The organism is Bradyrhizobium sp. F1.13.3 (assembly GCF_040548265.1).
Taxonomy (GTDB): Bacteria; Pseudomonadota; Alphaproteobacteria; order Rhizobiales; family Xanthobacteraceae; genus Bradyrhizobium.
Genome location: NZ_JBEPRI010000004.1, coordinates 1 through 115343, shown reverse-complemented (window position 1 = coordinate 115343; position 115343 = coordinate 1). Strand labels below are relative to the sequence as shown.

The window sequence follows — 115343 nt, the reverse complement described above, 5'->3', positions numbered from 1 at the left end:
GCATCATGTAGGCGAATACGTCGACGCCGGGGACCAGCCCGCCGGAGAACCCGAAGCGGCGCGCCACATTGTCGTCATGCATCTTGTTTTCGGATTGCTTGGCCGTCTTGTAGGCCTCGACGCGATAGGTTTCGAGTCGGTTCGGCATGGCTTGGCTTTCCCCAATTTCTTGTTGTTTCGGGCCGATCGTAGGCCCTGCGGAACCGGGGTCAATCCCCTCGCCTTTGCGGCCCGAATGGGGTACCACGCGGCTGCTGCGGAACCGCTTCGTAAGCCCCATCTACGGACCATGACGAACCCTCAAAACACCATCCGCATTTATGTCGACGCCGACGCCTGTCCGGTGAAGGACGAGATCTATCGCGTCGCCGGCAGGCACGGCCTGCCCGTGAGCGTGGTCGCGGGCAACTTCATCCGCGTGCCCCAGGATCCGCTGATCGAGCGGGTCGCCGCGGGTGCCGGCATGGACGCAGCCGATGACTGGATCGCGGAACGCGCCGGGCCCGGCGATATCGTCATTACCTCGGATATTCCGCTCGCGAGCCGCTGCGTGAAGGCCGGCGCCGATGTGATCGCGTCCAACGGCAAGGCGTTCACCGAGGAATCGATCGGGATGACGCTTGCGGTCCGCAACCTGATGACCGATTTGCGCTCGGCCGGCGAAGTCACCGGCGGTCCGAAATCGTATTCACCGCGCGACCGCTCGACGTTTCTGTCGACGCTCGACCAGACCATCCGCCGCATCCAGCGCCGCCGCGCCGATCAGGCCGCAACAAGACAGGACTGAGACACCGCATGGCGCCACCGCTGATTCAACTGCGCGATATCAAGCTGACCTTTGGCGGCACGCCGCTCCTGGCGAACGTCGAACTGTCGGTTTCGACCGGCGAGCGCGTCTGCCTGATCGGCCGCAACGGTTCCGGCAAATCGACGCTGCTCAAGATCGCCGCCGGACTGGTCGAACCGGATGGCGGCAGCCGTTTCGTGCAGCCCGGCGCCACCATCCGTTACCTGCCGCAGGAGCCGGATTTTTCCGGTTTCTCCACTACGCTTGCCTATGTCGAGGCCGGCCTCAATGCCGGCGACGACCATTATCAGGCGCGCTATCTGGTCGAGCAGCTCGGTCTCAGCGGCGAAGAAGATCCGGCGCATGTCTCCGGCGGCGAAGCGCGCCGCGCCGCGCTGGCGCGCGTGCTGGCGCCCTCGCCCGATATCCTGCTGCTGGACGAGCCGACCAACCATCTGGATCTTCCGACCATCGAATGGCTGGAGGGCGAACTGGAGAGCCGCCGCTGCGCGCTGGTGATCATCAGCCACGATCGGCGCTTCCTGGGCAATCTCTCGCGCAGCACCGCCTGGCTCGACCGCGGGCAGATCCGGCAGATCGACCGCGGCTTCAGTGCCTTCGAGGCCTGGCGCGACGAGGTGCTCGCGGAGGAAGAGCGCGACCAGCACAAGCTCGACCGCAAGATCGTCAACGAAGAGCACTGGTTGCGCTACGGCGTCTCGGGCCGCCGCAAGCGCAACGTCAAGCGGCTCGGCAATCTCCACGCGCTGCGCGACCAGCGCCGCACCCATCGCGGCGCGACGGGCAACGCCAATCTCGCGGCTGCCGAAGCCGACAAATCCGGCAAGCTCGTCATCGAGGCCAAGAATATCAGCCGGTCCTATGGCGAGCGAAAGATCGTCGACGGCTTCTCGATCCGCGTCCAGCGCGGCGATCGCATCGGCATCGTCGGCCCGAACGGCGCCGGCAAGACCACGCTGATCGAGATGCTGACCGGCGGCAGCGCACCGGACAGCGGCAGCATACGGCTCGGCGCCAACATCGAGATGGCGACGCTCGATCAGCATCGTGAAAGTCTCGATCCCAAGTCGACGCTGGCCGAGGCGCTCACCGGCGGCCGCGGCGATCATGTCATGGTCGGCGGCAAGCCGAAGCATGTCGTCAGCTACATGAAGGACTTCCTGTTCGCCCAGGAACAGATGCGCACGCCGCTGGAGGTGCTGTCGGGCGGTGAGCGCGGCCGGCTGATGCTGGCACGCGCGCTGGCAAAACCCTCCAACCTCCTGGTGCTGGACGAACCGACCAACGACCTCGACCTGGAGACCCTCGACGTCCTCGAGGAAATGCTCAGCGACTACGAGGGCACCGTGATTCTGATCAGCCACGATCGCGATTTTCTCGACCGCGTGGTGACATCGGTGATCGTGCCCGAGGGCAACGGACGCTGGCTCGAATATGCCGGCGGCTATACCGACATGCTGGCCCAGCGCGGCGCCGACGTGAAGCGCGCGTCAGCGAAGGCCGTCGAAGAGACGAGAGAGCAGCGGTCCGTCGCGCCGTCCGGCGTCGCGAGACGACGGCTGACCTTCAACGAGCAACACGCGCTGGAGACGCTGCCCAAGACCATTGCCAAGCTGCAGGCCGAGATCGCCAAGCAGCAGCGCTTCCTTGACGACCCCGATCTCTTCCGCAAGGATCGCAAGCGCTTCGATCAGGCCTCCGACGCCCTGACGAAGGCGCAAAAGGAATTGGCCGAGGCCGAGGACAAATGGCTGGAGCTCGAAGTGCGGCGCGAAGAGATTGAACAGGCCTAGCGCGCATTCGCAAAAGTGGGCACCGCTTTTGCAAACGGAATGCGCGCCAACTCAGAGACTTCCATGACAACGACCCTTGCCGCCAAGATCGCCCGCGAATACGGCACGCCCTGCGCCGTCATCGACATGGACAAGGTCGAGCGCAACATCGCGCGGATCCAGAAGGCTTGCGACGACGCCGGGATCGCCAACCGTCCTCATATCAAGACGCACAAGAACCCGACGATCGCCAAGATGCAGATCGCGGCCGGCGCCAAGGGCATCACCTGCCAGAAGCTCGGTGAAGCCGAGATCATGGCCAATGCCGGTGTCGACGACATTCTGATCAGCTACAATCTGCTCGGCGATGAGAAGATGGCGCGCTTAGGGGCGCTGCAGGCAAAGGCCAACATGACGGTCGCCGCAGACAATTCGACCGTCGTTGCCGGCCTGCCCAAGGCTGCCGCCGCCTCAGGCCGACCGCTGTCGGTCGTGGTCGAATGCGATACCGGCCGCAAGCGCGCCGGCGTCGAGACCCCCGCCGAGGCAATCGCGTTGGCGCAGGAGATTGCTGCATCCAAGGGGCTCGAGTTCGCCGGCTTCATGATGTATCCGACCGAGACTGGGTGGGCGGACGCGCAAAAATTCTATGACGAAGCTCTGGCCGGCGTGCGCGCGCACGGGCTCGATGCAAAAATCGTCTCGACCGGCGGCACGCCGAACCTGAAGAATATCGGCAAGCTCAAGGGCGGCACCGAGCATCGCTTCGGCACCTACATCTATAACGACCGCATGCAGGTCGCCGCCGGCTCCGCCACCTGGGACGATTGCGCGCTGCACATCTATTCGACCGTGGTCAGCCGCGCCGCGCCCGAGCGCGGCATCCTCGACGCCGGCTCGAAGACGCTGACGACGGACACCGGCGGCCTCGACGGCCACGGCCTGATCCTGGAGCACCCCGAAGCCAAGATCGCACGCTTTGCCGAGGAGCACGGCTTCCTCGACCTCTCCCGCAGCAACACCCGGCCTAACGTCGGCGACGTTGTCCGCATCGTGCCCAATCATGTCTGCGTCGTCGTCAACATGATGGACGAAGTCGTGATGGTGCGCGGCGAGGAGATCATCGGCACGCTGCCGGTGGCGGCACGGGGAAAGCTGCGGTAGGGCTCCGTGGGATGAGTAGAGCGCAGCGAAACCCATCGACCCTACCCGAATGATGGGTTTCGCTGCGCTCTACCCATACTCCAGGGCGAGCCGTCGCAACACACCCCTGCCAGCCGCAGCCCCCGTCGCAAACGAAGCCTGGAGCAAATAGCCGCCGGTCGGCGCCTCCCAGTCCAGCATCTCACCGGCTGCGAACACGCCCGGCAGCTTGCGGATCATGAAGGCGGTGTCGAGCTCGTCGAACGAAATCCCGCCGGCGCTGGAGATCGCGCGCGCGATCGGCGCCACGCCCATGAGCTTGACCGGCACGGCGTTGATGAGCTCCGCCAATTGTTCAGCCGAGATTGCCGACAACGAGTGGCCAGCACCGATGGCGGCTTCCTGCAACAGCCCGCCCGCGACCGGAGACAGCTGCGCAGCCTTGCGCAGGAAGTTGGAGAATGATTGCTTGCCGCGCGGGACGGATAGGCGCTTGACGAGTTCGCCATGATCGACATCCGGGCGCAAGGCGATTTGCAGGACCGCTTCGCCGTTCGCCACGATGGCGTCGCGCAGTTCGGCCGACAACGCATAGATCGCCCCGCCCTCGATCCCGGTGCTTGTGATCATGGCCTCACCGCGCGCGCGGTGCGGACCGAAGGACAGCGTGATGCCCTTGAGCGGCTGGCCTTCGAAGCGCGTGCGGAAGATTTCGGACCATGTGACAGTGAAGCCGCAGTTCGCCGGCCGCAGCGGCGAGATCGCAACGCCTTTGTCCGCCAGGATCGTCGTCCAGCCGCCGTCGGAGCCCAGCCGCGGCCAGCTTGCGCCACCGAGTGCCAGCACCGTGGCGTTCGCGGCGATGGCGGCGCCGCTGCCGGGTGCGCCAAAGACCAGTCGTCCGTCCCCGTCCCAGCCGATCCAGCGCTGGCGAAAGGCAAAGCGCACGCCGGCGGCATCGAGGCGTCGCAGCCAGGCGCGCAGCAAGGGCGATGCCTTGAACGCTTTCGGAAACACACGCCCGCTGGAGCCGACAAAGGTCGGCTCGCCCAGCGCCTCGCTCCAGGCGCGCAGCGCGTCAGGCGGAAAGGCGTCGATCGCCGCTGTTAGCTTCGGCGCCTCCTCACGATAGCGCGCCAAAAACTGCGGCAGCGGTTCGCTGTGGGTGAGATTGAGCCCGCCGCGGCCGGCCATCAGGAATTTGCGGCCGGCGGACGGCATCGCGTCGTAGACGGTGACGCGAGCACCGCCCTGCACGAGCACTTCGGCCGCCATCAGACCGGCAGGGCCGGCGCCGATGACGGCGACGGCTGTCAGAGTTTAACTCCGGCACGCGCCGCCGCCTGCGCCACATACTTCTGCGTCTGCTCGAAAGCCCCCTGCAGCGCCTTCGCCTTCGACATGTCGCTGATCTCGGCGAAATGCGCCGCGACCGCGTCCGGGGTCCACTCGGACTCCGGCAGGTTGATGCCTTCGCTTTCGACGATCTTGATCACCGCGAACGAGCCGGCGCCAGCGCCCATGATGGTGCGGGTCGGCGCGTCCTCGCTCAGCATGTACTCGACCGCGGGCGTGATCGCGTTCGGCTTCATCAACTGCAGCGCCTGCGGCGGCAGCAGCTCTTCCGTCATGCGGGTCGCCGCCGTCGGCGAGATGATGTTGACGCGGATGTCGGACTTGCGACCCTCTTCCGCCAGCACGTTCATCAGGCCGACCATGCCGGATTTGGCCGCTCCATAATTGGCCTGGCCGAAATTGCCGTAGAGGCCGGAGGACGACGTCGTCAGCACGATGCGGCCGTAGTTGCGATCGCGCATGCCGGCCCAGGCGGCCTTGCAGCAATAGAAGGTGCCGACGAGATGCACGTCGAGCACCTTCTGGAAATCGGCCGCTTCCATCTTGCCGAACGACTTGTCGCGCAAAATGCCGGCATTGGCACACAAGAGGTCCACGCTGCCCCACTCCTTGGTGGCGCGCTCGACCATCGCGGTGACTTGCTCGAAATTGGAGACGTCGGCGCCGTCGGCCATCGCGGTGCCGCCGGCCTTGCGGATCTCCTCGACGACGGTCTCCGCAGGCGACAGCGAGCCGCCAGTGCCGTCGCGCGCGCCGCCGAAATCGTTGACCACGACTTTGGCGCCGCGGCTGGCCAATCCCAGCGCATGCGCCTTGCCGAGACCATTGCCCGCGCCGGTGACGATGGCGACGCGCCCGTCGAACCTGATTGCCATTGTGCTTCCCTGTGCTGTCTTCCCTTCTCCCCTTGCGGGAGAAGGTGGCATAGGCGGCCAACGGCCGCCGTTCCTAGTTAAAACGCCAACGCGTAGCGTTGGCTACGGCGCCGGATGAGGGGTCTGTCTCGGCAGATGAGCGTGTGGAGAGATACCCCTCACCCGGCTTCATCTCGCTCCGCTCGATTTCGCCACCCTCTCCCGCAAGGGGAGAGGGTGCACCGAGCGCGATTTGGACAACTTTTGAGCAGCGATGGGCTGCCGGGTCAAGCCCGGCAGCGACGGCCCCAATCAGGCGAAATAGATCAACCCCAGCCAGTCCGCGACCAGCGCGGGCTTGTCCTCGCCTTCGATCTCCACGGTGACGTTGGTGCGCGACTGCAATTCATTCGGCTTGCGCAGCTTGGCTTCCGCCAGCACGAAACGGCCGCGGACGCGTTTTCCGGATCGTACCGGCGAGATGAAACGCAGCTTGTCGAAACCGTAATTGACGCCCATCGTGGTGCCCGCGATGACGGGCATCACCTCGTAGGACATGATCGACAGCAGCGACATCGTCAGGAAACCGTGCGCGATGGTGGAACCGAACGCCGTCTCCTTCTTCGCACGCTCCGGGTCGACGTGAATGAACTGGTGATCCTCGATCACGTCGGCATAGGTGTCGATGCGGGGCTGATCGACCAGGTGCCACGACGACACCCCGATCTCCTTGCCGACCATGGCTTGATAGGCCTGAAGCGTAATCGGCGGCTTCTTCCAGACTTCGTTCACTTAGGTCTCACTCCGTGTTTTCGGCAGCTCCGGAAAATCCTCTTCGCGGAATTCCCGGCCGCGCAGAGGATCGTTGCGGTCGTCGTCGCGCTCGAGACGTCTGAGCTGGACGCGGCGGATCTTTCCCGAGATCGTCTTCGGCAGCTCCGTGACGATCTCGAGGCGACGGATGCGCTTGAACGGCGCAAGGCGCGTGTGCAGATGCCTGAAGATGGAGAGCGCAGTTTCCGGCGAGCGCTCCGCGCCGGATGTCAGCAGCACAAAAGCCTTGGGAATCGCGAGCCGGATCGGATCCGGGCTCGGCACCACGGCGGCTTCTGCGACGAGCTCGTGCTCGAGCAACACGCTCTCGAGCTCGAACGGGCTGATGCGGTAGTCGGAGGATTTGAACACGTCGTCGGAGCGGCCGACGAAGGTGAGATAGCCATCGTCGTCCTCGAACACGACGTCGCCGCTGCGATAAAGCTCGCCTTCGGCGCCGGACAGCCCTCCGCTGTCGCCCTGATAGCCCTGCATCAGGCCCGCGGGGCGGTTTTCGCCGAGCACCAGAGCCACCTCGCCCTCCTTGGCCGGATGACCATCGGCGTCACTGACCTGCACGCGATAGCCCGGCAGCGGCCGGCCCATCGAGCCGACCTTGATCTTTTGACCAGGCGAGTTGCCGGCGAGCGCCGTCGTTTCGGTCTGGCCGTACCCGTCGCGGATGGTGAGGCCCCAGGCGGCCTGCACCTGGTCGATCACCTCAGGATTGAGCGGCTCGCCGGCGCCGCAGACCTCGCGCAAGGCCACCTTGAACGACGCCAAGTTCTCCTGGATGAACAGCCGCCACACCGTCGGCGGCGCGCACAGCGTAGTGACGCCGCAGCGGCCGATGGTGGCAAGCAGCCCCTTGGCGTCGAAGCGCGGCTGATTGGCCACAAAGACGGTTGCGCCCGCGTTCCACGGCGCGAAGAAGCAGCTCCATGCATGCTTTGCCCAGCCGGGCGAAGAGATATTGAGATGCACGTCGCCGGGCTTCAACCCGATCCAGTACATGGTCGAGAGATGGCCGACGGGGTAACTGCGCTGGCTGTGCCGCACCAGCTTTGGCTTTGCGGTCGTGCCCGAGGTGAAATAGAGCAGCATGGGGTCATCGGCGTTGGTCGGGCCGTCGGCTGCAAAGCTCTCCGCCGCCTCTGCCGCGTCATCATAGGAAAGCCAGCCATCGGAGGCCTCGCCCGCGACGATGCGGACGATATTGTCGGCGCCAAGACTTGCGAACTTCGCAACCTGGTCCTGCGCTGCGACCACCGCCTTTGCCTTGCCGCGATCGAGCCGATCACGCAGCTCGTCGGCGGTGAGCAGCGTCGTCGCGGGAATCACGACCACGCCAAGCTTGATCGCGGCCAGCATTGTCTCCCATAGCGGAACGACGTTGCCGAGCAGCAGCAGGAGATGATCGCCGCGCCTCAAGCCCTGCGCGCGGAGGAAATTCGCGACCTGGTTGGAGCGGCGCGACAGGGCCCCGAACGAGAGCTTGGTCTGCCGGTCCTGCGCCGCATCGACGATCCAGAGCGCAGGACGATCCTTGCTGTCCGCATTCGCCGCCAGCTCGGCGTCGAACCAGTCGAGTGCCCAGTTGAAGGGAACCGGATCCGGCCAGCGGAAGCCGTTGACGGCTGTCTCGTAGTCCGTGCGGTTGTGAAGCAGAAACGCGCGCGCTTCCTGAAATGTCGTCATCAGGCTTTCCCGGCTAGACTCCTAACGTGCTTGATAATTCCGGAAAAATCCACCCCGCCCTGGCCGGCTGCGTCGAATGACTGATAGATCTCCTGCGCATGCTTGCCGAGCGGCGTTGCCGCGCCGGCGGCCTTGGCGGCGTCCTGCGCCAGCGTCAGATCCTTCACCATCAGCGCCGAAGCAAAGCCCGGCTTGTAGTCGTTGTTGGCGGGCGAGGTCGGCACCGGCCCGGGCACCGGGCAATAGGTCGTCAGCGACCAGCACTGGCCCGACGAGGTCGAGGCGACGTCGAACAGCGCCTGATGCGAGAGCCCGAGCTTCTCAGCCAACGCGAACGCCTCGCTCACCGCGATCATGGAAATGCCGAGGATCATGTTGTTGCAGATTTTTGCCGCCTGGCCCGCGCCGGCACCGCCGCAATGCACGATCTTCTTGCCCATGTTCTCCAGCACAGGCTTTGCCGCTGCAAACGCGTTGTCCTCGCCGCCGCACATGAAAGTGAGCGTCGCACCCTTGGCGCCGCCGGTGCCGCCGGAGACCGGCGCGTCGACCGAACGAACCCCGTGCTCGGCCGCCAGCGCATGCGCCTGCCGCGCGCTCTCGACGTCGATGGTGGAGGAGTCGATGATCAACGCGCCCTTGGTCATGACAGGGACGACCTCGCCCCACACACCGAGCACATGCTTGCCGGCCGGCAGCATGGTGACGACCGCGTCGGCGCCTTTCACGGCGGCCGCAGCGCTCTCGGCGATGCCGGCACCGTCGGCCTTGGCCTGGTTGCGGGAGGCCTCGGCGAGGTCGAAAGCGACGACCTTGTGGCCGGCCTTGACCAGATTGGCGGCCATGGGCCCGCCCATGTTGCCGAGACCGATGAATGCGATCGTGGCCATCTTAATTTCCTCCGCTGAACGTTTCGTTGATTAGTTGAACTTCAATTCGTCGGCGCCGATCTCGGCGAGATAGTGCGCAAGCATGTCCGGCGTGACGTCCTCGACCCGCGACGGCGACCAGGTCGGATTGCGATCCTTGTCGATCACGGCGGCGCGCACGCCTTCGCGAAAGTCGTCGCTGCGGAAGACTTCCAGCGCAGCGCGATATTCGCGCACCAGGCATTCTTCCAGGCTCGACGCGGTGCGCGCGAGCCGCAGCAGCTTGAGCGTCACCACCATGCCGCGCGGCGATTTTTCGTTGAGCGTCTTCAATGTCGCCAGCGCGAACTCGGAACCGTCGCGCCTGAGCGCGGCGACGATGTCTTCCATGCGGTCGAAGCCGAACAATGCGTCGATCGCCGGCTCCTTTGCGGCGACCGGCCCGGCGGTCTCCCCGGTCGCAAAACCGTTGATGAGCTTGCTGACATCGGCCGCGGTGACGCCCTGGCGAACCTTGGTCAGCGCGTCGCGCAACTCGGGGCATTTGGCTGCCGTGACCACCGCGTCTGCAAACCTGGCGTGGATCGCATCGGGGCCGTTCATGGTCTGGCCGGTCAGGCCGAAATAAGTGCCGATCTCGCCCGGCGCGCGTGACAACAGCCAGGTGCCGCCGACGTCAGGGAAGAAACCGAGCCCGACCTCAGGCATCGCGAGCCTGGTGCGATCGGTCACGATTCGATGGCTCGCATGCGCCGAGAGTCCGACGCCGCCGCCCATCACGATGCCGTCCATGAAGGCGACATAGGGTTTTGGGAATTTCTTGATCCGGGCGTTGAGGATGTACTCTTCCCGCCAGAGTATCTTGCCGAGGTCGCCGTCGACCTTCGAGTTCTCCCAGAGCGCGCGGATGTCGCCGCCGGCGCACAGGCCGCGCTCGCCTGCACCTTCCAGCACGATCACGGCAACGGCTGGATCGGCCTCAAAAAGGTCGAGCGCCTTGTCGATGTCGCGAAACATCTCGAGCGTCACGGCGTTGATGTCCTTCGGACGGTTGAGCCTGACAATGCCGGCCGAGCCCTCGACCCGTGCGACGAGATCGCCCTCCTCCGTTCCACTCATCGGGCGCCCTCGATCAATTTGCGCGCCACGATCAGCCGCATGATTTCATTGGTGCCTTCGAGAATCTGGTGCACGCGCAAATCGCGCACGATCTTCTCGATGCCGTATTCGCTGAGATAGCCGTAGCCGCCATGAAGCTGGAGCGCCTGGTTGGCAACCTCGAAGCCGGCATCGGTGCCAAAACGCTTGGCCATCGCACAGAGCATGGTGGCGTCGGGATCCTTGCGGTCCAGCGCGGCTGCTGCGCGCCACAGGAAGGTGCGCGCGGCCTCGAGCTCGATCGCCATGTCGGCGAGGCGGAACTGCAGCGCCTGGAATTCGTCCAGACGCTTGCCGAAGGCTTTGCGCTCTTTCATGTAGGCGCGCGCCTTGTCGAGCGCGGTCTGCGCGCCGCCGAGCGAGCATGCCGTAATGTTCAGGCGGCCGCCGTCGAGACCGGCCATCGCGATCTTGAAGCCGACGCCCTCCTCGTTCAAGCGATTGGCGACCGGAACGCGGACGTTTTCGAAGATCACGGCGCGGGTCGGCTGCGCGTTCCAGCCCATCTTGCGCTCGTTCGCGCCGAATGAGACGCCCGGGGTCTTGCCATGGATCACGAGGGTGGAGATGCCGCCGGGACCGTCGCCGCCAGTGCGCACCATCGCGACCAGCAGATCGGTCCGGCCGGCGCCGGAGATGAACTGCTTCTGGCCGTTGAGGACGTAATGATCGCCGTCGCGCACGGCACGGGTGCGGAGCGCCGCCGCATCCGAGCCGGCGCCGGGCTCGGTCAGGCAGTAGCTCGCGATCAGCTCCATGGTGCAGAGCTTGGGCAGCCATTTGTGGCGTTGGGTATCGCTGCCGTAGGCATCGATCATCCAGGACGCCATGTTGTGGATGGAGATGAAGGCCGAGGTGGTCGGACAACCCGTCGCCAGCGCCTCGAAGATCAGCGCGGCATCGAACCGCGTCATGGCGGAGCCGCCGACATCCTCGCGGATGTAGATGCCGCCCATGCCGAGCGTGGCGGCCTCGCGCATGACCTCGACGGGAAAATGTTTCTCCTCGTCCCAGCGCAGCGCGTGCGGCGCGATCTTCTCCGCCGCAAACGCCAACGCCATGTCGCGAACCGCGATCTGATCCTCGTTCAGAGCGAACTGCATGATGGGCTGCTCACTGTTCTCGTCATTGCGAGGAGCGAAGCGACGAAGCAAATCCAGTGTGTCCGAGGAGAAAGTCTGGATTGCTTCGCTACGCTCGCAATGACGGGCTGGGCTACAGCCTTACTTCATCAGCGGGATCGAGAACTCCGCGCCTTCCTTGACGCCGGACGGCCAGCGCGAGGTCACCGTTTTGGTTTTGGTGTAGAAGCGCACCGAATCCGGGCCGTGCTGGTTGAGATCGCCGAAACCGGATTTCTTCCAGCCGCCGAAGGTGTAATAGGCGATCGGCACCGGGATCGGCACGTTGATGCCGACCATGCCGACATTGACCTTGGCCGCGAAGTCGCGCGCAGCATCGCCGTCGCGGGTGAAGATCGCAACGCCGTTGCCGTAATCATGCTCCGACGGCAGCGCCAGCGCTTCCTTGTAATCGTGCGCGCGCACGACCGAGAGCACGGGGCCAAAAATCTCTTCCTTGTAGATCCGCATGTCCTTGGTGACGTTGTCGAACAGCGAACCGCCGAGATAGAAGCCGTTTTCGTAGCCCTGCATCTTGAAGCCGCGGCCGTCGACGGCGAGCGTCGCGCCTTCCTTGATGCCGATGTCGATATAGCCTTTGACCTTCTCGACCGCCTCGCGCGTCACCAGCGGACCGTAATCGGCGGACGGATCGATCGAGGTGCCGATCTTGAGCGACTCGACGCGCGGGACCAGCTTTTCCATTAGGCGGTCGGCAGTGGACTTGCCGACGGGAACGGCGACCGAAACCGCCATGCAGCGTTCGCCGGCCGAACCGTAGCCGGCGCCGATCAGTGCGTCGACCGCCTGGTCCATGTCGGCGTCTGGCATGATGATGGCGTGGTTCTTGGCGCCGCCAAAACACTGGCAGCGCTTGCCGGTCTGGGCTGCGCGCTCGTAGATATATTGCGCGATCGGCGTGGAGCCGACGAAGCCGACGGCCTTGATATCGGGATCGTCGAGGATGGCGTCGACCGCTTCCTTGTCACCGTTGACGACATTGAGGATGCCGGCGGGCAGGCCCGCCTCGATCATCAGCTCGGCAAGCATCATCGGCACGCCGGGATCGCGCTCCGACGGCTTCAGGATGAAGGCGTTGCCGCAGGCAATTGCGGGAGCGAATTTCCACATCGGGATCATCGCCGGGAAATTGAACGGCGTGATGCCGGCGACGACGCCGAGCGCCTGACGCATGGAATAGATGTCGATGCCGGGGCCGGCGCCTTCGGTGTATTCGCCCTTCATCAGATGCGGAATGCCGCAGGCGAATTCCGCGACTTCGAGGCCGCGCTGGATGTCGCCCTTGGCGTCCGGGACGGTCTTGCCGTGCTCGCGGGCGAGCAGTTCGGCGACCTTGTCGTAGTCGCGCTGCACCAGTTCGACGAACTTCATCATGACGCGGGCGCGGCGCTGCGGGTTGGTCGCAGCCCATTCCGGCTGCGCGGCGCGGGCGTTCTCCACGGCGGCGCGGACCTCGGCCTTGGACGCCAGCGCCACCTTGGCCTGGACGTCACCGGTCATCGGCTCGAATACGTCGGCGGTGCGGCCCGAGGTGCCCTTGACCTCCTTGCCACCAATGAAATGTCCGACTGAACGCATGGAATGGTCTCCTTGAGGCGAGCTTGAACGCTTTGACAAATCCTATCGACCTGCATTTTATAGGATTCAAGTCTGAGATAATGCACCATAGATGTGCGAAAATGCTGGATCAAGGCGCTATCGACTGGGACGACTTCCGCTTCGTGCTGGCCATCGTGCGGGGCGGCTCGGTTTCGGCTGCGGCAAAACAGCTCGGCGTCGACCATGCCACCGTGATCCGCCGTGTCGACCGGCTGGAGAAGCACCTGTCGGCCAAGCTGTTCGACCGTCGCAAGACCGGCTACCTGCTGACAGAGGCTGGCCAGCGCGTCGCAGACAGCGCGGAAGCCATGGAATCGACCATCGTCGCCAACCAGGAGCAGGTCGGCGGGTCGGTGGCGCGGTTGACCGGCACGGTGCGGATCGGCGCCCCCGACGGCTTCGGGACCGCGTTCCTAGCGCCGCGGCTCGGAGCCTTCGCCGACCGGTATCCCGATCTCGATTTGCAACTCGTGGCCACCGCGCGGCTGTTCAGCCTCTCCAAGCGCGAGGCCGATATCGCGATCAGCCTGACCATGCCGAAGGAAGGCCGCATCGTCGGCCGCAAGCTGCTCGACTACCGCCTCGGGCTCTATGCCGCGCCCGCCTATCTCGACCGCTTCCCGAAAATCACCTCGCGCGAGGTCCTGCCGCAGCATCGCTTCGTCGGCTATATCGAGGAGCTCTTGTTCACGCCCGAGCTCGACTATCTGCCGCAGGTGTCGCCCAAGATCTCCGCACGCTTGCGCAGCGCCAATCTGATCGCCCAACTCAACGCCACGCTCGCCGGCTTCGGTATCGCCGTGCTGCCGCATTTCATGGCGGCCGACTATCCGCAGCTGATTGCGGTACTGGCGGAAGAGGTGTCGATCACCCGCACCTTCTGGATGCTGATGCACGCCGACAGCAAGGACCTCGCGCGAATTCGCGCGGTGGCGGATTATATTTCCGAGATTGTAGAACGCGAGCGGGCGCTGTTTGCGGGGCGGACTTCGTAGGGTGGGTTAGCCCTGCAGATGCGCAAAGCGCATCTGCTCGGCTAACCCACCAACTTCGTCCAGCGCTCAGTGAAGCATGGTGGGTTACGCCTTCGGCTAACCCACCCTACGCATTCAACGGCACCTCCGCCTAACTCTGCTTCGCCTTCTTCGCAACCGCAGCCTTCGGCTCGCGGCGGGCGCCATCCAGCGCGCTGTCCTTGCCCGTCTTCAGCACCTCGTCCGACAGCTCGCTGGAGCCGGCGATGCGCGCCAGCAGCATGGTGCCGGCCATGGTGGCCAGCGTCGCGATCGCCTGCTTGCGCGCGGCCTTGCGCGGCAGATTCGGGATGAAGTCTGTCATCATCTCGATCATCTCGTCGAGCTTGCCGGCAAACGCCTTTCGCGTCTTCGGGCTCTCGCGGGCGATCTCGGCGCCTAGCGCGGGGATCGAGCAACCGTGACCGGGGTTGTCGCGATGCACCGTCGAGAGATAGGTCTCGACGATCTGACTGAGCTGCTTTTCCGGCGCGACCTGATCGGACTGCTTGCGCCAGTGCTCCATCGAGCGATTCATGGCGTAGTCGAACGCCTCGATCACCAGCGCCTCGCGGGAATCGAAATGGGCGTAGAAGCCGCCGTGGGTCAGGCCCGCTTCCTTCATGAGGTCGGCGACACCGATGCCGTGGGCGCCCTTTTCGCGCAGCCGCACGGATGCCTTCTTCACGATGCGGTCGTGGGTTTCCTGCTTGTGTTCCCGGGAATAGCGCATGCGGATCTCATTGGATGTCGAAGGTCATCTAATAACACGGATATCGGCCGGACGGCGCATTAATTCCCGGTAAAATTGTTGCCGATCATGGAAAAGGTCGCCGTTGCGTGCACCGCAAGTGCCCCCTTACCGTCGCGGACGAATCCCTCGGTGTAGCTGCTCTGGCGTCCCAGCTTGATCACCTTGCCTTCGGCGGAGATCAACCCGGACCGGACCGAGAGCGGACGCAGGAAGGTCATTTTCAGATCGAGCGTGACGGAGCCCTGCCCGGACTCCAGTCTGGTCGAGATCGCACACCCCATGGCGGTGTCGATCAGCGCGGCGGCTGTAGCTCCGTGCAGGAGGCCGATGGTGTTCTCGAGATCCTCGCGCGGCTCGAGTTCCACGACGATCCGGCCCGGCTCGACCACAGCCATGACGAAGCCGATCAGCTTGGCAAAAGGTGGCGGCGGCAGCCTTCCGTCGCGGATGCCCAGCATCGCATCCATGCCTGACAGGCCCATCGCCACTTTCGCAACCGGCGCCGGCACCTGCCACTCCACCACCCGCTCGCGCCGCTGCGCGGGCGAAAACAGGTCGAGTTGATCGATGCTGGTCATCGCGGTCTCTTGGTATGATTTTCATCATACTATGCTGCGGACTTCGCGCTGGCAACTCCCTCCCCGCCCGCTTGACAAGCAATGCGTTTCGGCCCGGAAGTGATCCCGACCGGCGTATTCGCACGTCCACGAAGCTCAGAGATCCCATCATGGAAATGCTCAACAACCACTGCGGCGTGACCCGCGATGCGCGCGGCGTCGTTCATGTCGCCATCTGCAACGCCGGCTCGCTGAACATTTTGGGCTCGCCCGTCACCGATGCGGTGCGCGAAGGCTTGCAGCAGCTCTCGTCCGACCGCAGCATCCGGGTTGTGGTGCTGCGCGGCCAGAGCGAGAAGAGCATGATCGGCGGCGCCGACATCAAGGAGATGGCCAGGCTCGACCAGAAGTCCGCCGAGGCCTTCATCAGCCGCCTGCGCGACCTCTGCGAGGCCGTGCGCCAATTCCCGGCCCCGATGATCGCGCGCATGCCCGGCTGGTGCCTTGGCGGCGGGCTCGAAGTCGCGGCAGCCTGCGATTTCCGGATCGCCGCCCATGATGCGCATTTCGGCATGCCGGAGGTGCGTGTCGGCATTCCCTCGGTGATCCATGCGGCGCTGCTGCCGCGCCTGATCGGGTGGGCCCGCGCGCGCTGGCTGGTGATGACCGCTGAGAACATCGACACGCCGACGGCGCTGGCGTGGGGGCTGGTCGACAAGGTCGCGCCGGAGGGCGGGCTCGATGCCGAGGTCGAGCACCTCGTGACGGCGCTGCTCGAATGCGGCCCCGAGGCGCTGCGGTCGCAGAAGGCACTGCTGCGGCAATGGGAGGAGCTGCCGCTGACGGAGTCGGTGAATTTGAGCGTCAAAGTCTTCGGCGAGTCGTTCCTGACGGACGAGCCGACGCGGCTGATGGGCGCGTTTGTGAATCGGAAGCGGTAGGCGCTCTCCGCCTCGTCCGTCCGAACGAGCAAATCTCATCTGACCCACGACAATTTCTCATGCCGGACGCGGTTGCATTTTTTGCGCCGCATCATATGATGATCGTAATCTTACACGTTCGACATCTGAGGGAGTCTCCCCATGGCCGAAGCCGCCGATCCCGTCGTCATCGTCTCCGCCGTCCGAAGCCCGCTCGGCCGCTTCATGGGCGAGTTGTCGCCGCTCTCCGCACACAAGCTCGGTTCACACGTGATCGGCGCGGCACTGGAGCGTGCCAAGCTTGCGCCGGAGAAGGTCGACGAAGTCTTCATGGGCTGCGTCCTTCCCGCCGGCCAGGGCCAGGCCCCGGCGCGCCAGGCTGCGCGTGCCGCCGGCCTGCCCGACGCCACCGGCGCCACCACCGTCAACAAAGTCTGCGGCTCCGGCATGAAGGCGACCATGCTGGCGCACGACATCATCCGCGCCGGCTCGGCCGAGATCGTCGTCTCCGGCGGCATGGAGAGCATGAGCAACGCGCCATATCTCCTCGCCAGGGCCCGTGGCGGCTATCGCGCCGGCCACGACCGCATCATCGACCACATGATGATGGATGGCCTCGAAGACGCCTACGAGACCGGCCGCTCCATGGGCGATTTCGGCGAGGCCACGGCAGAGGCCTATCAATTCACCCGCAAGGACCAGGACGCCTATGCGATGGAAACGCTCAGCCGGGCGCGCAAGGCGGTCGAGGGCGGCGCGTTCAAGGCCGAGATTGCGCCGATCACGCTGAGCGAGAAGGCCGGTCCCCGCATCGTCGCCAATGACGAGCATCCGCTGAGGGTCGATCCCGCAAAAATCCCCGGGCTGAAGCCGGCGTTCCGCGCCAACGGCACCATCACGCCGGCGGCCTCCTCCGCCAATGCCGACGGCGCCGCTGCGCTGGTGTTGACGAAGCGGTCGCTCGCCGATCGCGGCGGCCTGCCGGCTCTGGCCGAGATCAAGGGCCACGCCACCCACAGCCAGGAACCGCAATGGTTCACCACGGCGCCGATCCCGGCGATCCGCAAGCTCTTGGACAAAGTCGGCTGGAGTGCCGCCGACGTCGACCTGTTCGAGATCAACGAAGCCTTCGCCGTAGTGGCGATGGCGGCGCAGCGCGACCTCGGCATTCCCCGCGAGAAGCTCAACATCAACGGTGGCGCCTGCGCGCTCGGCCATCCCATCGGCGCCACCGGCGCACGGCTGATCGTGACGCTGCTTCATGCGCTCGAGGCGCGAAACCTCAAGCGCGGCGTGGCGGCGCTCTGCATCGGCGGCGGCGAAGCCACCGCGATCGCGGTGGAGCGCTTGACGCACTGACGTGAAAGTCCGGAAGTGAGGGAACTCTGTCATTTTTGACAGACGAGTCCCGTGCCATTCTGCAAGCTTGCGCAGGTCTCTCGCCTGCCCATTAAGATTGAGGCCCAATGATCTCGAACTGGCTCGCGGCAACGCTCGGCCGCCGCAATATCCACTACGGCTGGGTGATGGTCGGCGTGACCTTCCTCACCGCGCTGATCAGCGCCGGCACGGTCGGCGCGCCCGGCGTGTTCATCGTTCCGCTTCAGCAGGAGTTCGGCTGGAGCACGGCGGAGATCTCGTCCGCACTGTCGATCCGCTTCATCCTGTTCGGGCTGATGGCGCCGTTCGCGGCAGCGCTGCTCAACCGCTACGGCCTGCGCAACGTCACGCTGACCGCACAGCTCATCGTGGTCTCGGCGCTGGTGCTCTCGCTCGGCATGACAGAGGTCTGGCAGCTCGTCGCGCTGTGGGGCGTGGTGATCGGGATCGGCACCGGCATGACCGCGCTGGTGCTGGGCGCCACCATCGCGACGCGATGGTTCGCGGCGCGGCGCGGCCTGGTCGTCGGCATCATGACCGCGAGCGTCGCCACCGGTCAGCTCGTGTTTTTGCCGCTGCTGGCAAGCCTCACCGAACGTTTCGGCTGGCGGCTGGCGCTCGGCTTCGTCTGCATCGCGCTTGGTGTTTCGGCCCTCGCGGTCCTGCTCGCGATGCGCGACCGTCCGAGCGATCTGGGCCTGCGCCCGTTCGGCGACGAAGGCACCACACCCCTGCCCGCCCCGCCCGTCAGCCATGGCTCGATCACCGGCGTTGCGCTCGGCACGCTGCGCGACGCCTCGAAGAGCAGCGCGTTCTGGGTCCTGTTCGCGACGTTCTTCGTTTGCGGCGCATCCACCAATGGCCTCGTGCAGGTGCACCTGATTCCGATGTGCCTCGATTTCGGCATCCCGCAGGTGCAGGCCGCGGGCTTGCTGGCCGCGATGGGCATCTTCGACTTCTTCGGCACCATCATGTCGGGCTGGCTGTCGGACCGCTATGACAACCGCTACCTGCTGTTCTGGTACTACGGCCTGCGCGGGCTCTCGCTGATCTTCCTCCCGTTCAGCGATTTCTCGTTCTATGGGCTCTCGATCTTCGCGATGTTCTACGGGCTCGACTGGATCGCAACCGTGCCGCCCACGGTGCGCCTGACCGCGCAGAAATTCGGGCCCGAGCGCGCCAATCTGGTGTTCGGCTGGATCTTTGCCGGCCACCAGCTCGGCGCGGGCACCGCTGCCTTCGGCGCCGGCTTCTCGCGGACGGTCTATCAGAGCTACCTGCCCGCCTTCTTCATCGCCGGCGCGCTCTGCGTGTTCGCCGCGCTGATCGTGCTGACGCTGTCGCGACAACCGAAGCCGAAGCCGCAAGCCGCGATGGCTTAGGACCTGATCGTGGTGGTGACGCCGAAGACCGCGGCGTCACCGATCCGCGCGATACCGGCTTCTTCGGGTTCGGGATGCCGCGCGCTGGGCGGAAGACGTACTGGAAGGCGCGACCAGCGCTCAAACAAAAAGTGCGAAAACAACCCCATGCACAGTAGCCGGAGCGTGGCGGATCAATGACTTACGCTTTACCGAAAACGATTTGACTCGTCGGGCAAAACAGGAGCAGGATGTCATCGTTGGGCATCTGCGTCGTCATCCCCTTCAACCTGCAAAATGGTCTCCGACAGCAGAGCGGCAGCCTTTTGCAGTGGGCCTATGAACCGATCCAACTCGACGAAGCTGACGCGTGCCACCGGCACGGAGACGCCCAGGCAAGCGATGAGCTCTCGATCCGGGGACAGGATGGGCACGGCACACCCCACCACGCCTTTCACGTACTCTTCGTTCGTTTTGGCCCAGCCGCGCTGCCGCGTCTCTTCGAGCACCTTCATCAGCGCTGGGACATCGACAATCGTCGTTTTAGTGAATTTGGTCAGAGCGAGTGCGCGGCACAGCTTCACCCGGGTCCGCTCGGGCAATCCGCTCATGTAGATCTTTCCGGTGGACGTGCAGTGTAGCGGCGCCGCTTCTCCCGGATTGAACTGAAGGCCTTGCGGCTCCGAAACGCGAACGCTGTCCACATACGCGACGGAATTATCGCGCACGACGCCGATTTCGCATTGTTCGCCGATTTCTGCCGCGACAGCTCGAAGTACCGCGTGCCGCCGCGCTGTGCGGAAGGCCGCTCCGATCACCGTCGCGGACAGCGTGACGAGTTGATTACCGACAACGTAACGCTTGGTCCCCAACGCCTTCTGAAGCAGTCCGCGGCCTTCAAGATTTCCGACCAACCTGTGCGCCGTTGGAAGAGGCAGCGTGAGAGCCTTCGCGATCTCTGCCGCTGAGACGGCTTTGCGTTGGTCAGCAACATGCCGAACGATCGCGAGAGCGCGGTCCAAGGGTCCATCTCTCTCAACTTGCTTCGTCATTTCCCTACCGGTTGGGATTGGCAGCAAAATACACAATAATCCAACAATTATCATTTTTCGGGATAAAATCTATTGATATTCGACAATTCCATTTGTCCCGATCCGGAAAGCTCATATTCTTGGCGCTGCGGGCGATTGACCAAAAGTTGTGCAACGCAGTCTCGCCGTTTCGAAAAGTCGCTCCGTCGCTCGGCCGACTGCCAAGTCCGACGGCGCGCTCAACAGGAGATGTGCATGTCTCGTCACTACGACGTGGACGCCGTGAGGAAGGAATTCCCTGCCGTTGAACGGATGGTTTATCTGGACTCGGGATTTCAAACGCCGCTCGCGCGCCCGGTGAAAGCCGCGATCGAGCTCTTCCTCCGCGAGGGCTTCGAGACGGCTGGCCCGAAAAGCGCCTGGCTCGACCGGGTGGAGCAGACCCGCGCCAAGGTCGCTCGCTTTCTCGGCGTGACAGCAGACGAGATCGCCTTCACGAAAAACACGTCGGAAAGCATGAACATCGCGGCAAACGCACTGCCGCTCCAGGCCGGTGACAATGTTCTGATGATCCATGGCGATCATCCGAACAACGCCTACGCGTTCCTCAATCTGCAGCGGAAGGGCGTAGAAATCCGCTTCGTTCCGATGACGGATATCGTCGACGGCGACAGCTTTGCTACCTTCATTGACGACAGGACGCGTGCGATCTCGATGTCGCATGTGACCTTCCATGCCGGTCACTGCTTTGACATCGAGAGCGTCGGCACGATGTGCGCCAGGAAGAAGCTCTACTTCGTCGTCGATGTGATGCAGGCGATCGGCGTCGTACCTGTTGACGCGAAGGCGATCGGCGCCAGCTTCATCGGCTCCGGCAGCCACAAGGGATTGCTCGTTCCGCAAGGGCTCGGGCTTCTCTATTGGGACAAATCCCTTGGAGAGCTGGAACCGGCCTATATGGCGGCCGCGAGCCTCGCCGATATCCCCAGCGACCTCATCGCGCGTCCGGACAAAATGGCGCCCTCTCCGACCGCCAGGCGCTTCGAACTTGGCAACTTCAATCTGCCCGCGATCCATGCTCTGGGTGCTTCCCTCGACATGATCGAGCAGATCGGGGTGCAGAACATCCAGAACCACTGCTTCGACCTCGGCGATCACCTGATCGCTCGCCTGGACGAACTGGACGTGCGCCTGGTTGGCCCACGCGAGCGACAACACCGCGCTCCGCACATCTACGTCATCGCCCTGCCCGCAGCGGACTGGCTCGGGCATTTCGAGGAGAACGGCGTGCGCGTTTCGCCCGAACGTGACGGCATCCGCGTATCGCTCGGCATGTTCAACACCGCGACGGATATCGATCGCCTGATCGACGTCGTTCGCCGGCGAGGGCTCGGACGCCCTTCGGTTGCAGCTTGAATTTGACAAACGATGGGATGGCAAAAACCATGAAACAGCTCGTTCAGGTATTGGGACTTCTCCCGGCGCTCTTAGCTATCAACGCAAGCCCCTCCGCGGCGGCGGATAGCCCGACGCTGGACAAGATCAAATCCAGCGGTGCGATTACGATCGGCCACCGTGAGGCCTCGATACCGTTCTCGTACCTCGGGCCCGACCAGAAGCCCGTCGGTTTCTCGCTCGATCTCTGCGCGGCGATCGTCGACCGCGTCAAGGAGGAGCTGAGATTGCCCAATCTCAAGGTCAGCTTCACCCCGGTGAACTCGTCGAACCGGATACCGCTGATCCAGAGCGGGACCGTCGACATCGAATGCGGCGGCACCGCGAATGACAAGAAACGGCAGGAACAGGTCTCGTTTTCGGTCGCCACGTTCGTCAGCCAGCCGCGATGGCTGGTCAAAGCCGCCAGTGGCGTCAAGACCGCCGGCGACCTGAAAGGCAAGACGATCGTCGTCACCCAAGGCTCCAACGCGGTCGGCTTCGCGCAGGGCGTCAACGCCAAGGAACAGCTCGGCCTTAACATCGTCCAAGCCAAGGACCATGCGGAATCCTTCCTCATGTTGAACACCGGCCGTGCGGCCGCCTTCATGGAGGACGATATTCTCCTCGCCGGGCTCAAGGCTGCGGCGCCGAATCCGGACGCACTCCTGTTCCTTCCCGAGGGTTACGCGAAGATCTACTACGGGCTGATGTTCACGAAGGGCGATGCCGGCTTCAAGGCACTCGTCGACGACGTTCTCTCCAAGCAAATGGCATCAGGCCAATTCGAGAAGACCTACGCAAAATGGTTCACCAAGCCGATCCCGCCGAAGGGTGAGAATCTCGTATTTCCGCTCACCGACGAGTTGATGGGCCGGATCGCGCATCCCAGCGATGCTGTCGACTGACTGTCGGAGCCGATCGTCTCGCCAGGTCATCCTCGTCCGCACCTGCAACTTTGAGGACTCGCGATGTTCGGAGTGCTTTTTGAACAGACGGCGGACGGCCAGCGCTATATCGACTGGCTGCTGTCGGGCCTCGGCTGGACACTCGCTCTCGCCTTCTTCGGCTGGTGGATCGCCTTCGGCATCGGGGTGATCGTCGGCGTGGGCCGCACGGTGCAAAATCGCGTCTTCGCGATACCGGCCCGGCTCTATGTCGAGATATTCCGGAACATCCCTGTCCTTGTGCAGATGTTCCTCTGGTATTTTGTTTTCCCAGAGGTGGTGCCAAGCGCAATCGGAGATGCAATCAAGCAGATCCCGCCACCATGGGCATCGTTCTTCCCGGCACTTCTTTGCCTCGGGCTCTACACGGCTTCCCGCATAGCTGAGCAGGTCCGGGCCGGCATCGAGGCGCTCCCAAAGGGACAGCTCGAAGCCGCCAACGCCCTCGGCCTCAGCGGTTACCTCGCCTATCGACACGTCATCGTGCCGCAGGCCTTGCGCCTCATCGTGCCGAGCCTCACGAGCGAGGTGATGGGCATCTACAAGAACACCTCCGTCGCACTCACGATCGGCTTGATGGAGCTGACCGCCCAGGCACGCCAGATCAGTGAAGCGACGTTCCAGACATTCACTGCCTTTGGCGCGGCGACCATCGTCTATCTCTGTCTGGCACTGATTGCCTATCAAGCCATGGCGCTGATCGACAGAGCCGTCCGGATTCCGGGTAGCGCGCCCGCCACGCTACCGGCTGACCAGGATCTCGCCGGCGGCGAAGTGCGGCAAGGCGCCTTGCCCCACGTCATGGAGGCCGCGAAATGAACGCCCTCGATTTCTCGATCGTCGCGCAGTCATGGCCCTATCTCTGGTCGGGCCTGCTGTTCTCACTGTCGCTCACGGCCGCCGCGTTCGCCATCGGCATGATTCTCGGAACCTGCCTTGCGCTGGCGCAGCACTTCGAGATTCCCGTGGTTGCCCAGATCATCCGCGGCTACGTTGCGATCATCCGGTCGATCCCGCTGATCCTCGTTCTGTTCTGGTTTTTCTTCCTGGTGCCGATCGTGCTCGGGCACCTTAGCGGCAACGGCCGCCCCATCCCGATCGGCGCCACCTATACCGCCTTCATCACTTTCGGCTTGTTCGAGGCGGCCTACTATTCCGAGATCATCCGCGTTGGACTGCGTGCCGTGAACAAGGGCCAGTTTGAGGCCTGCCAAGCCCTCGCGCTGTCCACCTACGACACCTACCGCCACATTGTCCTCCCGCAGGTCCTGCGGGTGGCAAGCCCGATCATCCTGAGCCAGACGATCATCCTGTTTCAGGACACGTCTCTCGTCTATGTCCTGTCGTTGACGGATCTTCTCGGTGCCGCCTCCAAGCTCGCGCAGCTCAACGGCCGCCTCGTCGAAATGTACCTCGTCATAGCAGTAGCCTATCTCGTCATCAGCTCTGCGACGTCCCAGTGCGTCGCCATCCTTCGCAAGCGATATGCTGTTGCCGCTGCCCGCTGACCATCGGGGTACCGAACGGGCTCGCAATGGGGAGACGAACATCCTCGATCGACTGTCAGCAATGCCACACGATCCGCCGAGATCGTCGTCGTCGAGAACGTAGTGAAGCGGTTCGGCCCGTTCAACGCGCTGAACGACGTTACCCTCAAGGTCGACAAGGGCGAGAAGATCGTGCTCTGCGGACCATCAGGCTCCGGCAAGTCCACCCTCATCCGGTGCATCAACCATATCGAGAAGCACGATGCAGGCAGGATCATCGTCGATGGTGTCGAGCTGACCAATCGCATCGCCGACATCAACAGCGTACGTTGTGAAGTCGGGATGGTATTTCAGAGCTTCAATCTTTTTCCGCACCTCACCGTCGCGGAAAACTGCATGCTGGCTCCGATCAGGGTTCGCGGGATTTCGCAGTCCGAGGCGCGCGATCGCGCACTCGGCCTACTGCGGAAGGTCCGCATTCAGGATCAGGCCGACAAGTATCCCGCGCAATTGTCGGGCGGTCAGCAGCAACGTGTCGCCATCGCGCGAGCGCTGTGCATGCAGCCCAAGATCATGCTGTTCGACGAACCGACATCGGCTCTCGACCCCGAGATGGTCAAGGAGGTACTGGAAACCATGGTCGAGCTGGCGAAAGAGGGAATGACGATGGTGTGCGTGACGCACGAGATGGGGTTCGCCCGGGAGGTCGCCGATCGGGTGGTCTTCATGGATCGTGGCAGCATCATCGAAGAGGCCGAGCCGGAAACGTTCTTCAAAGCCCCTCGCACGGAACGGGCGAAGGCTTTTCTAAACCAGATCATTCACTAGCTGAATCGGCAGCGCCCGATCGAACGCAGCTTATCGAGGCGGTGCCACAGCCCCGTTCACGACGCCCCGGAGCGCTTGGTTTCCGCGCCGATCCGAAAGTCCGATTTTGCAGCGCTGAGCGCTGCGGCGAGCTCGTCGATGTGGTAGGGTTTCGACAGTATCCGGATCCCGGCCATTTCGGCCTCGTGAACCGCGGCTTCGGCGTATCCGCTCGTCAGCAGGACCGGGATGTCGCTTCGCCTTCTCCTGATCTCGGACGCGAGTTCGACACCGTTCATGCCGCCCGGCATCATGATGTCGGAAAACACCAGATCGACGGAGCGGCCGTCGGCTAGGGCCCCGAGAGCCGCCGCAGCGCTGGCCGCGCGCGTGACCTGGTAACCGAGCTGCGCAAGCATCTCGCTGACCAGCGCGGCGACCTCGTCGTCGTCTTCGACGAGGAGAACCCGGCCATGATTGGCCTTCTTGGGACGCGCCCTGTTCAGGTCGATGAGATGCCGTTCACCCGAAGGAATATTCCTGGATCGCGGCAAATAGAGCTCGATGCTGGTGCCCTCGTCGACGATCGATTTTATTCGAACCATCCCGCGTGATTGCGTCGCAAATCCGTGGACCTGCGCAAGCCCCAGGCCCGAGCCTTTCCCGACATCCTTGGTCGTGAAAAACGGTTCGAAGACCCGCGCCAGGATCTCGGGGCTCATTCCAACACCTCTATCGATCACGGACAGACGAACGTAATCGCCCGCGATCTCGTCCTCGGCCAGGCCGGCCAGGTTCTCGCCACGGACAACGATCGTGCCGCCGTTCGGCATCGCATCGCGGGCATTGACCGCCAGGTTGAGAATGACCAGTTCCAGCTCTCCCGGATCGACCTCCACCGGCCAAAGCCCCTCCGGAAAATCGAACTCGACGTGAACGTCGCCTCTCAGGCTCCGATCGAGCAATTCGCGCATGCCGCCGATTTGCGCTGGGATGTCGACGGCCTCGGGCCGGAGCTTCTGCCGCCGTGAAAAAGCCAGAAGCTGCCTGGTCAGGCCGGCACCACGCTGCGCCGCCTGAACCATTCCTTCCAACAGACGACGCCGCCGATCAGGATCCGTCTGCCGATCGAGCATGTCCAATCCACCCGAGATGACCATCAGCAGATTATTGAAGTCGTGAGCTACTCCGCCGGTCAATTGCCCGATGGCTTCGATCTTCTGGGCCTGACGAAGTGTCTCCTCGACGCGAGCACGCTCTTCCATTTCGGCCCGCAGATGCTTGTTGGCCTCCTCGAGCGCGCGCGTGCGCTCGACCACGAGCTTCTCGAGCTCCTGGGCCGTCCGCTCGCGCGCCTGCAGCAAGGTCCGAATTTCATATTGCCGCCGGCGGGCCCGCATTGCGGATTGAATTGCGCTCGTCAGCGTGATCGGCTGAACCGGTCGCTCGAGCAGCGAAACGTTGCGGAGTGTCTCGACGATGCTGCGGCGCCAGGCAACCACCGCCGGCTGCTCGCGGTGGCTGGTGAGAATGACAAAGGGCAGGTCGGACCAGGGCGGCTGCCGCTCGATCCAATGTGCCAGCGGCTGGGTATCCTTTCCGAACAAGCCCTCCTCGGCGAGAAGGACCGCGCCCACGCCCGCCGACATCTCGCTGACCAGTTCAGGCAGACCACGACAATTGATTGCCAGAAGATTCGAATTACGGAAAAGCTCGACCGATGCCGGTCCATCGCGGCCGATCGGAGCAAACACCAGGACGCAATGATCGCGGTCGGCGCTCATTCCGACAGCCCTTCCGGCATCTCCGTGCCCGAGTAACGCGGATTCCCGGAAAAGATGCCGCTGAATCCGGTCAGCGGAGGACCGACCGTGATGCCGGCACTGCCAAGACGAAACTCGCGGATGGAATTTTCATGATTGCCGCTGCGCTTCTTCACGACCGAGAGGGCACGCCGCACCGTTCCGCCGACTTCGAAATAGCGCAGCATCAGCACGGCATCGCTCAAATAGCTGATATCGAGAGCCGTTTCCATCGGACCGACCAGCCCGTGCTGAGCGAGGATCAGGACGGTCAGCACGCCTTTCTGTCCGAGATAGCTCAGGAGCTCATGCATCTGAAGGATGAGAAATCGCTCGTCCGGCATTGCGTTGAGGTAGCCGTTCAGACTGTCGATGATAACAATTCGCGCGTTATCCTTTTCCACGCTCTGGCGCACATTGGCGGCGAATTCGCCGGGGGACATCTCGGCGGGATCGATCTGTTTAAATCGGATGAGTCCCGATTGCAGATGGCTTTCGAGGGGCAGGCCCAGCGTTCGAGCCCGGGCCTCCACCGTACCGCGACCTTCATCGAAGGCAAAGAACACCGTATGCTCACCGCGATCTGCCGCCGCGATCGCGTAGGTCAGCGCGAGAGAAGACTTGCCGACACCGGCGGCGCCCAAAAGCAGCGCACTGGTGCCGCGCTCGAGCCCTCCTCCCAGGAGCTGGTCGAGTTGCGTATTGCCGCTGGGCGTCAACTCACCGATGAACGAGGTGTGATGTTCCGCCGCCACCAGACGGGGGAATATCCGCACCCCTCCCGCTTCGATCGTGAAATCGTGGAAGCCGCCGCGAAATCGAATGCCGCGCATCTTGATCACGCGAAGCCGCCGGCGCTCCGCTCCATAATCAATGGCGAGCTGTTCGAGCATCACGACACCATGCGCGATCGAATGGAGTTGCAGATCGTCCTGGGACGACGAGAGATCGTCGAGGAGGATGACCGTGCAATTGCGGTTGGTGAAAAAGTGCTTCAGGGCCAGAACCTGGCGCCGGTATCGCAGCGGGTTCTGCGCAAGGAGGCGCAGCTCGGACAGGCTGTCCAGCACCACGCGCGCGGGATTGATCCGTTCGACCTCCTTGAATATCAGGCCGGTGGTTTCACTCAGCTCCATTTCGGCGGGGTGGAAGACGGTGAGCTCGCGCTCCGGATCGAGCGTCGTCTCCGGCGGCACCAGTTCGAAGATGTCGACGCCTTGCAGCGACCAGCCATGCCGCTGTGCCACCAGCGTCAGCTCACGCTTGGTTTCCGACAGGGAGATATAGAGCACGCGTTCACCGCAGCGGGCGCCCTCGAGAAGGAATTGAAGCGCCATCGTGGTCTTGCCCGAGCCGGGCCGACCCTCGTAGAGGTACATGCGATTGGGATCGAGCCCGCCGTACAGGATATCGTCGAGGCCGTCACTGCCGGTCGAAATCCTGGGCAACTCTCCGGGGTCGCTGGTTTGCGCCCGGCTTGATGAATTGGTCATTGAACCCCCGTGAAGCTCCATCGCCGACAGTGCGCTCCGGCCGGCCCGAGATGGGACGCGCGGTCAGCGGCCCGGTCCCAGCCGTAAGGCGAAATCTGGCAAAGAACGCCTAAGCCGGGTTCCAAGTTCCGCCCCCGGACGCATGTCCGCCAGACCGCCTGCCGCGGAACCGTTCCGGGCGCCCGCTTTAGCTTTTGCGGTCTGACTGGCGGTCCTAGACGGTCATCGACAAGGCAGTTCGCCAGCCCAAAAGCCGCACGGGCTCACTGCATCATCGCGGCCGCGATCTTCTCCGCCGACATCAGGACCGGAAAATTGGTGTTGGCGCAGGGCACCACCGGGAAGATCGAGGCATCGACGACGCGCAGGCCCTGCACGCCCTTGACGCGCCCCTCTGGATCGACCACCGCCATCGGATCGTCGGCCCGGCCCATGCGGCACGAGCACGAGGCGTGCCACACGCCGATGGTGGCCTTGCGCACGAAGGCTTCCAGCGCCTCGTCATCGTTGATGACGTCGTCGAAGGTGAAGCCCTCGACCACGAAATTGTCGATCATGTAGTGGCGCAGCACTGCCGGCCCGTCCATCAGGGCCGCGGCGATCCTGGTCAGAATCCGATTCTTGGTGTTGACCACGCCGATCTTGCGCACGCGGTCGGTATAGGAGGCCGGGAACGGCTTGTCCGTCACGGCCCTGACGACGTCACTCATCTGCACGGCCGCCATCTTGCGGAAACCGCTCATCAGGCGATCGAGGTCGCGCCGGTCGGACAACAGGTTGAACTCGACGATCGGCTCGGCTGCCGGATCACGCGAGGCAAGCTTGACCTGTCCGGTCTCGGAATAGGTCTTGTTGACGAATGTCAGCAGCGATCCGATCTGCTCGCCGACGGCGTGCCAGGCCGATTTGCTGAGCAGGACGACGAACATATCGCCTTTCGGTACGCCCTCGAGCCCGGACGAGTAACGCAGGCCAAGCTGCATGTGGCGCCTGGTGTGCTCGTTCATCCGCGCGCCGCGGCGGACAAAGGACGACAGCGAGATCGAGGGATGATCCATCAGGCGCTGGCCGACGCCCTGCAGTCCCATCAGCACGGGAATGCCCATATCCTTGAGGTGACCGACCGGCCCGATGCCGGCGCGCAACAGATGCGCCGGCGAATGGATCGCGCCGCTGGAGAGGATGATCTCGCGGGCGCGGAATTCCTGCTCCCGCCCCTCGACCACAGCCTTCACGCCGACGCACCGGGTGCCTTCGAACAGCAATTCCCTGACTTGCGTGTTGGTGGAGATCGTCAGGTTGGCGCGCTTGCGCGTGTCGCGATCAAGATAGCCCATGGCAGCCGAGACGCGTTGCTCGGCCTGGTTCGAGTGGGTCACCGGAAAGAACCCGTCGACGAACTCGCCATTCTGGTCGGCTACGAACTGATGTCCGGCCTGCTGGAAGGCTTGCGCGAACGCCTGCGAATGCCGGGTCCAGTGCTCCCTGGGGATTCGGCGGACCGGGATGCGGCCGTCTTTGCCGTGGTAGGGCCCGTCGAAATCGAGGTCGCGCTCGACCTTCCTGAAGAAGGGCAGCACATCGTTCCAGCTCCACCCCGCAGCGCCGCGTGCGTCCCATTCGTCGTAGTCGGTCGGCGCGCCGCGGTTGGCCATCTGGCCATTGATCGAGGAGCCGCCGCCAAGCACGCGTGCCTGCTCGTATTTGCGTAACGGCGGACGTCCTTCGTTCGGATTGTTGTGGCTGACGATCTGGGTCGTGACCTTGAGCTCGGTCCAGTGGAAGCGCGGATCGAAATAGGCCGTCCCCGGATAGCTGTCCCTGATCTCGGCCGGCTCGTCTCCGGGTGGTGTGTCCTGTCCGGCCTCGCAGAGCAGGACCTTGTTGGCGCTCCTGGCGGAGAGCCGGTGGGCCAGCACGGACCCCGCCGAGCCGCCGCCCACGATAATGAAGTCATACACGATTAGCGCTTCCTCTTGTTCTTGCCCGGGAAGCGTAGCGCGTTATTGTTTTGAGGTCACGTCATCGCTGCCGCGACAAAGCGCGAGCACAGCCCTCGATTGCTTTGCCTATGGCCTGGTCGCGATGCTCGCGGGCTTTACCGCTTGCTCGTTAAACTCGCCCGCAATCGCTCGGCGAACCAAACGGCAAAAATCGCAGCGAACGACAGACCGAAATAGATGGCTGTCCAAAGCAGCGCGTTTCCCGCGTTTGTCATGGCGTTCCTCCCCTTGTTATCGGCGAGAGGCTTGCAGACAATGGGGCGCGAGGCTTTGCGCTAGATCAAATTTTGCCCGATTGTATCGGGCTGAGGGCAGGCTGACCCTAGGGCCTAATCGAGAAATTCCCGGGCGGCCCTGACTTTCGCAGCGGCTCCGCCAGCCGCGCGAACTCGCACAGCAGCGACCGCGTCTTCCGGGGATCGATGATCTCCTCCACCCAGAACTTTTCAGCGGAGCGGAACGGCGAGCGCAGCTTGTTGAGGCGGTCCTCGATCTCTTTCAGTTTCTCCGCCTTGTCCTCGGCCGCGTCGATGTCCGCGCGATAGGCGGCTTCGATGCCGCCTTCGAGCGGGAGCGAGCCCCAATAGGCCGACGGCCAGGCGTAGCGGATCGAGAAGCGGTCGGCCGGCTGATGCACCACGCCGGCGACGCCGAAGGCATTGCGCAGAATCACCGTGCACCAGGGCACCGTGGTCTGGTTGACGGCGGCCATGGCGCGAACGCCCTGGCGGATGGTACCCGCCTTCTCCGCATCAAGGCCGATCATGAAGCCGGGGCAGTCCATCAGATAGACGATCGGCAAATGGAAGGTCTCAGCGAAGTCGACCCAGCGCACCACCTTCTGGCAGGCATCCGCGGTCCAGGAGCCGCCATAGTGAAAGCTGTCGCTGGCAAGCACCATCACCGCCCTGCCCTCGAGCCGCGCGAGGCCGACAATGATCGGCTTGCCGAAATTCTTGGCGACCTCGAAGAACGAACCCTTGTCCACGACCTGTTCGACGATCGGCCGTATCTTGTAGACCTGCTTGCGGTTGCGTGGCACCGCGCTCATCAGCGCCTCTTCGGTGCGCTCCGGATTGTCGGTGCACGGCAAGGTCGGCGGCAGCCCGTCAACCGACGACGGCAGATAGGACAGGAATCGCCGCGCGCAGGCAAAGGCCTCCTCCTCGGTTTCGACGGCATGATCGACCGCGCCGGCGCGGGTCTGGATATCGGCGCCTCCGAGCTCTTCCTTCGAGAGGTCCTGCCCCAGCGCCTTCACCACCGGCGGGCCTGCGACGAACATCGCGGATTTCCGGGTCATGATGGAATAGTGGCTCGCGGCAAGACGCGCGGCACCGAGCCCTGCGACCGAGCCGAGGCCGAGCGCGACCACGGGTACGCGCGACAAATTCTCCGTGGTGAAGCGATACCAGCGTGTGCCGCCGATGCCGCCCGGAAGGTTCGCCGCGCCCTTGGTCTCGATGGTCTTGACCGAGCCGCCGCCGCCGGAGCCTTCGATGATGCGGACGATGGGCAGGCGGAGATCATGCGCCATCTCCTCCGCCATCAGCGGTTTTGCGGAGATGGACGCGTCCGCCGAGCCGCCGCGCACGGTGAAATCGTCGCCGACCACGACGACGGTGCGGCCCTCGACGCGCGCGCGGCCGAACACGCAGTTCGCCGGCGTCAATTTCTGCAACTCGCCGCTGGAATCGTATTCGCCGACGCCGGAGACGGCGCCGATTTCGTGAAAGCTGCCCTTGTCGGTCAGTCTGTCGATACGTTCCCGAACAGTCAGTCGGCCCTGGTCATGCTGACGCTTGACCTTGTCAACGCCGCCCATCTCCCGCGCGAAGGCTTCGCGCCGGACGAGCTCGTCGAGTTCCGGCTTCCAGTTCATTCACTCCCTCCGAATTGATCGGCTTGTTATTGTTGTGCACGGCCATGGCGACCGGTTTGCGCGAGATGCGATTGTTGAAGACGTCGCCTTCCGCGCCGTCCATCAGGCTGCCGAGCGAGCGGCCGAGCGCGACCATCAACGGGGCGACTTCGGTATGCAGACGCTGCTCGTCATACATCGACGACAGAAGACCGATCGTGATGACGACGAAGGTCTGGTATTGCGGCGACCAGATCGGCACCGCTAGCCCGTTGATATGCGGGCTCCACAGGCCGCAGGCCACGACATAGCCGCGCTCATGCAGCGACTGCCGGTTGGCCTCGATGCGGGGCCGCAGGATCTTTGCAGCCTCGGGAGCTTCCCGCTCCATGTCCGCGATGAAGGCATCGCCGACCTCGGGCGCCAATGCCGCGGTGTAGGCTGCGCCCGCAGCGGTCGAGGCCATCGAGATGCGGCTGCCGGTGCCCTCGTGCAAGCCGAGCGCCGAGGCCGAGCGCGCGAACTGGAGATAGACCAGATGGAAACGATCCGGGACCACGAAGCCGACGGTGCCCGGCAGTTGCTCGGCGACTTCCTGGAGCCGCTGGCGGATCATGCTGCGCAGCTGCGCGCCCTTCATCATCGAGGCGCTCATCGCCACCGCGCTCGGCCCGATGCGATATTTCTGATCGCGCGGCAGATAGACCAGCTGCCCCATTCGGGTCAGCGTGTGCGTGAGCCGCGATACCGTCGAGCGCGGCAGGCCGCAGCGATTTGAAATCTCGAGATTGCCGAGCCTGCTATCGTGGCCCTCGAAGCATCGCAACACGTCGAACGCGCGCGACACCACCTGGATGACATCACCCTCACCGGCTTCGCCAGCGAGCGCACCTTGCCTACTCAACCGCTCCGAACGTCGTCCCATGATCCCTACCGCTTGTTCCGCTGTGCGGAATTAAATTCCGCTTGCAGAAGAAACTACCTCAGGCATTTTGCGACCACAACAAAAAGGCGATGGCATGCCAGAAATTAAGATCGTCACCGAGATCGCCGGACGCGTCTGCGCAACTCCCGTGCAAGTTGGAGGAACCGTTGCGGATGGCGATGAGATTGTGGTGGTCGAAGCGATGAAGATGGAGATCCCTGTGCTTTCTCCTGTGAGCGGCGAGATCACATCGCTTCTTGTGAAGCTCGACGACGTCGTTGCCGAAGGACAGGCGATCGCGATCGTCGCGAACTGACTGCATTATCCCGTCGTTTCCGCGACAATCTGTCAGCCTCATTGCTGGGTTCGCGGTACGGCGTTGCCATCGCTTGATGGCGATGACATGATCCGTTTCAAACAAAACCTGTTTCAAACAAAGAAAGAAAATCGTCGCGGCAAACGCGAGGATCATTGGAGGGAAACATGCTTCGTGGGCTGATCATGCTCGCGCCTGCCTTGGTGGCGGGCATTTCTTTTGCGTCTACACGCTATGCGTCCGCCGAAGACATCAAGCTGCCGGCGACATTGACGTTCACCGCCTATGACACCGGCACCGCCGGCTTCAACATCGCGGTCGGCGTCGGCAAGATGATGAAGGACAAATACTCGAGCGACGTGCGCGTGCTCCCCGCGGGCAACGACGTCGCGCGTCTCGCGCCGCTGCGCGCCAAGCGTGCGGTCTCCGCGGCGATGGGATCGGGCACCTATTTCGCACAGGAAGGCGTGTTCGAATTCGGCTCCAGGGAATGGGGCCCGCAACCGCTCCAGATCCTGCTCTCATCCGTCGACTGCAATTGCGGCACGCTCGGCGTGGCTGCGGATACAGGCGTGAAGGAGCTCAAGGACCTCAAGGGAAAGCGTGTCGGATTCGTCGTCGGCTCGCCAGCACTGAACCAGAACTCGCTCGCGGTGCTCGCCTTCGCCGGCCTGACGCAGAAGGACGTCAAGGTCGTCGAGTTCGCAAGCTACGGCGCGATGTGGAAGGGCCTGATCAACAACGACACCGACGCCGCGTTCGGGACCACCATCACCGGCCCCGCCAAGGAAGCCGAGACCTCGCCGCGCGGCCTGATTTGGCCGCCGCTGCCCGCCAAGGACAAGGAAGGCTGGGCGCGGATGCAGAAGGTCGGCTCGTTCTTTTTCCCGCAGACCGCGACCTGCGGCGCCGGCATCTCGCCGGACAAGCCGATCGAGCTCGGCAACTATCCCTATCCGATCTTCGTCGCCTACGCCTCGCAAGCCCTCGACCAGGTCTATGCGATCACCAAGGCGATGATCGTGAACTACGATTCCTACAAGGATTCCGCGCCCGGCGCGGGCGGGCTTGCGGCCGATCGCCAGACCAAAAACTGGGTGGTACCGGTGCACCCCGGCGCGGTGAAGGCGCTGAAGGAAGCCGGGCAATGGAGCGACGCGCAGGAGGCGCACAACAACAAGCTGATCAAGCGGCAAGAGGTGCTTGGCGCCGCGTGGACCGATTACGGAAAATCCAATCCGCCCGCGGATGACAAGGCGTTCCTCGACGGCTGGATGAAGGCGCGTGCCGCGGCGCTTGCGAAGGCCGACATGCCGAACGGGTTCGAGGATTAGTTCTCAGCGTTAATTGCCCACGCGCGGGGTCGATCATGTCGTCTGCTTCAGTCTCCACCGCCCCGCAGGACGAGGCCAAGCGGATCGTGTTCGACGATCCGCATGGCGCGGCCGGCAACATGCAGGAGGCGGAGGTCACGCGCGTGCGAAGCTTGCGCGGGGCCTGGCGCTGGACGCTCGTCGTCGCGACCGCAGCGACCATCCTGCTCTGCATCAACCAGCAATTCTCGCTGCGCTTCTTCGTCGGCTACACCCAGCTCAACACGGAGTACTTTTATCTCCTGATCGCCCTGATGCTGCCGTTCACGTTCCTGATCTTCCCGGGGACCCCGCGCGCGCCGCTTGATCGCATTCCCTGGTATGACCTCCTCTGCTTTGTCGTGACTTTTGCCGCGGCGCTCGTGTTGATGTCGAACGTCCGCAAGGCCGCGGAGGCCGGCTGGGAATTCGGCGGCGCGCCGAACAGCGTGACCGCCGCGGGTCTCGTGATGTGGGTGATGCTGATGGAGGCGCTGCGCCGGACCGGCGGCTGGAGCCTGCTTCTGAGCGTGCTTCCCTTCACCGTTTATCCCCTGTTCGCAGAATCCAGCTGGTTAGGTCCGTTCCGCGGCACGCAATCGACTCTGGAGCAGGCGACCGCCTATCACGTGCTGTCGGGCGAGAGCCTGCTCGGCATTCCCATCCAGGCGTTTGCCGACACCGTAATCGGCTTCCTGGTATTCGGCACCGCGTTGATGATGACCGGTGCCGGAAAGTTCTTCATCAATCTCGCCTTCGCACTGTGCGGCACCTTCCGCGGCGGCGCGGCGAAGGTCTGCATCTTCGCCAGCGGGCTGCTCGGCATGATGTCGGGCTCGATCATCTCCAACGTGCTCACCGCCGGCACCATGACCATTCCGGTGATGAAGAAGAGCGGCTTTCGCGCGTCCTATGCCGGCGCGATCGAGGCCTGTGCCTCGACCGGCGCGGTGCTGGCGCCGCCGGTGATGGGCGCGACCGCCTTCGTGATCGCGCAATTCCTCAATGTCAGCTACGCCGATGTCGCGATCGCGGCGATCATTCCGGCGGTGCTCTATTACATCGGCCTGTTCATGCAGGTCGATTCCTACGCCGCGCGACACGGGCTGAAGGGCATTCCGCGCGCGGAGCTGCCGCGGGTCATGGATACAATCAAGGACGGCTGGTACTACGTCTTCGTGATCGCGCTGCTGATCGTGATGCTGCTCTACTTCAAGCGCGAGAGCCATGCGCCATTCTACGCCACCGCCCTGCTTCTGGTCCTCAACCAGCTGTTCTCGAAGGACACGCGCTGGACTGTCGCGACCATCGGCAAATTCCTCGAGGTCAACGGGCGCACCTTCGTCGAGCTCGTCGGCATCCTCGCCGGCTGCGGCCTGCTGATCGGCGCCTTCTCGATGACCGGCGTGGTGTCGAGCCTCGCCAACGACCTGCTGCGCATCGCCGGCGACAATCCGTTCCTGCTGCTCGGCATGTGCGCCCTCACCAGCCTGATCCTTGGGCTCGGGCTGACCACGACGGCCTGCTACATCTTCCTCGCCATCCTGGTCGCGCCGGCGCTGGAGAAACTCGGGCTGAACAGGATGGCCGTGCACATGTTCATCTTCTACTGGGGCATGCTGTCATCGATCACCCCGCCGGTCGCGATCGCCTCGTTCGCGGCCGCAGGCATTGCCGGCTCGCCGGCGATGAAGACGGGCTGGGAATCGATGTGGGTTGGCAGCATCATCTATTTCATCCCGTTCTTCTTCGTGCTCAATCCGGCGCTGGTGCTGCAGGGACCGAGCCCCTATCTCGCCGGTCTCGGGCTGATGGCGCTTGCGGCGTTCGGCACGCTGTTCATCTGCGGCGGCATCCAGGGCTACCAGCCCTTCGTCGGCGATCTCCGCGGCGCCGGCGCGCTGGAATGGCCGATCCGCGTGCTGCTGGTGATCGGCGGGTTCGTGGTGGCCACCCCCGGCGGCGGCATCATGCCGCTCTCGCAGATGCAGGTGACGCTGCTCGGCCTCGCCATCCTCGTCCCCACGGTTTTGCTTGCCCTGCTGCTGGTCCGGCGGCAGACCATGGTGCCGGACGGGTTGCGCGTGCCCTGATTGCGTTGCACAAAGAGAGGCGATGAAACCGCTTTCGCCTCTCGCCACCGCCTGGACCCGTTCGAAGCCGCCTTTGCTGCGGTTTCTGGACAATTGCCTCAACGAATTCTCGGCGGAGAGCTCGGGCGCGGTCGCCGACTACATTCCCGAACTCGGCAAGGCCGATCCTGCCTGTTTCGGCATCAGCCTCGCGACCCTGGACGGTCATGTCTACGAGGTCGGCGACTCCAGGGTGCTCTTCACCATCCAGTCGATGTCAAAGCCGTTCGTGTTCGCACTCGCTCTGGACCTGCTCGGCGCAAGCAGGGTCGAGAGCGCGATCGGCGTCGAACCTTCAGGCGATCCCTTCAACTCGATCCGGCTCAATTCGGAGAACCATCCATTCAACCCGATGGTCAATGCCGGCGCGATCGCCTGCACCGGGCTGATCCACGACAGCAAGGTTCCGGATGCCTTCGAGCAAATTCGCCTCGCGCTCAGTCGTTTTGCCGGCCGCGATCTCGCCGTCGACGAGGCCGTCTACGCTTCCGAAAGCCAGACCGGCGACCGCAACCGTGCCATCGGCTATCTCCTCAAGACCAATGCGGTGATCTCGGACAATGTCGCTGCCGTGCTCGACGTCTATTTCCGGCAATGCGCGGTGCTGGTCACCGCGCGCGACATCGCGGTAATGGCAGCAACGCTCGCCAACCGCGGCCTCAACCCGGTCACGGGCGAGCAGGTGCTGAGCGCTTACGCGATCTCGCGCACGCTGTCGGTGATGACGTCGTCGGGCATGTACGACTATGCCGGCGAATGGATCTACCGAATCGGCATCCCCGCCAAGAGCGGCGTCGGCGGCGGAATTCTCGCCGCCCTCCCTGCCCGCCTCGGACTCGGCAGCTACTCGCCACGGCTCGACAAGCACGGCAACAGCGTACGCGGCATCAAGGTGTGCGAGGCGCTGTCCTCGCATTACGATTTGCATATGCTCAACCGCAGCGACGATGCGCGCAACGCCGTCATCGCCGATTATGACATCGGCAAGAGCCCGTCGCGGCGCGTGCGCCGCCCGCAGGAGCGCGATATTCTCGCAGCCCACGAGCAGGACGTACGGATCATCGAGCTGGTCGGCACGCTGTCGCTGTCGGCGGTCGACTATGTCTCGCGCCGGCTTGCGGGCCGGCCGCGACCGCAATTCGTGATCTTCGATCTCCACCGCGTCACCTCCACCACGCGCGCCGGGGCGCGACTGGTGGCCGAAGCATTCGAGGAGCTGGCGGCGCTGAATGTGACCGTCGTCCTGTCAGGCGTCAGGCGCGCCTCCAAGGAATGGGACAGCCTGCGGGAATGGACCGCGGAGCTCAAGAACGTCCGCGATTTCTACCTGCTCGACACCGCAATCGAATGGGCCGAAGACCAGATCGTCTACCGCTACGGCGGCTCGATCGACTTCCATGAGACCACCGAGCTCGCCGAACAGCCGCTGCTGGCCGGTATGCGCGAGGAAGAGCTGACCGACCTCGCCTCGATCTGCACGATCCGGACCTATCAAGCCGGGACAAAGATCCTCACCACCGGCGGTCCCGCCGATGCCCTGTTCTTCCTGCGCAGCGGCGCGGTGCATGTCACCCTGCCCGACGGAGTGCGGCTCGCAACACTCACAGCCGGCATGGCCTTCGGCGAAATGGCCCTGATCGAGACCACTCGCTCCGCCGACGTCTTCGCGGATATGGCTGCGACGGCGTTCGAGGCGCCACTGAAAGCGTTCGAGCGCTTCCGCAAGCAGCACCCGCACGCCAGCGAACGCATCATGCGCAATCTTGCGCAGCTTCTCGCCGACCGCTTGATCGTCGCCAACGCCAGGGTGGATATCTTGACCTCGACCTGAGCGGCCTAGCGGCTCGCCGCCTCGCTGATCCGCCGCTTGATCTTGGCGGCGCTGGTCTTGAGCAGCTCGGATGGCTGCTGGCCGGTAGCCACGCACAGGCAGGCCCAGTAGTAAATGACATCGCCCAGTTCATCGACGAGGCCGGCCTGGTCGAGCCAGTCATCGCGGAGCAGCTTCTTGATGTGCTCGGCCACCTCGCCGGATTCCCCGGCGAGTCCGAGGCCCAGATAGGCCAGCCGTTCGTTGGACGGACGCTCATCGACTTTCGCAATCGTTGCAGCCCAGGCGGCATATTCATCGATCGTCATGAGCATCCCTCACAGCAATGCCTCGATCAGCCTACCACTTCGGTGACCGGCTGAAGGTCGATCTCAAAGGTCTCCAGGAATTTCGACGTCATGATGTAGAAGCCGACAGAGAGCTGCAGCTCGACGAGCGCGGCCGGCGTCAGTTTCGATGAGATCGCCTTGAAGGTCGCATCGGCCGGCTTGTTCAGCTTGACGATCTCGTCGGTGAAGGCGAGTGCGGCGCGTTGCGTCTCGTCGAAACAGCTCGCGGCCTGCCAGTTCTCGAGCGCCTCGTTCTGCTCGTCGGTGACGCCAACATTCTTGCCGATGCGCTTGTGCGCGACGATCTCATACGGCGCCTCGCACAGGATGCCGGTGCGGGTGATCGCGAGCTCGCGCACGATCGGATCGAGCTCGCCCTTGTGCCGGATGGCGCCGCCGAGCCGGCAATACTGCTCGAAATAGCTCGGCGAATGCGACATCATCCGGAAGATATTGGCATTACGGTTCTTGTCGAGGATTTCGCGGGTGCGGTCGGATGCCTTGGACGGGTCGCTGTAGTTGATGCGGGCCATGATTTTCCTGAAGTTTTCCCTAAGCCTTTGATGTTTTTTGTCGTTAGCGGCGATAGTTCCGCGAAACTGTATTCTTGCGCGTCCGCAGGAGCAACAACATCGAGTCAAAATGCCGCCGCATTGCTGAACGACCTTGGCACAGTCGATATTCGCCGCGTGGGAACTTGATCGCGGCGGATACTCGCAAGGGGTGTTCCGAGTAAAAACAATTGGCCGTCGGGCGCTAACCGCGCATCGATGAGTCACGCCCAAGTCTAGGGAGAAAATGGCATGAAGGAAGCCACCAAGGGGGCGGCCTCGGAAGCGTTCGCGCATATGCTGGCGGTGATGGCGATGCTCGTCATCGCAAGCATCTTGTTCTACGGGCGCTAGTTAAGAGTCGGGTGAGAGCTTTCGTCATTCCGGGGTGGCCCTCGCACAGGCCAGGCCCAGAATTCCCGTTCCAGGCTCGGTCTCTCAGGACCGCCCCCGAATGACGAATCCTACTATGATCTCTTCGTGAAAAACGGCACAATCTTCCCAGCGAACGGTTTGAAGCTCGCATGGACCTCATCGCCGATGGCGAGGTCATTCTCACCATGCGCCATCATGCGAAAGCCCTCGACGCAATCGACCAGCAGGATGTTGTAGGGCACGTGGGACCGCGTCTCAGGCGTCGCGGCGCGGCAGACCAGCGAGGCCGCGTAGACCCTGCCTTTGCCGCTGGCGCGTTGCTCGCGCGGATCGGACGCGCCGCAGGCCATGCAGAAGGCGCGTCGAAAATACTGCACATGGCCGCATGCGCTGCAGGTCTGATAGGTGACGGCGTGTTCGCCATTGGTCCAGTCGCCCAGACGCTCGCTCATCGCACCCGCTCCAGGAACATGGTCACGTGAGACGACAGCACGCCGCCGTCGCCGTGCAGCAGCGCGATCGAGGCGTCGCGCACCTGACGATTCGCCGCCCGCCCCGTCATCTGCAGATGCGTTTCGACAAGATGCGCCATGGCGCCACCGACGCCGCAATGACCGTAGCTGAGCAGGCCGCCATGGGTGTTCAGCGGCATCGCGCCGTCACGGCTGAAATGGCCGGCGCGCACGCGCGCGGCTGCCTCGCCCCGGCCAGCAAGGCCGAGGTCTTCCAGCAGCATCGCGAGCGTGATCGTAAAGCTGTCGTAGATCGCGGCGTAGCGCACGTCGGAAATCGCGAGGCCGGTGGCCTCCCTGGCGCGGGCGACGGAGATCTCAGCGCCGAGTTGGCTCAGGGCGGGCGCTGCCGTGACGTGCTGATGGGTGTGGGCCTGGGCACAGCCGCGAATGCGCACGCCGGCCTCTCCCGTCCGCTCGCGGCTGATCACGAAAGCCGCGCCGCCGTCGGACACCGGGCAGCAATCGAGCAGCTTCAGCGGCATCGCCACCGGCTTCGAGGCCATGACGTCGGCGACCTCGATGGGATCGTGGAATTGCGCACCGGGATGAGTGCAGGCATGGGTGCGCATCAGCACCGCGAATTCGGCGAGGCCTTCTTCGGTCACGCCGTATTCGTGCATGTATCTGTTAGCGACCAGGCCGTAATAGGCGGGAATGGTCGGGCCGAGCGGCACCTCGTAGTCGGGATGGCCGACCTGCGCCAACGCCTGGATCGAGGCATCGCGGCTCTGCCCGGTGAGGCGGTTCTCGCCGGCGACGACGAGCACATTGCGGGCGACGCCCGCCTCGACGAGATTATGGGCGAGCATGGTCATCGCGAGCCCGGTCGCGCCGCCGACCTGGACGGCATGGGCGTAAGCGGGGCGGATGCCAAAATGCTCGGCAAAGACGGTCGCCAGCATGATGTGCGGCGACACGGTGGAGTAGCCGCAGAGGATGCCGTCGATGTCGGCGCGCTTGAGCCCGGCATCGTCGAGCGCGGTTTGCGCGGCCCTGCTCATCAGGTCGAGCGAGGACGAACCTTCGTGCTTGCCGAAAGGCGTGAGGCCGACACCGGTGATGAAGCTCACGGACGCACCTGTGCATCGTCATTCCGGGGCGGCGAGCGGGTGATGCCATCGCGGACCATGGCGTCGATCTCGTCGGCGGAATAGCCGATCTCACGCAGGATTTCCGCGCCGTGCTCGTTGAGCTGCGGCGCAAGCCGCACCGGTTCGGCCTCGGTCTCGGACCAGGTCGCCGTCACCCTCATACTTCGGATCGGCCCTTCGGTTGGATGGTTCACCACCGGAAAAAAGTTGGTAGCCTCCAGATGCTCGTCGTGCAGCATCGACGCGAGGTCGTGCATCGGCATCACAGGCACGTCCGCCCTGGTCAGCAGGTCGATCCATTCCGCCGTGGAACGCGTCTCGAAGATGCGCGCGAGCTCGGCATAGACGACGTCGATATTGGCGGCGCGGCCGGCGAATGTCGCGAACATCGCGTCGGCGCGCAGGTCGTCGCGTCCCGTCGCCTTGAAGAAATTCTCCCACTGCTTGTCGTTGTAGACGATGACGCTGAGATAGCCGTCCGAGGTCTTGTAGGGCCTGCGGTCGCGTGAGAGGTGGCGGGCATAGCCGCCCTTGTCGAGCGGCGGCTCGTAGGTCAATCCGCCCATGTGGTCGCCCATGACGAAACCAGCCATGGTCTCGAACATCGGGATGTCGACGCGCTGGCCTTGCCCGGTGCGGTCGCGGTGGACGAGGCTGGCGCAGATCGCGCCGACGGCGGTCAGGCCGACGATGCGATCGACCAGCGCGTTCGGCACATAGCGCGGCACGCCGTCACCGGTCTGCGCCATCAAGGCCGGCAGCGCGGTGGCGCCCTGAATCAGATCGTCATAGGCGGGCTTTGCGGCATACGGCCCGTCCTGGCCGAAGCCGAACACGCCGGCATAGACCAGCCGCGGATTGATCTTGCAAACAACGTCATAGTCCAGTTGAAGCCGCGCCATCGCCTGCGGGCGGACATTGTAGACGAGCACGTCGGCGTCCTTCAGCAAGCGCAGTACGGCCTCGCGGCCGGCGGGCTTCTTCAGGTCGAGGCAGATCGAGCGCTTGCTGCGGTTGGTGTTGAGGAACACCGGGCCCATGCCGGCGTGCCGCATCGGGCCGATCAGGCGGGTGACGTCGCCGTCCAGAGACTCCACCTTGATGACGTCTGCGCCGTAGTCGCCGAGCATCTGGGTCGCATAGGGACCCATCAGCACGGTGGTCATGTCGACGACCTTGATGCCCTTCAGCGGCCCCATCGTTCGCTCCCGATTGCGCGGGCTCAGATGAGCCCTGCGATTTCGGTCCAGCTAACGGCAGCGGCGGCACGTGCGCAAGGGCGGCCGGCGTATGGCCGCATGCGCCGGCGAAGAAAGTCGGCTATTTCTTCTGACGGGATTCGCGCACTTTGAGGAGACGGTCGAGCTCCTCATTCTGCTGGTTGATGCGGTCCGCGATCCGCGACTCGTTCTGCTCACCCGAGGCGGCCGCGGCCTGCTCGATGAGCTGGCGGATATTGTCCTCGAGAATCGCGATGCGATCGTTGAGTGCGTCCATCGACAGCGAATCTTCGTAGTCATTGCTCATGATGCATCCCCTGCAAATCGATCATGAGCTTTAAGGGCCCCGGGGGAGCCCACCATGATCTAGCGCAAGATAAGAAGGTGGGCACGGCGCTTGCGCGCCTTTGCCCACCTACAAGGTCGGAGCTTACTTCAGCGGCTCCAGTACGGAGACGTAGTTGGCGACCGCCGCACCGCCCATGTTGAAGATGCCACCGAGTTTTGCGTTCTTGAGCTGCATGCCCTCGGGCGCTTGGCCGGCGAGCTGCATCGCGGTCATCACATGCATGGAGACGCCGGTGGCGCCGATCGGATGGCCCTTGGCCTTCAGGCCGCCGGACGGATTGACCGGCAGCTTGCCGTCCTTGAGCGTCCAGCCTTCCTTGATGGCGCGGGCACCCTGCCCCCTCGGCGTCAGGCCCATCGCCTCGTACTCGATCAGCTCGGCGACGGTGAAGCAGTCATGGGTCTCGACGAAAGAGAGATCGGTGAGCGCAACACCCGCCTTCTCCAGCGCGCGCTGCCAGGCGACCGTGCAGCCCTCGAACTGGAGGATGTCGCGCTTGGACATCGGCAGAAAATCCTGGGCGTGCGCGGTGGCGCGGAAGCCGATCGACTTGCTCATGCCCTTGGCGGTTTCCGCGTCGGCCAGCACCAGGGCAGCGGCACCGTCCGAGACCAGCGAGCAGTCGGTGCGCTTCAGGGGGCCGGCAACGTAGGGGTTCTTCTCGCTCTCCGCGCGGCAGAACTCGAAGCCAAAGTCCTTGCGCATCTGGGCGAAGGGATTGGCGACGCCGTTCTTGTGGTTCTTGGCTGCGATCAGCGCCAGTGCATCGGACTGATCGCCGTATTTCTGGAAATAGGAGCTGGCGATCTTGCCGAACACGCCGGCGAAGCCGCCGACGGTGTCGCCGTCCTCGGGCAGATAGGACGCCTTGAGCAGGTTCTTGCCGATCTCCGGCCCCGGCGTGCGCGTCATCTGTTCGACGCCGACAACGAGGACAATCCTGGCCGCGCCGGCCGCGATCGCGCGCACGCCCTGATGGACGGCGGCGGAGCCGGTGGCGCAGGCGTTCTCGACCCGGGTCGCCGGCTTGAAGCGCAGCTCCGGGTCGGCCTGAAGCACCAGTGAGGCGGTAAAATCCTGGGGCGAGAAGCCGGCGTTGAAATGGCCGAGCACGATCTCGTCGACATCGCCGGCCGAAATGCCGGCATCCGCCAGCGCCTCATTGGCGACCTTCACCACAAGGCTTTCCACGGTCTCGGTGTCGAACTTGCCGAATGGCGTATGCGCCCATCCGACGATGCTGGCGGTCATGATCTTTCTCCCTGGCGGTCTCTTGCTGAGCTAAGTCTTAGCGCAGGGATGGCAAGACTTCACGCGGGTTTAAGGGCCTGGAGGGTGCGCTGGCAGATGGCAGTTATGCCGGCCCAGTTCCCGGCCCTGATCTCCGCCGTCGGGCACAGCCAGGAACCGCCGACCGCGACCACATTGGGCTCCGCGAGCCAGGTCGCCGCATTGGCCTCGCCGACCCCGCCGGTCGGGCAGAACCGCACGTTCGGGAACGGCCCACCCAGCGAACGCAGCCCCTTGATGCCGCCGGCCTGCTCGGCCGGGAAAAATTTTGCGACGTCGAAGCCGTAGGACAGCGCCATCATCAGCTCGGACGCGGTGGCGATGCCCGGCGCAAACGGCAAGGAGCTATGGGTGGCGGCCTTCAAGAGGTCCGGGGTCAAGCCCGGGCTGATGCCGAACGCAACGCCGAGCTTCTCGACACGCGTGAAGTCGGCCGGATTGAGAATCGTGCCGATGCCGACCACCGCCTCGGGCACCTCGGCCATCATCGCCCTCGCCGCCTCGATCGCAACGGGGGTCCGCATGGTCACCTCCAGCGTGCGGACGCCGCCGGCCACCAGCGCACGCGCCAGCGGCACAGCATCCTGGATACGCTCGATGGTGAGGACGGGAATGACGATCGCGGCCTTGAACAGCGCGACGAGGTGGTTCTGCTGGGCAGTAGTGGTCATCTTGGCTTTCGTTTCACTTGGTCGCCTGACGCGTCGTCGCCGGCCGGTGCCGTTTCTTCGGCGGCATGGCATAACCCGGAATGATGGCGCCGGAATAGCAGATCACGAGGCTGGCGAGGCGGTGCCCGGCCTGGGCGGCCTCGACCGGGTCGGAACCGGCGAGCCGCGCCGCGATATAGGCCGCGGCAAAACTGTCGCCGGCCGCGGTGGTGTCGACCACGGGTTTAGTCATGGGCTCGGCGCGAACCTCGTAGGGCCCCCCGGGAAAACGCAGCAGGCTGACCGGATCGGCGAGCCGGAACACCAGCTCAGGGCTCGGGATGCGCGCCATCAACCGCTCGTGGCTCTCGCCGGGATAAAGAGCGAGCAGATCCTCGGTCGAGGTCAGCACGATGTCGGCAGCCGCGAAGGCGGCTGAAAACACCTCGCGCGCGACGTCGCGATCCGGCCATCCCCGCGCGCGGAAATTGGTGTCGAACACGAAGCGGGTGCCGAGCAGGCGCGCGCGCTTGATCGCCGCGAACAGGCGCTCGCGCCCGGCCGCGTCGTAGATCGAGAGCGTGATCGCGGAGAGATAGACGATGTCGTAGCTCATCAGCGAGTTGAGGAGATCGTCGGTCTCCGGCAGATTCATCAGCTGGCGCGCCGCCGCACTGTCGCGCCAGTGGAAGAACTGGCGCTCGCCCTTTGCATCGAGCTGGATCATGTAGAGGCCGGGCAGCTTGCCCGGCAGCCGCACGACGCGCCTGGTGCCGACGCCCTCCGCAGTCCAGGCCGCGATCATCTCATCGCTCAGGGCATCGTCGCCAAGCGCGGTGAGATAATCGACCTTGACCTCGAGCCGCGCGAGGTAAACGGCCGTGTTGAGCGTGTCGCCGCCGAATCCACGCGAGTAGAGGCCCCCGCCCTGCCCGCTGGAATGTCCGGCGGATTGTCCACCCTGGGCCTGCCGGAGCTCGACCATGCATTCGCCGATGCAAGCAACGCTCGCCATCACTTTACCCGCTCAGTCAGAGATCAGGCGACGAAATTGCCGCCGAGCTCGTCTTCGATGTGAATGCGGATGATGTCGTCGAAAGTCTTCTCGGCGGTGGTGAAGCCGAGCTCGAGCGACCGCTTTGCATTGAAGTTGCGCGGCCAGCCGCCGACGATGCCGACGATGAAGGGATCGGGCTCCCGCTTGATGCGGGCGGCGACCTTGTCGCCGGCGACGCGTTTCAGCGCAGCGATCTGCTCGCCAACCGTCGCCGACAGGCCCGGCATGGTCAAGTTGCGGCGCGGCCCCACCGCTGCGAGGTCCATGGTGGCGGCATGCAGCAGGAAGCCGACGGCGGAGCGCGGCGTGGCATGCCAGTGGCGGACGTCTTCGGATACGGGAAGGACCACTTCCTTGCCGGCCAGCGGCTCGCGCAGGATGTTGGAGAAGAAGCCCGATGCTGCCTTGTTGGGCAGGCCGGGCCGAATGCAGATGGTCGGCAGGCGGATGCCGATGCCGTCGAGAAAGCCGCGGCGGGAATAGTCGGCCAGCAGCAATTCGCCGATCGCCTTCTGCGTACCGTAGCTCAGAAGCGGCGTGTGGAAGAACTCGTCGCCGATCGCATCGGGGAACGGCGCGCCGAACACCGCGATCGAGGACGTGAACACCACGCGCGGCTTGTAGCCGCCGCCTGCGAGCCTGACGGCATCGAGCAGCATCCGCGTGCCGTCGAGATTGATGCGGTAGCCCTTGTCGAAATCGAGCTCGGCTTCGCCCGAGACGATCGCGGCGAGATGAAAGATCACGTCCGGACGGCCGGCGATCAGCTTTTCGGCCGCACCCGGCACGGCGAAATCGCTCGACACGGTCTCGACGGCAAAGCCGGCTTTTTCCGGCGCCTTCGGCTCGACCACGTCATGCATGGTCAGCTTGGTGATGTCGCTCTTGCCGAGCCGGCCGTCGCGCAACAACCGTTCGCACAATTTGCGGCCGACCATGCCGGCGGCGCCCAGAACCAGAATGTGCAAGAGCCTACTCCTTTTTATTGGCCGGAACGCGCCGGTTTCGGCGATTCGTCCTGGCGCGCGCTCAAGGCAGGCCCCGCGATCATTCCTTCACGGCGCCGGTCATCGCCGACACATAATACTCCACGAAGAAGGAATAAAGGATAACTACGGGAACCGAGCCGGTCAGAGCCGCCGCCATCAGCGCCCCCCAATGGTAGACGTCGCCATTGACGAGCTCGGTGATCGCGCCGACAGGGATCGTCTTGTTCTCGGACGAGGAGATGAAGGTCAGCGCGTAGATGAACTCGTTCCAGGACAACGTGAAGGCGAAGATGCCCGCCGAGATCACGCCCGGCAGCGACAGCGGCAGCGTGATCTTCATCAGAATCTGCAGCCGCGTCGCCCCGTCGATCAGCGCACACTCCTCCAGCTCATAGGGGATGGTGCGGAAATAGCCCATCAGGAGCCAGGTGCAGAACGGGATCAGGAAGGTCGGATAGGTCAGGATCAGCGCCAGATTGCCGTCGAACAGGCCGAGCTGAAACACGATCGCCGCCAGCGGAATGAACAGGATCGAGGGCGGCACGAGATAGCCGAGAAAGATCGCGAGGCCAACATAGCGCGAGCCCTTGTAGCGCAGGCGCTCGATCGCATAGGCGGCGCAGACGCTGGCGAACAGCGAAATGAAGGTCGAGGACACCGAGACGATCACGGTGTTCCACATCCAGAGCGGATAGTCGGTGTCGAAGAACAGCTTCTTGATGTGCTCCAGGGTCGGATGCACGATCCAGAACGGATTGTACTTTTCGTAGTCGTACATTTCCGCGTCCGGCTTGAACGTCGCGACTGCCATCCAGTAGAACGGGAACAGCAGGAAGAAGATGATCAGGCCGAGCGGAAGGTAGACCCGAAAAAACTTCCGCGGGAAGCTCTCGAGGTAGTCCATTCCGACGCTTTGGTCGTCTGCCGTGGTCATGGTCAGTCCCTCCCGCCCTGCTGCCAGCGGGAACGCTGAAGCCCAAAGAAGCTGAGCAGGATCGCGGCGACCAGGAACGGAATCATCGCGTTCGAGATCGCCGCGCCCTCGCCCAGATTGCCGCCGGTGATGGCGCGCTGGAACGACAGCGTCGCCATCAGATGGGTGGAGTTGATCGGCCCACCCCGCGTGATGGTGTAGATGAGCTGGAAGTCCGTGAAGGTCATCAGCACCGAGAACGTCATCACGACCGCGATGATCGGCGACAGCATCGGCAGCGTGATGTGGCGGAAGCGCTGCAGATTGGTGGCGCCGTCGAGATTGGCGGCCTCATAGAGCGAGGGCGAGATGGTCTGAAGTCCCGCCAGCAGCGTGATCGCCACGAAAGGCACGCCGCGCCAGATATTGGCGGCGACGACCGACCAGCGCGCATTCCAGGGATCGCCGAGGAAATCGATGTAGCGTGTGATCAGGCCGGCCTTGATCAACACCCAGGAGATGATCGAAAACTGGCTGTCATAGATCCACCAGAACGCGATTGCAGAAAGCACCGTGGGCACGACGAAGGGCAACAGGACGATGGCGCGGACCATCGACTTGAACGGTAGCCGCTCGTTGAGCAGCAGCGCCAAATAGAGGCCGATGGCGAATTTCACCGCGCTGGCGGCGACCGTGTAGAAGATCGTGTTGAACACCGACAGCCAGAACACCGAGTCCTTCGACAGCGAGACGAAGTTCTGGAAGCCGATGTAGCGCCCGGCTCCGCCGATCTTGGTATCGGTCATGCCGAGCCAGAAGCCCAGCGCCAGCGGGTAGGCCAGAAACAGGATGAGGATGGCGATTGCCGGCACCATGAACATCGCGCCGAGGAAATTCCGGCTCTCGAATGCTCTGGTCCACAAGCTGCTGCGCTTGACCTGCGCGGCTGCGGACTCGGCCATAACTGCCATGTCGGATTCCCCTTGACGAAGAGTCGCGGCGTCCGGCGAACCGGACGCCGCGTAGATTGCAGCTGATCAGACCTGGTAGTAGCGCTTGGCGCGCTCGGCTGCGCGTGCGGCTGCCGCCTTCGGCGTCACGGAGCCCGACGCCGCCTCGGCGAACATGTCGACGACGACGAAGTCGCCCATCACGGCGGCAGAGGCATAGCCGAGATCGCCGGCAAAGCCGTTGTCGCGGCAGCGCTTCAGGCAGTCGCGATACGGCGTGATCTTCGGATCCGACGTCCACACCGGGTTGTCGTTGTAGGCCGGCAGCGGCGGCGACACGTAGCCGTTGGAGGAGACCTCCCAGGCGTCGTAGTTCGCCTTGTCCATCATGAACTTGATGTACTCCTTGACCGCCTTGGGATACTTCGAGTGCTTGTAGCCGTAATAGACGAGCACGTTCTGCTGCTCGGTCGACACGCCCACGGGACCGATCGGCATCGGCGCGTGGTTCATGTCCTTGGCAATTTCCTGCTGCTTCGGATCGGTGGAGTTCTTGCCGACGGTCCAGATCGAGATACCGTTCAGCGTCAGGCTGAGCTCGCCGTTGAGGAACGCCTTGTTGTTGTTCGAGTCATTCCACGACAGCACGCCGGGGATGAAGGTCTCGTAGAGCTGCTTGACGTATTCGAGCGCGGCGATCGTCTCCGGCGAGTCGATCACGACCTCGTTCTTGTCGTTGACGACCTTGCCGCCGAAGGCCCACAGCGCCCACTGGCACCAGCCGTTGGCGTCGCCCGTGGCGTGGCCGAGCGCGAAACCGGCCGGCGTGTTGTTCTTCTTCAGCGCCTGGCAGAGCTTGAGGAAGCCGGCGGTGTCCTTCGGAAATTCATCGAAGCCGGCGGCCTTCACGTGGCTGACGCGGTAGTTCAGGCAGCCGCCGGTCGCGCCCTGCGGAATGGCGATCCAGCTGTTGCCCTTCTTGCCGTAGCGTTCGGCAACCGGGTACCAGCCGCCATACTGCGCGCCGAGATAGTCGGCGACGTCAGTCATGTCGATCAGCTTTTCCGGGAATTTATGGGGATCATCGAGCGTGCCGATGATCAGGTCGGGACCGGCACCGACATTGGCGGCAACCGCGGCTTTCGGGCGGATGTCTTCCCAGCTCTCGGCCTCGAGCTTGACCTTGACTCCGGTCTTCTCGGAGAACGCCTTGGTCTGCTCGGCGAATTTGTCGAATTCGGCCTGAATGAACTGCTTCCAGCGCAGCACGCGGATGGAGGCGTTCGGCTCGGGCGTGTTGGTCCACTCCGCCGCGCGCACCGGGACGATGCCGGGGCCGGCCAGCAGCGCCGCGCCGCCCAGACCGACTTTAAGCACACTTCGCCTGTCGAAATCGCTCATCGTTCTCTCCCTAAATTTTATATTTGTATTGGGTCGTCTTGTATTGGTCGTCTTTGGCCGTTCTTCGGCCTCGCTACACTCGCTTGCCCGTCGCCTCGTCGAACAGATGAATCACGGAAGGATCGGGCTTCAGCTTGACCTTGTCACCCGGGTTGAACTGGTGACGTTCGCGGAAGACCGCGACGACCTGCTCACCACCGAGCTTCGCAAACACCTGCGTTTCCGAGCCGGTCGGCTCGACCACGACGATCTCGGCATCGGCGCCGTCGTCAGCGATGGTGAAATGCTCGGGACGTACGCCGTAAACGACAGGACGGCCATCGGACGCCGCCGGCGCGTTCTGGAGCGGCAGCTTGACGCCGTTCGGGCCCTCGAAGGTCGCGACGCCGTTGACGCGCACATGACCCTTCAGGAAGTTCATGGATGGCGAGCCGATGAAGCCGGCGACGAACTGGTTATCGGGCTTGTCGTAGAGCTCGAGCGGCGTCCCCATCTGCTCGACGATGCCGTCATGCATGACGACGATCTTGTCGGCCATGGTCATGGCCTCGATCTGATCGTGGGTGACGTAGACGGTCGTGGTCTTCAGCCGCTGGTGCAGCTCCTTGATCTCGGTGCGCATCGCGACGCGCAGCTTGGCGTCGAGGTTCGACAAGGGCTCATCGAACAGGAACACCTGCGGATCGCGCACGATGGCGCGGCCCATGGCGACGCGCTGGCGCTGGCCGCCGGAGAGCTGGCGCGGATAGCGTTCGAGCAGCGGCGACAGCGCCAGGATCTCGGCGGCGCGCTTGACGCGCTTGTTGATCTCTTCGGTGCTCTCGCCACGCAGCTTCATCGAGAAGCCCATGTTCTCGCCGACCGTCATGTGCGGATAGAGCGCGTAGTTCTGGAACACCATCGCAATGTCCCGCTCCTTGGGCTGGACATTGTTGACGACGCGGTCGCCGATCGAGATCGTGCCGGAGGTGATGTTCTCGAGACCGGCGAGCATGCGCAGAAGCGTCGACTTGCCGCAGCCGGAGGGGCCAACCAGGACGACGAACTGGCCGTCCTCGATCGGAATCGAAACGCCGTGCAGGACTTCAAAATTGCCGAACGATTTCCGCACGTCGCGGATTTGCACAGACGACATCTAGCTCCCTCCTCGAAAGTCCACGACGCATCTCGCGCCGCGACCGTCTTGTTTTTTCAGACTTCACCGAACGAAGCCCAACCTTAGCGGGCGACATTGTCGGCAGTTTGTGCGGTTTTGGCAATTTGTCTTTGGTTAGTCTGTGCTGGTAGCGCTGTCAACGTTCCTTTGTTTGCGACAGTGAGTGTGTTATGAGCAGCAAATGGGTCGAAACCGCACCAAGTCAGGCAAAATCCGGCTGGCGGAAGTCGCCGAGCTTGCCGGCGTCAGCCCGATCACGGCGTCCCGCTTCTTCCGCAATCCCGAGGCGCTGTCGCTCGCCAAACGGACCCGGGTCGAGAGCGCGGCAAGGGAGCTCGGCTATGTGCCGAATCTGGCGGCGCGCGCGTTGGCCTCGCAGCGCACCGAGGTGATCGGTGTCTTGATTCCGTCACTGACCAATAACGTGTTCTCCGACGTGCTGCGCGGCATCTACGACGCCTCCGAAAACAGCCGTTACTCGATCCAGTTGTCCAACACACGCTACAGTATTCTCCAGGAGGAGAAGCTGCTGCGGCTGTTTCTTGCGCAGAAGCCGGCCGGGCTGATCGTCACCGGCATCGACCAGACCACTGAATCCCGCGCGATGCTCGATGCTGCCGACTGCCCGATCGTGCAAATCATGGAGATCGGACCCAATCCGATCGACATGATGATCGGCTTTTCACACTATGATGCAGCCCGTGCGGCGGTTGCGCATCTGTTCGCGCAAGGTCACCGCAAGATCGGCTTCGTCGGCGCGCGGATGGATCCGCGGGTGCAGCGGCGGCTCGACGGTTACGTCTCGGCCATGAAGGACGCCGGAATGTTCGAGCAACGCCTCGTCGTCACGACGGCGACACCGACGTCGGTGACGCTCGGAGGCGCCCTGTTCACCGATCTCCTGACGCGGGAGCCCGGCATGGACGCGGTGTTCTGCGCCAATGACGACCTCGCGCTGGGTGTGCTGTTCGAATGCAGGCGCCGCGAGATCGCGATCCCCGAACAGATCGCGATCGTCGGCTTCAACGATCTCGAATTCATGGCCTCCGCCGTCCCGACTCTCACGAGCGTGCGCACCAACCGCTACGAGATGGGCAACACGGCCGCCAGCATGCTGATCGACGCGATCGACGGACGGCGCCCGGAACATCCGGTGCTCGATCTCGGCTTCAAGGTAATCGAGCGGCAAAGCTCGTCGGCCCGGCGTTCGGACAACCGGCCAGCCGTTTCAGGCGTGGGCGCTACGAACAAAATGGTAGCGTTACCAAGTGGCCATGACTAGTATCGGATTTGTGAGGAAACGACCCGCCAGCGGGCAGGCAAATCGTCGCTCGCGCCGTTGGGCATCGCACAAGCCGACACCCTAAAACGGACGCCGGTGCGTTTGCATTGCAGGAGAAACCAATGACAAAAAAACCAACCAATGGGCATGCCCCCGCCGGCAACGGCGCTCGCCGCCACCTCCGCTCTCAGGAATGGTTCAACAATCCGCATAATCCGGGCATGACCGCGCTCTATCTGGAGCGCTATCTGAACTACGGTCTCACCCGCGCCGAGCTTCAGTCCGGCAAGCCGATCATCGGCATCGCGCAGACCGGCAACGACCTCTCCCCCTGCAACCGCCACCACATCGAGCTTGCCCATCGCGTCCGCGAAGGCATTCGCGAGGCCGGCGGCATTGCGATGGAATTCCCGACCCATCCGATCCAGGAGACCGGCAAGCGCCCTACCGCGGCGCTCGACCGCAACCTCGCTTATCTCGGCCTGGTCGAGATCCTTTACGGCTATCCCCTCGACGGCGTGGTGCTGACCACCGGCTGCGACAAGACCACGCCGGCCTGCATGATGGCGGCGGCAACCGTCAACCTGCCCGCGATCGTGCTGTCGGGTGGGCCGATGCTGAACGGCTGGCACAATGGCGAGCGCACCGGCTCCGGCACCATCGTCTGGAAATCGCGCGAGCGGCTCGCCGCCGGCGAGATCGACTATGAAGAATTCATGGAGATCGTGGCGTCCTCGGCGCCCTCGGTCGGCCATTGCAACACCATGGGCACCGCCTCGACCATGAACGGGCTTGCTGAAGCGCTCGGCTTCTCGCTGCCGGGCTGTGCGGCGATCCCCGCTCCCTATCGCGAGCGCGGCCAGATCGCCTATGAGACAGGCAAGCGCGCCGTCGAGATGGTCTGGGAGGATCTAAAGCCCTCGGACATCCTCACCCGCGAGGCGTTCGAGAACTGCATCGTGATCAACTCGGCAATCGGCGGCTCGACCAACGCGCCGATCCACATCAACGCGCTGGCGCGCCACATCGGCGTCGAGCTCTCCATCGACGATTGGCAGAAGGTCGGCCACGACGTGCCGCTCCTGGTCAACATGCAGCCGGCCGGCTTCTATCTCGGCGAGGAATTCCACCGCGCCGGCGGCGTGCCGGCGGTCGTGCGCGAACTGATGAAGCACAAGCGCATCCACGAGGATGCGGTCACGGTCAACGGCCGCGGCATCGGCGAGAACTGCGCCAATGCTCCAAAACCCGACAACGACGTGATCTGGGCTTACGACAAGCCGCTGGTGAAGGACGCCGGGTTCCTGGTGCTGCGCGGCAATCTGTTCGATTCCGCGATCATGAAGACCAGCGTGATCTCCAAGGAATTCCGCGATCGCTATCTCAGCAACCCGACCGATCTCAATGCCTTCGAGGGCCGCGCCGTCGTGTTCGAGGGTCCGGAGGACTATCACGAGCGGATCGACGATGCCTCGCTCGAGATCGACGAGCATTGCGTGCTGTTCATCCGCGGCACCGGTCCGATCGGCTATCCCGGCGGCGCCGAGGTCGTAAACATGCAACCGCCCGCGGCGCTGATCAAACGTGGCATCATGTCCCTGCCCTGCATCGGCGACGGCCGGCAGTCGGGCACCTCGGGTTCGCCTTCGATCCTCAATGCTTCGCCGGAAGCCGCTGCCAATGGCGGCCTCGCGGTCCTCAGGAACGGCGACAAGGTGCGCGTCGATCTGAACAAGGGCAGCGCCAACATTCTCATCTCCGACGACGAGGTGAAGAAGCGCCACGCCGAGCTGAAGGCCAGTGGCGGCTTCAAGCATCCGCCGAACCAGACGCCGTGGCAGGAGCTTTATCGCAACACCGTCGGCCAGCAGTCGACCGGCGCCTGCATGGAGCTCGCCACGCGCTATCAGAACGTCGCCGGCACCTTTGGTGTGGCGCGGGATAATCACTGACTACTCGTCATTGCGAGGAGCGAAGCGACGAAGCAATCCAGGCTGCCTCCGCGGCGGGACTCTGGATTGCTTCGCTTCGCTCGCAATGACGATCCGATAGAACTTTCAGGCAAGGGAGAAGAAAATGGCAGACCGCCTCAAGGGAAAGCGCGCCGTCATCACGGCTGCAGCGGCAGGCATCGGACGCGCATGCGCCATCGCATTCGCGCGTGAAGGCGCAACCGTCATCGCCACCGACATCAACGAGAGCGGCATCGCGAGCCTGACCAAGGAAGGCGTCGCCGAAACCGCGAAGCTCGACGTGCGCAGCACCGCCGACGTCAACGCCTTCGCCAAGCGCGTCGGCAAGGTCGACATCCTGCTCAACGCCGCCGGCTTCGTGCACCACGGTACCATCCTTGAGTGTTCGGAAGAGGATTTTGATTTCTCGTTCGACCTCAACGTCAAGTCGATGCACCGGACCATCAGGGCCTTCCTGCCGGACATGCTCGCGGGCGGCGGCGGCAGCATCGTCAACATCTCCTCCTGCGCGGCGCTGCGGCCGCCGGCCAACCGCTACGTCTACAGCGCCTCAAAGGCGGCGGTGTCGCTGCTGACGCGCGCGGTCGCGCTCGACTTCATCACCAAGGGCATCCGCTGCAACAGCATCTGCCCGGGCACCGTCGAGACGCCTTCGATGCTCGACCGCGCCGCCGCGCAAGGCCCGCAGGGCAAGGAGATGTTCGTCTCCCGCCAGAAGATGGGCCGGCTCGGCACCGCCGACGAGATCGCGTCCATGGCGGTCTATCTCGGCAGTGACGAGAGCGCCTTCACCACCGGCGTCGACCTCGTCGTCGACGGCGGCTACATGCTCTGACGCCAAGGCATCCAGAAGGCATCCAGCATGAACAAGATCGATCTCAACGACCGTGTCGCCATCGTCACCGGCGGCGCGCAGGGCTTCGGCCGCGCCATCGTTCAGCGCTTCGTCGCCTCCGGCGCCAAAGTCGCGATCTGGGATTTCGACGCCGCGCTGGCCGAGAAGACGGCGAAGGAGATCGGCGACAACGCCCGCGTCTTCAAGGTCGACGTCACCGATACCGCGGCCGTCGAGCAGGCTCGCGACGCGACGCTTGCCGCCTTCGGCAAGATCGACATCCTCGTCAACAATGCGGGCATTGCCGGGGTCAACAAGCCGGTCTGGGAGACCGATCTCGAGGAATGGCGGAAAGTTCTGCGCATCAACCTCGACGGCCCCTTCATCTGCTGCAAGGCGGTCGTGCCCGCGATGCTCAAGCAGAAATACGGGCGCATCGTCAACATCGCCTCGATCGCCGGTAAGGAAGGCAATCCGAACGCGTCGCATTATTCGGCGTCCAAGGCCGGCCTGATCGCGCTGACCAAGTCGCTAGGCAAGGAATTGGCGGCACATGACATCCTCGTCAATGCGGTGACGCCCGCGGCTGCAAAGACCGCGATCTTCGACCAAATGACGCAGCAGCATATCGACTTCATGCTGTCGAAGATTCCAAAAGGCCGCTTCGTGCTGGTGGAAGAGCTAGCCGCGATGGTGAGCTGGCTCGCATCCGAAGATTGTGCCTTCTCCACCGGCGCGGTGTTTGATATCTCCGGTGGACGGGCGACGTACTGAGACATTGGCCGCCCGCGGGGGCGGACCATGCTGGGACGTCGGGATTTCGTGAAGCTCGCAGCGAGCGCAGGCGCGCTGCCGCTGCTGTCATCGCCCACGCTCGCGCAACTCGCCCCCAACCCGCCGGGCATCCGTCCGCCCTCGCCGGCCGAGCGCGACGCCATGGCACGGCTCGCGCGCAGCTTCATGGACAGATATGGCGTGCCGGCGTTATCCTTTGCGATCGGCTATGCCGGCACTGTTGTTCACGAGGAAGCCTTCGGTGTTGCCGATGTCGAGCGGAACGAGGCCGTGACGCCGCGGCATCTGTTCCGGATCGCCAGCGTCAGCAAGATGATCACCTCGGTCGCGCTCTTCCGCCTGATCGAGGAGGGCCGCCTCAAGCTGACGGACCGGGTGTTCGGGCCCGGCGGGCTGCTCGGCACCGAATACGGGCCGCCGCCCTACTCTGCCGGTATCAACCAGATCACGCTCGAGCATCTCCTGACGCACACCGCCGGCGGCTGGAGCAACGACAACCGCGATCCCATGTTCACGCATACCCGGATGGATCATGCCGGGCTGATCACCTGGACGCTCGCCAACCGGCCGCTGGACCTCTTGCCGGGCCAACGCTACGCCTACTCGAATTTCGGCTATTGCGTGCTGGGGCGCGTCATCGAGAAGCTCACTGGCCAAGCCTATGCCGAGCATGTCCGCAGTGAGGTGCTCGCACGCTGTGGCGTCACCGACATGACCATCGCGGGCGACACGCGCGACCAGCGTCAGGCCGGCGAGGTCGTCTATTACGGTCAGGGAGAAAGTCCCTACGGCATGAATGTCCGGCGGATGGATTCCCATGGCGGCTGGATCGCGACGCCGTCGAATCTCGTGCAGTTCCTGATGCATGTCGACGGCTATACGAAACCCGCGAACATCCTGCGGCCGCGCACCATAGAGATCATGACAACCGCACCCGCTGACAGCCCCAACTACGCCAAGGGCTTTTGCGTCAACAAGTCAGACAATTGGTGGCACAATGGCAGCCTGCCGGGGACCTGTACCATTGCAGTCAGAACTCATGGCGGCTTCTGCTGGGCCGCCTTCACCAACACCAGACGGGGGAACTCGAGCATGGATGGCGATCTGGACAAGCTGAACTGGAGCATGGCGCGCCAGGTCGCCGAGTGGCGGGTCGCATGATCCGCGAAGGCGGATGTCTGTGCGGCGCGGTGCGGTTCAAGGCGGAGGGCGAGCCGCTCAACGTCCGCATCTGCCATTGTCGCATCTGTCAGAAGGCAATGGGCTCGCCCTACTTCGCCCGCGCGCAGTTCGACCAGCGCGCACTGTCGGTCGAGGGCGACACCGAGCGCTATGCGTCGTCCGAGAACATCGACCGCGTGTTCTGCAAACGCTGCGGCACGCGCCTGTTCGCCTGGCGGCGCAACGGCACGCTGGCGGGCGTCGCGCTGGCGACTTTCGACGATCGCAACGCCTTTGTGCCGACCGAGCATATCTGGGTCAGCGAAAAGATGGGCTGGGTGACGATCGAGGACGGCATGATCCGATATGAGGGGACGATCCCGACGTAGCTCATCCGGCGCCAAGGCTCGACGTCATGGCCACCGGTCTCGCCGATCATTTGCAGCGTGGCATTTCGGAACCGGTCACCCTATGTTGAGGTGAAGCGTTGCTGCACCACCGGTTGGCTGGGTCGGCTGCAAGACCGCAGGTAAACCGGGACGGACGAGCCGTGAACATTTCTTTGTATGACCTCTCGGTGTGGGTGCTGCCGCTGGTGCTCGCCATCACCTTCCACGAGGCTGCGCACGCCTTCGTGGCACATCGTCTCGGTGACGATACGGCCTCGCAGCTCGGCCGTGTCAGCTTCAATCCGCTCCGCCACATCGACCCGTTCGGCACCGTGATCCTGCCGGCGATGCTGCTGTTCGCGCATTCGCCGTTCCTGTTCGGCTACGCAAAGCCAGTGCCGGTGAATTTCCGCAAGCTCAACGACCCCAGGCTCGGCATGGTGTGGGTGGCGCTGGCCGGGCCTGCCACCAACATCCTGCTGGCGCTGGCCGCAGCTCTTGCCCTGCACGCCCTGCCTTGGGCTCCGGCCAACTCGGCGCAATGGATCTTCGACAATCTCAAGAACGCGCTGCTGATCAACGCGGTGCTGGCGGTGTTCAACATGATGCCGATCCCGCCGCTCGACGGCGGGCGCGTCGCGGTTGGGCTGCTGCCCCGGCCGCTCGCCCTGCCGCTGGCGCGGCTCGAGCCGTTCGGGATGCTGATCCTGATCGGCTTGCTGATCCTGCTACCGCTGGCAGGCTCCCAGTTCGGTCTAAATCTTGATGTTATTTCAGCAATACTGCGAACGTTGACCGGTTATGTGATTCAGGCTGTTCTCATTCTGACCGGCAATGCGTAGTTGAACAGCGACACACCCGAACACAAGCCGAAGGGCTCGAGGCCGACTTGGTCAAAGCTGCCGATATGCTGATCGCGCGACGCGCCGATACCCGCGCCCGCGCCGATTTCGCCACCTGGAAGATGATGGCCAAGCTCAACGGGTCGTCCGCGCTGCCGCCGGGGGCGCAGGAATTCCTCGCGAGCTACAAGAACCTGCAGGCACAGATGAACGAGGGTGAGGCTACCGAGGCCACCATCGGCGCCATCTACAAGGCCTACTATGCCGAGATGGGCGGCGCGGGAACCCCGCCTGACGTCCGCCCCAGGGCGGCCGAACCGGCGGCGGACAATGTTACCGCTTTCCGCCGCCCCGAACCGAAGCCGAAGAAGGCCAATTTCTTCGGGGCAGCGACCGCGGGCGCGACCCAGAAACGGCCGCTCCCGGTGGCCCTGATCTTCGCCTGCCTGGTCGTGGTCTATGTCGGGATCAGGCTCTACTGGCGCTGAGCCGACTTCTTCTTTTTCTTTGCGTCCGGCGGCGTGAAGATGATGTCGACGGTGCGCTCGAACCGGTCGTCGGTCAGGCTGGCAGGCGGCTGCGGGATGGGATCGGACTTGCGCACAATCGAGATCGCCGCCGCATCGTAAGCTGCATCCCCGGATGACTCGGCAACGTCGACTGAAAGCACGTTGCCCCGCCGATTGATCGCGAAGGAGACCTTGACCTTCTGATTGTTGGGCTCCTTGCCCTCCGGGTTGACCTTGTGGGCGGTAAGATGCGCGCTGATCTTGCGGTTCCAGTCCGCGGTCAGCTTCAGAATATCCTTGCCGATGCCCAGCACAGGCGCCAGCGCCTTCTCGGCCTCGCGCGCGTCCTCATCAAGCGTCTGCCGCGCCGTCGCAACGGACTTCGGCGAGGCCTCCGCAGCGGGCGTCTCGACCGCCGCGATCTTCGGATCCTCGTCCTGCGGCTTCTTCGAGATGTTCTCGGTGACGACCCGATCGGGATCGTCGACCTGTTGCGACTGATCCTTTGGAAGCTCGGTTTCCTTGGTCTCGGCTTTTTGCTCGGGAAGCGCCTGCTGCTCCTGCATCGCTTCGCTATCCGGTCCCGGCGGAAGGTCGGTGTCAGGCGCCTTCGGCGAGGCCATCTCGACAGCGAACTCCGCGCCGGCCGCGCCGAGGCCGTCATCGCCGTCATCGGCGCGCAGGTGCGCCAGCGCGAGCGCGGCACCACCCAGATGCAGCGCGAGCGCCGCCACCGCTGCCAAAATCCAAAGCGTCCGGGCTGGTTTGGACTCGTCCGACATCGCGGCCTCTAAGGCTGAGCGGCGCCTGCCGCAGGCGCCCCCGGAGCGCCTTCCAGCGCAACCAGCTTCACCCGCGAATAGCCGCCTGAGCGCAACAGCTCCATGACCCCCATCAACTCGCCATACGGCACCGAGCGATCGGCGCGCAGAAAGACATACTTGTCCTTGCTCATGTCGGAGAGGCCGTCGAGGGTGCCGATCAACTCGGCGCGGTGGACCGGGTTCTCTCCGATGGCAAGCGTCAAATCGGGCTTGATGCTGAGATAGGTCGGCTTGTCCGGCTTCTTCTGCGGCGTCGCGCTCGACGTCGGCAGATCGATCGGCAGGTCGACGGTCGAGAGCGGCGCTGCGACCATGAAGATGATCAGCAGCACCAGGATGACATCGATGAACGGCGTGACGTTGATTTCATGCGTTTCGCCGAAATCGTCGTCGTCATCATTGTCTGCGAGCGAAACGCCCATGGATCACTCCGCCGCGCGCGAATGCACGCTGCCGTGGCTGCGGTCGAGATCGCGCGAGAGCAACCGCCCCGCCGCGCCCGAGGCACGGCTGACGAGCTCGAGATAGCTCTTCGTCACGCGCGAGAAGTAGTTGTAGATGATGACGGCGGGAATGGCGGCGACCAGACCGATCGCGGTGGCGAGCAGCGCCTCGGCGATGCCGGGCGCGACGACGGCGAGGTTCGTGGTCTGCGACTTCGAGATGCCGATGAAGCTGTTCATGATGCCCCACACCGTGCCGAACAGGCCGACGAAGGGCGAGGTCGAGCCGATGGTCGCGAGCACGCCCATGCCGACGCGGATGCGCCGCGCCTCCGCGCGCATGATCTCGGAGAAGCTCGAAGCCGCGCGCTCCTTGATGCCGGTGTCGCTGGAGAGGCCGGCCGACATCCGCGCCTCCCGCAGCGCCGCCGCCAGGAAGGACGGCAGGATGCCCTCCTTGGCGCCGAGCGCCATCTGCGCTTCGGCGAGCGAGCGTGCCTCCGCGATCTTCTTCAGCGCCGAACGAAGCTTGGTTGCGGCGATCGACAATTCGATCGACTTGGCGATCAGCACCGTCCAGGTCATCAGCGATGCGAAGGCGAGCCCGATCATCACCGCTTTCACGATGATATCCGCCGACTGGAACATCACCCAGGGCGACAATTCCTTCATGGCGGGCGCGATGCCGGCATCGGACTTTGCCGCGGGTGCGGCAGCTTGGGGCGCCGCAGGCGGAGCAACAACCGGGGCTGGGCTGACCGCGGACGGCTGAGCCGTCGACTGGACCGGAGCCGCGGGCGCGGCTTGTGTCTGGGCCGAAACAGGGGATGCAAGCCAGGCGGCCGCCAGCACCAGAGCTGCGGCAAGGCTTGCTTGGAAGGACATGATCTTCATACTTCGGCCCAGTAGCGAATGAGGTTGTGATAGATACCCGTCAATTTGACCGTTTCGGGATCGTCACGCCCGAGCCGTTCCACCAGCGCCTGTATCGCGGTGTCGAGGTCAAAGATCATGCTCCGGGCTTGATCGTCCCGTATCATGCTCTGAAGCCAGAAGAAAGACGCAACCCGCGTTCCCCTGGTCACCGGGGTCACCAGATGGAGGCTGGTCGAGGGATAGAGCACGCAGTCCCCGGCTTGCAACTTGACTTCGTGCGAACCGTAGCTGTCCTCGATCACAAGTTCGCCACCGTCGTACTCCTCCGGCTCGGCCAGGAACAGCGTGACCGACAGGTCTGTGCGGATGCGAAGGCCGGTCAGGCGGTCGCCGCGGATGGCATTGTCGACATGCAGGCCGAAATGGTGGCCGCTGCTGGCTGCATAGCGGTTGAACAGCGGCGGGAAGATCTGGAGCGGGATCGCCGCCGCGATGAAGCGCGGGTTCGACGTCAGCGCCGAAATGATGCGGTTGCCGAGTTTTCGCGCGATTTCGCTATCGGGCGGCAGTTGCTCGTTGCGCTTGACCATCGCCGACTGCGCGCCGGCGGTGGAGCGCCCGTCTTCCCATTCGCTGGCGTCCATGATGCGGCGGAAATCCGCCACATCATCCTTGCTCAGAACGCCAGGCAGGCACGTCAACATGATCAGAACTTCGCCGTCGTCACGAGGTAGAACGCCCGCCCCGGCGCGACCGCCACGAAGGGCACGGCACTGCGATAGAACGAGTCGTAATAGAGCTTGTTCGTCAGGTTCTGGGCGTAGAACTTCATGGTCCAGTTCTGGTCGATCTTCTTCTCGATGAACGCGTCGAAACGCCAATAGCTCGGCAGCTCGTTGGTGTTGGCCGCGAACGTGCCGCCATAGACCTTCGAGCGGTACACCGCCTGCCCGCCGAGTTCCCAGCCGCCGTCGAACTTGTACTTGGTCAGCATGCTGAACGACTGGTGGGCAATGTTGGCAAGCTGCAGACCCAGATTCGACGCAACGCCGCTCTGCGTGACCTTCGACTGCATCAGCACCAGGCCGCCAAAAATGCTCCAGCGGTCGGTGAGCTTGCCCTCGGCCTCGATGTCGATGCCCTGGATCCTGTAGGCGGCCCCCGAAGTCAGCACGCTGTTGACGGTCTCGCGCGCATTGTCCTTGGTCGTCTGAAACAGCGCACCGGTCACCAGCAGGTGACGGTCGGCGAGCTCCCATTTGGTGCCGAGTTCGATCGCCTTGTTACGCTCGGGTCCGAGCAAAACGGCCGTGTTGGGCGGAACACCACCGTAGTCGGTCGCGGTCGCATCAAGCTCCGACCCGAACGGATTGGCCGAGGTGGCGTAGGCCGCATAGACGCTGCCGATCGACATCGGCTTGTAAACCAGGCCGACGTTGTAATTCACAAGATCGGCGTTCTGCTTCAGATAGGCCGCGTTGGTCGACGAGCTCTGGCTGTAGCCGTCGTAGCGCACGCCGCCGTTGACGATGATCGTGTCCTGCCAGTTCGCGGTGTCCATGGCATACACGCTGGTGGTGTTGACGCCATATCGCGTCGGATTTCCGACGATCCCCGGAATGCTGAAGGGGATGTTGGTGAATTGCGGAGAATAGAGATTGACCCCCGTCACCGCGCCGTTGCTCGTGAAGGCGGAACCGGACAGCTCCGACGCGAGGCCCGCATAGCGGTCGATCGAGATGTTCTCGTTCGCATACTCAACGCCGAACACCGTGGTGTGCTTGACCCCGCCGGTGTCGAGCTTGAACGTGGCTTCGTTCTGGTTGGCCCACACGTCCACGTTCTGCAAGCGGCTCTGCGCGCTCGCCGTCGTGGTCCAGAGTAGCGGATTGGGGCTGGTCGTGTTCGGGTTCTGCGGCAGCGTGCCGATATAGTTCAGCACCGAGTGCTCGCCGCGCACCTTGCTGGTCAGCGTAATGGCGTCGTTGACCTTGTACTCGATCGTGCCGGTGCCGAAATCCTGCCGCGCCGTCTGGAAGTCGCGGTTGAGGAAGCCGTACCAGCTTCCGCGCGGAATGCCCGCCGACGTCACCGGCACGTTGCCCTGCCTGTAAAAGGGCACGCCGAAATCCGGGTAGCCGCTGAGGTCGGTGTGGACGTAGTTCGTCGTGATCTTGATGTCGTTGGTCGGGGTGTACTTGGTCGAGATGAACGAACCCCAGCGATCGTCGGTGATGTAGTTGCGGCCGGCGACGTTGGCGTCCTGGAACAGGCCGCCAACGCGCACCGAGAAGGTGGGATCGATGACCTGGTTGACGTCGAGCGTGACCCGCTTGGTCCGGTCGGTGCCGAACTCGGTATCCATCCGCTTGAAATTGACGTCGCCCGCCTGCTTGGTGACGATGTTGATGGCGCCGCCAGCGGTGCCGCGGCCGGCGTAGGACGAGGCCGGGCCGCGCAGAATCTCGATCTGCTCGGTGAAGAAATTCTCGCGGATCGAGACCGCGGGATCGCGGATACCGTCGATGAAGACGTCGTTGCGCGCGTCGAAGCCGCGGATGAAGAAGCGGTCGCCGAAGGCGTTGCCGCCCTCGCCCGATCCCAGCGTCACACCCGCGGTGGAGCGTCCGATCTCCTTCAGCGTCGTGGCGTTCTTGTCCTCGAGCACTTCCTTGCTGAGCACGGTGATGCTCTTCGGCGTGTTCAGCATCTTTTCGGGAAACTTGCCGGAGGCCTGGACGTGGTCGACCTTGTAGGGCGCTGCCGGATCGGAATACGGATTACGGTCGGCTTCGCCGGCCGGAACGGTAGGAGCCGTCTGCTGCGCGGGCTGCTGCCGCTGCGCGGCGCGGCGAAGCGCATTGCGCGCGCGGACCTGGTCCGCCGTCGGCTTCGAAGCCACCGGGCGCGGACGCGCGACCGGAGCATCGACCGTCACCGGCGGCAGATTCGACTGCTGCGCTTCCGCGCCGCTCGACACCGATGCTGCCGCGATCAGGCCCGCGACAGCGGAGACCTTCTTGCCGGAAACGCTCGTGAACTTTTCATCGAATGCTGCGACCGAACGCAACGACTTCGGTGCGACCACCTGCCCCATTACCAAACACGCCCCATATTCCTGTTCGCCCATTCACTTCGATGAACGATTGGTGTGTTGGTATCGGCCGCAAAATAGCGGGTCAATGCGAGCAAGCCGCGAGAACCCTTGAATAAGTCCAGATCAAAACGATTCTAAACTACAGTTTGAAATCGTTCTAAAACTACATTGGACTTGTTCTAAAGAGAGCGCGAGTTCGGCGGTCGCGCGCGCTTTGTCAATCGCTGCTCGGCGGCTTCATCAGCGAGAACAATTCATCGACGGTCTTCTGCGCCACCGCGCGCACGCGATCGCTGTTGTCCATGCCGGCGATGTTGACGCCGTTGACCACGGCTCTGATCTCGTCGCGGAAGTCGGTGAGAAAGCGCAAGGGATCGCGCTGCTCGTTGGCGACGCGCGCGATCAATCCCGTGATCAGGATCTGACACGCGATCAGCTTGCCGTTCAGTTCGTCCATGCTGCGCTCCCGTTGTGGCGCGCCGATATGACCGATGCCAGTTTTCCTGACAACCGAAACGGCCTCCGCACGATTTAGAACCGTTCTTGCGAGCCGTCGCCCTGCGGCCCATGCGCGGCGCCGCTCGGTGCGGAGCACACCGCTTTCGAGCATTGCACAAAGTTTGCACGCTGATCGTTCCTGACGGGACAATCCAGCACTGCACACCGTAGTGACACGGAGCTGCCTAAGCGGTGCAAAGCTTTCCAATTGTTTAGGATTCTCAACGGATAGTGCTGTTTACACTGGAACTTGGCGTGTATTATACAAGCGCCCTGGAACCCTATGATTGCCTCATAATTCGTAGTTTAGGGCACAAGAGCCGACACGAGACGATATGAAAAAGTCCCGGCCGATCCTCTGGATTCTGATCATCGCGGCCGTGGCCTCCGCGGGTTACTATGGTTGGCAGAAATTCGGCGCGCTCGAGGCCGGAAAAATCCAGACCGCACAGAAGGGGCCGCCGCGCCCGCCCGCCGTCCCCGTGAGCGTTTCGCCGGTCCAGAAGGTGGATTTTCCGGTTTACCTGACCGGTCTCGGCACGGTTGCGGGCTTCAACACCGTCCAAGTCCGGACCAGGGTGGATGGCCAGATCGACAAGATCGCCTTCACCGAAGGCCAGATCGTCAAGGAGGGCGAGCTCCTCGCGTCGATCGATCCCCGCCCCTATCGGGCCACGCTCGACCAGGCCAAGGCCAAGAAGGCGCAGGACGAGGCAAATCTGGCCAATGCCAATCTCGAGCTCCAGCGCGCCATGAAGCTCGGCGAATTCGCCACCGCCCAGCGGGTCGATACCCAGCGCTCGACGGTCGCCCAGCTCACCGCGCAGATCGCCGCCGACGATGCCGCGATCTCCAACGCGCAGACCCAGCTCGATTACACCCAGGTCAAGGCGCCGATCACCGGCGTCGCGGGCCTGCGCCAGGTCGACATCGGCAACATCGTCAATTCCTCGACGCAGACCGGCATCGTTACAATCTCGCAGGTCGAGCCGATCTCGGTGATCTTTACCGCGCCGGAAGATCAGCTGCCCTATATCAGCGAGGGCCAGAAGGCCGGCGCGCTCAGGGTGATCGCTTTCACCACCGACGGCAAGAAGACGCTGGCCGAGGGCAAGCTCGCGGTCATCAACAACCAGGTCGACACCAGCAGCGGCACGATCCGACTCAAGGCGGTGTTCGACAACAAGGACCACGCGCTGTGGCCTGGGCAGTCGGTGTCGACACGCCTGCTGGTGCGCACCCTGAAGGATGCGACCGTTGTCCCGGATGACGCGGTCCAGCATTCCACCAACGGCCTCTACGCCTATACGGTCAATCAGGACAACAAGGCCGAACTGCACAAGATCAAGGTCAGCTACGCCATCGACGGACGTTCGGTCGTCGACGAAGGGCTGACGCCCGGGCAGCAGGTGATCACCGGCGGCCAATTCAAGGTTCAGCCGGGAAGCCTCGTCTCGACGGCCGTGGCGAGTACGGATCCGGCCCAGAACAAGGTTCGACAGGAATGAACGCGGGCGGGATTTCGGCACCTTTCATCCGTTATCCCATCGGCACATCGCTGCTGATGGCCGGCATTCTCTTCGTCGGTCTCGTCGCCTATCCCCTGCTGCCGGTCGCGCCGCTGCCGCAGGTGGACTTCCCGACCATCCAGATCACCGCCAATCTGCCGGGCGGCAGCCCGGAGACCATGGCCTCGTCGGTGGCCCAGCCGCTCGAACGGCAATTCGCCCAGATCCCGGGCATCGCCCAGATGACTTCGACGAGCTATCTGGGCACCGCGTCGATCACCATCCAGTTCGACCTCAACCGCAGCATCGACGGCGCCGCCAACGACGTGCAGGGCGCCATCAACGCCGCGAGCGGTCAGCTACCGAAGAACCTGCCCTCGCCACCGACCTACCGCAAGGTCAACCCGGCCGACGCGCCGATCCTGCTGCTGTCGGCGACCTCCGACACGTTGCCGCTGACCAGCGTCAGCGACGCGGTCGACGCCCAGCTCGCCCAGCAGATCAGCCAGCTCTCAGGCGTCGCCCAGGTCTTCATCGGCGGCCAGCAGAAACCGTCCATCCGCATCCAGATCGACCCGGCGAAACTCGTCGCCAAGGGCCTGTCGATGGAGGACGTGCGCAGCCAGATCGCGATCACCACTGTCGACAGCCCGAAGGGCAACATCGACGGTCCGAAGCGCGCCTACACGATCTACGCCAACGACCAGCTCACGCAGGCCAAGGACTGGAACGACGTCGTCATCGCTTATCGCAATGGCGGTCCCTTGCGAATCCGCGATGTCGGCCAGGCGGTCAGCGGCGCCGAGGACGCCAAGCAGGCGGCCTGGGCCAACGGCAAGCGCGGCGTGTTCCTGGTGATATTCAAGCAGCCGGGCGCCAACGTCATCGAGACCGTCGACCGGATCAAGGCCACCCTGCCTCGCCTCGTCGCCGCGATCCCGCCCGCGATCAAGATCGAGCTCATCAGCGACCGCACCACGACGATCCGCGCCGCGGTCGAGGACGTCCAGTTCACGCTGCTGCTGACCATTGCGCTGGTGGTCATGGTCATCTTCATTTTCCTGCGCAGTTTCTGGGCGACCGTCATACCCACCATCACGGTGCCGCTGGCGCTGCTGGGCGCGTGCGCCTTGATGTGGGTCGTCGGCTATTCGCTCGACAATCTGTCGCTGATGGCTCTCACCATCGCGGTCGGATTCGTGGTCGACGACGCCATCGTGATGCTTGAGAACATCACGCGCTACATCGAGGAAGGCGAATCGCCGATGGCGGCCGCCTTCAAGGGGTCCAAGGAAATCGGCTTCACCATCGTCTCGATCAGCATCTCGCTGGTCGCAGTGCTGATTCCGCTGCTGCTGATGGGCGGCATCATCGGACGCCTGTTCCGCGAATTCGCCGTCGTGCTGGCGATGACCATCTTCGTCTCGATGTTCGTGTCGCTGACCCTGACGCCGATGATGGCCTCGCGCTTCCTGCGCGCGCATGGGGAGGTGACCCACGGCAAGTTCTATCAATGGAGCGAGCGCGGCTTCGACCGGATGTTGCGCGGTTACGAATGGGTGCTCGACCATGCCCTGGCCTGGCGTCGCACGACCCTCACGATCTTCTTCGCGACCCTGGCCCTGTCGATCTATCTGTTCGTCCTGATCCCGAAAGGGTTCTTCCCGCAGCAGGACGTCGGCCTGATCACCGCGACCTCGGAAGCCTCCCAGGACATCTCGTTCGCGGAGATGCAGCGCCGCCAGGTCGAGCTCGGCAAGATCGTGATGGACGATCCCGACGTCGCAACGATCGCGATGAACATCGGCGGCAGCGGCCGCGCCGGCAACAACGGCAACATGTTCATCACGCTGAAGCCGCGCAGCGTCCGCAATGCCTCCGCGCAGCAGATCATCGCGCGGCTGCGTCCCAAGCTCGAGAAGGTGTCCGGCGCCCGCCTCTATATGCAGGCGGCGCAGGACGTCCGGCTCGGCGGCAGGCCAACGCGCACGCAGTTCGAGTTCACCCTGCAGGACGCCGATCTCGCCGAGCTCAACGACTGGGCGCCGAAGATCCTCGCCAGGATGCAGACGTTGCCGCAACTGCGCGACGTCGCGACCGACCAGCAGACCCAGGGCACCACGGTTCAGCTCAAAATCAATCGCGATACCGCAGCGCGTTACGGAATCCAGCCGCAGCTGATCGACGACACGTTGTACGACGCCTTCGGCCAGCGCCAGGTCACGCAGTATTTCACCCAGCTCAACACCTACAAGGTGATCCTCGAGATCCTGCCGGAGATGCAGGGCAGCCTCGAGAGTCTGAACAAGCTCTACCTGAAATCTCCGCTGACCGGTGACCAGGTGCCGCTGTCGACCTTCGCGACCTGGAGCACCGATCCGGTCCGCCCGCTCTCGATCAGCCACCAGGGCCAGTTCCCGGCGATCACGATCAGCTTCAACCTCGCCCAGGGCGTCGCGCTCGGCCAGGCCACCGAGGCCGTGCAAAAGGCGATGGCCGATCTCGGCGCGCCGCCGACGCTCAATTCGAGTTTCCAGGGCACGGCACAGGCGTTCCAGCAGTCGCTCGGCACTGTGCCGCTCCTCATTCTCGCCGCGCTGGTCGTGGTCTATCTGATCCTCGGCATCCTCTACGAGAGCTACATCCATCCGATCACGATTCTGTCGACCCTGCCCTCGGCCGGCGTCGGCGCACTCGCGATCCTGATGGCGGCCGGCTTCGAGTTCAGCCTGATTGCTTTGATCGGAGTCATTCTGCTGATCGGCATCGTGAAGAAGAACGGCATCATGATGGTGGACTTCGCCATCGCCGCGGAGCGCGATGAGCACAAGACGCCGGCGGAATCGATCCGGCAGGCAGCGCTATTGCGCTTCCGTCCGATCATGATGACGACGATGGCTGCCCTGCTCGGCGGCGTGCCGCTGATGCTCGGCCACGGCACGGGCGCCGAAATTCGCCAGCCGCTCGGCTACGCCATGGTCGGCGGTCTGATCGTCAGCCAGGCGCTGACGCTTTTCACCACTCCGGTCGTCTATCTCTATCTCGACGAGCTCAACAACTGGTTCTCGGGCTGGGGCCGTAAGGGTGACGGCGAAGGTGACGAGACGGTCGAGCACGGCACCGTTAAGGAAGCTGCCGAGTAGCAGCTTGCACCGCGCGCCTCACGACGTTACAGCGAGGCCCTCGGTTCACGTAAACGCGGTTTTGCCATGCTCATGCAATCCAGACTTGTCGCCCTTGTCGCCGCCATCCTGTTGTCGGCGGGTGTCGCGCATGCCCAGCAAGGCGCCAAGAAGAACGCGGCTCCCTCTGCCCCGGCGGCACAGCCCGCACCGGCTCCGACGCAGCCGCAGGCTGACGGCGCTCCGGCGCAGCCGCCCGGCTGGGTCGTGCGCTGCACCAGCGTCAGCCGCGACGCACCGCTCGAATGCGCGATGGAGCAGAACGCGGTGCTGACCAAGACCGGGCAGACCATCGTCCTGATCAACATCCGCATCGCGCCCGACACCCGCACACCAGTGGCGCTGTTGCAATTGCCGCTCGGCCTCAACCTTCCCATCGGCGCCAAGCTACAGGTCGACGAGGGCAAGACGGTCGATCTCCAGATCCAGACCTGCGAGAACCGCGGCTGCTACGCTTCGACGCCGATCGCACCGGACCTGCTTGCGACCTTGCGGTCGGGCAAGCAGCTCAAGGTCTCCTTCCAGAGCATGGCGAAGGAAACGATCGCGATCCCGATGCCGCTCGGCGATTTCGCGGTGGCCTACGACAAGATCAAGTAAGTCGCCTCGCTCCTATTGCCGCGCCATCTGCGCGTTGCCGACGGCATCGCCGTCGAGCTTCTGGTCGTTGTGCATGGTGACGCTGACGTGCGAGAGCCGTCCGGTGAATTGGAACGGCGCCTCGTAATGCGAGACCGGACTGCCGCGGTCGCGGCCGATGTCGAGGCCCGACCACGAGATCAGCGTGTGGAATCCGAGCTGGGTCTGCAGCGACCCCGCCTTCTCACCATCAATCAGTAGCGTGTAGTCGGTGATGCCAGTGCGCGAGCCCTTCGCCGGCGGCTCCTTGCGCACGAGACGCTCGACATGCACGCCCAGCCGCCGCGCGCCCGACGGCACCTTGCGGTCCGAGCGGATGATCTGGTGACTGCCTCCGATGTTGAGGTCATGCACGAGGTGGCCATCCTTGACGTAAAGGCTGTAGCCGGACGTCGCGTCGCCGTGTGAGATCAGCACGCCATCGGCGCTCGCCTCGTCGATCTCAACATGCGCCTCGATCGTATAGCTGCGACTGCGCACGTCGGGTGCGACATCGGTCGGCACATGGCCCATGCCAGCATGGAAGACGAAATGGTGGCGAGCACCGTGGAAGCGCGCAGCATTCTCGGCAAAGCGTGGCCCGAAGCGATCATCGAGCGGCAACACCTTGTGCTTCTCGGCTTCCTCCCACCATGTCGCGATCATCCGGCCAAGCCGCTCCGGCTCTTTCGCCGCGAGATCGTCGGTCTCGGAGAAATCCTCATCGAGATGGAACAGCTCCCATTTGTCGCTCTCGAAGGGCGTGCCCGATGGATGGAAAGCGACCGCCTTCCACCCTGCCTGCCAGAGGCCGCGATGGCCGAACATCTCGAAATATTGCGGCGAGCTCTTTGAAGGAGCAGACGCGTCCGTGATCGAACGCGCGAAGCTCTCGCCTTCCAGCGGCATCTGCCGGCAGCCTGCGATCTCGGCGGGCGCCTCGATGCCGATCAGCTCCAGCAGCGTCGGCGTGAGGTCGCAGGCGTGCACGAACTGGTGCCGCAGCTCGCCCGTGCCCGCGATCTTCTTCGGCCAATTGATGACGAAGGGATCGCGGATGCCGCCGCCATGGGTGTTCTGCTTGTAGCGGCGCAGCGGCGTGTTCGAAGCCATCGCCCAGCCATGCGGAAAATTGCTGTGGGTGTCCGGCCCGCCGATGTCGTCGATGCGGCTCAGCTTCTCCGCGATCGGCTCCGGCTCGAAATTGAATGGGCCCATCGCGTTGACGAAGCCGAGCGGCCCGCCCTCCTGGCTCGCGCCATTGTCGGACATCACGATGATCATGGTGTTGTCGCGGATGTCGGCCTTATCCAGAAATGAGACGAGGCGTGCGAGATGACGATCGGAATGGTCCAGCATTCCGGCAAAAGCCGCCTGCAGGCGCGTGAAGACGCGACGCTCGTCGGCCGAATGATCTTCCCAGGCCTTCACGCCGTCATTGCGCGCCGGCATCCGCGTTCGCTCCGGCACCAGTCCCATCGCCTTCTGACGCGAGAGCCGCTGCTCGCGTTCGACGTCCCAGCCGTGCGCGAACGAGGCGTCGTAGCTCCTGATGATATCCATCGGTGCCTGGTGCGGCGCGTGGCAGGCCCCCAGCGCGACCCAGGTCAGCCACGGGACGTCAGGACGATCGGCGACGTGATCTCCGATGAAGCGGATCGACTGGTCGATCAGATCCTCGGTCAGATGATAGCCGTCGGCATAGGTGCCCGGAGGATCGATATGCGTGTTGTCGGAGACGAGCTCCGGCGCGTACTGGTCGGTCTCGGCGTCGAGAAAGCCGTAGAAGCGATCGAAGCCGCGGCCGAGCGGCCAGCCGTCGAACGGGCCGGTGGCGCCGCTCTCGGTGAGCGGCGTCACATGCCATTTGCCGACCATGTAGTTGCGATAGCCGTGGGTGCGCAGCATCTCGGCGAGCGTCCCCGCCTCGCGCGCGATCTTGCCGCGGTAGCCTGGATACCCGGAATCGAAATTGGCAAGGCACCCGACGCCGACCGAGTGATGGTTGCGCCCCGTCAGCAGCGCAGCCCGCGTCGTCGAGCACATCGCTGTGGTATGGAAGCCGGAATAGCGCAAGCCTTCGGCGGCGAGCCGGTCGATTGTCGGCGTCCGGATCGCCGAGCCGTAGCAGCCGAAATCGGAGAAGCCGACGTCGTCGAATAGCACCACCAGGATGTTCGGCGCGCCCTCGGGCGGCCTTGGCGAATCCGGCCACCAGGGTTTTGAGTCCGCAACCGTCTTGCCGACTGTGCCGCGAAACGGCGTGTCGCTGCGTGCACTCATCTGATCCTCCCTGTTCGGCCGGCCTGGGTGCCCGCCGACGGCCACGGTTGACCCGCAGCTCGTCCCCACCTAAATTATAATAAGAGTTATGATTATCATTTAGCCGCGATGCAAGCACGGAAGCAGCCACGTTCCGAAGACCCCGGGGTTCGCGATTTCGACCTGCCCGGCGTCGCCCCGTCGCGCCAGAAGCGCAGCCGGGAGACGACGCTGGCGCTGCTGCGCGCGGGCGCCGAGATGCTGCGGACGCGCAGCCTCGCCGAGCTCTCGATCGAAGCACTCTGCACCGAGGTCGGCGCCACCGTTGGCGCCTTCTACAGCCGCTTCGAGAGCAAGGAGGCCTATTTCAACGCCTTGATGGCGCTGGCCGCGCGCGACGGCGAGCACCGACTGGGCGAGATCAGGCAGCCGTCGCCCGAGACAGGCCTCAGCGAGCTCTGCCAAATCGTTGTCAAAGGCATCATCGCCTGGATGCGCAACCACGAGGGCGTGCTGCGCGCCGCGCTCCAGCATGACGACACCCGCCCGGACAAATGGACAGCGTTCAAGGCGCTGGCGAAAGCCACCACGATGGACGCCACCCCTCTCCTGCTGCCGGCCATGGGCAAGGGACGCAAGGCGGCCAAGACCCGCACCATCGCGTTCGGTTTCCAGGTCGTGCTGGGAACGCTGGTGAATGCGATCCTCAACGATCCCGGGCCGCTGTCGCTTTCGTCGAAAGAGATGGAGACGCGGCTGGCCGGCTGCCTGTTGCTGCTGCTTCAGGCGGAGCTATGACAATCCTTCGTCGCGAAGGATCTGTTTCGCCTTCTCGTCCCGGATCGCCTCGGCCTTTCTTACCCAGTAGATAGCCCGCTCGCTGTCTTTCGGGGCGCCGTTAAGGCCGTGAAAATAGTTGGCGATCATTTCTTGAATGGCCAGCAAATGGCCGGACTCGGCCACCCGCTCCTTCAGATTGAAGGACCTGAAGTACCGCTCCTGGGCCGTCCCTGCCCCTAGCCCCCGTCGCAAGGCCCCGGCGAGATAGAGCCAAGACTCGCAATCGTCGTCGGCGATCGATGCCTCGGCTCGCGCCATCAACGCCAGGCTGGCAGGCTGATCGCCCTTATCATCCAGATATTCAGCCATCTCGATCATGGCCATGACAGAGCCTTTCGCGATGAACGCCTCCAGATAGGCGGCGCCTTCGCCGTCCCCGCCTTCTTTCAAAAGTTGTCGGGCGACCCCAACATCGAATCCAAGCCCGTCTGAGAACACGATCCAATCTCCCGGCAGTCTCGCAAACAGCGAAAGCATAACATCATGCGCTGACATCGCCGCGGTTACCGCGAGCGGACGTCGATCAGTCCACGCCGAGATAAGCCTTCTGGACCTGCGGGTCCTCCGCGAGCGCCGCCGCCGTGCCTGACAACACGCTCTTGCCGACCTGGAGCACCGTGGCGAAATCCGAGACCTCGAGTGCGAGCTCGATCGACTGTTCGGCGAGCAGGATGGTCAGGCCCCCGCGATGCAGGCGGCCAAAGGTCTCGTACATGGATTCGACCACCGCCGGCGCGAGACCGAGCGAGGGTTCATCCAGCATCAACAGCTTCGGATCGCTCATCAGCGCGCGACCGACCGCGAGCATCTGCCGCTCGCCGCCGGACATGGTGCCGGCGCGCTGGTTGCGGCGCTCCTTCAGACGCGGAAAGATCTCGTAGACCCGTTCGAGCAGCGTGGCCTGGCGCGACTTGTCGTGCAGCGGCGTTGCGCCGAGTAGCAAATTGTTCTCGACGCTCTGCTGCACGAACAGCCGCCAGCCTTCCGGCGACAGCGCCAGCCCCTTGCGCACGATCGCAAACGCCCTCTCGCCGGCAATGTCCTCGCCGCGAAAGTGGATCGATCCGGAATGCACGGGAATGAGGCCGGCGATCGCGTTCAGCGTCGTGGTCTTGCCGCCGCCATTGGAGCCGAGCAGCGCGACGACGCTGCCTTCGGGAACCTCCAGCGAGACGTCGGACACGCCGATGAGATCGCCGTAGCGCACCTCGAGGTGCTCGATCCGCAGCAACGGCCCGCTCATAGGTCCGGCCCGCCCATCAGTTCGACCGGCGTGTGGCCGGCGGCCGCCTTGGCTGCGCGCTTGCCGAGATAGGCCTCGATCACCGCCGGGTTGGAGGTGACCTCGCGCGGCGAGCCGCGGGCGATCTCCTTGCCTTGGTGGAACACCATCACGCGGCTGGCGAGCGACATGATCACTTCCATGATGTGCTCGACGATCACGAGCGTGATGCCGGAACGATGAATGTCGCGCACGAGGTCGATGGCGAGCCTCACCTCATGGGCGTTGAGGCCGGCCATGGCTTCGTCGAGCAGAAGCACCTTCGGCTCGGTCGCCAGCGCCCGCGCGATCTCCAGCCGCTTGCGACCGGGCGTGCCGAGGGAACGCGCCGGCGCATCCGCAAGCCTGATCATGCCGACGCGCTCGAGCACCGCGCGCGCCCTGGTCTCGGCGTCCTTGCGATGCGAGGTGCGCAGGAACGCGCCGATCATGACGTTCTCCAGCACCGTCATGCCCTCAAAAGTCTGCGGCACCTGGAAGGTGCGGGCAAGCCCAAGCCCGGCGCGCAGCTCCGGCGTGAAGTCGGTGATGTCGCGGCCCTCGAACAGGACGCGGCCTGAAGTGGTCTTGAGATCGCCAGTCAGGCAATTGAAGAACGTAGACTTGCCCGCGCCGTTCGGGCCGATCAGGCCGAGGATGTCGCCCTGCTCCAAAGTCACGGAGGCGTCGTCCACCGCCTTGAAGCTGCCGAACGCCTTCGTAATTTCGCGTGCCTCAAGGAGCATGGCCAGCTCCGGTGTCCTTGGTCGGCTTACTGCGCCGCGTGAACAGGCTGAGCAAGCCACCCGGTTGGAAACGCGCGATCACGACGATGATCGCGCCATAGAGCACGAAGGTGAGCCCGGCGCCCTTGCCGCCGAGCCAGCTGTTGGAAATCTCTTCCAGCGGCACCAGGATCGCGGCACCGACGAGTGGCCCGAACAGCAGCCCTGCCCCGCCCAGCGCCGCCATGATCAGGATCTTCACCGAAATCAGGATGCCGAATCCGGACTCGGGATCGACGAAGCCGAACATCATGGCATAGAGCGCGCCGGCGACGCTCGTCAGCGCTGCGCTCAGCATGTAGGCGTAGAGCTTGGTGCGGCTGGCGGGGGCGCCGAGCGAGCGCGCCGCGCGCTCGGAATCCTTGATCGCACGCAGGTAAAATCCCATGCGGCTGTTGGTCATCCACCAGGTGATCAACAGCGTGATCGCGAGGATTGCAAGGAAGAGATAATAATACGGCAGCGACGACAGAAACGAGAGATCGAAGATGTTGCGCGGCACGGTCGGCCCGGAGAGCCCGACCGCGGCACCGAGCCAATCGGTGTTGGTCACGATCAGCCGCATCGTCTCGGCGACCGCGATGGTCGCCATGCTGAAATAATGACCGGACAGCCGCAGCGTCGGCACGCCGATGATCGCGGCCAGGCCCACGGCGAGCACGATCCCGCCGGGGATGCCGAACAGGGGCGACAGGCCGAACTTTGCGTAGGATCCCATCGCGGCATAAGCACCGCAGCCGAAGAACACGACGTGGCCGACCGAGACCTGGCCGGCATAGCCGCCGACGATATTCCACGCGGACGCCGCAATCGCATAAAGCAGCACCAGCGCGCCCAGGCGCTGCTGGAACGGCGAGGACAGCAGCAGCGGATAGGCGATCGCAATCGCTGCGACGACCGAGAGCCAGATCAAGCGCCGCATCACATCTTTCTCATCAGGTCTTGCTCATCACATCTTCCCCATCAAGCCCTGTGGCCGGAACCAGAGGAAGAGCAGGAACAGGACATAGACGACGATGTCCTTGTAGATCGCTCCGATCAGATAGCCCGACAGCGACTCGATCACGCCGATCAGCAGGCCTGCGACAAGGGCGCCCGGCACACTGCCAAAACCGCCGAGCGACACCGTGACGAAGGCGACGATGCCGAGCGTCTCGCCGACGGTCGGAACGATGTAGAAGAAGTTCGCGATCAGCGCGCCGGCGAGCCCGGTGGCGCCGGCCGCAATCGCCCAGGCGATCGCCTGCATGGTATCGGGACGGATGCCCATCAGTTGCGCCGCTGTTTGATCCTCCGCCACCGCCAGCATCTTCGAGCCGAGCGAGGTCCGCGTCAGCAGCAGATGCAGCCCGAGCGTGACGAGCAGCGCGACCACGCCGGCAAGCAGCCGCGAGGCCTCGATACGCAGGCCCGCGAACGCATAGGTGCCGCCCACGATGTTCGGAGGCATCGATAGGAAGTTGGCGCCGAACCACCAGAACACGGAATAGCGCAGCAATAGCGCAAGCCCGAACGTGCCGAGGATTTGCGCCAGCATCGGTCCCTTCATGATGTCGCGGATCAGGGCGAAATAGACGACGACGCCGACGGTCGCGAGCACCAGCGTCGCCAGCGGCGCGCCGAGGATCGGCCCTCCCCCCATCAGCGTGTACACGACATAGGCCACGTACATGCCGAGCATGACAAAATCGCCATGCGCGAAATTGACGATGTTCATCATGCCCCACACCAACGTGAGGCCAGAGGAAAACAGGGCATAGACAGCGCCAAGCAGAAGCCCGCCGACGATCACCTGCACCAGTACAAAGGACATGAGCCAGCGTTGCTCTGATCAAATCATTTCGGGAATGGCGGGGCGCGCAGCCCCGCCTTCAAATCTCACCAGCCCTTGTAGGGCAGCACCGGCGCCTTCGCAGCATTGGCCTTCGGCCACACCGCGGTGTAGTTCTCGCCGTCCTGAAGCTGGATGATGAGCCCGGAGGCGAGAATATTCTGGCCCTTGTCGTCGAACTTCACGCCCTTGTAGCCCATCATCAATTGCTCGGGCTTCAGATCGGTCGCCTTCAACGCGGCCTGGATCTTCGCCGGGTCGGTCGAGCCGGCGCGGTCGATTGCGTCGGCCAGCACGAAGAAGCCCTGCATCTGGCGGCCGACGGTGTCGTCCATCTCCTCGCCGCTCTTCTTCTTGTACATGTCGGCGATGATGGCCGATGGTGAGCCGGCCGGCCCCACCGACCATGACGAACGGTTGAAGACGCCTTGCGATATCTTGCCGACCGCCTTGATGAAGGAGGGATCGGAATAGCCGGCGTCGTCGGCCAAAAGCACCGCCGGCTTGTAGTCAAGCGACTGCATAGTCTTGGCGAACAGGATCGCATCCGACGTGTAGCTGATCATGATGATCACGTCGGGCTTTTTGTCCTTGAGCTGGAGCACCTGGCCCTGCACATCGGTCGCGTTGACGGGATAGGCAACGTCAACTGCGATGGCCTGGCCCTTCTCCTTGAAGGCGGCGCTGATCGTGTTGGCGACCGAGGTGCCGTATTCGGTGTTGTCGTGAACCAGCGCGATTGCATCGGTCTTGGCGCCTTGCGCCTTGATGTCGGCGAGGAAATCGACATACGCCTTGGCGAAGTCGGTGGCGATCGGCGTGGTGCGGAAGAACCATTTGAAGCCGCGCTCGGTGAGATTGGCGGCGACCGACTCGGAGTTAAGAAAGGGAATGCCGTATTTCTCGGCGATTGCGCTCGAGGTCAGCGTGACGCCGGACTGATAGGAGCCGAACACGGCGGCCACCTTTTCTTCCGTGATCAGGCGCAACGCCTGGTTCTGGCCTGTCGCCGGGTTGCCCTGGTTGTCGGCGAACACGATCTCGATCTTGGCACCGCCGAGGCCCGCAAGGCCTGCGTTCTTGGCCAGCGGCAGAGTGCCGAGCTCGGGATGAGGGTTGTTGATGATGTCCATGGCGACTTCGAGCGCCGCCTTGGCGTGCGCGCCGATCGAGGCGGTGCCGCCTGACATCGGCAGGATCGCGCCGATCTTGACGACCTTGTCCTGGGCCTGCGCGGCTGAAGCGAGCGCAAGGGACATCGCAGCCGCGCAAAGCAGCCCGGTGACGTGCTTCAATCTCATGAAATCAGACCTCCCAAGGGGTTTCCCCAACCAGGATTTTTTGGAAGCTCGGCTAAGCGCCCGCTTCCGTTTGTTTATGCCTGGCGATGAGAGGATGGCATGCTGGCCCTGTACCGGCAAGTGAAACGGCTTGCCACGATGCTGCATGGACAAGCACCGGTGTGGGCTGGGTCAGCGCCCTCACCCCACGGGATCGCTCGCGCTCAGCAGCGTCGTGAAGCCGCCATAGATCATGCGCTTTCCGTCGAACGGCATGCCGTCCAACTTCAGCCGCGGGTCCGACATCACCTTCTTGTTGACGGCATCACGGGTCTCCCGGTCGCGATAGACGATCCAGGAGAACACCACGATCTCGTCCTCCTTCGCCATCACCGCGCGCGGAAACGAGGTGAGCTCGCCATAGGGCACGTCGTCGCCGATGCATTCGACATAGTCGAGCGCGCCGTGCTCCATCCAGATCGCGCAGGCCGATTGCGCCAGCGCCTTGTAGGCCTCGATTTTGTCCTTCGGCACGGCCAGCACGAAACCATCGACATAGGGCATCACGGATCTCCTTGGGCTGTGTATCCGAAGGACGATGCGGCGCCTGACGATCCGACCAGGAAACGTGATTTTCGGATGAGGCAAACGGTCGCGCGCCGCCGTGGCGCGCCGCCGGAGCCTGCGATCCCACGGCCCGCACGTCCCAAGTGGACCGCAAAACACCCCTGCGTCGCAGCGCTTGCCAGCCCACAGCCGAGCGGGTAGAAACCCTCCACGCCTGAGCCGTGATTTGCGCGACAGCGCCATCGGCCACAGCCGGACAAATCAACAAGTCATTGAATTTGTTCGGCTATTCCGTTGGGGAATGGTGTAACGGTAGCACAACAGACTCTGACTCTGTTTGTCTAGGTTCGAATCCTAGTTCCCCAGCCACAACAAAAAAGCCAGCAAAATCAATGCATTAATGGCGCCCTCGTAACAGGGCAACAAACTTTCGTAACACCCCATTGTGTGTTACTGCGACCTTCAAGCGGCGGCTCAGGAAGGGTGTCAGGTCAGCGCGGATGATCTGCGGTCCTGGCAACGGCACGGTTGAGCCAGAGACGTAGCGCAACCCAAGCGATGGTTCAAGCGCCCTACTCTTTCTGGTTCTCGGTAGCCGAAACAAGCGTGATGAGCATAGATGGAGCTGCCTTACTCCAAGTAAATGACTTTTAATCACGGGGTCCTGGGTTCAAGCCCCGGCGCGCTCACCACTGATCAGATAGAAAAATCAAATCGTTGGCTGCGGTACAGAACTAAGCTAGGGCGCCAGAGCCTAGGCACGATTTCCAATTTGGGGTGCGTTTTTGGGTGCAAATGAGATTATTCCCTCCTTTTTGCCGATGGCGGGAGTTGCCGTCCACTTCAAGCATCCCCCTCACGATGGCGCTAGAAATGAGGGCTCGTTGTGCGGCGTCGATCTCACGTCCAGTGCTGCACCGACTGAGCGACCGAGCCGAGAATACGGTGCAGAACGGCAAACACACGTTGTCCAGGCCGCCTCTCGCAAGCATCGTGAACCATTGGCACAAAGCTGATATGTGGCGGGCGGAACTGCATGGCTTAAACAAAACGCACCGGCAAGAGCGGGACGGCGGCTATCTCTGGGCACCGAAAAGCGGATCGGGTGGAGTCGTATTCACCCACTGGTCTAATATGACACTCGTTCGGCCAGGAGACGTCATTTTTTCCTACGCGAACCAGTCGATCGGCGCGATCGGCGTCGCATCCTCCTCGGCTTACGATGCACCACAGCCTGACGAGTTAGGGGGCGTGTGAGAAAAACGACGGGCGTAGAGTCGATGTCGCCTATCGGGCAGTGACACCGCCCGTTCCAATCTCAACGTTTGTAGATGCGCTTGTCGAGCGATTGCCTGCGCGAAATTCTCCGATAACGAAACAAAAACTTGGCGTTCAAGGATATCTGTTCGCCATTCCACCAAAAGCTGGTCAGCTTATTTGCGAGCAACTTGCGTTCGCCACGCCAGTCGAGCAGATGGTTGCTGATACCCTCCAGCAGATCATCCGAGATAAGACGACACGAGACACGCTCGTGAAAGCTAGGATAGGTCAGGGCCGTTGGCGTCGCGACCTACTTCGCCACTGGTCAGGCAGATGTGCAGTGACAGGCCTTGAGGTGGAGGCACTGTTGCGGGCGTCACACATCAAGCCGTGGTGCGATTCAGACAACCAAGAGCGTCTGGACGTATTTAATGGGATCATACTTGGGCCAGCATACTACGCCGCCTTTGATGCTGGCCTCATCAGCTTCGAGGACGACGGAACTATCCTCATTTCTCCGCTATTCCCTGCGACCCAGTACGTGGTCGCCGGGATCTCCAGCACAGCCTTAATACCAAAACTGATAGATCAGCACCGCGCCTACCTTGCGCACCACCGCAACAACGTGTTTGCCCCCGAATAAGTTGACGCTCCCTAGGTATCCCACCGAGCTTTGGTGTCAGAGACATACGATAGACGTTGATCCCTGCCCTTCTCCCCTTGCGGGAGACCAGAGAGACAAAAAACTGTAGCGATATCAAAACGTCGTCTCGACAGTGTCCGGCCGGGTGTCCAAAGTCGCAACTCGGCTAACGATGGCGCGTTTTCTCTCTGCTACGATCCTGGATGACCCACACCCTGGAGGTCGATTCGTGGAAGCGGAAATGAAAACGTGGCTCGCTGTCTATCGACTTGAAGCCGATCTGCGTCTGGCTAAAGCAGCCTTCTGAACTGCATTACGAACATCCGCGCGGCGAATACAAAATTACATTGTCCGGTTTGATCGAGAGCGAGCCCGAGCTGGAGGAGGACCTTGAACTCCGGATCATCCTTCAATCCGAAGGAATTTCCGCTGCCGAGGACCTCGCACTAAATTCAGCACGGCAGTTTCTACGCCTTCTTAGCTTTGTGACTGGCTCTGCCCTTCAAAATTGTTCGCAAACGACTTTGATGGATTGGACTCCCGGCGTCGAACACAGGGAGCAGTTTGCCTACGAGCGAGACGACTACCGGGACCGACCGGAAGCGATAACTGCCGAAATATTCGAAAGCGTCAAAGAACTGCAAACATCTCCAAACTCCGTCGCTGTGGATCGCGCATTGCGCTGGTACTCCGCAGGCGTCAGCTCCACCATAATGGAGGATCAGTTTCAGTACTTTTGGTTTGTGCTTGAATTGATCGCTGAGACTACAACCGACAAACTTGTCGTCGGGGACAAATGCCAGAAATGTCGTTCTGATCTCTTTTGTCCAACTTGCAACGAAGTATCCACACACCGACCGTTTCAAAAGCAACGAATAGAAGCCCTCTTGACGCGCCTGAAGGTCGGCTCCCAGATTCAAAGCGATCTGTTCGACATCAGAAATGGATTGATGCACGGACGAGCACGCGAACAAATCGAGGAAGCGATTCAGGAGCGCGAGCCGGACTTTGAGTTCGCCAAGGCCGTCGATTTCGCGGGCCAAACGGCGTTCATGGCCATATTCAACGCGTTCGTCATCAAGCAGAGTCAACTTGATCGACTAGTTTTTTCCGCGCCCGAGACGTTCGTTTCACGGGCAGGGGTAATGAAGGCCCATTTCGTTATTGGAATGCACGGTGATCCAGCCGACCCGCAACTGCAGAATGTCGTCCTTCCGAAGATCACAGCCCACCGCATCGACGAGACGGGCAACATGTTTGACGACTAGACATGGCGCCGACCCAACCACAAAAAACTCGCCTTCGGCGAAAACCGTTTGCAGCACCGCCGGGCACGGCGCGCTGAGGTGATGGTCCGATCCGATCATTCTGCCGGACGGTCGAAAGCTCGTGACGCTGCAGTCACAAGACGAACTGATACCCGCCTTGCCGCCACACCGCGGTCCGGACATGGTCCCGCCGATCACGTTGACCGTCGTCACCGAAGATCGACGCTCCGCGACCGACAAGATCGAGATTGTTGGGGCGACGAAGGTGACGTTCCAGTAGCGATGTCACCTGTGAATAACCGGGACAAGCTTTCCGCGCCGCGCGTTACTACCCTGCATTGTGCCATCGTGAAGCCTCCCGATTCGCAGCGGAGCAGTGCGAGTGGTGCGTTTTAAAAAGCGGATTTCCACAATGGCGAATTTTCAACTACGTCATTCAACCGAGGCCGAACTGAACCTTCACGTATGGCGTTACCTTACGTTTCCCAAGTACGTTTCAATGATGATTTACAGCGCCCTCTGGTTTGCGAAACTGAAGACGTTGCTTTCGATGGATGCCGATGAGGGAGCGATGCCTGTCATCGCCGCACGGGAGATGACCGAGCGATATCTTCAATGGGAAATCATCAAGAACAACCCTGGATTTACGGAGCAAATTAAGAATTCGAGCAACCGCAATGTGGAGGATGGTCGCGAATTAACGCTAGCGAACTGTTGGTTCTGTAGTGAAGAAGAATCGAGCGCGATGTGGCGAGATTATGCAGGTAGTCATGAAGGTGTTGCTGTTGTTTCGACAATCAAGCTGCTCCGTCAGCATGTTTATTGTGACCCGCAGTTCTCGTCGATTGGACGTGTCCAGTATGTCGATCTGAGTTCGCATGTCATGTCCCACTATGAAGCCAATCAGGCTGGCGAAAGAGCATTCCTGAAAGGAAACGGATTCGCGGCCGAGCGAGAGGTTAGGATGACAACAATGAGCATCCGGGGACCGATGTGCGTGAATCTAGACGGAACAGACATGCGCCCTGATCAATACAGTGGCCTCGGAATGAACAATTTCGACTGCCCCGGGCTGTACATAAAAGCTGACCTGAGGAGTCTGATAAGGCGCACCGTCCTTGCCCCGGACGCTCCAGTATTTCTCGAACACCTTGTTAGAAAAATGAGTCATCTTGCTGGCGTGGACTCTCCAGTTGAGCGCTCGAGCTTGGAAGACCGATCAAAGTAACTTGCGGTGCGAAGGCATCGGGTCCCGCCCTTACCTCTCTGTCTATCGCTGCTCGGCTTCGGTGGCTCGCATATACGCACTGTATCGATGTAAATTCTGCGATCACGGTGACACGGTGCTATCGTGATCTTTGGTGCGCTGCTCGAACCGTTCAATCGCGGGCAGCGGGTCGGGTTCGAACACGGACAGGCCAAGCGCCATCATCCGCTTCAGCAGCTCGGCACTCTCGCGATGTCCGGAGGCATCGCCGGACGCCTTATCGCCGGAGTGACTCGGCGGAAGCTGCCACGGCGCGAGGCCGAGCGCGACGATTTGGCATTGATAGCTGCACCTGCCGAGTTCGCGAGCTCTCACCGGCAGCGAAGGCGGCATAGACGCTCTTCTTGGCCTAAGTTGCAGCCTGACTTAGCGCCTCAGTCGTGGCTTTTTGCCAGGATCTCCAGCCTCCCATTGCGCATCGGCGCAGCCCTCAGCTAATCGCACGCATCAGGGAGTGGTCCCCGACGCTGGTTGAGAACAGCGCCCGCGAAAGCATACGCATCACGACGTAGCCCTGTGCGGCGTTGGCGCGCCAGGTCGCATCAGTTCAGATCAAATCTGGCGTTCCGCCCCGTAGTTGGGGGCAGAACGGACAGCTCTAAGCGGGCCCGGATGGAACAGCAGCTTGGACGCCCGCAAGTGCGGCTTGCAGCGCCGCTTCCTTTGTGTGGTCGAGAGATGTTTTCAGAACGGTGCCGCCTTCCCCCCGGAGCCCTTCAAGTACTTTGTCGGCGGTGACCTTGCGAACCAAGACGAACAGCGCTGCGGTGCCGGGCTGGATTGCGGCAGCGGTATCCTTCATAAATTTGTCGTTGATGCCGACGTCGGTCAAATACCCGCCGAGCGTGCCAGAGGCGGCACCGAGCGCCGCGCCAGCCAGGGGCATCAAGAAGATCAGTCCTATCAGCGATCCCCAAAAGGCACCGCCAACCGCGGCGGCAGCGGTGGTATTGATCAGTTGATTTAGCCTGACGTTTCCCTTGGCGTCTTTGACGGCGATTACCGCATCGCCCAGTTCGATTAAGTACTCTTTCTGCATTGCGAACAGCTTTTGACGAACCTCTTCCGCTTTCGCTTCTGTCGGGAATGCGATCACAGATTACTCATGGCAGTTCTCCATTGCAGGTCTTTGGAGGCTGAGAGAACCCGCCGTGGGGGTAATTGATTTAGATCAACCTGTCGCCTGTGCCGTCGAGGGTCGAAACAAATCAGCAGAGTGGAAGAGCGCCGTTGTTTTCGCCCGATCCCGCTTGTGGGTCGCCCGCGTTGGTTCAGCGCTCGGCTGCAAATTTCCAAGTCTATTCTTATGAGCGAAAGCGCGTCAACGGAAGCGATGGGGCAACAACGACCATGCGCTGTTGGCGACTTGCTCTGAGCCTCCTATCTGAGCAGCCAAAATAGATCGTGCCACCTCGATCCCTCCGGTGATAATGATCTGCACCCCGACGCAAAGCAGAAGAATGGCCGATAGTCTCGTTACAACGCTTGTGCCTTCTTCCCCGAACAAGCGGGCCATACTGCTTGACCGCTTGTAAGCGTGATAGATCGTAGCCGCCACAGCAAGCGCAATGACAAACCAGACAACGGTCGACGTGAACAATTCGTGCATTCGTCTGGCCGGTTTGTACTAATCGCGATAGCGGTTGCGATACGGGGCCGGTAGTCAGCGGGAAAAACGCCATTCTTTGAATCGTAGCAAGGCTGGCGGTCGAAGTCTCGCGGGCGTCATGGGGCAGCGGTGGCGCATGAAGCATTGAACAGCCGGAGACCGCGACTACGAGCCCGCCCGCAATTCGCAGCGCGGGGTCAGGATGCCGGCGACTGACCCTGGCACCGGGTGCGCCATTAAAGTCATTTTCGAGTCTCTGAAGCTCGCCGCCTCAGCCGGGCATACCAGTCGGCGTAAGGAGTGTTCTTGACCGCATGTCGGTTGAAGTCCGGCTTGCCGTCCGTCCACCAGACCGGCCCCCGCTCCCCCAAGCCATGCTTTGCTTGGTCGACCAACCGATGCGCTGCGGCTTCGGCTTCCGGACATTGGGCCGCTTTGGCTACCTTCACCGCGCGGCGTGCATCCATCAGCTGCTTAACAAGCCGCGACTTCTCATTAAGAGCAATGCTCGGATCGCTCATCCGCCATAGCTTCCCCCGGACGACGAAGTAGCGACCGTCTGGGGTCACGGGATGCTTGAGACCAGCCATTCAAAAAGCGCTTAATTAGTGCGAACGGCCTTCGCGCCTGCGCCCTTCAGCGCCTCGGCGATCGTATCCGGTTCGTCACCGTCGAAATCAACCTCGATCTCGCCGTCAAGCTTCTGCCCTTCCGGCCGCGGCACGGCTTTGACGTCGGCGCCGGCGGACCGCGTCCCGGACGAATTCGAGGCCCCCACAGGCTGAACGAAGACGTCGCCTCGCGCGACCGCGCATTCTTGGACGAGGCGCTCCACGGCCAGCTCGGCCTCTCGCCGCGAGGCCAATTCTCCTATGATCGTGCTTTCCAAGGTTGTCCTCCGCGCCATGGCTCGAGAGGCGGACAACCGGCCAACGACGTCCAGAGTTCCTACACTCCTCCTATGCGCCGTCCCGCGGCGGCCGGGGCCCGGGACGCAGTTGCGCAAAGGAGGAGAAACAGCGACGGCTCCGCCTTGTACCCTGCGGCCGCGCGACTGCACTCCGACCCCGACATCACGGCTTCGCCACCAGGCCCGCAAACGGCCCACTTCCACCGGCCGAGCCCGCGCTGCTTCAACACGATGTCGAAGCCAGCGTAGCCATCCTCATCGGTCTTGAAGTTCATGCTGCGATCCGTCCCGGGAAGCCGTTCTGAAGCTGGTCCAGTAGCCGCTGCTCGCGCTCAATCCGACTCAGATAGAGTGCTCGCTCCTTCTCAGTCTTGGCGTTGGCGAGCAGCAGCCGGTAGTGGGCAGTGACCTTCTCGCTGCCGCGGATCGGCATGTCCGCACGTCACTCATCGCGCAGGCCCCGTTGTCAAGGGCAAGACCGGGCTCGGGGGCATGGTGAGCGCGAAGGGAAACGTCAACGCCTCTAGCGCGGAGCTCTCCTCCAACAGGCGCCGCTCGATGAACTGGCGCTCGGGGTCCGACACCTGCCTCGATCCTCAACCGAGACACGTCGCATTGTATTCGCGTTCAACGAAATAGGATGTCGGTGGAGTACGAGCGCCTGGTCGAGGCCTAACCCTTCCAAGCCATATGGACCTTGCCATCGGCATGTATTGCTACGCGGAATGGTGCGAAATCGGTTATGACTGCTGGATAGCGGGGGACACTAGGCTCAAGTTCGCTGATCGCCGCCACTAGAACATCTGGCAACGGCTGCAACGAAAATGGTACAAGGCTTTGCTCATAGACATATCGGTACTTTTCGAACGCCTTCGCCCCCTCTGTGAGGCACGTCTTTAGATCTGTTTTCGTGCGAAATGGGCCGTCGTTTATCTTGTAAAGCTCATTCTTCTCAATCGCGGCGTTCCAATGTTTTTCTATCGTCGCGTGTGTATGCGGCAACTCGTCAAATAGTTCACGAAGGTGGTGATTCCACTGGATTTTACGAGGAATTAGACCTTTATGCTTCACAGCAAGAAGGCACTTAAGAAAGATTTCCGAGGATAGCGCAAACAAGCTCGCTGCGGGGAAAAACATAGCCGGCTGAGTTGGCGCTTGATTGGCGATTCGGACCGCTGCTTCGCGATAGATAAATCCATCGTGAAACATCATCGAGGGGTCGAGTTTCTTTTGCGCGGTATGAGGGTTTAACATGGCTAAGGCTTACGCTCCTAGCGCTCACGTGAGTGCGAGACAGTACGAAGCGCCGTGAGCACATGGCCTGCATTGTCAACATGCCGGTTAAGACGCGCAACCAACAACGTCTCCGCCCTCTCATCTATGAACAGGCATGCTGGCTTTTCTGTGGATAGCAGCCCAGGCACTCCTTGCGGCGGCGGCCGCTGCACCAGGTCTGGGACGCGAGTTCGTGCCAGGATTGTCAATCGACTGAAGCCCATTGTGCAGAAGTCAATAGGACTACCGATCACCGCGTTGCTTGCGCCACTCGATCTCGCTGGCGAGCTTCTCGTACTCCTCGGCGAGCAGCAGCCACTGCTCCCGCTGTCGCTCATCCTTGGCCATCTGGGCCATCTCGCGACATTCAGCCGCCTGCCTGCGAATATGATTGAGATCGCCGTGGCGGTTTCATAGCGCGCCAGTCTGGTGAATGGACTCTGGGAAATTTCCCAATAGCGAGCGCTTCGCTTACCGGTAAGGCCACCGCAAGTATTGCATCAAGAGCATTGCGAAGCGGGAGGTCGGACGGCTGTTAAAATCGAGTTCTGCACGTCGGCTGGCACTGCTCCGATTGGGAGCGGAAGCCGAATATCGGAAAACTCTGTTGGATAGAGTTCAAATATGACTCGCCTTATTGCGCCGAGCAGATCACCCGAAAAGTTGAACCCCGTAACGTTCCCCAGTTCGTAGTGATATCTTAGACTGACGAAAGCATGTGCGCTGTCGGACAATGTCTCCTCAAACGAGCGGGACCGTCCAAGCTTGCTCTCTATCGCATTTCGGATGTTGGCCTCGATCCCTGGCGGATTTTCCCAAGCTTTCTTAATTCTCCGCTTAACGGGCTTGGGTAGGTTGCGAAACAATTCTTCTAGGTCGTGCGTTTCGGGGACGTCTCGTCCTGTGACGTGAGATAGAAGAAACTTGAGATACATTTCTGTTGCGAACGCATAGCAGACCATCATCGGAATGATGATGTGAGGGTCCAGGCCAGACAAGAAGGGGTAGCTCTCCAGCATGATGGCTGCCTTGCGAAACTCCTCGGCGTTCAGGAGCATCGCCCTGGCCGGGCTTTCGTTCGCAGGGGTCTGAGGCATCGTCAAATACTCCGCAGGCGCGGGTTCGAGTCCACCCGGCATCGGCAAACATTTGAGCTAATAATCAATGACTTGGTTGGAGTTCGCACTCGTTCTAAGCCGTTTTCCGCGTTTGCAAAGCCCTGCGAATCACCCCTATTCAAATAAAAGCTTATAGACAGGCACAAATCGCTCGCGCAACACGGACGCAAGAAAGCTATGCGGCGCGTCGGTTCTCTCTCTGAGCGAAGGAAGGCTTCAATGGTGCTCGGCTCGTTCAGAGCGATGTTGCCCGATTTTCGGCGCCGGGAATGAGCAGCGGAAGCACGGGATACTTATGACTGACCCAGCTATGCGCGCTCGCGTCGTTCGGCTAGTGAGCGGAGACGTTAGAGCAGATGACCTGTCGCGCCTATTCCTCTTTGCGCGCGACCGGTGCAATGGGAGAGAAGCGGTCCAGGAGGTTGGCGATTTTGTCGCCCATCACTCCGAGCGAACGAAAGGCATCGTAACTCGGTCGACAAGGGAGTGGTTTGCCACCGCGCGATTCGCCATTGAGACATCTGGCCGCGTACTAGACCCCACAAGTCTGCCTTCCATCACACCTGATTACCTACAGACAAATGTCCAGCGACTTGGCCTCAAATATTTCGGGAGGGCGAGGTTAAATAGAGCTGCTGCGATCAAGGCAACGGACGCGCTGATACTAAAACTTATGAAGAATGGCGATGGGACTTATGCCCTGCCAGTTTCGCTTCCACGCGCCGACCTCGATCTGTTTAATGTTCTGGTCAGTAACTGGGTGACTAAACCGGCGTTCAGCGGGCAACGATTGTGCGATGACTTTTTTGCCACGCTGAAAAGCAATGGATTGATCTCGAAATCTGAAGCAACACGGGCTCCATTCTTCAACACAGTCGTGCAGCTCTTTGCTATCGCAAGCATTCATGGAAGCGAGATGGTGATGTCGGATGGCACATCGATCAGATTACGCGTTGCCAAAGGCTTTGCCGGATTGTCCGTTCATGCCGCCATTCCGGTCACAACGCAAACTGGAGTGCCGATTTTCATGACGACGGAAATCTTCAGCACAGAACTCGATCAAACGGAGCACTGTGACCCCGATCTAAATGCACGAGAAGATTGGGACGGAGCGGTCGAACTCTGCGCTGACCGCAAACTCCATTTTCTTGGTTGATAAGAACGGTTGTTAGAAAAGCGAATTCGCAGCGCGGCCCCGCGGTGCGTTGAAACGGCCCCGCCCGATACTCGGTCGCCCCGAGCACGAAAAAACCCGATTAGCCCGACGCGCGATCGCGAGGCCTCAAGGCGGCGCAGGATCTCACGCCCGCCCCCGGCAGAATGAACTGAACGGATCCCGGCTCCGCGCTGATCAACCACCGCGTTGCTTGCGCCCCTCGATCTCGCTGGCGAGCTTCTCGTACTGGCGAGCAGCAGCCACTGCTCCCGCTGTCGCTCATCCTTGCCATCCGGGCCATCTCGCGACATCATGTCGGCGGCGCTCTCGGTCATGGATCCTGCCCTCGGTGATACCGCGACCATCGTACCACGCCTTCCGTGGGTAGCGAGCGCCCCGCGCTACCGACTCATCACCGCGTGGCTGTTGGTGACTAACTCCGGCTGCTGCACGAGCAAGGCCGCGACGCCGACCAGAAGCCGCATCGAGGCGACCATGATGGCAATCTACTTCCTGTCGTCCATAGGAACCAATGCCGGCCGCGAAGTCTCGTTCCCGTGGGTAGAAGCGCTCCGCGCTCATCAGTCAGACCTCACCGCAGCGTTGGGGCCAGCTCGGCGATCGAGGCGAAGCCGGCCTGGGCGCCGTCTTCGTCGGGTTGACGTTGCACTAGTTGTGCATCCACAGATCCATCGAGAACAGGTCGATCTTGATCTGCAGGTCCATGTTGGTCTCGAAGCCGGAGTTTTACCCCGAGATGAACCCCTCCATCCATTGGTGGTAGCGGATTAGTTCTCCGTAGAGCTTGCTGCCGTCGCGCTTGTCGACAAAGAGTATCTGCCCGACAGGGCTCCGGCCAACCGCGGCAATGAAGAGCGCGGCTCCTGAACGCCTAAAAAGACAGTGTCATTGGCACAATTTTGTCGCGGACCGTGTTGCTATCCTCAGGTTGCAAGGCGCGCTACTCTCAAGGACTGCTCTGCCAATGGGACACGACCAAGAGAGGGAGGTAACCATGCGATTTATGAAAGCAATTGTGATCGTCGCTATTCTAAGCGAAACGACGCTCGTCACAACGGACACCTTTTCTCAGTCGACGACTTCTTCTCAGTCGACGGCAACTTCTGGATCGACAAGGATTCCAGTGGCCCAGTTGAAGGTTGGATCGGTAGTAACAGGCGGCATTCAGTCCGCCACCATCATCGACAAGAGTGACAACGGCTTTGTCTTCAAGGTTGCGAGCCAGAATGGTCGTCCGCCGATAATTGTCGTGGTTAATGGCCCCAATCAAGAATTTAGTATCGAAGACGGATACGCGGCCATCAATGGTGCCCTTGAAGCACTTGGTTACGGGGGGCCCAAGGTCGGCCCCAAGTGCGATGTTACTATAACCGCAACCCAATCCGGATCAGGAAGCATTGTCATCAACGTAAACAACTGCCAAGCAGGGAAATAAAAAACTGGACGTGTCAGCGCCGACGTCTACTCGCTTCCCCTATAGGGCGGGCGTCGGCGCGATAAGCGGCCTCAGATGCTTCCTGAGTCCGCTCGTCACTTAGTTTCGCTGATATCAGCGCGTTCCGCCGTACAGCTGCCGCTCTTGTTGGATTTCATCAGCGCCCAGCGGACGACTTGAGGGATCAAACCGTTTCCAGCCCGTTTTTTCCCAAGCGAGACGGCGGTCTGCAAGGTTGATGGCCGATTCATTCAAAATGCTGTCGAACCGGCCGCGATCGGAATCGGGGACTCTCGCGGTCACGAGGGTACCACCTCGACGAACGCCCTCGGCGTAGGCGTGGGCATCATCTTCAGACAGGCCAGCATTCGTCAGAGCCCCTACAATGCCGCCGGTAGCGGCCCCTGCTGCCGCTCCCACGGCCATGGAGGCAAGCCAACCGGCTGCGACAACAGGGCCTAAGCCGGGGATCGCTAGCAGCCCCAGGCCCGCGAGCAAACCCGCCGCCCCGCCGAGGCCTGCTCCGATCCCCGCACCCTTGCCGGCGCCCTCTGCTCGGTCGTCAACGCCGTCGGCGTCTCGATCCTTTTTATCGCCGCTGAACCAGTTGTCTGAGTTGTTTGCAACGATGCTGATGTCTGAATGCGGCACTCCGGCAGCTTCAAGACGAGTTACTGCGCGTTGAGCGTCCGAATAAGAGTCGTAAAGGCGAGAGATGGTGGCTGTCATGTTCAACTCCTTACTTTATCGGGTTCAGTTGCCCTGGAAATCCAAGCTCACGGAGGTAAAGGATCCTCCTTTTTTTGCCTTACCGCGCCATAGGCCGTTGTCGTCTTTCTTCAGATCCGTCACGTTCGAATAACCAGCGCTCTCGATACGGGACTTAGCTTGGCCTTCTGTGAAGCTGTTGCGCCCTGCAACAGGCGCATTCGAATTATTTTGGCCCGAACTATTGACTGCGTTGTTGTTGGGTCGGTCCTTGGCCGGCTGATTTTGGGCGATCGCTGGTCCGACCAAGCCAACTGTTAGGCTAACAACTGCCAAAGCGCGAAACATATGCTTCCTCCTCCAGAGTGATCACACATTTCGATAAACCAAAATTGGATCGAAGGGTTCCAACAGCGGAACGCGATTGGTCTTGTCGACGCTTCTCGGCATGAGCGAAGCACCTGGGATCCGCCGCTTGAGGTGCGGCGAGGATCGCGCTCATCCCGAATAAATTCCCGAACTGAGTGCCAGATGCGCGGCAAGGCTTTGGCTGATGGGATGCGAGACAAGCTAGCAGAGCTCGCCGACGGAAATGGGCGGTGCCGCAGCTGATGCGATCGCGAGCTCGTCGATGATGCGCTGATCCTGCCCCATGCAGCCGTTCAAACTCCGGCAACCAGCGACCGTCAACAGGCGCCGGGTGCGGATCGATCAGCGCTCGGCCTAAGCCTGATGCAAAGGAAAAACCCCGGTGCCTTGGAGGGAAGCACTGGGGGGTTCGAAATGAATTGGTAAACCACCAATGACTCCTCGCTTCGCGATCAAGATCCGCTTACGCTGGATTCCGAAAGCGTCGATACTTTTGCGGGGGTGGCTCAACGTTCGACAAATCGTCGTCACCGAGAATCGCAGGAACGAGTTCGTCGTTCACAACCTTCTCCATCACAAATCGCACAAGCTTGGTGCGGGAGATTCCGCGTTTCTTTGCTGCCTTCTCTAGATATTCAACTTCCAATGGAACGACGATATTCTTGGTGGCCACATTGTCCTCTGTTGCTCATTGTTTCTTATTTTCGGTCGCTTGCTGATCGGCAAATTTGGTGAGAATTGGAAGACATTGTGACCGTAAACCCACGTAGCCGAAGATACGCTCGTGACGTTGCTCGACGCTGGCGCGTACATCACAACGCTGCCGAAGAACGAGCACAAACCCGGAAACCGGCGGCTGGCGCCTGAGTTTTCACTGCGCCGTGGCTGGTGGCGGAAGGCGGCGGGCCGGTGATGTTCTCTCGGATCGGCATGATGCGGGCGTTGAACCGGCACTACGTTCCCGAGTTCAACTCAAAGGACGAAGAACCGCACAGGGGGCGGCGGAAACTGAAGAGGGACCCATGACCGTCTTCGTGTACGTCAATACCGCCAGACAGGTCGGCGATAAGGATTACATCAAGGTTTTCGCTACGGCGGAGGCCGCGGAAATGTGGTTCGAGGAGAACGATCCAGAGGGCTTTGCTTTCGAATACGACGTGATTGAAGAAGTGGGCCCGCTAGCGTGAACCCACAGAACGCGCCAACTGAGGCAGCTTTACGTCTAGGTGTTCCGCTTATAAATACACGCGTAGGGAACAAACGAAGATTTATTTAAATCACAATCTGTTCTCGCCCGGAGAACCGCAGGCCCGCCAGCGTGAACCGGCGACTTTCATTTGTTGACAACCAGACGCCCAGGCACGAAGCTTGCTTTCATAAAAGCGTCGCCAATCATTGCTGTTCTATTTCTCTAAAATTCTTTTATCCATATGGAGGCACCGTGACCGACGAGGAAATCGCCCGTCTGCGCGCCCATGACAGCAACATCAGTCGATATCGACGGCTGCTTAAAACCAATCTCTCAGACCTGGAGCGCCGGTATTTGGAACAGCGCCTGAGCGAGGAAAGATCGGCAGTCAAGAACTTGGATCATCCTCCTCCCACACCACGGAAGGAGCACGGCCAGTCAGTCTGAGTGAAGCCGCTTTTGTTTGTGCCCCGCCTGCCACTAAACTCATTAGCGCGTGCGTGTGGAGCTACTAGGAATCGATCATTGCGGTGTACGTGCGATCCCGCGATGACGGCATGCGCGCTCGCCGATCACAAAATGTGCCGGTCACTATCCGCCCCGCAGCCCCGCGGAATGGTTGGCTGACGGCCATGTGACCTGCAGCATCCAGTGCCTGAACGGCCGCTGCGATCGCAAGGCCGACGTGCGTCTCGACACACTCCCGCAAGATCAGCCGTGGTCGCGCGTCGGCTTGCGCCTGATCTGCTCAGAATGCGGCGCCGCGGGATCTGTGCATATCGTCCCGAACTGGCATGACAGTCGCGGGCAAGTCAGGCCAAGCATGGGCGACAGTCTAAGGCCGCCCGTCGGGCGACCTTCCACGCTCAGCGGTAGTTATTAGGCATACACGACCCCGGCCGTCGGAGCTGGTAATTGCGTTGCTGCACAGTGAGGTCGAAAGCAACAGTGTAATGGTCGGTGGTGTTACGGCGGCGAACCTGCCGCAGGATCTTAAAAATTCGCGTCGATCGTCTTCTTCTGGAGAGGACATCGCGCCTCCTATGATTTTCGGGATAGTTAAGTGTTAGTCGATTAGAAAATTAAATCGTTCAATCACGAAATGTAGCCAAAATTCCCGTCTCAGTCGGCGGACTTTTACCGCTGACGCTCCGTTAGGAACCTAGCATCGCTGCCCGGCTTGCTGTCTCGCTAGCTCCCTCCTTCGAGCTGGCGGAGCGGCCCCGGCCTTGACCCCCCAGGCAATCCAGCCGGGGTCGTCTCTCCTGCGGGGGGAGCGTCTAGCTTTGCTCGATGTTTCGAGCGCCTAATTCCTGGTCCAGCTCCTTCAAGCGCCCGAGGAGGTTTTCAACGATCTCCATGCAATCGGAATGCCCCAATGATTGCACCCCGCGCGCCGCCAGCTCGCGCTCTAACATAGCCGCGACGATTACTTGAATGCTCACACATCGTCCCCCGGAAAACATTGCCCCTTACGTCGGCTCAAGGGAAAAGCCGCAGCGTGGTTCCAGCCCCACTGCGGCATTCCCGGTCAACTTGAAATTTTGTTGGTACTTAAATCGCGCCGGTGTTCTGAAAGTAGAACACACCGTCCGAAAATGGAGTCGGTATAGCTACCGGACTCCGCTGTTCTACCGATTGTCGTTAAGAGGCGGACATGTCACCGCTCGCTCTCCAGCCCCCATGCTCCCGGCAGCCGATCCAATTGCGGATTAGAGCGCCAGAGCTTCGACTGTGAAGGTCGCAGGAACGGCTAAAGGGCTGCTCCTGCGACCGACGCCGCGACGTTCCGCACGATCGGCACGGCACCCGTGGTGCTAGCACACTGGCCCGCCAGCGTGCACCGGCGCCCCCGCAACGAAATCGTTTTCCCGCCTCAAGAAACACTCCCGAAACAAGCCGGGTCTAGGTTCTCCTCATAGGCGAACGGGGATTTCGGTCATGTGGACACTCATTGAAAATCTGTATCGGGATTACTGCCTGACGCGGTTGAACGAGATTCGAAAGTACGAACTCAGCCACTGAGCAAGAAAAACCGCCGCCTGGGAGCTGACGGGAGTTGATTGAGATTTTAGACCGGCGGGCACCGGTCGCTTGGGAATCAACTTAGCATCGAGGCCCGCCAGCGTGAACCGGCGGGAGCAATCGATACGAGATTGCCAAACGTTCCGCGAACATCGCGGCCAAGCTTGAAATAAACGCCCGGCCGCGATGCGTCGAAACCGGGCACTGAAATTCCCCAGCAATGGAGCTACGGGCCCAGGGTAATTTAGTTTCAACAAAAGCCGCACGCAGCCATTCGGCAAAGAAAAACCGCCAGCCTTGTGAGCCGGCGGAGTGTCTGAGATAGCGATTGGCGGACACCTATCGAAGCCGCGCCGCCAAGCGCGTCCGTTCATTCAGCCGCCATCGCTCGACGCCAATCGAGGGATTTCCTGACCAAGGAATCCGGCCTATCACTGGTCCGGGTTGTCACACCCACGGACATGCGCTCCTGATTTGCTTAAAAAAACCATCCCCTTTCGGGGCGCTTCGGCGCGTCTGGCACACCAAGCACGAGACCCGCCGGGGCTATCCGGAGGTTGTACGAACTGGGGCTAAGGGACACCGATCGCCTGGAACAACTCGCCGGGCCCAGCATTTTTACCCTTTTGATAACTTGTTTGGCTTAGGGCACTTCGATGAAGGATCTCGAGCATTTAAGTCCGCTACATGCGGCTACAGCATCCAGCCTCATGGCCGGCGCATTGCAAGCGGCACTGATTCAAACCCTGCTGCGCAAAAAAATGATTACCGATGAGGAAGGTCGCGAGATCTACGAGCAGGCTCTTTTAATGCTCGAAACTTCCCAAGCCGTCGCTTCGTCGCAAGAGGTGCTCGAGGCCGCTCGGGAATTGATCGAACAACACCTTCGAAGACATTAACGCCAACGTCCGCGCCGCCCCAAAATCATCTGCTTCCATCTGGCCGCGCTGCGCTCCTCATGTGATCTGTATGCTTGGACACGGGACATGCTCGCCTCCAGAGAGCAGAATTGCGTTGCGCCGCGCGCCTGAGTCGAGGCGGCGCAATGGCTTATCCGCCCCTTCAAGAGATTGATCTCGTAACGCGCGGCGATTCCCGCTGTAGGGAAAATGAAGATCGCCAGCGGCAAAAGTAGCCATTCCTGGCCGACGCCTCTCGTTCCCGTTAACCGGTAGGCGGCTGTTGCAGAGGAGCGCCCCTGGCTTTTAATCAGTGCCAGAGACTGAAAAACCCGCCGGCCTGGGAGCCGACGGGTTCTCAATTTACCCTGCCGATCGCGGTACTTCGTCACCAATCCGCGTTGCTGGACGTAAGCAGATACCTTTGACGGCTGGTTACCGCCTCAGCCGCCGACGGTGGTCAGTCGCTGCCGGTCGCGCTTCCTGTGCATACAGCGCCCCCTGCGGCGGTCGAGGAGGCCGCTGTCGTCCACCCTTGGCATAATCATTGCCGAGCTGAGCAGGAGTGGGATTTCAGTGCCCAGTCTGAGACAAGAGTGCTGCCGGGGGGACTGGCATTTCGAGCCCGGCAGCGCTCTTCTTTACTGTTCTGGCTCGCCTGCGGAGGGCCCGCCCCCTGTTTCGAGGGACAGGCCAATCCGCCGAACGCTGTTCCGCCGCTTGCAGCACCACCGACGACCGTCTGGCGGCCACCTCCGCACGCTCGTTATCCGATAGCTCGTCGGCATGCGCAGAACAAACAACCCGTCTCGGGGCGCTTCCGCCTTTTCGTCCACAAGCCCTGCATATTTTTCCCGAGTTGCGACTTTTTACGCGCGCAACCTATTGATCTCACGCAATGGTTGAGGTTCAGTGCGCCCCTGTTGTTTTGGCCGGGGGGCTTTCATATGCGTAATTTAGGCATCGTGGCGCTTTGCCTCGCGCTGGGCGGCTGCGTATCTACTGGCGAGACCGTTTCTTTTCGAGCGTCAAATCCGCAGCAGCAGGCGCTTATGCGAGATGGGCAGCCGGCCCTGGTGTCACGACAAAAGAACTCACTCGTTCTCGTTAGACCGGCCTGGCGCCAACTCCAGGCGAACGGGAGACCTGTGTTCATCGTCGGCATCAACAATCTGAGCAAGCAGCCGGTCGACTTCCGCGTTGCGCAAGTGGAGGCTGTTCAGCACGCCGCGGGCTCTGACTTCGAAATGAAAGTCGTGACCTACGAGATGTTGGTGCAAGAGGAGCGAAATCGCCAGGTCGCAGCCGCCCTCCTCACAGGCTTGGCAGCAGGCGCCAATGCCTACAGCGCATCGCACGCGGGACATGGCAGCTACACCACTCCGAGCGGGCGCACTGGCACCTTCTACAGCCCGACCGCTGCAGTAATCGCGCAAAACAACGCAGCAGTGCAGAACGAGGCGATGATTGCTGCAACGGTGGAAACCGGACAGCGCAACATGGCCGTGCTTGAGCAGTCGGTCATCAAAGACAACACGCTAATGCCAGGTGAATGGTACGGAGGTCAACTTCATGTGGCGCCGCCAACCGATCAGGCCGGCGCACAGAAGAGCTACACCATAGTCATCGCAGTAGGTACGGAACGACATGTCGTCGAAGTGGCGCAAGGCCCGCCAGGGGTCTGACCGCATCGCTGGAAACATCCTTTCCTAGAACGAGGATCACTAATATGGCCGATGCTCAGGTCACGTGTATCAACAAGCAGCCTAGAGATAATCCCCATGAGGGCATCACTCACCTTGGCGGGTCTAACTGGAAATGGCCAAGATTGCAGGTGATTCAGTCCATCGAGTCGAGCTCAAACACTTTTTTCACGATGGTCGATGGCAAACGGGCGGACATCGGCGTAGTCGATCGCCCCGATGGCAAATACGTCCGAACGCACGCCGACGGCTATTATAATGACAACCTGCTGGCGCTCCGCGAGTGCCCGTAGCACTCAAAATTTCTCGCGGAACAAGAATCTAAAACTTGGGGGGCAACAATGAAGAACGCGATCAAAGCCATTATGGGATTGCTGGTGGTTCTAGCTCTGACCCAAGATGCGAGTGCACGCGGCGGATCACACGGAGGCCGCGTCAGTTACGGCGGCGGACATCACACAAGCAGCCATGGGGGGAGCTTCGTTGGGAGCGTCTCCGGTTCATCTCATCGTGGCGGCACCTATGTGAACTCCAGAACCGGCAATCGCTACGGCACCCATCAATAGGAGAGCGCTCCCAGATGGCACTGGCGCGGATTGTGCAGAGTCGGCCGGGTAGATTCGCCATCGTTGCTGGTGGGACTGCTGTATTGGCCTCGCTGCTGTGGGCATGGTGGTCGTCCCCGCCTCCGTCTAGAGAGCCCTATTACTATACGATTTCGGATGGGGCTTACTCGGTCGCTGTTGGGGACCGAGAGATGTTCTCGATCGGCTTGGTGCCTGACTATCGATCTACGGAGTGGAAGCAATACGAATACAGATGCTCAATCGCACAGCTCGCGCAACGACCGCGGCATGGTCCGGCGGGATTTGAGTATAAAGGCCGCTCTCTTTGCAATTCAGCTGCCTTAGATGACGCTGCTTTCGTCAACGCGAGGGCCCAGTTCAAAACGTATGTTGACAATGATGTTTGGGCACAACGAAGAAACGTAGCCTTGCGCGTGGCTGCCGCCGTTGGTTGGGGATTTTTGGGGTGGACAATCGTAATGATGTTGACTCTATGCGGGCTATGGATCTCTCGCGGCCATGCTTCCATGAGAAATCGATAGCGGGCAAGGGCCTGAAGGGCTTTACTCGCCCACACAGATTTCGATGGTGAGCCGCCGAGCGATAAGGACTACGGCGATGTTCGGGTGACGAGGTAAGGTGCGGATGTCCCCTGACAGGAGCGAAACCCCTTGAGTGATTTCAATCAAGAGCTAGCAAGCAGCACTTCTTGCGCGCACTGCTCCGCTGAAGTGCCGCTAGTGTCAGAGACGTGCCCGAAGTGCTCCACTCCCGTGCCGCCTCGTATCAATTTCCATGAATTCTTTGCCGAACTGGAGCGCAGAACAATCATGGACGCGCGCTTTGGCGGGCTTGTCTTGGGGCGCGAAGGGCCTGAAGACGACATACCGTTACTTCAACATCAAGGCGCTGGCGTCTTCGTTCTGATTGGAGCCATGCAGGGCGGCGAATATATTCTGTCAGAAGAAGCAACCAAACGTCATGAGGCAAGGCTGCACGAAATCAACGCCGAGAAAGGATCACTGCCGAAAGTCTCGTATACTCCAGGTAGTACGGTGATCGATACAAATCTCATGCCCTCCGGTGGAGCGCTTTGGGTCGCTCACCATGGTCAGTTCATCGTAAATCGATTTGCGACCGCAAAATATTTCGACGAGCTAGAGAAGATGAATGTATCCCGATCGTTGAGCAATTGCACCAAATAGCTGACCACGACCAGCACGACTAGTACACGCCCAATCATTACTAGTCACGCAGCCAATAACCCGTTAGGAGACCAGAAAATGACTACCGAGAACATCGGAGTGATCTTCAAATGCCCAAAGTGCGGCTGCACCGAGATCACCCTTCCCGACAACCACACTGATGCGTCGCACGCCACCTGCAAAGATTGTGGGGTCGACTTCGGCCCATATGGTGAAATCAAGAAGCAGGCCATTGATTTGGTGAAGAGCGACGTAAACAGAAAAATCAAAGAGGCGTTTAAGGGCGTGAAGGGCTTCAAGATCAGTTAGCCCATTCCCGCCATCACAAATTTCTCTCCGACTTAGAGCGGTTAGGGTAGCTTGAGCAATGCGCATCAAAGGCTGGGCTAGAATTGGTATTGTGCTTTCGGCCATATGGGCGATAGGCGGCGGGCTCTACCAAAACAACGAAGAACTCTCTCGCTCAAACAGTTTCTTCCAATTTGCCTATGAAGTCTGTCAACGCGGCAAGGATGCGGGTACCACAAAGGATTTCGACTGCTTCAAACAATCCTGGGAGGACGCTAAGCCATTTAGAGAGCCTCGCCTGGGCGATGTTTTGTTTATGGCGTTTGCGCCCCTTCCCGTGTGTTGGCTGTTCGCATTTTTAGTTATCCTCATATTTCGCTGGATACGCAGAGGCTTTGCCGTCTAGCAGCCAGGTTGCGGATAGTGCAAGATGCGCGCTGGGAATAGCCGGGGGTAGTGATGGGATTCGGTGACTGGGTCGGAATCATTTCGCTCGGGCTAGCTGTCCCACTCGGGATTGCCACCAACCTGCTCACCCCTCATCTAGTTTCTTACCTTGACCGACGCAGGCTTATAAAATGGACGCGTAGCAAAGGGCAGGAGCTGAGAGTCTACCGCCAGGTTAAAGCGTTCAGAGACGGTACCAGAGACAAGTATCCCTTTTACATAATGATGGGCGCGCTCTGCGTCTGTTTCGAATTGGCAGCTTCTACGCTTGCACTAACGGCTTTCATAACCTTCCCGCACCCCCATTTTGATATTACGGCTCTGGAGCCCGCACGTTTCGTTATTGGCCCTCTAAGCGGCGCTTTCTTTGCACTTGGCGCGGTATTTCTCGTTACCATTTCCGCTACAGAACGACGCATCGATAACTTCGATGAATATACGGCGGAAGTCCGCGAGAAGTGGGGAGATGACGCTGTCTAGTTAGGAGGTTGGCTAGATAACCGCGTCAATCGCCTTCACCGGCAACGCAGCGTCGTGCTGGGCCAGCGCGGCCCTCACATCCACCTCGTCCGCCCGCCCCTAAACCCTGTGCCGCGCTATCTCAGCACCCGCGCTATCGAGCACCATGACTACCGTGCCGGCACTCTGGTCGAATTCGGGATCGCTGGCGATTTCCCGAGCGACACGGGCGCCGTATTGCACCGCTAGTTCAGCAGAGCCAAATAGCTCCCCCGCTTCGTCCGCCTAAGTTTCGCCGTTGTGGAAGATCGGGAAGTAGAAACGTTGCATGCCAACCTCGTCCTTTAGCGCGGCGATCATTTCCACATCGGGGACGGTGCGCACCTGTCGGAAAAGACAGGACGTCAAACGGCGGCGCTCGCGTCGTGCCCCTACACACCCGCCGCATCTTGGCATCCCTCACCGCCGACACGACCCGTACGGGCAACTCTGGCTGCGCCAGCTGAGCCTGTACTTGCGACCGCCTTCGCTGCCCAAAAGGCCGAGCACTTGTTCCCGAATTAACCCGCAGCGCGGGCATCAAGCTTAATCCGCAAGTTCTGTTGCGGCGAGCACCGTGAGAGCTAGGGTGAGCGCGCCGGACATTTCCCCGAAGTCCGGACCCACCGTGGCAAAGCCGTCGGGCCATTATATTCGGCGCGGCGGCTTTGTTCTTCAGCGTCGCTGGAGGGCGCAATGTCTACCGAGTCTAACGCTCATTCGGTATCGAGACCGGTGTCGGCCTGGACGGAGCTGTGGCACGTCTGGTTTGTCATCATTCCGAGGCGCACGATCACCGGCAGATTGGCGTACGGAAATGTTTGGCGCCGCTGGGATGGCCGCCGCTGGATTTATAAGCGCATGACGCAGTGCGATGCCTGATGTCAGTGCCTGCCCAATGAAGCCAGGCTGAAAAAAATGTCCGCACCTCATTTAGAAGATCCGCCGCTCTGGCCTTGGCTCGTGTTAATTATCGGCTTTAGTGCGCTTGGGCTTGGAGCAATATTCGTGCTGAGCCGAATTTTGCTAAGCGTGCTCTTGCCGTAACTCTCGCATTACCTGCTAATGCCTGAACCAGCGAGTCCACACCTGGCATGCGGTGAAATTTCATGCGCGCAAGGTTGCGTACATCGCGCTATGTGTTAGACCGCGCGCCTCAACATCAAAGGAGCGTCGCTTGCCTAAAAAGAAACAAGTAGTTCGTCGCGAATGGACTAAGGCAGACATTCAGGAACTCAAAGCGCACTCAAAGGCACGAACGCCTGTCGTGAAAATAGCCAAGATGACCAAGCGAACCGAGGGCTCGCTACGTCAGAAGGCGCTGTACTTGGGAATTGGTCTGGGCCATCAGCGGTGATTGAAAGCTCGCTGGCTCACACAGAACCACATGCCGAATTTCGATACTGGTTTGACATCAATCTGACACGCTCGGGTGCAGATTATTCGCTTGCGATGCGCCGCTGAATCTCGCGGCCTCGTGCTAGAGGTTGAGGGCTCGCTATCGCCAGCCCCGGCGGGCCCTCCCTCAGTCAGCAAGACTGACGTTTAAGTTTTCCATAAGTGTGACATCGACGACATTGCGGACTGGTGCCGTCGCTGTAGGCTTATCTTGCCGGGGCTGGAATCAATATCTCACGTCTTCATTTTACCCGGCTGGCCGCAGTGGTTCGCCGCTGCGGCCGTTTCGTGTGGCGCCTACCTTCACGGCGCGTTTGGAGGGCTCACCCCATCCGTAGATTTTCAGCCGAATCTTTTCCGCGGTTGTTCACGACATCGAAGCTAACCTTAGCTCCCTCTGCCAAGGAGGTGTAACCAGCCTTCTCAACCGCTGAGATATGGACGAAGACGTCCTTGCCGCCGTTGTCAGGTTGAATGAACCCGTAGCCCTTCGTCGGATTAAACCACTTCACTGTCCCCATAGCCACGTAACGTCTCCCTTTTCAAAAACTAAAACCAATACTGGAACTCAGACAAAAGCAAGGCTGGTGCTGGCGGCCTTGGAGGCCACGGGCTCCACAATCGCTTTGCCCAGGAGACCCTGCCGCGCCTACAAGGCTGCTCCGGAGGCCCCAGCACAACATCACCCGGCTGCCTCGCCTTGTCGCAAGGGGGGCTTGGGTGTTTCGAACCGTGATCGAGATCACGCGGCAAGCACTTGTGCGGCGACGCGCAGAATTTACCGAAGGTAGCACTTGACGAACACCTTGGGCCGAGCGATCTGCCAGTCCCACCCCTAGCGGCTTCTCCCGGCCGCGGTTTCGCGCGATCATCGTGCCATGTCCGCAGCCCGCATCATCAAGCCACCCCCATGTCTGGCGGCGACCGCAAATATTTCGCCCGTGAGATCCACAAGGCTGAAGTTACCTTCGCCAATCTCGTTGAGCAGGCAGCCGCGGCCCATGCGGCCGCGGACGCAGCGCGCGCCACCGCCTACGCTCTCGATTGTGCGGCTTGGAACACAGCCCTATTCATTGGGGAGCTCGATCACGCGTCGCCAACGATCAAGGCAGCCATTGCCGGAGGCTTTCCGCTCCTCGAAGTCCGCTGCGAGCACTGCAAGCACTTCGAGATTATTGACCTTTCACTGGTCGTGCAGCCTCGTGATCGACAGGTCGCGCTGATGCGGAATTTTCTTTACTGCGGCCGCTGCCAGCGCAGCCTCGGCAAGAAGCGGCGGCCCGACCTGATCGGTTTACGGCAAAACGGCGATCCGCGGCCGGCCGCGCCGTCACGCCGCACGCTTCCTGAAAATGTGCTGGTGTGGACGGCCTCTCATCCCCGCGGTTTGATGGCGCTCTTGGCGTCAGAGATAGATGAGAGGAAAGTCCAATGAATATTCCCGTTCGTATCGGCATGGATACTTCCAAGTCGGTGTTCCAGCTTCACGGTGTTGATGAGAATGAGGTGGTGGTGGTCCGCCGCCAGTTCCGGCGAGCCGAGATGATCCGCTACTTCGAGCGGCTTCCACCGGTTCTCGTCGCCATCGAGTCCTGCGGCAGCTCGCATCATTGGGCGCGCCTGCTGCAGTCGTTCGGTCACGAGGTGAAGCTGATCCCACCTCAGTACGTGAAGGCTTACGTGAAGCGCGGCAAGAACGACGCGGCCGATGCCGAAGCGCTGTGCGAGGCGGTCACCCGGCCGAGTATGCGGTTTGTACCGGTCAAATCGAAGGAACGGCAAGCGGCCTGCATGTTAATGACTGTGCGGGAACGCCTGGTTAGCGTGAAGTCGCAGCTTTCCAATGCTTTCAGGAGCTATGCGGCTGAGTTTGGCATCGTCGGCCCCGCCGGTCGGCAGAATGTCGCGCAACTTATCAAGCGGCTGCTCGAGGATGATAGCTTGCCGGAAATGGCAAAGGATCTCTTCGGACTCCAAGCAGAGGAATATGCCGCGGTCGAAGCCCGCCTGGCAAAGATCGAAGCCAAGCTGATGAGGTGGCACCGCGACGATGATGTCAGCAGGCGGATCGCGACGATTCCCGGCGTCGGTCCGATTGGGTCGTCCATGCTAAGCATGAAGGCGCCGCCGCCGGAGACGTTCAGGTCACGCCGCGACTTTGCGGCTTGGCTCGGACTGACACCCAAGGATCATTCGACGGGCGGCCGGCAAAGATATGGCGGAATCACAAAGGCCGGAGACTCAATGCTCCGATCGACGTTCATTGTCGGCGCGACCGCGCTGCTAAGGCACATTCGAAAGGGCCGTCATAAGCCGACACCCTGGCTTGCATCGCTACTGGAGCGAAAGCCGCCGAAATTGGTGGCGGTGGCCTTGGCCAACAAGTTCGCCCGTATCGCTTGGCGATTGATGATATCGGGCGGAGTATACAACCGACCGGTAGCCGCCATGCCCGTCTGATCTGAAATCGGCACCGCGAGCGAGGTTGCTCGGCGGATAGCCCACGAACTTGCAGGACGCAGTAGATGGAAGGACCGATCGGTCGATACGCGCGAGCTTCCGTAGATTACAGTGGCATCATCAAGGTCGCCTATGTGCTTGGAGCGTGCGTAGCGAACACCATCTTGGCCAGCGGACTTTGTCCGTGCAAACAGGCCGGACATCTGATAGCAAGCGATCAGGTCAAAAGTCTGCTACCATCCTGACAAGTGGGGGGCAGCATCACCACCAACCAGGCTGCGATCAGCGCGCTATTCCGCGTCGTCAACAGATACGTCGGCAACCTCGCGCCAATGCCCGGCGTATTCCCCGACTACAAAGCCCCTATCGTCAGGAATAGCGTCGACGGCCGTGAACTCGCTACGGCCCGGTGGGGAATGCCGTCATCCTCCAAAGCGTTAATGGACGCTACCAAGAAGCGCGCGGAGAAGATGCAAGCCAAGGGCAAGACGGTCGATTTTAAGGAATTGCTTCGGATGGAGCCTGACGGCGGCACGACCAACATCCGCAACGTCCATAGCAAACATTGGACGCGCTGGCGGGGTCCGGAGAACCGCTGCGTGGTCCCGTTCAACAGCTTCAGCGAGTTCAACAAGGCGGAAGGCGGCGACATCTGGTTCGCGCTAAACGAGACCCGACCGCTCCTTTGCTTCGCCGGCATCTGGACCAACTGGACATCGGTCCGGAAGGTCAAGGAAGGCGAGACTACCAACGACCTTTACGCGTTCCTCACGACGGAGCCGAATGCCGAGGTAGGCGTCATCACCCGAAGGCGATGCCCGTGATCCTGACCACTCCTGACGAGGTCGAAATCTGGATGACGGCACCGTCGGAGGAGGACCTCAAGCTGCAGCGGCCGCTTCCTGACGGGACGCTCGAGATCGTGGCGCGCGGCGTTAAGGAAGACGCGGCGCCGGCGACGTAGCGCTCTGCACAGGCTGCCAATCGCGAATCCCTGACTTGTGGTAACCGCTCGGAACAGAAGGGCGGAAGGATTTGTCCGGCAGGAACGCCCTCGTAAGGGGCGTTCTCAGGCCACGCCTTTGAGGGCTTGAGCTAAGTAGGCACAGAGCAGCCCTCCCTGGGGCATTGAAAATCGTCAAGGCAACGAGGACGACGAGCATACAAAACACTGGCTCAATATACTGAGGTCTGCTCTACGCTGCTGAATTCTCAGCGCTTCAAGCTAAGTGCCACCAGTCGTGCACGGAGATCACAGGGGCCGGATCGTGCCCCGCCTCGAAAGCCCGGTGCGCAAACGCTTCGCTGTCAAGACTTGCAAACGCGCTGTGGTCAGCGACTCGCCAAGCATCGGCAAAAGTGCTTTCGATCACGTGCGTATTCGGCTTGGCGAGTGAGGTTCCATCCGGCAGTTGGAAATCATTATTGGCGTTTCCATCGAAATTGCCGAGCAGCCCCTCAAAGCTGTCCAACTGGGCGGCAGCTACATGGACGGAAACATCCAAATACTTGGCGTGGTCGGTTATCTCAACAGAATCGAGCGCGGTCTTGATCTGGTGTGTACTAGCGCTTGCTCTGCCGACAACCACCCCATCACCTAGATCGAGGCTGTCACCCACACCAAATGCGACGGGTTTGCCGTCGACGAGCATTGTATTTGGTGTGGCCTCATCAAATACAAATTTGTGATGGTCGGCCTCGACGGCGACGGCGGTCAGGTAGCTCACACCTTGCCGGCCTAGGTTTTCTGCCCGGCCGTCGACCTCGAACTCCGGACCGGACGTCGCATGGGCGATGACAAAATCGCCGGTGGCCTGCAGGTCAAATTTGTGGCCATCGAACGATTTATAGTGAACATCACCCGAACCGCCCCCGGTGGTCCCCTCGATCAAGTGGCTGAGATTGTCTCCGGTAAATGCGTCGGCTACGTTTTGCAATTGCGCCAAGTCTCCTGCTGCCTTGGTGAGCGCAGTTGAGGCCGCACCTTGCTCGACTGACTCAATTGCAGCAACATCGCTCAGCAGCTTGTTGCCGGCGTGATCTGTGTGTAGCGCGTGGTCCATTTCCCGGTTACCAGCCGCGATTATGGACGCGACAGCATCGGCTGCCGCAGATGGCAGAGTAATATTCTCAGTGTGCGCGACCTGAGTAAGTAAAGTGCTTAGAGCGGCTTTGTCGCTCAAATCGATGCCTACCCCATCCAGTGCGGAGGCAAGTGCGGAGAACGCATCCTGCAGGCTCGTACTGAACGTGCCGCCTGCGCCAGCCAGGGCGGACGCCATCAGTTCTACCGTATCGAAGACTTTTGCCCCAGCGACTTCGGTTGCAGCACCATCAGCGTTGCCGGCTTGTGCTGCTGCAATCGGATCGAAGTGGGTGAAGTCGATAGCAGAGGACAGGCCGAGAGCAGAAAGGAGTTTAGTCTGCTCGGAACCAGCTGCAGCAAGCTTTGCAAGCAGCGTTGTCAGTGGCGTGATAACGGATGAGCCCTCAGGGGCCATTAGCTTGCCTTTGAACTGCAAGCCGGTCAAGGTATCAGTCCCCCCAGAGGCAATGAGAGGACCGGTTCCTGAAAGATCGGAGAAGGACCCGGTTGCATCGGTGGTCCTCGTAGCCTCACCGGAGTCAAGCCGGCCATTTCCATTGGTATCCGCGAAAACCGTCGCACCGGAGATGTAGCCATCCATCAACGAGTTGAATATCACCGAGTTTGCCGGAAGCTTCGGAAGATCATCAGGAGCTACGATGCCGCTTCCCTCGATGAAGCGTTGCCCCGCCTCATCCGAAATTCCAAGGGTCTGCTCGATCTCATGCAGGAATTTCGGAATAGCCCCACTCTGCAGCAAATCGCCATATAACGTGGCTGCATTGTCCACAAATGGAGTGAGGCCGCTCTGGATGTGATCATAGAGATGGTTCAGTTCCTCTTCTACGCCGGACATCAACTTGTCTGCCGCCAACTTGAAATATTTGCCTGCCCCAGGCACCATCTCGTCCAAAGCTTTCTCTTCAACCTGAAGAGCAAGCTTAAGAGGTCTCGCCAATATGTAGGTGAACAACTCGCGGGAAGCGACGTACGCCGGATCAGAGGAAGTAAGAAGTGCCGCCGCCTTGAGCGCGATTTTAGCTGTTTCCAGTGTTTCAGCCAGCTCCGGCTCCAGCACGATCAGAGCGCTTTCGGTTAAGTCTAACACTCCTTTAGCTACGGCCAACAATGCGACCTTTGATACATCGATCGAAGCCCCACCAGTGAACTTTGCCACATCTAAGTAGCTGAATTTCAGCTTTTCATCGTCTGACTTGAACTCTCCGGTCCAACCGAGAGTGCCAGCGCCGACAAGGTTGCTTAGCAGGGGAGCTTCTAAGGTGTAGGTTTCGAATTTCCCGTGGAAAAGGGCCGTGTTTGTGAAAGCCCCAACATGGGGCCCGCCGTGAAATTCGTCCTCTCCTCCATTCAAGGTCAGTGTGTTATCGTGCGAGCCGGCGTCGAAAATCTCGTTGCCAGGTCCGCCAACGACAACATTGCCTCTAAATTGACCGCCGATGACGTGGTAGCGATCACCCGGCGCGGACGCGGTATTGAAGACAGATGCGTCGGTCCAACCCTTGAAGGCACCAGGACGATCGGGAAGCTGAACGACGTCGTTTCCACCCAAGCCGTGGAACTGAGTTGTCGGATCAGCTTCGATTGCCTTTTTCTGATGATCCTTCAACTGGTTGAAATTAACTTCGTCCGCTGACGTGGAGAACAGACTGTGCACATCGATATTGCCCGACGTAGAATTGAGTCCACCCCCAGCCGTCGCAGAAGCTGACACCGTGAAAGTTTGGTCCCCCTTCGGGGGCGCCGGATCGCCGACCAGGTGAAGAATACCTTCAGCACTGGTCTTTAGTGCAGGCATCGTAACTACAATGCTGCTCTCTCGAAAGGCGTGCTCCCCATCCTTCACTGTAAGTGTAATGTTGTAGGGCCTATCAGCCGGATGGCTCGCAGTTACGGTGACAGGAACGTCCACCGTCGAACTAGTCAGATAGGCGTCGGTGGACGAGACCGACAGAGTGGGTTTATCTGCATCGTCCAATATGATTATTTCAAAAGGCCCCGGGTTTATCTTATTAGCACCGGTCGTTTCAGCATCTCCGAAGATCGTTTCGCCGGGAATCTGATCGGTTCCTCGCTCCCAAATATTGTCATTTAGAGTTCGAAGGTGAAGAAATTTAGCTTGAGAAGGGTTTGTAGAAGTAACTGCCCCATTCAGCGGCGCATAATCCACTCCAGGCGTTGCAGATCCAGGAGTAGTAGTCACGGTGGTCGTTACAGGAATGGGATGCCCGTGTTTGTCTCGTCCAGCGAGCGCGAAAAATGTGAGGGACCCACCCTCTTCAACTTTGAAAATGTTCATACAGAACACCTCGTCTCAGTCGGCAGCCCTTGATTTGTTTACGCGTTAAAGGCCAAGTTCCCGTGTCCAGTATACTTCGAACGAAAATCAAAAACCATCTACTCACGCACACAACGATCTTCAAACTCCACGAAAAATAAGATCAGACATGCTGACGTTGCTGCACAGCGTCACGAGGTGTGATCTGAAACCCTCCGCGCTGCGATTCTAGGCTTGTGACAGATTTCAAATGAGACGATCATGCTGGAGCACGCGGAACGTCGTTGTTCGACATGCAGAGCGGCCGTCATCAAGCAAGTGGCTTAATGCATCCCAGCGCCTGAGGCAGTAATTGATCGCCTTGGTCGTGTCGTTGTTTGTGAAGAGCTTGGTGCTCCGGATCTCCTCGACCAAAAGCATTAGGCTTGCGGCGGAGGTATCGATGCTCGCGGGACTGGGTGGGTTGCGAGATCGATGTCTTCACGCTGGTAGACGTCGCTCTGACGATGAAGAGCAGGTTTCTTTGGCTTCTTGACCGCCATGAACTCGCCTTACGGCCTTTCGCGTTTCGTCCATCCGGTCGCACCAGCAATGGTCGTTTTTCGTCCGCAAGCGCTTCTTTACAGCTCCTTAGCTGGCGTTGTCGCCGGTCGTTTGTTGACTGCCATGTTCTTCCCTCAGCCGAATCATTTCGGTTCGGATGAGCCTATCGTCTACAGCGCAGGGCTAATTATCGACGCTGGAACCCTTTTGCTGTCACCGCACCTTTTTGCCCTGCGAAAGGCCCCTTGAACGAGCTGGCACGGAGCAGGCCTTCGGAGGTGATGTCCCGGTATTCGATCTCGGCGTAGAACTTCGGCTCGACCCAGGTGGCCTTCGGCTTCTTGATGCGCTTCGTGAGCTTTTGCTTCGGGCTGACAACCGTATCAAGCGCCTTGCGGATCTCCGCCGATTTGATCCGGCTCCAGCCCGTGCCGACCTTCCCCATGTAGCGCAGCTCTTTCCCTTCCTGCTTGCCGAGGTAGAGCGCGGCGACGCCGGACGGGTCCTTGACGAAACCAACGACGGGGAATTTGTCGCGCTGCACCGTCTTGATCTTCTGCCAGGCCTCGACCCGCTCCGACCGGTACGGCGCATCAACGCGCTTGGAGACGATGCCCTCGTAGTTCAGCTTGCTGGCCGCCTCGAACAGCGCCTGCCCGTCACCTTCGTGGTGCTCACTGTAGAAGATGGGGGCTTCCAGCCCGTTCTCGTCTATCAGCTGCTTCAGGAGCGCCTTGCGGGCAAGCTGAGACAGTCTGCGAAGGTCCTTGCCGTCCAGCCACAGGAGATCGAAGGCGAAGTAAACTAGCCGGTCCCCGGTCGCCTCGGCCGAGATCTGCCTGGAGTTCGGAGAAGTTGGTTCGCTCTTCATGGATGACGACCACCTCCCCATCGACGATCGCCTGACCCGGGATATTGAAGGCGCCGGCAATTACCGAGAAACGGTTGACCGAGGACGGGCAATGAACCGGCACCCCTGATGCTTTTCGGCGTGGCCATCATCCCGATCATTGCAGTATTGGCGTGGTTCGCTTTTTAGCGCTTTAGCACCTTTTCCGCGATCGCGCGTCATTCAGTCGAAGTCTCCCTAAGCTTCACACCAGAAGGCCCCGCTTCCCCAAGGGGTATTCACTTTTTTGGCGCTGCATCTTTTCAGAAGGGTCCTTTTGGCTTGACCACTTTTCCCACTACCGTAGCGTAGACCGGCAGGGTTTGAAGGAGCGCAATTGCCGAAAAGCCTATTGGAATCGCGACCGCAGATCCTCGCGCCGGCCCGAGCCCGACGACGCGATGTCTACCTAAAATTACCGCTGAAACTAGCATGCGGTGCTCCTCCCAAAAAGGTCGGTGGGCAGACCAGGACCGGTCCGCCGCACCGCGTAGAAACCGAGATCCGGTTCACAGTCATACGGGTGCCACATCGTACGGGATGTTTGGCTCGGCTGTCACACTTTCCAACTCCCAGGTCAGATGCCATTAAGCTCACACATTCGTCTCGTGTCATCACTTAATGAGCAATAAGCGAGGCCTTCTCGGCTCCAGTTGGCCAAGCTCGCGTTGCATCAGCACGGCAACGCAGCCGTTCAGGTGAACTTCCAGGACCAGCTCGGTCCTCCTTGATCGGCCAGGCGTTTTCCGTTTCCGTCCTGTAGCTGTGGCCCGAAAGAGGCACACGAGCGGCACAATGCCATAAACGAGCGCCCGCAAGGGATAGTTCTTGGCACCAGCTCACCGGCGTCCTCTAATTTTGGAACGGTGAGACGCTGGAATATGGCGACGATTCGAAAGTTGCGCGGTCGATGGCAAGCCCAGGTACGGCGCCGCGGCACTGTTGCGCGAGCCAAGTCATTCGATCGACTAGCGGATGCGGAGCGCTGGGCGCGCGAGCTAGAAGGGGAAGCTGACAGAAATCGCTGGCAAGCTGATACACGCGCTTCCGAGACGACAACGCTCGGCGAACTCCTTCTTCGCTACGTGCGCCAAGTGACACCTAATAAGCGTGGGGCAGCACCCGAGAGAGCTCGCATCAACACGATTCTGCGATGCACCATAGTTCAGCGGACGCTTGCTAGACTGACCAGCGCCGATGTCGCGCTTTATCGTGACGAACGCCTCAAGATCGCAGCTCCAGCGACCGTTGTACGCGAGCTCAGCACAATCAGCCATGCACTGGAGGTAGCAACTTGCGAATGGGGGTTCTGGCTGCCGCGAAATCCGGTCAGAGGAATTAGGCGTCCTCCCCTTCCCCGCGGGCGAACTCGACGGCTCCGACCGGACGAGGAACGTCGCCTCGTGGAATTCGCTGGTCGGATGCAGTTCCCGCTGCTCAGGCCGCTCGTGATTGTCGCACTTGAGACCGGTATGCGCCGAGGCGAGATGCTGAGCCTCAAGCAGAGCTGCGTCGACTTGGCTCAGCGCGTCGTGCATTTGACGGAGACAAAGAACGGCGACAGTCGGGATGTCCCTCTCTCGGGTCACGCAGTCGCGGCTCTAAAGGACGCCATGAGCAAGAGCTCTGGTGATGAGCGCGTGTTCCCGATGACTGGCAGCACCGTACGGGCAGCGTTCGATCGCTTGCGCCTTCAGACCCGTACGCCGGACCTGCGCTTCCATGACCTGCGCCACGAGGCCATTTCGAGGCTGTTCGAAAAAGGACTGAATATAATCGAAGTGGCTTCAATCTGCGGTCACCGGGAGTTGAAGATGCTCAAGCGCTACACTCACCCTAGGGTAAGCGAGCTGGCACGGAGATTGGATGTGAGACCTGAGCCCGGGCACGCACATATTTCGTAAGGCCAGGATGTGGAAGTCCTAGGAAACGGCACAGGTGTCCATCCGGGTGGCTCCTGGGTCGCCGACGAGTTTTTCGTCTGACCTTGGATGCTTCAGTGGTGAAGGTGCCGCACGGACCACTATCCTGCCCGGACCACAACATGTAATTGTCGATTAATACCAGTAGCCAGCCCCAGTGTGCTTACCGGCTGATCGCGTTTGGTCCATATCCAATCCACACTGATTTCGTCGCTTCCTCGTAAGATCTAATCCTAACTAATCGAGTTCGGCGGCATTCCGTTCATAATTTTCAGCCGGACAGTATTTATCTAACGAATAACCAACGAGAAATGGACGCAGAACTAATCATTTCTGCACAGCCGAGCGACGACTTCATCGATATCTGATCGAAAACCAACCGATATCTATCCGAGCAGCTCTTCCACGAAGGCCCTGCGAATGGCTCGCGGACCAGGAGTCCGCTCTGTTGTCCATCTTGCCGTCTCCACAATCAGCCATCAGTTGAGCAGACGACCGATCCTTGCGCTCGGACGACCGGACTTCCGGCTAGCTCTCCACGGTACGGCTTTGCAAAATAGCCAGTCTGGCATAGATTTGCGTCATCGCTTGGCGAGGTCTCCAATGACCAGCAACCAACTCTTTGCTGTGCTTTTCCCTGTTGGCATACTTGTAATCCTCTGTCTGTATGCTTGGGGTTTTAGGTGGTGGATCGATAGGCGCCGCAGGGCGGACACGACGGGCGCCCCGAGTTGCCGAGGGACGTCGGCGACATTATCCGGATGCTCGATCAAGCCGGCCGCCTGATTTCAGGAGGCCAAGCTCCGACTTCGCTCCCTCCTCTAACTTCAGTAAAACTTAAGAAGGGACCATATTTCGAACGAAATGAGCCTAGTTTTGGCACTCAAGGACCGTCTGGCCGGTCGTTTCTTAAGTTGGGCTGAAGCAAGTTCTTCAGCGTCGGCCCCAAACGGCGCCTTTGGCGCTGCGATTGGGCTGCCTTCTTCAGTAAAACTGAAGAACTTGGCCACGAATAGTTTTTTTGGCTTTTTTCTTCAGTAGAACTTAAGCACACGCATCCGCACAGGTTCTTGGGCGAGCGCCATAGTAGCACCATGAGGCATTCGACAACGCGTATCGGCAAAGCTGGCGCTGAAATAGTCATCCAGACTATCGACTACTCGATGCAGTAAATGCAAAAGAGCGCTGCGCGACCGTGTCGGATATGCAACCAAGATGCTCCTCTTGCGCTGGCACCAAGTGCCTCCGAGGTCAAGCATTGCCCTCTCCCGGCGACAGGATGACCCCAAGGTTTTGCACCACCATGCTTTTCCCAGAATAGCATGTGGCAATTTGAGATAGCGGCTAGCACGGGTGGATCCGCCTATGCGGGCCTCCGGATTTCTTCACTCCCTTGGCTCGAGCACTACCGCTTGGATATCAAACGACGATCGCCTCTCAGATCAGCGTCAGCTTCCACAGCCGCCGAGGATGTTGGCTTCCGATCACCGCCCACTGGTGGAGAACATCATCAAAGCCGCCGGAAACCACCTCCGCAGGAGGATTGCAGCCGAAAACCGTATCCCCAAATGGGAGCGGACGGCTCTTTCAATCGCTAGTCGGCTCGACCCTTGGTCCGCGCGCTATATTCAGCGCTGAAGGCAAAATAAAAGCCCACCGGATCCGACGCCGGTGGGCTTTCAGAAGGAGTGTCCGACGTGACGGCGTCAGAACTACACGTACAATATAGCAAGAATTCAGAGGAAAGCGCACGGTCCTCCGACAACGCTGAGCTGCTGGCCGATCTCGACGTGAGCGATGCCGGCGAGGATATCGCGGAAGTAATCACGGCTATCCAAGCCTTGAAGGTGGTGGAAACGCGCAGGGCTCCGGAGCCAACCCCACCTCAGCCTGCAGCGCCTAAAGCACCTCCGCCCGCTGCACCGCGAGCCCGCTACTCAGATTCCGGGATGGCGGGCGTCAGCGACGAACAGTTGGAGCGGTTCATTTCGGTGGGCTCGACCGTGCCGGACGGATGCCAATCGGGGCGCTTTGCGACATGCGGCGGCTGCGAAGGGGCCTATGACCGTGCTGTTGGAGAAATGCTAGCCGAGTTGGACGCCGTCGATGACGAAGCGCCACCTTCCGCTGCGGAAACAGCTCGAATCAATCGCAGGAAGGAGCTTCGCGACCGATTGTCCCTCACCATCGAGGAAATGGCTGAGGCCGCTAAGCTCCCACCGAAGCCGTCGCTCAAGGAACAGATTAGAGCGGAACGTGCGGCTCGGAAGCGCGCCAAAATTCGACGCCAGAGCGCAGATCGGTCACGGCGATATCGCGCGCGAAAACGAGATGAATCACCGAGCTTGCCGGTTAAGCGTTCGACCCGATGGGCCGTGCGGCGACTCAACGCGCTGCTCCGAGCTACCGCCAATCCCAGGGGAGACAAACGCCTTATTAAGTTGCGCGGCCGGGAGACCGAGATCGTCCAGTTCATTGAGTTGCGGCGCGCCTTGGGCAAGCAAGCAACCCACAGGAAGATTGCGGAATTCATCACCAAGAGTGAGCAAGCGGCGCGCAGACTCGCCCGTGTCGTTAAGGAGCTAGAACAGCCGGGGCAATGTTGGTTCGGTATGGAATGAAGGTTTGATCCGACAGTTTCGCGTCACGCTCGGAGTGACGCTGACCCAACATCCTGGGACAGGCTGTCATTCGGCTTGCAATATTGACCCCCTAAGCCGGGGGATCGGCGTCCAAAATTGACCCCCTATAGGTTGGTCTGTTGCGCTGCCTGCTTCG

The 115343-nt window shown here is 61.7% G+C and carries 106 protein-coding genes, 1 tRNA gene and 2 pseudogenes (1 of these 109 running past the window's edge); 49 read left to right on the top strand and 60 right to left on the bottom strand.

Going from position 1 to position 115343, the window contains the following annotated elements; genetic code table 11:
• Window positions 1-148: the start of a hypothetical protein gene (locus ABIB66_RS12805; protein WP_354254916.1), read on the bottom strand. 653 nt of this gene lie to the left of the window's left edge; only the first 148 of its 801 coding nucleotides appear in the window; the start codon lies at window positions 146-148; its stop codon lies off the left edge, out of view.
• A 141-nt stretch (window positions 149-289) separates the two neighbouring features.
• Here ABIB66_RS12805 and ABIB66_RS12800 point away from each other — a divergent pair, with 141 nt between their 5' ends.
• The 3 genes from ABIB66_RS12800 to ABIB66_RS12790 all read left to right on the top strand — a co-directional run bounded on the left by ABIB66_RS12800 (window position 290) and on the right by ABIB66_RS12790 (window position 3744).
• Window positions 290-787, top strand: a complete 498-nt coding sequence (locus tag ABIB66_RS12800; protein WP_354204100.1) for a YaiI/YqxD family protein — start codon at window positions 290-292, stop codon at window positions 785-787.
• Between the two features lie 8 nt (window positions 788-795).
• Window positions 796-2601 carry an ABC-F family ATP-binding cassette domain-containing protein gene (locus tag ABIB66_RS12795; protein WP_354204102.1) on the top strand — a complete coding sequence of 602 codons (1806 nt, stop codon included), beginning with the start codon at window positions 796-798 and terminating at the stop codon, window positions 2599-2601.
• A gap of 63 nt (window positions 2602-2664) precedes the next feature.
• The gene (locus ABIB66_RS12790) at window positions 2665-3744 is read left to right on the top strand and encodes a D-TA family PLP-dependent enzyme (protein WP_354204104.1); all 1080 of its coding nucleotides are present in this window, start codon (window positions 2665-2667) and stop codon (window positions 3742-3744) included.
• A 69-nt stretch (window positions 3745-3813) separates the two neighbouring features.
• On the opposite strand, the gene ABIB66_RS12785 is transcribed toward ABIB66_RS12790, so the two are convergent.
• The 8 genes and pseudogenes from ABIB66_RS12785 to ABIB66_RS12750 form a co-directional block, all read right to left on the bottom strand.
• Window positions 3814-5040, bottom strand: coding sequence for a BaiN/RdsA family NAD(P)/FAD-dependent oxidoreductase (locus ABIB66_RS12785; RefSeq protein ID WP_354204564.1), 1227 nt, complete (start codon window positions 5038-5040; stop codon window positions 3814-3816).
• Window positions 5037-5954 carry an SDR family NAD(P)-dependent oxidoreductase gene (locus ABIB66_RS12780; RefSeq protein WP_354204106.1) on the bottom strand — a complete coding sequence of 306 codons (918 nt, stop codon included), beginning with the start codon at window positions 5952-5954 and terminating at the stop codon, window positions 5037-5039. The genes ABIB66_RS12785 and ABIB66_RS12780 overlap by 4 nt, the downstream gene beginning before the upstream one ends.
• 291 nt (window positions 5955-6245) lie before the next feature.
• A complete protein-coding gene (locus tag ABIB66_RS12775; protein ID WP_354204108.1) occupies window positions 6246-6725 on the bottom strand; it encodes a MaoC family dehydratase in 480 nt (159 codons plus the stop codon).
• The gene (locus ABIB66_RS12770; RefSeq protein ID WP_354204110.1) at window positions 6726-8444 is read right to left on the bottom strand and encodes an AMP-binding protein; all 1719 of its coding nucleotides are present in this window, start codon (window positions 8442-8444) and stop codon (window positions 6726-6728) included. It abuts the gene before it with no gap.
• Window positions 8444-9343 (bottom strand): annotated as a pseudogene (gene mmsB / locus ABIB66_RS12765) (3-hydroxyisobutyrate dehydrogenase); the annotation flags it as partial. The pseudogene mmsB and the gene ABIB66_RS12770, both read right to left, overlap by 1 nt.
• Window positions 9344-9364: 21 nt before the next feature.
• A complete protein-coding gene (locus tag ABIB66_RS12760) occupies window positions 9365-10432 on the bottom strand; it encodes an enoyl-CoA hydratase/isomerase family protein (protein ID WP_354254915.1) in 1068 nt (355 codons plus the stop codon).
• The gene (locus tag ABIB66_RS12755; protein ID WP_354254914.1) at window positions 10429-11574 is read right to left on the bottom strand and encodes an isobutyryl-CoA dehydrogenase; all 1146 of its coding nucleotides are present in this window, start codon (window positions 11572-11574) and stop codon (window positions 10429-10431) included. The genes ABIB66_RS12760 and ABIB66_RS12755 overlap by 4 nt, the downstream gene beginning before the upstream one ends.
• A 120-nt stretch (window positions 11575-11694) precedes the next feature.
• A complete protein-coding gene (locus ABIB66_RS12750; protein WP_354204116.1) occupies window positions 11695-13191 on the bottom strand; it encodes a CoA-acylating methylmalonate-semialdehyde dehydrogenase in 1497 nt (498 codons plus the stop codon).
• Window positions 13192-13292: 101 nt separating this feature from the next.
• On the opposite strand from ABIB66_RS12750, the gene ABIB66_RS12745 reads away from it, so the two are divergent.
• Window positions 13293-14207 (top strand): LysR family transcriptional regulator, encoded by a 915-nt coding sequence (locus ABIB66_RS12745; protein WP_354204118.1) that lies wholly within the window; start codon window positions 13293-13295, stop codon window positions 14205-14207.
• Window positions 14208-14337: 130 nt separating this feature from the next.
• Here the strand turns inward: ABIB66_RS12745 and ABIB66_RS12740 are convergent, their stop codons facing one another.
• Window positions 14338-14958, bottom strand: coding sequence for a TetR/AcrR family transcriptional regulator (locus ABIB66_RS12740; RefSeq protein ID WP_354055401.1), 621 nt, complete (start codon window positions 14956-14958; stop codon window positions 14338-14340).
• 59 nt (window positions 14959-15017) lie between these two features.
• Complete coding sequence (locus ABIB66_RS12735; protein WP_354254913.1) at window positions 15018-15557, bottom strand: PaaI family thioesterase; 540 nt, start codon at window positions 15555-15557, stop codon at window positions 15018-15020.
• A gap of 149 nt (window positions 15558-15706) precedes the next feature.
• Between ABIB66_RS12735 and ABIB66_RS12730 the strand changes: the two genes are divergently transcribed.
• The 3 genes from ABIB66_RS12730 (at window position 15707) to ABIB66_RS12720 (ending at window position 19218) form a co-directional block, all read left to right on the top strand.
• Complete coding sequence (locus tag ABIB66_RS12730) at window positions 15707-16477, top strand: enoyl-CoA hydratase (RefSeq protein ID WP_354204122.1); 771 nt, start codon at window positions 15707-15709, stop codon at window positions 16475-16477.
• 141 nt (window positions 16478-16618) lie between these two features.
• A complete protein-coding gene (locus tag ABIB66_RS12725; protein WP_354204124.1) occupies window positions 16619-17815 on the top strand; it encodes an acetyl-CoA C-acyltransferase in 1197 nt (398 codons plus the stop codon).
• Between the two features lie 107 nt (window positions 17816-17922).
• Complete coding sequence (locus tag ABIB66_RS12720; RefSeq protein WP_354055409.1) at window positions 17923-19218, top strand: MFS transporter; 1296 nt, start codon at window positions 17923-17925, stop codon at window positions 19216-19218.
• Window positions 19219-19451: 233 nt separating this feature from the next.
• Here ABIB66_RS12720 and ABIB66_RS12715 read toward each other — a convergent pair whose 3' ends face one another.
• Complete coding sequence (locus tag ABIB66_RS12715; protein WP_354254912.1) at window positions 19452-20249, bottom strand: IclR family transcriptional regulator; 798 nt, start codon at window positions 20247-20249, stop codon at window positions 19452-19454.
• Window positions 20250-20483: 234 nt separating this feature from the next.
• On the opposite strand from ABIB66_RS12715, the gene ABIB66_RS12710 reads away from it, so the two are divergent.
• From ABIB66_RS12710 to ABIB66_RS12690, 5 genes are all read left to right on the top strand, one after another.
• On the top strand, window positions 20484-21644 hold the full coding sequence (locus ABIB66_RS12710; RefSeq protein WP_354204128.1) for an aminotransferase class V-fold PLP-dependent enzyme: 1161 nt from the start codon (window positions 20484-20486) through the stop codon (window positions 21642-21644).
• Window positions 21645-21673: 29 nt separating this feature from the next.
• Window positions 21674-22570 carry an amino acid ABC transporter substrate-binding protein gene (locus ABIB66_RS12705; RefSeq protein WP_354254911.1) on the top strand — a complete coding sequence of 299 codons (897 nt, stop codon included), beginning with the start codon at window positions 21674-21676 and terminating at the stop codon, window positions 22568-22570.
• A 63-nt stretch (window positions 22571-22633) separates the two neighbouring features.
• The gene (locus tag ABIB66_RS12700) at window positions 22634-23428 is read left to right on the top strand and encodes an amino acid ABC transporter permease (RefSeq protein WP_354204132.1); all 795 of its coding nucleotides are present in this window, start codon (window positions 22634-22636) and stop codon (window positions 23426-23428) included.
• The gene (locus tag ABIB66_RS12695; RefSeq protein WP_275167318.1) at window positions 23425-24117 is read left to right on the top strand and encodes an amino acid ABC transporter permease; all 693 of its coding nucleotides are present in this window, start codon (window positions 23425-23427) and stop codon (window positions 24115-24117) included. The genes ABIB66_RS12700 and ABIB66_RS12695 overlap by 4 nt, the downstream gene beginning before the upstream one ends.
• 102 nt (window positions 24118-24219) lie before the next feature.
• Window positions 24220-24924, top strand: a complete 705-nt coding sequence (locus ABIB66_RS12690) for an amino acid ABC transporter ATP-binding protein (protein WP_502918323.1) — start codon at window positions 24220-24222, stop codon at window positions 24922-24924.
• Window positions 24925-24980: 56 nt separating this feature from the next.
• Here ABIB66_RS12690 and ABIB66_RS12685 read toward each other — a convergent pair whose 3' ends face one another.
• From ABIB66_RS12685 to ABIB66_RS12665, 5 genes are all read right to left on the bottom strand, one after another.
• The gene (locus ABIB66_RS12685) at window positions 24981-26687 is read right to left on the bottom strand and encodes a response regulator (protein ID WP_354204135.1); all 1707 of its coding nucleotides are present in this window, start codon (window positions 26685-26687) and stop codon (window positions 24981-24983) included.
• Window positions 26684-28198: an ATPase domain-containing protein gene (locus ABIB66_RS12680; protein ID WP_354204137.1), complete on the bottom strand. Its 1515-nt coding sequence runs from the start codon at window positions 28196-28198 to the stop codon at window positions 26684-26686. The genes ABIB66_RS12685 and ABIB66_RS12680 overlap by 4 nt, the downstream gene beginning before the upstream one ends.
• Before the next feature lie 263 nt (window positions 28199-28461).
• A complete protein-coding gene (locus tag ABIB66_RS12675; RefSeq protein WP_354254910.1) occupies window positions 28462-30159 on the bottom strand; it encodes a GMC family oxidoreductase in 1698 nt (565 codons plus the stop codon).
• A 364-nt stretch (window positions 30160-30523) separates the two neighbouring features.
• Window positions 30524-32083: an acyl-CoA carboxylase subunit beta gene (locus tag ABIB66_RS12670; RefSeq protein WP_354204139.1), complete on the bottom strand. Its 1560-nt coding sequence runs from the start codon at window positions 32081-32083 to the stop codon at window positions 30524-30526.
• Entirely contained in the window at window positions 32013-32987 is a 975-nt protein-coding gene (locus ABIB66_RS12665) for an IclR family transcriptional regulator (protein ID WP_354204141.1), read from the bottom strand. Before ABIB66_RS12665 ends, ABIB66_RS12670 begins: the two co-directional genes overlap by 71 nt.
• Before the next feature lie 94 nt (window positions 32988-33081).
• Between ABIB66_RS12665 and ABIB66_RS12660 the strand changes: the two genes are divergently transcribed.
• The 4 genes from ABIB66_RS12660 (at window position 33082) to glsA (ending at window position 38618) form a co-directional block, all read left to right on the top strand.
• Window positions 33082-33303, top strand: a complete 222-nt coding sequence (locus tag ABIB66_RS12660) for an acyl-CoA carboxylase biotin carboxyl carrier protein subunit (RefSeq protein WP_063992790.1) — start codon at window positions 33082-33084, stop codon at window positions 33301-33303.
• Between the two features lie 167 nt (window positions 33304-33470).
• The gene (locus ABIB66_RS12655; RefSeq protein ID WP_354204143.1) at window positions 33471-34637 is read left to right on the top strand and encodes a TAXI family TRAP transporter solute-binding subunit; all 1167 of its coding nucleotides are present in this window, start codon (window positions 33471-33473) and stop codon (window positions 34635-34637) included.
• Window positions 34638-34672: 35 nt separating this feature from the next.
• Entirely contained in the window at window positions 34673-36748 is a 2076-nt protein-coding gene (locus tag ABIB66_RS12650) for a TRAP transporter permease (protein ID WP_354055431.1), read from the top strand.
• A gap of 22 nt (window positions 36749-36770) precedes the next feature.
• On the top strand, window positions 36771-38618 hold the full coding sequence (gene glsA, locus ABIB66_RS12645) for a glutaminase A (RefSeq protein WP_354254909.1): 1848 nt from the start codon (window positions 36771-36773) through the stop codon (window positions 38616-38618).
• 5 nt (window positions 38619-38623) lie between these two features.
• On the opposite strand, the gene ABIB66_RS12640 is transcribed toward glsA, so the two are convergent.
• The 14 genes from ABIB66_RS12640 to ABIB66_RS12575 all read right to left on the bottom strand — a co-directional run bounded on the left by ABIB66_RS12640 (window position 38624) and on the right by ABIB66_RS12575 (window position 51433).
• Window positions 38624-38926, bottom strand: a complete 303-nt coding sequence (locus ABIB66_RS12640) for a nucleoside triphosphate pyrophosphohydrolase family protein (RefSeq protein WP_007609049.1) — start codon at window positions 38924-38926, stop codon at window positions 38624-38626.
• 26 nt (window positions 38927-38952) lie between these two features.
• The gene (locus tag ABIB66_RS12635; protein ID WP_354204147.1) at window positions 38953-39480 is read right to left on the bottom strand and encodes a carboxymuconolactone decarboxylase family protein; all 528 of its coding nucleotides are present in this window, start codon (window positions 39478-39480) and stop codon (window positions 38953-38955) included.
• A 485-nt stretch (window positions 39481-39965) separates the two neighbouring features.
• The gene (locus ABIB66_RS12630; protein ID WP_354204149.1) at window positions 39966-40325 is read right to left on the bottom strand and encodes a Zn-ribbon domain-containing OB-fold protein; all 360 of its coding nucleotides are present in this window, start codon (window positions 40323-40325) and stop codon (window positions 39966-39968) included.
• The gene (locus ABIB66_RS12625; protein ID WP_354254908.1) at window positions 40322-41458 is read right to left on the bottom strand and encodes a thiolase family protein; all 1137 of its coding nucleotides are present in this window, start codon (window positions 41456-41458) and stop codon (window positions 40322-40324) included. Before ABIB66_RS12625 ends, ABIB66_RS12630 begins: the two co-directional genes overlap by 4 nt.
• Window positions 41455-42678 carry a CaiB/BaiF CoA transferase family protein gene (locus tag ABIB66_RS12620; protein ID WP_354204153.1) on the bottom strand — a complete coding sequence of 408 codons (1224 nt, stop codon included), beginning with the start codon at window positions 42676-42678 and terminating at the stop codon, window positions 41455-41457. Before ABIB66_RS12620 ends, ABIB66_RS12625 begins: the two co-directional genes overlap by 4 nt.
• A gap of 121 nt (window positions 42679-42799) precedes the next feature.
• Entirely contained in the window at window positions 42800-43006 is a 207-nt protein-coding gene (locus tag ABIB66_RS12615; protein ID WP_007592312.1) for a hypothetical protein, read from the bottom strand.
• 123 nt (window positions 43007-43129) lie between these two features.
• Window positions 43130-44299, bottom strand: coding sequence for an acetyl-CoA acetyltransferase (locus ABIB66_RS12610; RefSeq protein ID WP_275167331.1), 1170 nt, complete (start codon window positions 44297-44299; stop codon window positions 43130-43132).
• 59 nt (window positions 44300-44358) lie between these two features.
• A complete protein-coding gene (gene eda / locus ABIB66_RS12605) occupies window positions 44359-45009 on the bottom strand; it encodes a bifunctional 4-hydroxy-2-oxoglutarate aldolase/2-dehydro-3-deoxy-phosphogluconate aldolase (RefSeq protein ID WP_354254907.1) in 651 nt (216 codons plus the stop codon).
• Between the two features lie 13 nt (window positions 45010-45022).
• The gene (locus ABIB66_RS12600) at window positions 45023-46003 is read right to left on the bottom strand and encodes a sugar kinase (RefSeq protein ID WP_354204158.1); all 981 of its coding nucleotides are present in this window, start codon (window positions 46001-46003) and stop codon (window positions 45023-45025) included.
• A gap of 23 nt (window positions 46004-46026) precedes the next feature.
• Window positions 46027-47013, bottom strand: coding sequence for a D-erythronate dehydrogenase (denD, locus tag ABIB66_RS12595; protein WP_354100808.1), 987 nt, complete (start codon window positions 47011-47013; stop codon window positions 46027-46029).
• Window positions 47014-47092: 79 nt separating this feature from the next.
• Window positions 47093-47968 carry a carbohydrate ABC transporter permease gene (locus ABIB66_RS12590; RefSeq protein ID WP_007592322.1) on the bottom strand — a complete coding sequence of 292 codons (876 nt, stop codon included), beginning with the start codon at window positions 47966-47968 and terminating at the stop codon, window positions 47093-47095.
• Between the two features lie 2 nt (window positions 47969-47970).
• Window positions 47971-48918: a carbohydrate ABC transporter permease gene (locus ABIB66_RS12585; RefSeq protein WP_354204160.1), complete on the bottom strand. Its 948-nt coding sequence runs from the start codon at window positions 48916-48918 to the stop codon at window positions 47971-47973.
• 66 nt (window positions 48919-48984) lie between these two features.
• A complete protein-coding gene (locus ABIB66_RS12580) occupies window positions 48985-50298 on the bottom strand; it encodes an ABC transporter substrate-binding protein (RefSeq protein WP_106943144.1) in 1314 nt (437 codons plus the stop codon).
• A 73-nt stretch (window positions 50299-50371) separates the two neighbouring features.
• Entirely contained in the window at window positions 50372-51433 is a 1062-nt protein-coding gene (locus ABIB66_RS12575) for an ABC transporter ATP-binding protein (RefSeq protein WP_275167336.1), read from the bottom strand.
• A gap of 202 nt (window positions 51434-51635) precedes the next feature.
• Here ABIB66_RS12575 and gntR point away from each other — a divergent pair, with 202 nt between their 5' ends.
• The 8 genes from gntR (at window position 51636) to ABIB66_RS12535 (ending at window position 59219) form a co-directional block, all read left to right on the top strand.
• Window positions 51636-52736, top strand: coding sequence for an HTH-type transcriptional regulator GntR (gene gntR / locus ABIB66_RS12570; RefSeq protein ID WP_354204163.1), 1101 nt, complete (start codon window positions 51636-51638; stop codon window positions 52734-52736).
• A gap of 122 nt (window positions 52737-52858) precedes the next feature.
• Entirely contained in the window at window positions 52859-54688 is a 1830-nt protein-coding gene (locus tag ABIB66_RS12565; protein ID WP_354204165.1) for an IlvD/Edd family dehydratase, read from the top strand.
• A gap of 124 nt (window positions 54689-54812) precedes the next feature.
• Window positions 54813-55544, top strand: coding sequence for an SDR family oxidoreductase (locus ABIB66_RS12560; RefSeq protein ID WP_354055461.1), 732 nt, complete (start codon window positions 54813-54815; stop codon window positions 55542-55544).
• Between the two features lie 27 nt (window positions 55545-55571).
• The gene (locus tag ABIB66_RS12555; protein WP_354204168.1) at window positions 55572-56318 is read left to right on the top strand and encodes an SDR family NAD(P)-dependent oxidoreductase; all 747 of its coding nucleotides are present in this window, start codon (window positions 55572-55574) and stop codon (window positions 56316-56318) included.
• 27 nt (window positions 56319-56345) lie between these two features.
• Window positions 56346-57500 (top strand): serine hydrolase domain-containing protein, encoded by a 1155-nt coding sequence (locus tag ABIB66_RS12550; RefSeq protein WP_354204170.1) that lies wholly within the window; start codon window positions 56346-56348, stop codon window positions 57498-57500.
• A complete protein-coding gene (locus tag ABIB66_RS12545; RefSeq protein ID WP_354204172.1) occupies window positions 57497-57889 on the top strand; it encodes a GFA family protein in 393 nt (130 codons plus the stop codon). The genes ABIB66_RS12550 and ABIB66_RS12545 overlap by 4 nt, the downstream gene beginning before the upstream one ends.
• A gap of 161 nt (window positions 57890-58050) precedes the next feature.
• Entirely contained in the window at window positions 58051-58731 is a 681-nt protein-coding gene (locus ABIB66_RS12540) for a site-2 protease family protein (protein ID WP_354204174.1), read from the top strand.
• Between the two features lie 65 nt (window positions 58732-58796).
• Window positions 58797-59219, top strand: coding sequence for a hypothetical protein (locus tag ABIB66_RS12535; RefSeq protein ID WP_275167801.1), 423 nt, complete (start codon window positions 58797-58799; stop codon window positions 59217-59219).
• Here ABIB66_RS12535 and ABIB66_RS12530 read toward each other — a convergent pair.
• From ABIB66_RS12530 to ABIB66_RS12505, 6 genes are all read right to left on the bottom strand, one after another.
• Complete coding sequence (locus ABIB66_RS12530; RefSeq protein ID WP_275167343.1) at window positions 59207-60022, bottom strand: TonB family protein; 816 nt, start codon at window positions 60020-60022, stop codon at window positions 59207-59209. The two genes, ABIB66_RS12535 and ABIB66_RS12530, sit on opposite strands and share 13 nt — an antisense overlap.
• A gap of 8 nt (window positions 60023-60030) precedes the next feature.
• Entirely contained in the window at window positions 60031-60486 is a 456-nt protein-coding gene (gene exbD / locus ABIB66_RS12525; RefSeq protein WP_018459254.1) for a TonB system transport protein ExbD, read from the bottom strand.
• A gap of 3 nt (window positions 60487-60489) precedes the next feature.
• Entirely contained in the window at window positions 60490-61401 is a 912-nt protein-coding gene (exbB, locus tag ABIB66_RS12520; protein ID WP_354055469.1) for a tonB-system energizer ExbB, read from the bottom strand.
• Window positions 61398-62087, bottom strand: a complete 690-nt coding sequence (locus ABIB66_RS12515) for a Fe2+-dependent dioxygenase (RefSeq protein ID WP_354055471.1) — start codon at window positions 62085-62087, stop codon at window positions 61398-61400. The genes exbB and ABIB66_RS12515 overlap by 4 nt, the downstream gene beginning before the upstream one ends.
• Before the next feature lie 2 nt (window positions 62088-62089).
• Entirely contained in the window at window positions 62090-64480 is a 2391-nt protein-coding gene (locus ABIB66_RS12510; RefSeq protein WP_354204177.1) for a TonB-dependent receptor, read from the bottom strand.
• Window positions 64481-64697: 217 nt separating this feature from the next.
• The gene (locus tag ABIB66_RS12505; protein WP_275167347.1) at window positions 64698-64937 is read right to left on the bottom strand and encodes a hypothetical protein; all 240 of its coding nucleotides are present in this window, start codon (window positions 64935-64937) and stop codon (window positions 64698-64700) included.
• Between the two features lie 376 nt (window positions 64938-65313).
• Between ABIB66_RS12505 and ABIB66_RS12500 the strand changes: the two genes are divergently transcribed.
• From ABIB66_RS12500 to ABIB66_RS12490, 3 genes are all read left to right on the top strand, one after another.
• A complete protein-coding gene (locus tag ABIB66_RS12500; RefSeq protein WP_354204180.1) occupies window positions 65314-66486 on the top strand; it encodes an efflux RND transporter periplasmic adaptor subunit in 1173 nt (390 codons plus the stop codon).
• Window positions 66483-69629 (top strand): efflux RND transporter permease subunit, encoded by a 3147-nt coding sequence (locus ABIB66_RS12495; RefSeq protein WP_354254906.1) that lies wholly within the window; start codon window positions 66483-66485, stop codon window positions 69627-69629. Before ABIB66_RS12500 ends, ABIB66_RS12495 begins: the two co-directional genes overlap by 4 nt.
• A 66-nt stretch (window positions 69630-69695) precedes the next feature.
• Window positions 69696-70268: an invasion associated locus B family protein gene (locus tag ABIB66_RS12490; RefSeq protein WP_354204184.1), complete on the top strand. Its 573-nt coding sequence runs from the start codon at window positions 69696-69698 to the stop codon at window positions 70266-70268.
• 12 nt (window positions 70269-70280) lie between these two features.
• On the opposite strand, the gene ABIB66_RS12485 is transcribed toward ABIB66_RS12490, so the two are convergent.
• Window positions 70281-72569, bottom strand: coding sequence for an arylsulfatase (locus ABIB66_RS12485; protein WP_354254905.1), 2289 nt, complete (start codon window positions 72567-72569; stop codon window positions 70281-70283).
• A 108-nt stretch (window positions 72570-72677) separates the two neighbouring features.
• Here ABIB66_RS12485 and ABIB66_RS12480 point away from each other — a divergent pair, with 108 nt between their 5' ends.
• Window positions 72678-73346: a TetR/AcrR family transcriptional regulator gene (locus ABIB66_RS12480; protein ID WP_275167353.1), complete on the top strand. Its 669-nt coding sequence runs from the start codon at window positions 72678-72680 to the stop codon at window positions 73344-73346.
• Here the strand turns inward: ABIB66_RS12480 and ABIB66_RS12475 are convergent.
• The 7 genes from ABIB66_RS12475 to ABIB66_RS12445 all read right to left on the bottom strand — a co-directional run bounded on the left by ABIB66_RS12475 (window position 73341) and on the right by ABIB66_RS12445 (window position 79109).
• On the bottom strand, window positions 73341-73865 hold the full coding sequence (locus ABIB66_RS12475; protein ID WP_354213824.1) for an SEL1-like repeat protein: 525 nt from the start codon (window positions 73863-73865) through the stop codon (window positions 73341-73343). The two genes, ABIB66_RS12480 and ABIB66_RS12475, sit on opposite strands and share 6 nt — an antisense overlap.
• A gap of 46 nt (window positions 73866-73911) precedes the next feature.
• On the bottom strand, window positions 73912-74631 hold the full coding sequence (locus ABIB66_RS12470) for an ABC transporter ATP-binding protein (RefSeq protein ID WP_275167355.1): 720 nt from the start codon (window positions 74629-74631) through the stop codon (window positions 73912-73914).
• A complete protein-coding gene (locus ABIB66_RS12465) occupies window positions 74628-75395 on the bottom strand; it encodes an ABC transporter ATP-binding protein (protein WP_275167356.1) in 768 nt (255 codons plus the stop codon). The genes ABIB66_RS12470 and ABIB66_RS12465 overlap by 4 nt, the downstream gene beginning before the upstream one ends.
• Window positions 75385-76356 (bottom strand): branched-chain amino acid ABC transporter permease, encoded by a 972-nt coding sequence (locus ABIB66_RS12460; protein WP_063992810.1) that lies wholly within the window; start codon window positions 76354-76356, stop codon window positions 75385-75387. The genes ABIB66_RS12465 and ABIB66_RS12460 overlap by 11 nt, the downstream gene beginning before the upstream one ends.
• A gap of 27 nt (window positions 76357-76383) precedes the next feature.
• On the bottom strand, window positions 76384-77247 hold the full coding sequence (locus tag ABIB66_RS12455) for a branched-chain amino acid ABC transporter permease (protein ID WP_275167357.1): 864 nt from the start codon (window positions 77245-77247) through the stop codon (window positions 76384-76386).
• A gap of 65 nt (window positions 77248-77312) precedes the next feature.
• The gene (locus ABIB66_RS12450; protein ID WP_275167358.1) at window positions 77313-78566 is read right to left on the bottom strand and encodes an ABC transporter substrate-binding protein; all 1254 of its coding nucleotides are present in this window, start codon (window positions 78564-78566) and stop codon (window positions 77313-77315) included.
• A 180-nt stretch (window positions 78567-78746) separates the two neighbouring features.
• Window positions 78747-79109, bottom strand: a complete 363-nt coding sequence (locus ABIB66_RS12445; protein ID WP_275167359.1) for a DUF1428 domain-containing protein — start codon at window positions 79107-79109, stop codon at window positions 78747-78749.
• Between the two features lie 298 nt (window positions 79110-79407).
• Between ABIB66_RS12445 and ABIB66_RS12440 the strand changes: the two genes are divergently transcribed.
• The 5 genes from ABIB66_RS12440 (at window position 79408) to ABIB66_RS12420 (ending at window position 83511) form a co-directional block, all read left to right on the top strand.
• Window positions 79408-79481, top strand: a tRNA-Gln gene (locus ABIB66_RS12440).
• Window positions 79482-80409: 928 nt separating this feature from the next.
• Window positions 80410-81015, top strand: coding sequence for an HNH endonuclease (locus ABIB66_RS12435; protein ID WP_354254904.1), 606 nt, complete (start codon window positions 80410-80412; stop codon window positions 81013-81015).
• Between the two features lie 269 nt (window positions 81016-81284).
• Window positions 81285-82283, top strand: coding sequence for a methylamine utilization protein MauJ (gene mauJ / locus ABIB66_RS12430; protein WP_354254903.1), 999 nt, complete (start codon window positions 81285-81287; stop codon window positions 82281-82283).
• A 121-nt stretch (window positions 82284-82404) separates the two neighbouring features.
• On the top strand, window positions 82405-82563 hold the full coding sequence (locus ABIB66_RS12425) for a hypothetical protein (protein WP_354254902.1): 159 nt from the start codon (window positions 82405-82407) through the stop codon (window positions 82561-82563).
• A gap of 132 nt (window positions 82564-82695) precedes the next feature.
• Window positions 82696-83511 carry a DUF2971 domain-containing protein gene (locus ABIB66_RS12420; protein WP_354254901.1) on the top strand — a complete coding sequence of 272 codons (816 nt, stop codon included), beginning with the start codon at window positions 82696-82698 and terminating at the stop codon, window positions 83509-83511.
• Window positions 83512-83613: 102 nt separating this feature from the next.
• Here ABIB66_RS12420 and ABIB66_RS12415 read toward each other — a convergent pair whose 3' ends face one another.
• The 8 genes from ABIB66_RS12415 to ABIB66_RS12380 form a co-directional block, all read right to left on the bottom strand.
• The gene (locus ABIB66_RS12415) at window positions 83614-83883 is read right to left on the bottom strand and encodes a hypothetical protein (RefSeq protein WP_354254900.1); all 270 of its coding nucleotides are present in this window, start codon (window positions 83881-83883) and stop codon (window positions 83614-83616) included.
• Window positions 83884-84148: 265 nt separating this feature from the next.
• Window positions 84149-84589: a DUF1269 domain-containing protein gene (locus ABIB66_RS12410; RefSeq protein ID WP_354254974.1), complete on the bottom strand. Its 441-nt coding sequence runs from the start codon at window positions 84587-84589 to the stop codon at window positions 84149-84151.
• 282 nt (window positions 84590-84871) lie between these two features.
• Window positions 84872-85159, bottom strand: coding sequence for a MarC family protein (locus ABIB66_RS12405; protein WP_354254899.1), 288 nt, complete (start codon window positions 85157-85159; stop codon window positions 84872-84874).
• Window positions 85160-85401: 242 nt separating this feature from the next.
• Window positions 85402-85680: a hypothetical protein gene (locus ABIB66_RS12400; protein WP_354254898.1), complete on the bottom strand. Its 279-nt coding sequence runs from the start codon at window positions 85678-85680 to the stop codon at window positions 85402-85404.
• A gap of 80 nt (window positions 85681-85760) precedes the next feature.
• A complete protein-coding gene (locus tag ABIB66_RS12395; RefSeq protein ID WP_354254897.1) occupies window positions 85761-86048 on the bottom strand; it encodes a hypothetical protein in 288 nt (95 codons plus the stop codon).
• A 292-nt stretch (window positions 86049-86340) separates the two neighbouring features.
• Entirely contained in the window at window positions 86341-86502 is a 162-nt protein-coding gene (locus ABIB66_RS12390) for a hypothetical protein (protein WP_354254896.1), read from the bottom strand.
• Between the two features lie 239 nt (window positions 86503-86741).
• Window positions 86742-87323: a hypothetical protein gene (locus ABIB66_RS12385; protein ID WP_354254895.1), complete on the bottom strand. Its 582-nt coding sequence runs from the start codon at window positions 87321-87323 to the stop codon at window positions 86742-86744.
• A 521-nt stretch (window positions 87324-87844) separates the two neighbouring features.
• Window positions 87845-88441, bottom strand: coding sequence for a HEPN domain-containing protein (locus ABIB66_RS12380; RefSeq protein ID WP_354254894.1), 597 nt, complete (start codon window positions 88439-88441; stop codon window positions 87845-87847).
• 694 nt (window positions 88442-89135) lie between these two features.
• Here ABIB66_RS12380 and ABIB66_RS12375 point away from each other — a divergent pair.
• The gene (locus ABIB66_RS12375) at window positions 89136-89618 is read left to right on the top strand and encodes a hypothetical protein (RefSeq protein ID WP_354254893.1); all 483 of its coding nucleotides are present in this window, start codon (window positions 89136-89138) and stop codon (window positions 89616-89618) included.
• A gap of 1015 nt (window positions 89619-90633) precedes the next feature.
• Window positions 90634-91074, top strand: coding sequence for a hypothetical protein (locus ABIB66_RS12370; RefSeq protein ID WP_354254892.1), 441 nt, complete (start codon window positions 90634-90636; stop codon window positions 91072-91074).
• Window positions 91075-91188: 114 nt separating this feature from the next.
• Here the strand turns inward: ABIB66_RS12370 and ABIB66_RS12365 are convergent, their stop codons facing one another.
• From ABIB66_RS12365 to ABIB66_RS12355, 3 genes are all read right to left on the bottom strand, one after another.
• Window positions 91189-91803 carry a general stress protein gene (locus ABIB66_RS12365; RefSeq protein WP_354254891.1) on the bottom strand — a complete coding sequence of 205 codons (615 nt, stop codon included), beginning with the start codon at window positions 91801-91803 and terminating at the stop codon, window positions 91189-91191.
• Window positions 91804-91827: 24 nt separating this feature from the next.
• Window positions 91828-92130, bottom strand: coding sequence for a hypothetical protein (locus ABIB66_RS12360; RefSeq protein ID WP_354254890.1), 303 nt, complete (start codon window positions 92128-92130; stop codon window positions 91828-91830).
• A 484-nt stretch (window positions 92131-92614) separates the two neighbouring features.
• Entirely contained in the window at window positions 92615-92824 is a 210-nt protein-coding gene (locus ABIB66_RS12355) for a hypothetical protein (protein WP_354254889.1), read from the bottom strand.
• 349 nt (window positions 92825-93173) lie between these two features.
• Between ABIB66_RS12355 and ABIB66_RS12350 the strand changes: the two genes are divergently transcribed.
• Together ABIB66_RS12350 and ABIB66_RS12345 are read left to right on the top strand one after the other, a co-directional pair.
• Complete coding sequence (locus tag ABIB66_RS12350; protein ID WP_354254888.1) at window positions 93174-93338, top strand: hypothetical protein; 165 nt, start codon at window positions 93174-93176, stop codon at window positions 93336-93338.
• 254 nt (window positions 93339-93592) lie between these two features.
• A complete protein-coding gene (locus ABIB66_RS12345; protein WP_354254887.1) occupies window positions 93593-93787 on the top strand; it encodes a hypothetical protein in 195 nt (64 codons plus the stop codon).
• Between the two features lie 833 nt (window positions 93788-94620).
• Here ABIB66_RS12345 and ABIB66_RS12340 read toward each other — a convergent pair.
• Window positions 94621-94785 carry a hypothetical protein gene (locus ABIB66_RS12340; RefSeq protein ID WP_354254886.1) on the bottom strand — a complete coding sequence of 55 codons (165 nt, stop codon included), beginning with the start codon at window positions 94783-94785 and terminating at the stop codon, window positions 94621-94623.
• Window positions 94786-96021: 1236 nt separating this feature from the next.
• Here ABIB66_RS12340 and ABIB66_RS12335 point away from each other — a divergent pair.
• The 7 genes from ABIB66_RS12335 to ABIB66_RS12305 all read left to right on the top strand — a co-directional run bounded on the left by ABIB66_RS12335 (window position 96022) and on the right by ABIB66_RS12305 (window position 100953).
• The gene (locus tag ABIB66_RS12335) at window positions 96022-96264 is read left to right on the top strand and encodes a hypothetical protein (RefSeq protein WP_354254885.1); all 243 of its coding nucleotides are present in this window, start codon (window positions 96022-96024) and stop codon (window positions 96262-96264) included.
• Between the two features lie 1148 nt (window positions 96265-97412).
• Window positions 97413-97949, top strand: a complete 537-nt coding sequence (locus tag ABIB66_RS12330) for a hypothetical protein (protein ID WP_354254884.1) — start codon at window positions 97413-97415, stop codon at window positions 97947-97949.
• A gap of 44 nt (window positions 97950-97993) precedes the next feature.
• On the top strand, window positions 97994-98260 hold the full coding sequence (locus ABIB66_RS12325) for a DUF3892 domain-containing protein (protein ID WP_354254883.1): 267 nt from the start codon (window positions 97994-97996) through the stop codon (window positions 98258-98260).
• A gap of 944 nt (window positions 98261-99204) precedes the next feature.
• The gene (locus tag ABIB66_RS12320; RefSeq protein ID WP_354254882.1) at window positions 99205-99738 is read left to right on the top strand and encodes a hypothetical protein; all 534 of its coding nucleotides are present in this window, start codon (window positions 99205-99207) and stop codon (window positions 99736-99738) included.
• Window positions 99739-99816: 78 nt separating this feature from the next.
• Complete coding sequence (locus ABIB66_RS12315) at window positions 99817-100047, top strand: ECs_2282 family putative zinc-binding protein (RefSeq protein ID WP_354254881.1); 231 nt, start codon at window positions 99817-99819, stop codon at window positions 100045-100047.
• 58 nt (window positions 100048-100105) lie between these two features.
• The gene (locus ABIB66_RS12310; protein ID WP_354254880.1) at window positions 100106-100432 is read left to right on the top strand and encodes a hypothetical protein; all 327 of its coding nucleotides are present in this window, start codon (window positions 100106-100108) and stop codon (window positions 100430-100432) included.
• Between the two features lie 53 nt (window positions 100433-100485).
• Window positions 100486-100953, top strand: coding sequence for a hypothetical protein (locus ABIB66_RS12305; protein WP_354254879.1), 468 nt, complete (start codon window positions 100486-100488; stop codon window positions 100951-100953).
• A gap of 1739 nt (window positions 100954-102692) precedes the next feature.
• Here ABIB66_RS12305 and ABIB66_RS12300 read toward each other — a convergent pair.
• The gene (locus ABIB66_RS12300; protein WP_085348421.1) at window positions 102693-102896 is read right to left on the bottom strand and encodes a cold-shock protein; all 204 of its coding nucleotides are present in this window, start codon (window positions 102894-102896) and stop codon (window positions 102693-102695) included.
• A 383-nt stretch (window positions 102897-103279) separates the two neighbouring features.
• Between ABIB66_RS12300 and ABIB66_RS12295 the strand changes: the two genes are divergently transcribed.
• The 3 genes and pseudogenes from ABIB66_RS12295 to ABIB66_RS12285 all read left to right on the top strand — a co-directional run bounded on the left by ABIB66_RS12295 (window position 103280) and on the right by ABIB66_RS12285 (window position 105793).
• Entirely contained in the window at window positions 103280-103804 is a 525-nt protein-coding gene (locus ABIB66_RS12295) for a hypothetical protein (protein WP_354254878.1), read from the top strand.
• On the top strand, window positions 103801-104829 hold the full coding sequence (locus tag ABIB66_RS12290) for an IS110 family RNA-guided transposase (RefSeq protein WP_354254877.1): 1029 nt from the start codon (window positions 103801-103803) through the stop codon (window positions 104827-104829). The genes ABIB66_RS12295 and ABIB66_RS12290 overlap by 4 nt, the downstream gene beginning before the upstream one ends.
• 248 nt (window positions 104830-105077) lie before the next feature.
• Window positions 105078-105793: pseudogene (locus ABIB66_RS12285) on the top strand (SOS response-associated peptidase).
• 256 nt (window positions 105794-106049) lie between these two features.
• Here the strand turns inward: ABIB66_RS12285 and ABIB66_RS12280 are convergent.
• Both ABIB66_RS12280 and ABIB66_RS12275 read right to left on the bottom strand, forming a co-directional pair.
• Window positions 106050-109232 carry a VWD domain-containing protein gene (locus tag ABIB66_RS12280; protein ID WP_354254876.1) on the bottom strand — a complete coding sequence of 1061 codons (3183 nt, stop codon included), beginning with the start codon at window positions 109230-109232 and terminating at the stop codon, window positions 106050-106052.
• Between the two features lie 709 nt (window positions 109233-109941).
• Complete coding sequence (locus tag ABIB66_RS12275; RefSeq protein ID WP_354254875.1) at window positions 109942-110625, bottom strand: ATP dependent DNA ligase; 684 nt, start codon at window positions 110623-110625, stop codon at window positions 109942-109944.
• Between the two features lie 899 nt (window positions 110626-111524).
• Between ABIB66_RS12275 and ABIB66_RS12270 the strand changes: the two genes are divergently transcribed.
• Complete coding sequence (locus tag ABIB66_RS12270) at window positions 111525-112547, top strand: site-specific integrase (RefSeq protein ID WP_354254874.1); 1023 nt, start codon at window positions 111525-111527, stop codon at window positions 112545-112547.
• 1715 nt (window positions 112548-114262) lie between these two features.
• Window positions 114263-115186, top strand: a complete 924-nt coding sequence (locus ABIB66_RS12265; protein ID WP_354254873.1) for a hypothetical protein — start codon at window positions 114263-114265, stop codon at window positions 115184-115186.
• Window positions 115187-115343: the final 157 nt, after the last annotated feature.

Coding starts and splice junctions, on each gene's coding strand:
- ABIB66_RS12800 (WP_354204100.1), top strand. CDS start 290: ATGACGAACCCTCAAAACACCATCCGCATTTATGTCGACGCCGACGCC.
- ABIB66_RS12795 (WP_354204102.1), top strand. CDS start 796: ATGGCGCCACCGCTGATTCAACTGCGCGATATCAAGCTGACCTTTGGC.
- ABIB66_RS12790 (WP_354204104.1), top strand. CDS start 2,665: ATGACAACGACCCTTGCCGCCAAGATCGCCCGCGAATACGGCACGCCC.
- ABIB66_RS12780 (WP_354204106.1), bottom strand. CDS start 5,954: ATGGCAATCAGGTTCGACGGGCGCGTCGCCATCGTCACCGGCGCGGGC.
- ABIB66_RS12770 (WP_354204110.1), bottom strand. CDS start 8,444: ATGACGACATTTCAGGAAGCGCGCGCGTTTCTGCTTCACAACCGCACG.
- ABIB66_RS12760 (WP_354254915.1), bottom strand. CDS start 10,432: ATGAGTGGAACGGAGGAGGGCGATCTCGTCGCACGGGTCGAGGGCTCG.
- ABIB66_RS12755 (WP_354254914.1), bottom strand. CDS start 11,574: ATGCAGTTCGCTCTGAACGAGGATCAGATCGCGGTTCGCGACATGGCG.
- ABIB66_RS12750 (WP_354204116.1), bottom strand. CDS start 13,191: ATGCGTTCAGTCGGACATTTCATTGGTGGCAAGGAGGTCAAGGGCACC.
- ABIB66_RS12745 (WP_354204118.1), top strand. CDS start 13,293: ATGCTGGATCAAGGCGCTATCGACTGGGACGACTTCCGCTTCGTGCTG.
- ABIB66_RS12740 (WP_354055401.1), bottom strand. CDS start 14,958: ATGCGCTATTCCCGGGAACACAAGCAGGAAACCCACGACCGCATCGTG.
- ABIB66_RS12735 (WP_354254913.1), bottom strand. CDS start 15,557: ATGACCAGCATCGATCAACTCGACCTGTTTTCGCCCGCGCAGCGGCGC.
- ABIB66_RS12730 (WP_354204122.1), top strand. CDS start 15,707: ATGGAAATGCTCAACAACCACTGCGGCGTGACCCGCGATGCGCGCGGC.
- ABIB66_RS12725 (WP_354204124.1), top strand. CDS start 16,619: ATGGCCGAAGCCGCCGATCCCGTCGTCATCGTCTCCGCCGTCCGAAGC.
- ABIB66_RS12720 (WP_354055409.1), top strand. CDS start 17,923: ATGATCTCGAACTGGCTCGCGGCAACGCTCGGCCGCCGCAATATCCAC.
- ABIB66_RS12715 (WP_354254912.1), bottom strand. CDS start 20,249: ATGACGAAGCAAGTTGAGAGAGATGGACCCTTGGACCGCGCTCTCGCG.
- ABIB66_RS12710 (WP_354204128.1), top strand. CDS start 20,484: ATGTCTCGTCACTACGACGTGGACGCCGTGAGGAAGGAATTCCCTGCC.
- ABIB66_RS12705 (WP_354254911.1), top strand. CDS start 21,674: ATGAAACAGCTCGTTCAGGTATTGGGACTTCTCCCGGCGCTCTTAGCT.
- ABIB66_RS12700 (WP_354204132.1), top strand. CDS start 22,634: ATGTTCGGAGTGCTTTTTGAACAGACGGCGGACGGCCAGCGCTATATC.
- ABIB66_RS12695 (WP_275167318.1), top strand. CDS start 23,425: ATGAACGCCCTCGATTTCTCGATCGTCGCGCAGTCATGGCCCTATCTC.
- ABIB66_RS12685 (WP_354204135.1), bottom strand. CDS start 26,687: ATGAGCGCCGACCGCGATCATTGCGTCCTGGTGTTTGCTCCGATCGGC.
- ABIB66_RS12680 (WP_354204137.1), bottom strand. CDS start 28,198: ATGACCAATTCATCAAGCCGGGCGCAAACCAGCGACCCCGGAGAGTTG.
- ABIB66_RS12670 (WP_354204139.1), bottom strand. CDS start 32,083: ATGAACTGGAAGCCGGAACTCGACGAGCTCGTCCGGCGCGAAGCCTTC.
- ABIB66_RS12665 (WP_354204141.1), bottom strand. CDS start 32,987: ATGGGACGACGTTCGGAGCGGTTGAGTAGGCAAGGTGCGCTCGCTGGC.
- ABIB66_RS12660 (WP_063992790.1), top strand. CDS start 33,082: ATGCCAGAAATTAAGATCGTCACCGAGATCGCCGGACGCGTCTGCGCA.
- ABIB66_RS12655 (WP_354204143.1), top strand. CDS start 33,471: ATGCTTCGTGGGCTGATCATGCTCGCGCCTGCCTTGGTGGCGGGCATT.
- ABIB66_RS12650 (WP_354055431.1), top strand. CDS start 34,673: ATGTCGTCTGCTTCAGTCTCCACCGCCCCGCAGGACGAGGCCAAGCGG.
- glsA (WP_354254909.1), top strand. CDS start 36,771: ATGAAACCGCTTTCGCCTCTCGCCACCGCCTGGACCCGTTCGAAGCCG.
- ABIB66_RS12640 (WP_007609049.1), bottom strand. CDS start 38,926: ATGACGATCGATGAATATGCCGCCTGGGCTGCAACGATTGCGAAAGTC.
- ABIB66_RS12635 (WP_354204147.1), bottom strand. CDS start 39,480: ATGGCCCGCATCAACTACAGCGACCCGTCCAAGGCATCCGACCGCACC.
- ABIB66_RS12630 (WP_354204149.1), bottom strand. CDS start 40,325: ATGAGCGAGCGTCTGGGCGACTGGACCAATGGCGAACACGCCGTCACC.
- ABIB66_RS12620 (WP_354204153.1), bottom strand. CDS start 42,678: ATGGGGCCGCTGAAGGGCATCAAGGTCGTCGACATGACCACCGTGCTG.
- ABIB66_RS12615 (WP_007592312.1), bottom strand. CDS start 43,006: ATGAGCAATGACTACGAAGATTCGCTGTCGATGGACGCACTCAACGAT.
- ABIB66_RS12610 (WP_275167331.1), bottom strand. CDS start 44,299: ATGACCGCCAGCATCGTCGGATGGGCGCATACGCCATTCGGCAAGTTC.
- eda (WP_354254907.1), bottom strand. CDS start 45,009: ATGACCACTACTGCCCAGCAGAACCACCTCGTCGCGCTGTTCAAGGCC.
- ABIB66_RS12600 (WP_354204158.1), bottom strand. CDS start 46,003: ATGGCGAGCGTTGCTTGCATCGGCGAATGCATGGTCGAGCTCCGGCAG.
- ABIB66_RS12590 (WP_007592322.1), bottom strand. CDS start 47,968: ATGACCACGGCAGACGACCAAAGCGTCGGAATGGACTACCTCGAGAGC.
- ABIB66_RS12585 (WP_354204160.1), bottom strand. CDS start 48,918: ATGGCAGTTATGGCCGAGTCCGCAGCCGCGCAGGTCAAGCGCAGCAGC.
- ABIB66_RS12580 (WP_106943144.1), bottom strand. CDS start 50,298: ATGAGCGATTTCGACAGGCGAAGTGTGCTTAAAGTCGGTCTGGGCGGC.
- ABIB66_RS12575 (WP_275167336.1), bottom strand. CDS start 51,433: ATGTCGTCTGTGCAAATCCGCGACGTGCGGAAATCGTTCGGCAATTTT.
- gntR (WP_354204163.1), top strand. CDS start 51,636: ATGGGTCGAAACCGCACCAAGTCAGGCAAAATCCGGCTGGCGGAAGTC.
- ABIB66_RS12565 (WP_354204165.1), top strand. CDS start 52,859: ATGACAAAAAAACCAACCAATGGGCATGCCCCCGCCGGCAACGGCGCT.
- ABIB66_RS12560 (WP_354055461.1), top strand. CDS start 54,813: ATGGCAGACCGCCTCAAGGGAAAGCGCGCCGTCATCACGGCTGCAGCG.
- ABIB66_RS12555 (WP_354204168.1), top strand. CDS start 55,572: ATGAACAAGATCGATCTCAACGACCGTGTCGCCATCGTCACCGGCGGC.
- ABIB66_RS12550 (WP_354204170.1), top strand. CDS start 56,346: ATGCTGGGACGTCGGGATTTCGTGAAGCTCGCAGCGAGCGCAGGCGCG.
- ABIB66_RS12545 (WP_354204172.1), top strand. CDS start 57,497: ATGATCCGCGAAGGCGGATGTCTGTGCGGCGCGGTGCGGTTCAAGGCG.
- ABIB66_RS12535 (WP_275167801.1), top strand. CDS start 58,797: ATGCTGATCGCGCGACGCGCCGATACCCGCGCCCGCGCCGATTTCGCC.
- ABIB66_RS12530 (WP_275167343.1), bottom strand. CDS start 60,022: ATGTCGGACGAGTCCAAACCAGCCCGGACGCTTTGGATTTTGGCAGCG.
- exbD (WP_018459254.1), bottom strand. CDS start 60,486: ATGGGCGTTTCGCTCGCAGACAATGATGACGACGACGATTTCGGCGAA.
- exbB (WP_354055469.1), bottom strand. CDS start 61,401: ATGAAGATCATGTCCTTCCAAGCAAGCCTTGCCGCAGCTCTGGTGCTG.
- ABIB66_RS12515 (WP_354055471.1), bottom strand. CDS start 62,087: ATGTTGACGTGCCTGCCTGGCGTTCTGAGCAAGGATGATGTGGCGGAT.
- ABIB66_RS12510 (WP_354204177.1), bottom strand. CDS start 64,480: ATGGGGCAGGTGGTCGCACCGAAGTCGTTGCGTTCGGTCGCAGCATTC.
- ABIB66_RS12505 (WP_275167347.1), bottom strand. CDS start 64,937: ATGGACGAACTGAACGGCAAGCTGATCGCGTGTCAGATCCTGATCACG.
- ABIB66_RS12500 (WP_354204180.1), top strand. CDS start 65,314: ATGAAAAAGTCCCGGCCGATCCTCTGGATTCTGATCATCGCGGCCGTG.
- ABIB66_RS12495 (WP_354254906.1), top strand. CDS start 66,483: ATGAACGCGGGCGGGATTTCGGCACCTTTCATCCGTTATCCCATCGGC.
- ABIB66_RS12490 (WP_354204184.1), top strand. CDS start 69,696: ATGCTCATGCAATCCAGACTTGTCGCCCTTGTCGCCGCCATCCTGTTG.
- ABIB66_RS12485 (WP_354254905.1), bottom strand. CDS start 72,569: ATGAGTGCACGCAGCGACACGCCGTTTCGCGGCACAGTCGGCAAGACG.
- ABIB66_RS12480 (WP_275167353.1), top strand. CDS start 72,678: ATGCAAGCACGGAAGCAGCCACGTTCCGAAGACCCCGGGGTTCGCGAT.
- ABIB66_RS12475 (WP_354213824.1), bottom strand. CDS start 73,865: ATGCTTTCGCTGTTTGCGAGACTGCCGGGAGATTGGATCGTGTTCTCA.
- ABIB66_RS12470 (WP_275167355.1), bottom strand. CDS start 74,631: ATGAGCGGGCCGTTGCTGCGGATCGAGCACCTCGAGGTGCGCTACGGC.
- ABIB66_RS12465 (WP_275167356.1), bottom strand. CDS start 75,395: ATGCTCCTTGAGGCACGCGAAATTACGAAGGCGTTCGGCAGCTTCAAG.
- ABIB66_RS12460 (WP_063992810.1), bottom strand. CDS start 76,356: ATGCGGCGCTTGATCTGGCTCTCGGTCGTCGCAGCGATTGCGATCGCC.
- ABIB66_RS12455 (WP_275167357.1), bottom strand. CDS start 77,247: ATGTCCTTTGTACTGGTGCAGGTGATCGTCGGCGGGCTTCTGCTTGGC.
- ABIB66_RS12450 (WP_275167358.1), bottom strand. CDS start 78,566: ATGAGATTGAAGCACGTCACCGGGCTGCTTTGCGCGGCTGCGATGTCC.
- ABIB66_RS12445 (WP_275167359.1), bottom strand. CDS start 79,109: ATGCCCTATGTCGATGGTTTCGTGCTGGCCGTGCCGAAGGACAAAATC.
- ABIB66_RS12420 (WP_354254901.1), top strand. CDS start 82,696: ATGGCGAATTTTCAACTACGTCATTCAACCGAGGCCGAACTGAACCTT.
- ABIB66_RS12415 (WP_354254900.1), bottom strand. CDS start 83,883: ATGCCGCCTTCGCTGCCGGTGAGAGCTCGCGAACTCGGCAGGTGCAGC.
- ABIB66_RS12410 (WP_354254974.1), bottom strand. CDS start 84,589: ATGCAGAAAGAGTACTTAATCGAACTGGGCGATGCGGTAATCGCCGTC.
- ABIB66_RS12405 (WP_354254899.1), bottom strand. CDS start 85,159: ATGCACGAATTGTTCACGTCGACCGTTGTCTGGTTTGTCATTGCGCTT.
- ABIB66_RS12400 (WP_354254898.1), bottom strand. CDS start 85,680: ATGAGCGATCCGAGCATTGCTCTTAATGAGAAGTCGCGGCTTGTTAAG.
- ABIB66_RS12390 (WP_354254896.1), bottom strand. CDS start 86,502: ATGCCGATCCGCGGCAGCGAGAAGGTCACTGCCCACTACCGGCTGCTG.
- ABIB66_RS12385 (WP_354254895.1), bottom strand. CDS start 87,323: ATGTTAAACCCTCATACCGCGCAAAAGAAACTCGACCCCTCGATGATG.
- ABIB66_RS12380 (WP_354254894.1), bottom strand. CDS start 88,441: ATGCCTCAGACCCCTGCGAACGAAAGCCCGGCCAGGGCGATGCTCCTG.
- ABIB66_RS12375 (WP_354254893.1), top strand. CDS start 89,136: ATGAAGAATGGCGATGGGACTTATGCCCTGCCAGTTTCGCTTCCACGC.
- ABIB66_RS12370 (WP_354254892.1), top strand. CDS start 90,634: ATGCGATTTATGAAAGCAATTGTGATCGTCGCTATTCTAAGCGAAACG.
- ABIB66_RS12365 (WP_354254891.1), bottom strand. CDS start 91,803: ATGACAGCCACCATCTCTCGCCTTTACGACTCTTATTCGGACGCTCAA.
- ABIB66_RS12360 (WP_354254890.1), bottom strand. CDS start 92,130: ATGTTTCGCGCTTTGGCAGTTGTTAGCCTAACAGTTGGCTTGGTCGGA.
- ABIB66_RS12350 (WP_354254888.1), top strand. CDS start 93,174: ATGACCGTCTTCGTGTACGTCAATACCGCCAGACAGGTCGGCGATAAG.
- ABIB66_RS12335 (WP_354254885.1), top strand. CDS start 96,022: ATGAAGGATCTCGAGCATTTAAGTCCGCTACATGCGGCTACAGCATCC.
- ABIB66_RS12325 (WP_354254883.1), top strand. CDS start 97,994: ATGGCCGATGCTCAGGTCACGTGTATCAACAAGCAGCCTAGAGATAAT.
- ABIB66_RS12315 (WP_354254881.1), top strand. CDS start 99,817: ATGACTACCGAGAACATCGGAGTGATCTTCAAATGCCCAAAGTGCGGC.
- ABIB66_RS12310 (WP_354254880.1), top strand. CDS start 100,106: ATGCGCATCAAAGGCTGGGCTAGAATTGGTATTGTGCTTTCGGCCATA.
- ABIB66_RS12305 (WP_354254879.1), top strand. CDS start 100,486: ATGGGATTCGGTGACTGGGTCGGAATCATTTCGCTCGGGCTAGCTGTC.
- ABIB66_RS12295 (WP_354254878.1), top strand. CDS start 103,280: ATGTCTGGCGGCGACCGCAAATATTTCGCCCGTGAGATCCACAAGGCT.
- ABIB66_RS12290 (WP_354254877.1), top strand. CDS start 103,801: ATGAATATTCCCGTTCGTATCGGCATGGATACTTCCAAGTCGGTGTTC.
- ABIB66_RS12280 (WP_354254876.1), bottom strand. CDS start 109,232: ATGAACATTTTCAAAGTTGAAGAGGGTGGGTCCCTCACATTTTTCGCG.
- ABIB66_RS12275 (WP_354254875.1), bottom strand. CDS start 110,625: ATGAAGAGCGAACCAACTTCTCCGAACTCCAGGCAGATCTCGGCCGAG.
- ABIB66_RS12270 (WP_354254874.1), top strand. CDS start 111,525: ATGGCGACGATTCGAAAGTTGCGCGGTCGATGGCAAGCCCAGGTACGG.